This window comes from Spirosoma pollinicola (assembly GCF_002831565.1).
Lineage (GTDB): Bacteria > Bacteroidota > Bacteroidia > Cytophagales > Spirosomataceae > Spirosoma > Spirosoma pollinicola.
Window position 1 is genome coordinate 5,968,293 of record NZ_CP025096.1, and the last position, 115,343, is coordinate 6,083,635.

The 115,343-nt window shown below is 49.0% G+C and carries 87 protein-coding genes (2 of these 87 cut by a window edge); 32 read left to right on the forward strand and 55 right to left on the reverse strand.

Annotation, left to right across the window (positions count from 1 at the left end; translation table 11 throughout):
• The 4 genes from CWM47_RS25060 to CWM47_RS25075 form a co-directional block, all read left to right on the forward strand.
• Positions 1-2,115, forward strand: the 3' portion of a protein-coding gene (locus CWM47_RS25060; protein ID WP_100991021.1) for a SusC/RagA family TonB-linked outer membrane protein. 1,116 nt of this gene lie to the left of the window's left edge; the window shows 2,115 of its 3,231 coding nt (coding positions 1,117-3,231); the start codon falls outside the window, past its left edge; it ends in the stop codon at positions 2,113-2,115.
• 23 nt (positions 2,116-2,138) lie between these two features.
• Positions 2,139-3,686 carry a SusD/RagB family nutrient-binding outer membrane lipoprotein gene (locus tag CWM47_RS25065; protein ID WP_100991023.1) on the forward strand — a complete coding sequence of 516 codons (1,548 nt, stop codon included), beginning with the start codon at positions 2,139-2,141 and terminating at the stop codon, positions 3,684-3,686.
• A 465-nt stretch (positions 3,687-4,151) separates the two neighbouring features.
• Entirely contained in the window at positions 4,152-4,658 is a 507-nt protein-coding gene (locus CWM47_RS25070; RefSeq protein WP_100991025.1) for a hypothetical protein, read from the forward strand.
• Positions 4,659-4,712: 54 nt separating this feature from the next.
• Positions 4,713-5,099 (forward strand): hypothetical protein, encoded by a 387-nt coding sequence (locus CWM47_RS25075; protein WP_100991027.1) that lies wholly within the window; start codon positions 4,713-4,715, stop codon positions 5,097-5,099.
• Positions 5,100-5,242: 143 nt separating this feature from the next.
• On the opposite strand, the gene meaB is transcribed toward CWM47_RS25075, so the two are convergent.
• The 4 genes from meaB to CWM47_RS25095 all read right to left on the reverse strand — a co-directional run bounded on the left by meaB (position 5,243) and on the right by CWM47_RS25095 (position 8,579).
• The gene (gene meaB / locus CWM47_RS25080; protein ID WP_100991029.1) at positions 5,243-6,214 is read right to left on the reverse strand and encodes a methylmalonyl Co-A mutase-associated GTPase MeaB; all 972 of its coding nucleotides are present in this window, start codon (positions 6,212-6,214) and stop codon (positions 5,243-5,245) included.
• A gap of 42 nt (positions 6,215-6,256) precedes the next feature.
• Positions 6,257-6,985 (reverse strand): 2-C-methyl-D-erythritol 4-phosphate cytidylyltransferase, encoded by a 729-nt coding sequence (locus tag CWM47_RS25085; protein WP_100991031.1) that lies wholly within the window; start codon positions 6,983-6,985, stop codon positions 6,257-6,259.
• A 70-nt stretch (positions 6,986-7,055) separates the two neighbouring features.
• Positions 7,056-8,099 (reverse strand): tRNA preQ1(34) S-adenosylmethionine ribosyltransferase-isomerase QueA, encoded by a 1,044-nt coding sequence (gene queA / locus CWM47_RS25090; RefSeq protein WP_100991033.1) that lies wholly within the window; start codon positions 8,097-8,099, stop codon positions 7,056-7,058.
• A 120-nt stretch (positions 8,100-8,219) separates the two neighbouring features.
• On the reverse strand, positions 8,220-8,579 hold the full coding sequence (locus CWM47_RS25095; RefSeq protein WP_100991035.1) for a hypothetical protein: 360 nt from the start codon (positions 8,577-8,579) through the stop codon (positions 8,220-8,222).
• A 171-nt stretch (positions 8,580-8,750) separates the two neighbouring features.
• On the opposite strand from CWM47_RS25095, the gene CWM47_RS25100 reads away from it, so the two are divergent.
• Complete coding sequence (locus CWM47_RS25100; RefSeq protein WP_100991037.1) at positions 8,751-9,731, forward strand: gluconolaconase; 981 nt, start codon at positions 8,751-8,753, stop codon at positions 9,729-9,731.
• Positions 9,732-9,821: 90 nt separating this feature from the next.
• Here CWM47_RS25100 and CWM47_RS25105 read toward each other — a convergent pair whose 3' ends face one another.
• A complete protein-coding gene (locus CWM47_RS25105; RefSeq protein WP_100991039.1) occupies positions 9,822-10,466 on the reverse strand; it encodes a 3-keto-disaccharide hydrolase in 645 nt (214 codons plus the stop codon).
• A gap of 258 nt (positions 10,467-10,724) precedes the next feature.
• Here CWM47_RS25105 and CWM47_RS25110 point away from each other — a divergent pair, with 258 nt between their 5' ends.
• The 3 genes from CWM47_RS25110 to CWM47_RS25120 all read left to right on the forward strand — a co-directional run bounded on the left by CWM47_RS25110 (position 10,725) and on the right by CWM47_RS25120 (position 22,798).
• Positions 10,725-11,618, forward strand: a complete 894-nt coding sequence (locus CWM47_RS25110) for a PE-PGRS family protein (protein WP_100991041.1) — start codon at positions 10,725-10,727, stop codon at positions 11,616-11,618.
• A gap of 711 nt (positions 11,619-12,329) precedes the next feature.
• Positions 12,330-21,425 (forward strand): SdrD B-like domain-containing protein, encoded by a 9,096-nt coding sequence (locus tag CWM47_RS25115; protein ID WP_170069448.1) that lies wholly within the window; start codon positions 12,330-12,332, stop codon positions 21,423-21,425.
• Positions 21,426-21,616: 191 nt separating this feature from the next.
• On the forward strand, positions 21,617-22,798 hold the full coding sequence (locus tag CWM47_RS25120) for a sodium:proton exchanger (RefSeq protein ID WP_100991045.1): 1,182 nt from the start codon (positions 21,617-21,619) through the stop codon (positions 22,796-22,798).
• A gap of 45 nt (positions 22,799-22,843) precedes the next feature.
• Here the strand turns inward: CWM47_RS25120 and CWM47_RS25125 are convergent, their stop codons facing one another.
• On the reverse strand, positions 22,844-23,158 hold the full coding sequence (locus CWM47_RS25125; RefSeq protein WP_100991047.1) for a hypothetical protein: 315 nt from the start codon (positions 23,156-23,158) through the stop codon (positions 22,844-22,846).
• A gap of 146 nt (positions 23,159-23,304) precedes the next feature.
• Here CWM47_RS25125 and nhaD point away from each other — a divergent pair, with 146 nt between their 5' ends.
• A complete protein-coding gene (nhaD, locus tag CWM47_RS25130) occupies positions 23,305-24,600 on the forward strand; it encodes a sodium:proton antiporter NhaD (protein ID WP_100991049.1) in 1,296 nt (431 codons plus the stop codon).
• A gap of 79 nt (positions 24,601-24,679) precedes the next feature.
• Positions 24,680-25,393, forward strand: a complete 714-nt coding sequence (locus CWM47_RS25135; protein ID WP_100991051.1) for a LolA-like protein — start codon at positions 24,680-24,682, stop codon at positions 25,391-25,393.
• Positions 25,394-25,466: 73 nt separating this feature from the next.
• Here the strand turns inward: CWM47_RS25135 and CWM47_RS25140 are convergent, their stop codons facing one another.
• The 5 genes from CWM47_RS25140 to CWM47_RS25160 all read right to left on the reverse strand — a co-directional run bounded on the left by CWM47_RS25140 (position 25,467) and on the right by CWM47_RS25160 (position 28,508).
• Positions 25,467-26,237 (reverse strand): hypothetical protein, encoded by a 771-nt coding sequence (locus CWM47_RS25140; protein WP_100991053.1) that lies wholly within the window; start codon positions 26,235-26,237, stop codon positions 25,467-25,469.
• Positions 26,238-26,417: 180 nt separating this feature from the next.
• A complete protein-coding gene (locus CWM47_RS25145) occupies positions 26,418-26,717 on the reverse strand; it encodes a winged helix-turn-helix domain-containing protein (protein WP_100991055.1) in 300 nt (99 codons plus the stop codon).
• On the reverse strand, positions 26,714-27,361 hold the full coding sequence (locus tag CWM47_RS25150) for a hypothetical protein (protein ID WP_100991057.1): 648 nt from the start codon (positions 27,359-27,361) through the stop codon (positions 26,714-26,716). Before CWM47_RS25150 ends, CWM47_RS25145 begins: the two co-directional genes overlap by 4 nt.
• 60 nt (positions 27,362-27,421) lie before the next feature.
• Positions 27,422-27,799 carry a diacylglycerol kinase family protein gene (locus tag CWM47_RS25155; protein WP_100991059.1) on the reverse strand — a complete coding sequence of 126 codons (378 nt, stop codon included), beginning with the start codon at positions 27,797-27,799 and terminating at the stop codon, positions 27,422-27,424.
• A complete protein-coding gene (locus CWM47_RS25160) occupies positions 27,792-28,508 on the reverse strand; it encodes a DUF1361 domain-containing protein (protein ID WP_100991061.1) in 717 nt (238 codons plus the stop codon). Before CWM47_RS25160 ends, CWM47_RS25155 begins: the two co-directional genes overlap by 8 nt.
• A 198-nt stretch (positions 28,509-28,706) precedes the next feature.
• Between CWM47_RS25160 and mazG the strand changes: the two genes are divergently transcribed.
• The 4 genes from mazG to CWM47_RS25180 all read left to right on the forward strand — a co-directional run bounded on the left by mazG (position 28,707) and on the right by CWM47_RS25180 (position 31,325).
• A complete protein-coding gene (gene mazG, locus CWM47_RS25165; RefSeq protein ID WP_100991063.1) occupies positions 28,707-29,531 on the forward strand; it encodes a nucleoside triphosphate pyrophosphohydrolase in 825 nt (274 codons plus the stop codon).
• Between the two features lie 84 nt (positions 29,532-29,615).
• Complete coding sequence (locus CWM47_RS25170) at positions 29,616-30,380, forward strand: metallophosphoesterase (RefSeq protein ID WP_100991065.1); 765 nt, start codon at positions 29,616-29,618, stop codon at positions 30,378-30,380.
• 176 nt (positions 30,381-30,556) lie between these two features.
• Positions 30,557-30,898 carry a hypothetical protein gene (locus CWM47_RS25175; protein WP_100991067.1) on the forward strand — a complete coding sequence of 114 codons (342 nt, stop codon included), beginning with the start codon at positions 30,557-30,559 and terminating at the stop codon, positions 30,896-30,898.
• Positions 30,899-30,902: 4 nt separating this feature from the next.
• Complete coding sequence (locus CWM47_RS25180) at positions 30,903-31,325, forward strand: hypothetical protein (protein WP_100991069.1); 423 nt, start codon at positions 30,903-30,905, stop codon at positions 31,323-31,325.
• Between the two features lie 96 nt (positions 31,326-31,421).
• On the opposite strand, the gene guaB is transcribed toward CWM47_RS25180, so the two are convergent.
• Both guaB and CWM47_RS25190 read right to left on the reverse strand, forming a co-directional pair.
• Entirely contained in the window at positions 31,422-32,894 is a 1,473-nt protein-coding gene (gene guaB, locus CWM47_RS25185; RefSeq protein WP_100991071.1) for an IMP dehydrogenase, read from the reverse strand.
• A 149-nt stretch (positions 32,895-33,043) separates the two neighbouring features.
• Complete coding sequence (locus tag CWM47_RS25190) at positions 33,044-33,478, reverse strand: DUF2141 domain-containing protein (protein WP_100991073.1); 435 nt, start codon at positions 33,476-33,478, stop codon at positions 33,044-33,046.
• Positions 33,479-33,518: 40 nt separating this feature from the next.
• Between CWM47_RS25190 and recJ the strand changes: the two genes are divergently transcribed.
• Positions 33,519-35,279 carry a single-stranded-DNA-specific exonuclease RecJ gene (recJ, locus tag CWM47_RS25195; RefSeq protein WP_100991075.1) on the forward strand — a complete coding sequence of 587 codons (1,761 nt, stop codon included), beginning with the start codon at positions 33,519-33,521 and terminating at the stop codon, positions 35,277-35,279.
• A 174-nt stretch (positions 35,280-35,453) separates the two neighbouring features.
• On the forward strand, positions 35,454-36,185 hold the full coding sequence (gene lptB, locus CWM47_RS25200) for an LPS export ABC transporter ATP-binding protein (RefSeq protein WP_100991077.1): 732 nt from the start codon (positions 35,454-35,456) through the stop codon (positions 36,183-36,185).
• A 51-nt stretch (positions 36,186-36,236) separates the two neighbouring features.
• On the opposite strand, the gene CWM47_RS25205 is transcribed toward lptB, so the two are convergent.
• The 3 genes from CWM47_RS25205 to recO all read right to left on the reverse strand — a co-directional run bounded on the left by CWM47_RS25205 (position 36,237) and on the right by recO (position 37,669).
• On the reverse strand, positions 36,237-36,605 hold the full coding sequence (locus tag CWM47_RS25205) for a helix-turn-helix domain-containing protein (RefSeq protein WP_100991079.1): 369 nt from the start codon (positions 36,603-36,605) through the stop codon (positions 36,237-36,239).
• Positions 36,606-36,617: 12 nt separating this feature from the next.
• On the reverse strand, positions 36,618-36,914 hold the full coding sequence (locus tag CWM47_RS25210) for a type II toxin-antitoxin system HigB family toxin (RefSeq protein ID WP_100991081.1): 297 nt from the start codon (positions 36,912-36,914) through the stop codon (positions 36,618-36,620).
• A 62-nt stretch (positions 36,915-36,976) separates the two neighbouring features.
• Positions 36,977-37,669, reverse strand: a complete 693-nt coding sequence (gene recO, locus CWM47_RS25215) for a DNA repair protein RecO (RefSeq protein ID WP_100991083.1) — start codon at positions 37,667-37,669, stop codon at positions 36,977-36,979.
• Positions 37,670-37,756: 87 nt separating this feature from the next.
• On the opposite strand from recO, the gene CWM47_RS25220 reads away from it, so the two are divergent.
• Positions 37,757-38,593, forward strand: a complete 837-nt coding sequence (locus tag CWM47_RS25220) for a fumarylacetoacetate hydrolase family protein (protein ID WP_100991085.1) — start codon at positions 37,757-37,759, stop codon at positions 38,591-38,593.
• 80 nt (positions 38,594-38,673) lie between these two features.
• On the opposite strand, the gene CWM47_RS25225 is transcribed toward CWM47_RS25220, so the two are convergent.
• Positions 38,674-39,810: a 5-(carboxyamino)imidazole ribonucleotide synthase gene (locus tag CWM47_RS25225; RefSeq protein ID WP_100994045.1), complete on the reverse strand. Its 1,137-nt coding sequence runs from the start codon at positions 39,808-39,810 to the stop codon at positions 38,674-38,676.
• A gap of 96 nt (positions 39,811-39,906) precedes the next feature.
• A complete protein-coding gene (locus CWM47_RS25230; RefSeq protein ID WP_100991087.1) occupies positions 39,907-40,605 on the reverse strand; it encodes a head GIN domain-containing protein in 699 nt (232 codons plus the stop codon).
• A gap of 285 nt (positions 40,606-40,890) precedes the next feature.
• Here CWM47_RS25230 and CWM47_RS25235 point away from each other — a divergent pair, with 285 nt between their 5' ends.
• Positions 40,891-41,574, forward strand: coding sequence for an ABC transporter ATP-binding protein (locus CWM47_RS25235; RefSeq protein ID WP_100991089.1), 684 nt, complete (start codon positions 40,891-40,893; stop codon positions 41,572-41,574).
• Here the strand turns inward: CWM47_RS25235 and CWM47_RS25240 are convergent.
• Positions 41,554-42,387, reverse strand: a complete 834-nt coding sequence (locus CWM47_RS25240) for an aminotransferase class IV (protein WP_100991091.1) — start codon at positions 42,385-42,387, stop codon at positions 41,554-41,556. The genes CWM47_RS25235 and CWM47_RS25240 overlap by 21 nt on opposite strands.
• Before the next feature lie 75 nt (positions 42,388-42,462).
• Between CWM47_RS25240 and CWM47_RS25245 the strand changes: the two genes are divergently transcribed.
• The 3 genes from CWM47_RS25245 to CWM47_RS25255 all read left to right on the forward strand — a co-directional run bounded on the left by CWM47_RS25245 (position 42,463) and on the right by CWM47_RS25255 (position 46,553).
• Entirely contained in the window at positions 42,463-43,959 is a 1,497-nt protein-coding gene (locus CWM47_RS25245; RefSeq protein ID WP_317046650.1) for a TolC family protein, read from the forward strand.
• 93 nt (positions 43,960-44,052) lie between these two features.
• Entirely contained in the window at positions 44,053-45,468 is a 1,416-nt protein-coding gene (locus CWM47_RS25250) for an efflux RND transporter periplasmic adaptor subunit (RefSeq protein WP_100991095.1), read from the forward strand.
• Positions 45,469-45,548: 80 nt separating this feature from the next.
• Complete coding sequence (locus CWM47_RS25255) at positions 45,549-46,553, forward strand: NAD(P)H-dependent glycerol-3-phosphate dehydrogenase (RefSeq protein ID WP_100991097.1); 1,005 nt, start codon at positions 45,549-45,551, stop codon at positions 46,551-46,553.
• Positions 46,554-46,660: 107 nt separating this feature from the next.
• On the opposite strand, the gene CWM47_RS38960 is transcribed toward CWM47_RS25255, so the two are convergent.
• Entirely contained in the window at positions 46,661-46,819 is a 159-nt protein-coding gene (locus CWM47_RS38960; protein WP_206170541.1) for a hypothetical protein, read from the reverse strand.
• Positions 46,820-46,992: 173 nt separating this feature from the next.
• On the opposite strand from CWM47_RS38960, the gene CWM47_RS25265 reads away from it, so the two are divergent.
• The 5 genes from CWM47_RS25265 (at position 46,993) to CWM47_RS25285 (ending at position 49,883) form a co-directional block, all read left to right on the forward strand.
• The gene (locus CWM47_RS25265) at positions 46,993-47,580 is read left to right on the forward strand and encodes an RNA polymerase sigma factor (protein ID WP_100991101.1); all 588 of its coding nucleotides are present in this window, start codon (positions 46,993-46,995) and stop codon (positions 47,578-47,580) included.
• 67 nt (positions 47,581-47,647) lie between these two features.
• Positions 47,648-48,661 (forward strand): S1C family serine protease, encoded by a 1,014-nt coding sequence (locus CWM47_RS25270; RefSeq protein WP_100991103.1) that lies wholly within the window; start codon positions 47,648-47,650, stop codon positions 48,659-48,661.
• Positions 48,662-48,773: 112 nt separating this feature from the next.
• Positions 48,774-49,055 carry a hypothetical protein gene (locus tag CWM47_RS25275; RefSeq protein WP_100991105.1) on the forward strand — a complete coding sequence of 94 codons (282 nt, stop codon included), beginning with the start codon at positions 48,774-48,776 and terminating at the stop codon, positions 49,053-49,055.
• 148 nt (positions 49,056-49,203) lie between these two features.
• Positions 49,204-49,452: a MoaD/ThiS family protein gene (locus tag CWM47_RS25280; RefSeq protein WP_100991107.1), complete on the forward strand. Its 249-nt coding sequence runs from the start codon at positions 49,204-49,206 to the stop codon at positions 49,450-49,452.
• Positions 49,453-49,472: 20 nt separating this feature from the next.
• Positions 49,473-49,883 carry a molybdenum cofactor biosynthesis protein MoaE gene (locus CWM47_RS25285; protein WP_100991109.1) on the forward strand — a complete coding sequence of 137 codons (411 nt, stop codon included), beginning with the start codon at positions 49,473-49,475 and terminating at the stop codon, positions 49,881-49,883.
• Between the two features lie 158 nt (positions 49,884-50,041).
• Here the strand turns inward: CWM47_RS25285 and CWM47_RS25290 are convergent, their stop codons facing one another.
• Positions 50,042-51,160: an endonuclease/exonuclease/phosphatase family protein gene (locus tag CWM47_RS25290; RefSeq protein ID WP_100991111.1), complete on the reverse strand. Its 1,119-nt coding sequence runs from the start codon at positions 51,158-51,160 to the stop codon at positions 50,042-50,044.
• A gap of 190 nt (positions 51,161-51,350) precedes the next feature.
• Between CWM47_RS25290 and CWM47_RS25295 the strand changes: the two genes are divergently transcribed.
• From CWM47_RS25295 to CWM47_RS25315, 5 genes are all read left to right on the forward strand, one after another.
• The gene (locus CWM47_RS25295; protein WP_100991113.1) at positions 51,351-51,863 is read left to right on the forward strand and encodes a ribosome maturation factor RimP; all 513 of its coding nucleotides are present in this window, start codon (positions 51,351-51,353) and stop codon (positions 51,861-51,863) included.
• Between the two features lie 104 nt (positions 51,864-51,967).
• The gene (gene nusA, locus CWM47_RS25300) at positions 51,968-53,212 is read left to right on the forward strand and encodes a transcription termination factor NusA (RefSeq protein WP_100991115.1); all 1,245 of its coding nucleotides are present in this window, start codon (positions 51,968-51,970) and stop codon (positions 53,210-53,212) included.
• 162 nt (positions 53,213-53,374) lie between these two features.
• A complete protein-coding gene (gene infB, locus CWM47_RS25305) occupies positions 53,375-56,833 on the forward strand; it encodes a translation initiation factor IF-2 (protein ID WP_100991117.1) in 3,459 nt (1,152 codons plus the stop codon).
• Between the two features lie 221 nt (positions 56,834-57,054).
• Positions 57,055-57,267: a hypothetical protein gene (locus tag CWM47_RS25310; RefSeq protein WP_100991119.1), complete on the forward strand. Its 213-nt coding sequence runs from the start codon at positions 57,055-57,057 to the stop codon at positions 57,265-57,267.
• A gap of 42 nt (positions 57,268-57,309) precedes the next feature.
• On the forward strand, positions 57,310-59,406 hold the full coding sequence (locus tag CWM47_RS25315; RefSeq protein ID WP_100991121.1) for a BatA domain-containing protein: 2,097 nt from the start codon (positions 57,310-57,312) through the stop codon (positions 59,404-59,406).
• 191 nt (positions 59,407-59,597) lie between these two features.
• Here CWM47_RS25315 and CWM47_RS25320 read toward each other — a convergent pair whose 3' ends face one another.
• The 32 genes from CWM47_RS25320 to CWM47_RS25475 form a co-directional block, all read right to left on the reverse strand.
• Complete coding sequence (locus CWM47_RS25320; protein ID WP_100991123.1) at positions 59,598-60,566, reverse strand: DNA/RNA non-specific endonuclease; 969 nt, start codon at positions 60,564-60,566, stop codon at positions 59,598-59,600.
• 34 nt (positions 60,567-60,600) lie between these two features.
• Complete coding sequence (locus CWM47_RS25325; RefSeq protein ID WP_100991125.1) at positions 60,601-62,754, reverse strand: caspase family protein; 2,154 nt, start codon at positions 62,752-62,754, stop codon at positions 60,601-60,603.
• The gene (locus tag CWM47_RS25330; protein WP_100991127.1) at positions 62,751-64,106 is read right to left on the reverse strand and encodes a hypothetical protein; all 1,356 of its coding nucleotides are present in this window, start codon (positions 64,104-64,106) and stop codon (positions 62,751-62,753) included. Before CWM47_RS25330 ends, CWM47_RS25325 begins: the two co-directional genes overlap by 4 nt.
• Before the next feature lie 46 nt (positions 64,107-64,152).
• A complete protein-coding gene (locus CWM47_RS25335; protein ID WP_100991129.1) occupies positions 64,153-65,850 on the reverse strand; it encodes an amidohydrolase family protein in 1,698 nt (565 codons plus the stop codon).
• A 36-nt stretch (positions 65,851-65,886) separates the two neighbouring features.
• Entirely contained in the window at positions 65,887-68,673 is a 2,787-nt protein-coding gene (locus tag CWM47_RS25340) for a S8 family serine peptidase (protein ID WP_170069449.1), read from the reverse strand.
• A gap of 116 nt (positions 68,674-68,789) precedes the next feature.
• A complete protein-coding gene (locus tag CWM47_RS25345) occupies positions 68,790-70,133 on the reverse strand; it encodes an ATP-binding protein (protein WP_100991133.1) in 1,344 nt (447 codons plus the stop codon).
• 12 nt (positions 70,134-70,145) lie between these two features.
• Entirely contained in the window at positions 70,146-71,852 is a 1,707-nt protein-coding gene (locus CWM47_RS25350) for an eCIS core domain-containing protein (protein ID WP_100991135.1), read from the reverse strand.
• A gap of 80 nt (positions 71,853-71,932) precedes the next feature.
• Entirely contained in the window at positions 71,933-73,093 is a 1,161-nt protein-coding gene (locus tag CWM47_RS25355) for a prolipoprotein diacylglyceryl transferase family protein (protein ID WP_100991137.1), read from the reverse strand.
• A 4-nt stretch (positions 73,094-73,097) separates the two neighbouring features.
• Positions 73,098-74,327, reverse strand: coding sequence for a hypothetical protein (locus CWM47_RS25360; RefSeq protein WP_100991139.1), 1,230 nt, complete (start codon positions 74,325-74,327; stop codon positions 73,098-73,100).
• Positions 74,308-79,512 (reverse strand): eCIS core domain-containing protein, encoded by a 5,205-nt coding sequence (locus CWM47_RS25365; RefSeq protein WP_206170542.1) that lies wholly within the window; start codon positions 79,510-79,512, stop codon positions 74,308-74,310. The genes CWM47_RS25360 and CWM47_RS25365 overlap by 20 nt, the downstream gene beginning before the upstream one ends.
• 167 nt (positions 79,513-79,679) lie before the next feature.
• Positions 79,680-82,004 (reverse strand): vWA domain-containing protein, encoded by a 2,325-nt coding sequence (locus CWM47_RS25370; protein WP_100991141.1) that lies wholly within the window; start codon positions 82,002-82,004, stop codon positions 79,680-79,682.
• A gap of 23 nt (positions 82,005-82,027) precedes the next feature.
• Positions 82,028-83,704 carry a contractile injection system tape measure protein gene (locus CWM47_RS25375; protein WP_100991143.1) on the reverse strand — a complete coding sequence of 559 codons (1,677 nt, stop codon included), beginning with the start codon at positions 83,702-83,704 and terminating at the stop codon, positions 82,028-82,030.
• An 11-nt stretch (positions 83,705-83,715) separates the two neighbouring features.
• The gene (locus CWM47_RS25380) at positions 83,716-86,628 is read right to left on the reverse strand and encodes a hypothetical protein (protein WP_100991145.1); all 2,913 of its coding nucleotides are present in this window, start codon (positions 86,626-86,628) and stop codon (positions 83,716-83,718) included.
• Between the two features lie 302 nt (positions 86,629-86,930).
• Complete coding sequence (locus CWM47_RS25390; RefSeq protein WP_100991149.1) at positions 86,931-87,941, reverse strand: tail fiber domain-containing protein; 1,011 nt, start codon at positions 87,939-87,941, stop codon at positions 86,931-86,933.
• A 30-nt stretch (positions 87,942-87,971) separates the two neighbouring features.
• Complete coding sequence (locus CWM47_RS25395) at positions 87,972-91,241, reverse strand: baseplate J/gp47 family protein (RefSeq protein WP_100991151.1); 3,270 nt, start codon at positions 91,239-91,241, stop codon at positions 87,972-87,974.
• Positions 91,242-91,304: 63 nt separating this feature from the next.
• A complete protein-coding gene (locus CWM47_RS25400) occupies positions 91,305-91,715 on the reverse strand; it encodes a GPW/gp25 family protein (RefSeq protein WP_100991153.1) in 411 nt (136 codons plus the stop codon).
• A 168-nt stretch (positions 91,716-91,883) separates the two neighbouring features.
• Complete coding sequence (locus CWM47_RS25405) at positions 91,884-92,174, reverse strand: PAAR domain-containing protein (protein WP_100991155.1); 291 nt, start codon at positions 92,172-92,174, stop codon at positions 91,884-91,886.
• A gap of 9 nt (positions 92,175-92,183) precedes the next feature.
• Positions 92,184-93,932, reverse strand: a complete 1,749-nt coding sequence (gene vgrG / locus CWM47_RS25410) for a type VI secretion system tip protein VgrG (RefSeq protein ID WP_100991157.1) — start codon at positions 93,930-93,932, stop codon at positions 92,184-92,186.
• A gap of 6 nt (positions 93,933-93,938) precedes the next feature.
• The gene (locus CWM47_RS25415; protein ID WP_100991159.1) at positions 93,939-94,727 is read right to left on the reverse strand and encodes a CIS tube protein; all 789 of its coding nucleotides are present in this window, start codon (positions 94,725-94,727) and stop codon (positions 93,939-93,941) included.
• A 23-nt stretch (positions 94,728-94,750) separates the two neighbouring features.
• Complete coding sequence (locus CWM47_RS38820) at positions 94,751-94,927, reverse strand: DUF5908 family protein (RefSeq protein ID WP_170069450.1); 177 nt, start codon at positions 94,925-94,927, stop codon at positions 94,751-94,753.
• 12 nt (positions 94,928-94,939) lie between these two features.
• Positions 94,940-95,449 carry a phage tail protein gene (locus CWM47_RS25420; RefSeq protein WP_100991161.1) on the reverse strand — a complete coding sequence of 170 codons (510 nt, stop codon included), beginning with the start codon at positions 95,447-95,449 and terminating at the stop codon, positions 94,940-94,942.
• A 3-nt stretch (positions 95,450-95,452) separates the two neighbouring features.
• The gene (locus tag CWM47_RS25425) at positions 95,453-95,887 is read right to left on the reverse strand and encodes a phage tail protein (protein ID WP_100991163.1); all 435 of its coding nucleotides are present in this window, start codon (positions 95,885-95,887) and stop codon (positions 95,453-95,455) included.
• Positions 95,888-96,014: 127 nt separating this feature from the next.
• On the reverse strand, positions 96,015-98,069 hold the full coding sequence (locus CWM47_RS39390) for a phage tail sheath C-terminal domain-containing protein (protein WP_240625467.1): 2,055 nt from the start codon (positions 98,067-98,069) through the stop codon (positions 96,015-96,017).
• A gap of 132 nt (positions 98,070-98,201) precedes the next feature.
• Positions 98,202-99,617, reverse strand: coding sequence for a phage tail sheath family protein (locus CWM47_RS25435; RefSeq protein ID WP_100991165.1), 1,416 nt, complete (start codon positions 99,615-99,617; stop codon positions 98,202-98,204).
• A 5-nt stretch (positions 99,618-99,622) separates the two neighbouring features.
• A complete protein-coding gene (locus CWM47_RS25440) occupies positions 99,623-100,483 on the reverse strand; it encodes a hypothetical protein (RefSeq protein WP_157816064.1) in 861 nt (286 codons plus the stop codon).
• 224 nt (positions 100,484-100,707) lie between these two features.
• Positions 100,708-101,292: a DUF4255 domain-containing protein gene (locus CWM47_RS25445; protein WP_100991169.1), complete on the reverse strand. Its 585-nt coding sequence runs from the start codon at positions 101,290-101,292 to the stop codon at positions 100,708-100,710.
• A gap of 40 nt (positions 101,293-101,332) precedes the next feature.
• The gene (locus CWM47_RS25450) at positions 101,333-102,196 is read right to left on the reverse strand and encodes a hypothetical protein (RefSeq protein WP_100991171.1); all 864 of its coding nucleotides are present in this window, start codon (positions 102,194-102,196) and stop codon (positions 101,333-101,335) included.
• Between the two features lie 596 nt (positions 102,197-102,792).
• Complete coding sequence (locus tag CWM47_RS25455) at positions 102,793-105,414, reverse strand: glycosyl hydrolase (RefSeq protein ID WP_100991173.1); 2,622 nt, start codon at positions 105,412-105,414, stop codon at positions 102,793-102,795.
• Positions 105,415-105,476: 62 nt separating this feature from the next.
• On the reverse strand, positions 105,477-107,882 hold the full coding sequence (locus CWM47_RS25460; protein ID WP_100991175.1) for a hypothetical protein: 2,406 nt from the start codon (positions 107,880-107,882) through the stop codon (positions 105,477-105,479).
• Positions 107,883-107,910: 28 nt separating this feature from the next.
• Positions 107,911-109,023 (reverse strand): DUF4249 domain-containing protein, encoded by a 1,113-nt coding sequence (locus CWM47_RS25465; protein ID WP_100991177.1) that lies wholly within the window; start codon positions 109,021-109,023, stop codon positions 107,911-107,913.
• Positions 109,024-109,142: 119 nt separating this feature from the next.
• Positions 109,143-111,914 carry a TonB-dependent receptor gene (locus CWM47_RS25470; RefSeq protein ID WP_100991179.1) on the reverse strand — a complete coding sequence of 924 codons (2,772 nt, stop codon included), beginning with the start codon at positions 111,912-111,914 and terminating at the stop codon, positions 109,143-109,145.
• 2 nt (positions 111,915-111,916) lie between these two features.
• A complete protein-coding gene (locus CWM47_RS25475) occupies positions 111,917-112,651 on the reverse strand; it encodes a hypothetical protein (RefSeq protein WP_100994048.1) in 735 nt (244 codons plus the stop codon).
• Between the two features lie 487 nt (positions 112,652-113,138).
• Between CWM47_RS25475 and CWM47_RS25480 the strand changes: the two genes are divergently transcribed.
• A complete protein-coding gene (locus CWM47_RS25480; protein ID WP_170069451.1) occupies positions 113,139-114,284 on the forward strand; it encodes a PAS domain-containing protein in 1,146 nt (381 codons plus the stop codon).
• A 313-nt stretch (positions 114,285-114,597) separates the two neighbouring features.
• Here CWM47_RS25480 and CWM47_RS25485 read toward each other — a convergent pair whose 3' ends face one another.
• Positions 114,598-115,038, reverse strand: coding sequence for a hypothetical protein (locus tag CWM47_RS25485; protein ID WP_100991183.1), 441 nt, complete (start codon positions 115,036-115,038; stop codon positions 114,598-114,600).
• 240 nt (positions 115,039-115,278) lie between these two features.
• Positions 115,279-115,343: the end of an aminoacyl-tRNA hydrolase gene (pth, locus tag CWM47_RS25490; protein WP_100991185.1), read on the reverse strand. Its footprint extends 496 nt past the window's final position; the window shows 65 of its 561 coding nt (coding positions 497-561); the start codon falls outside the window, past its right edge; it ends in the stop codon at positions 115,279-115,281.

Sequence of the window (115,343 nt, forward strand, 5' to 3'; positions counted from 1 at the left end):
GGTACACGTCTGTCGGCCACGAAGGAATACGGTAAACTGACCGCCAGCTTTAACGCCGGTTATGTACAGGGTGTTTACAACCGCACATCGTCTGACTTCTATAACAACGTACTGAATCAGCCAGCTAACTTACCCCTGAGTGATCTGCGCAACTGGCAGACCAATCCATTGGCAAACCCGAACGGTTTTTATAATGATTATTATAACAACCCCTATTTCGAAGCCGACAATAACCGGTTGAACTACAAGGATGCCAACATTAACGGTAACCTGAATCTTACCCTCAAAGCCACGAACTGGTTATCGATTACAAACCGGGTGGGTATTATGAACAACTCCCGGACGGGTAAGAATACAACGGGTAAATTCACATATACTGACTGGGCGAAAAGCAAATCATTTATTCCGGCTCCGTTCTTCCGGGATGGTGATGGTACTGGTATCTACCGGGCTATTACGGATACTCCAGGTTCTGTATTAGATTATTCGGGTACTGAAAATGTTATCAATAACGAATTCCAGGTTCAGCTATCGAAAGACTTAGGCCCCCTATCAAATCGGTTAATTTTAGGTAACAGCTTATACCAGCGCACAACAAATAACATTGGCGTAGGATCAAACTCGATTGTCGTTCCAGATGTATATAACGTGTCGAACCGCCAGGGTATCCTGACAGGTGGACAGATTCTGACACAGGAACGTCGCCTTGGCTACTATGCCGACTTGACCATGAACTACAAGAACTACCTGATCGTGAATGGTTCGTTCCGTTTTGATCAGACATCTAAGTTCTACAAACCCAACCGTGCAGCTAATTTCTGGTCATATCCCTATTATGGAGCAGCCGTTTCGTTCATTGCTACCGATGCGTTCCCAAGCATTAAGAGCGAATTCCTGAACTATTTCAAGTTACGCGCTAATTACAACAAAAATGCCAACGACAATATTCCGTTGTATGGTCTGGATTTGACCTATCCAAATGGAACAAGCTTTCCATATGGCAGCACGGTTGGTCTGACGGTTGGTAATACACTGCCCGATCCAAACCTCAAACCTGAAACGGTTTACTCATCGGAAATTGGTGGTGAATTTCAATTGTTGAACAACCGAATTAATGTTGATGTATCGGCTTACACGCAAAATTCTAAAGGTCAGGTAATTACGGTTCGGGTTCCAAACTCGACCGGTTTCCAGAACCTGCTGATCAACGTGGGTGAAACGAAGAACTGGGGGTATGAAGCAGAAGTGAAATACCTGATTGCCAGAGGAGGCAAGTTCTCATGGGATGCCAGCGTTCGTTACTCCTATAACGACAACAAAGTTGTTGACCTCTACCCTGGCATTAACGAATTCCAGATTGGTGGTTTCTCGTATGCCAATACGAACGTGATTAAAGATCAGCGCTTTCCAATTCTGAAAACGGATGGCTATCAGTATGCACCGGATAACTCAGGTCGTGTTCTGGTGAATGCAACGACAGGATACCCACTTCGTAATACCTCGTTATTACCTCGTGGCGGTGTATTGCCACGGCACATTGCTGGGTTGGGTTCCAAAATGGAATACGGCAACTTCGGCTTTACGTTTAACTTCGAATACCGGGGTGGCAACGTAATGTTCAGTGATCTGGGCCGCCAGATGACGTTCACCGGAACAGGTAAATGGACGGAAGATCGTGCTCCTCACGTCTTCCCGAACTCAGCCATCCTGAACGCCGATGGCAGTGTATCAGCTAATGCGACAAACGTTCGTGAAGCTGAGTACTCTCTTTGGGTGGACAACTACCGGTTGATCTCGGAGAACTTTGTTACACCAGGCTGGTTCATCAAACTCAGAGATATTAACCTGTCGTATCGTGTACCACAAAGCCTGCTCACTAAAACGAAGCTTTTCTCTGGTGCCAGCATTGCGGTGTACGGACGGAACCTATTTACAATTGTTGACAAGCTGAATTACTACACAGATCCTGAATTCAGTTACCAGGGTAATCCTACTCCAGGTAGCCAGTCTACATCGACACCTACAACGAACTCCTCTGTTGGTATCGGTATTAATACGACGGGTCAAACGCCACCTGTGCGCCAGTATGGTGTAAACATCAATCTTACGTTTTAGTCAACAGCAACATAGAACTTGATATGAAATTCAAAATACTAATTATAGCTGCTTTAGTGACCTTGGCAGGTAGTAGTTGCAATACCAAACAATTTTTGGATATCAATACGAACCCAAACCAGTTGCCAACTTCATTACCGAACTATGTGTTTACCAATGCGCTGAATACAACAGCGACGAACATAGCCGGAAACACGAATGGACAGGGGTCGAACGAGCTTGGTTTTTACTGGTCAGGTCAGTGGACACAGGGAAATGGGTATATTATCGTTACGTCCCAATTTGCCTATCAATTCACCAACGGTGATTTTAATTATTGGGATAGTTATTACGACAATCTGGAAGATTATCAGTTTGTGATCAATAACGCTGATGCCAATAACCAGAAGTTTTTGAAAGGGCCTTCTAAGGTGATGAAAGCCATGCTATTTCAGCAACTGGTTGATCTGTATGGTAACATACCTTATACAGATGCGCTGAAAGCCGCTGCTGTACTGGCGCCAAAATTCGATGATCAGAAAGCTGTTTATGCATCCCTGATCACGGCACTGGACGAAGCGATTGTCGATTTAAAAGCGAATCCGTTCAGTGGCAGTTTCGGTACGTCGGATATTGCTTTTGGTGGTAACACGACGAAATGGATTCAATTCGCAAATTCCCTTAAGATGCGCATTCTGATTCGTCAGTCGAAAGTTTCGAGTCTGGATTCATACATCAAGACCGAAATCAATAAGATCGTAACAGAAGGTTCAGGATTTCTTACAGGATATGATGCCACTATTGGTGGCCCCTCTTTCTTCCAACCCGCAGCAGGGCAGTTAAACCCTGTTTATGACCGTTGGGGCTATAACGAGACAGGTGCTAAACGGGCATTGAATAACTTCCCACGGCCAACGAAATTTCTGATTGATAACCTGAAAGCATCCGGTGATACACTGCGGTTGAAACGGATAGCTTATGCTGCCGGTGGCGAAAACAGTAACACACCTGGAGTTAGCACGAAAGCTGAAATTGCGGCTAACTATGTGGGTACGCCATTTGGAGCCAGCTCTGGCTATTTACCTGCCAATACTTCATCTGTAGGACCAAGCCTGCTGGTGAAAGGTGAGTACAACCGGGCCTATGTTGTTATGACGGCGTCGGAAGTTCAGTTCCTGCTGGCAGAAGCTAAACAACGGTATACGGATGTTACCTTACCAAGTACAGCTAAGGCTTATTTTGAAGAAGGTATCGTACAATCGTTCCGCGTGTTGGGTGCTAATACTGCCGGTGCTGCTGCTTTCAAAGGTAGCAAAGTCGTGAATTATGACTGGGATGCCTCTACAGACAAACTAGCCGCTATTGCTGTCCAGAAATGGGTTGCCTTGACGAACTTCAGCGGTCTGGAATCATGGGCTGAATTCCGTCGGACTAATCTGCCGGTTACACCCCAAAGTATTCAGGTGCCTGATACGAAACGCCCAACTCGTCTCTTCTATCCGAACACAGAAGGAGGGTCAAACTCAGCAAACGTAACTGCACAAGGGACTATTGATGTTTTTGCAACTAAACTGTTCTGGGACGTTGATTAAACGCTCCGAATGCACTAGATAAACAAGAAGAGGTCATCCTAGTGGTGACCTCTTTTTTTATTTAACCCAAGAGCTACTATGTAAAAAAAGCGAGCCGACATTGTCAGCTCGCTTTCTGCATTACGCTTTATCCAACTATTAAAAAATTAGTATCCAAAAGATGCTTATACTGTTTACTAGGTCACCTAATGTAATAAAGTCTTTATTTATTACAGGTTGACTGTGTCTATGAAAGCTATTTATAAGCACCGGAATCAAGACGGAATATAGAGCTTAATCAGGTTGGAAGTGGATTAAATAGGCATAATGTATACTATACGGTATGTTTATTAATTTTTCGGTATGCATTTTTTCATAGTGTGCTAAATATATTCCTGTGCGACTTTAATGGTAACTGCTAATCCGTTTAACCTAAACTTTTTGTCTGAAAGGAAGTTAATCTATAAAATTAGCTGACTCAACGCCATGAAAGATGAAAAGGAAGTAGAACGGGACGATGCCCAGATAAATGGCCGTACTGAAGGCCCATTTAGTTCTGACGATACCGATGTAGATCGGCAGGCACAGGACAATAAAAATACATACGAGCAGGAAAATTCTGCCAATGGGCTCGATAGCCAGCAGGTTCGGGGTGGTCAGGATGGACGCAATAACCGAGGTGTAGGTAGCACCGACATGGATAGTAAAAATGGGGTTCTTCGCATGGGTGATATTACCAACAGCACGATGGAAGTAACTGAAGAAGGTATGGAGTCTGCCATTGCTGATGGTAAGAAAACCAATACAGCCATGGTCGATGTAACAACTGAGGGCCCCGACGATTATGCGTCGAATGATAAGGTTCCAGTTCCAAAAGCACAGGAAGCCGCCAAAAAGCAGGATGACGACCAAACATCCGACAGCGAGCAGGAAGAACGCGAAGAGGATGTTGCCCAAACAGGCACGGATCTCAATAATCAGCCTGCCTATTAACTGACTTTTAAGTAGTAAATCTTAATAATACTCAACACTTAACTAATCAACGTTATGAGCGTAAGTAGCAATTCCCGGAAAGAAAGTACTGAGTCATATGCGGCTCAGGGCATGCACAACACGATGGGTATTCTCCCCGAGTTGGCGCAGTTGAATGATAAGAATCTGGACAATGACCTGCCATCTCGTGTTGCCGACAGTAACGACACCGATGTACCGGGTGATGTAGCCGTGGCCGATGCCACTGTAGCCGAAGCAGACGATGCCGATGGTATTTCAGGTGAGGCTATTGACGAGTCAAAACGGGCGTCATGGGGACAACCGCGCGCGTCGGAAGATGACAATGTTGAAGCCAATAAGGATTGGAAAACAAACACAAGTGAAGAGACTGTGCCGGCCACCCGTGCCAATGAGCCAGATCGGACGTTAGGAAACGCCTAGTTTAATGAATAGTGTATAATGAAGAATGAATGACAAAGTGCGTAGTAATCTTGAAAAAGATTAGCGTAGTCTTGGCAATCAGTATTTTACCATTCAGAGATGCCCAGCTTATTTATTGTCATTATACATTCTTCATTATACATTTACCTCAATAGCATATCAACAGCAAGGGTTGGAAGTATAGCCCCTGCCTGAACCTGTTCCTCAATAACAATAAGGTTGTCATATATTCCCGGCTGTTCGTAAAAGCGGCTTTCCAGTCGTTGACGAAGTAAAGACCGGAACCAGGTTAGTTGTTGCTCCTGCCGTCGGCGGGCACGATAGCCGTTTTTCGTAGTCAATTGCTGATGCTCATGAATAGTTACCCAAACATCCGCTATGCCTATACCCGTCGTAGCTGAACAGGTGAGCACGGGGGGAAACCAGCCCATGCCTGTAGGAGGAAAAAGGTGAAGAGCATTCTGATATTCAAGCCGGGCAAGTTTAGCGTGGAGTTGATTGTCACCATCCGCTTTAGTGATTGTGAGTGCATCGGCCAATTCCATAATACCGCGTTTCATACCCTGTAATTCATCGCCCGCACCCGCTAGCATGAGCAGCAAAAAGAAATCGACCATGCCATGCACAACGGTTTCGGACTGCCCCACACCCACGGTTTCAACCAGAATGATATCGAAACCAGCCGCTTCACATAGCAGCATTGTTTCGCGGGTGCGGTGACCAACACCCCCCAGTGAATCACCAGCAGGAGAGGGGCGAATATAAGCGGCTGGATTCATGGATAGTGTCTCCATGCGCGTCTTGTCGCCCAGCAGGCTGCCGCCCGAACGCTGGCTGGTTGGATCAACCGTTAATACCGCCAGCCGATGGCCAAGGCTGGTTAAGTAGGTGCCGAACGATTCGATAAATGTGCTTTTACCTACGCCCGGCACTCCTGTAATACCAATGCGAATCGATTTTCCCGTTTCTGGTAAAATACGCTCCAGCACCTGTTGCGCCAAAAGCTGATCGTCGGCACGTCGGCTTTCAATGAGGGTGATAGCCTGACTCAACAGCAATCGGTCTCCGGCAAGGATTGCGTTGGCGTAATGATCAGGAGCGAAACGGTGGCGCATTGGGTGTGGTTGTTGGTTGTTTATGAGTAGTCAGCAACCCGCTCATCTTAAATCCTCAGGCGTTGTGATCTTTATATTTTCGTAAGATCCATCAATCAATGTAATGGCGAAGCCGGCATATTCCATAACACTGGCACAGTCAGTGAAAAAAGGTTGTTCGTCGGTTTTGAACGCCTGCCGAAATAAATCCAGTTGAAAGGTCTGCGGAGTTTGAACCAGTCGATACTGAGTACGGTCAACAGCCTGACTGACACCATCGGCGCTAACAATCCGGACAGAATCTTTCACGGGCACACAGGTTACAGCCGAGCCAGTACGGGCGGCCGTCTCAAAACTAGCCCGAATAATGTCTGGTGAAACGAACGGCCGAACCCCGTCGTGAACGGCTACTAATCCGGTTGGCACCTGAATCGCGTTCAAGCCATTCCGCACCGACTGGAAGCGTGAAGAACCCCCGTCAATGATCTGGATGTTGGGGTGAAAATTGTGTTCGTTACAAAGTTTTTCCCACATTGATCGTTCACGGACGGGCAGAACGAGGATAACGTGAAGAGAGCCTTCGTTAACTAGTTCAGATTGTGAGGTTCCGGTCTGTAAAAAGATTGGCTCAAAGAGTCGAACCGCTAAAAATCGCTCGATAGTATGCTGAAGGATAGGCTTACCGTTGAGGAGCAGGAACTGCTTCGGTATATCAGATTTCATCCGGCTGCCGCTGCCGCCAGCAACAATGATGGCAAAAAAATTAGTGGTAAGTGGTAAGTCGTCTGTCATAGGGCTAACACGCTCGACAAAACTACTTACTACTTACCACTTTCCAACCGCAAAGCGCAGTCGTTACTCCTTAAATAATCAGCATGGCATCGCCATAGCTAAAGAAACGATACTTTTCCTTTATGGCCACCTGATAGGCTTCCTTGATGAGTTCGTGACCACCAAAAGCGCTCGTCATCATGATCAGAATAGATTCTGGAAGGTGCAAACTCGTCAGCAACGAATTGGCAATTTTGAAATCGTATGGAGGGAAGATAAACTTATCCGTCCAGCCTTCAACGGGCTTCAACCGGCTGTTTGCCGATACTGATGATTCGAGGGCTTTCAGTGAAGTAGTGCCAACGGCACACACACGTCTGCCTGCGTCAAGAGCTGTATTCACAATCTTGGACGACTCTTCGGGAATCCGATAGTTTTCAGAATCCGTTTTGTGTTTGGTCAAGTCTTCAACGTCAACTTGGCGGAATGTACCCAGACCCACGTGCAGCGTGACGGGGGCAAAATGGATGCCTTTGATTTCCATCCGCTTCATCATGGCCTTGGTAAAGTGCAACCCGGCAGTTGGCGCGGCTACAGCACCTACATGCTGGGCAAAAACCGTTTGATACGCATCCCGGTCAGCTTCTTCGGCTTCCCGGTTCATTTCGCGGGGGATAGGAGTTTCGCCCAATTCGTCAACGGCTTTCATGAACTCCTCGTGATTACCATCGAACAGAAAACGAATTGTCCGGCCACGCGAAGTTGTATTATCAATTACCTCGGCAACTAGGTCACTATCACCAAAATATAATTTGTTGCCAACCCGAATTTTACGGGCGGGATCTACAAGTACATCCCAAAGTTTCATCTCGCGGTTCAGTTCGCGCAGGAGGAAAACTTCAATTTTTGCACCTGTTTTCTCTTTATTGCCATACAGCCGTGCCGGAAAAACTTTGGTGTTATTGATCACCATCACGTCGCCATCGCTGAAATAACTCAGCATATCCGAAAACTGCTTGTGTTCAATAGTTTTGGCTTTTCGGTCTATGACCATCAGCCGAGATTCACCCCGCTCAACCGGGTATTTGGCTATAAGACTTTCGGGTAAATCAAATTTGAATTCGGATAACTTCATAATGTATTAGCACCAAAAAAGAACAGCGTGTTTTTTGTAAAGGGCGCAAATATAGTGAAAAGTCCGGAAATTTTTACATGTTCCGGACTTTTTTCTTGCAAATATCGTAGAAATGACTTATTAGGCCGCTGAAACAGGGTCAATTGGCTTTACAGCTCCATCCGTATTGACGTTGGCGCGGTCAGAAACATTGAATTTTGCCATAAGCTCAGGCGACACTTCATTGGAATAGGTTCCTTGTGGCGACACGAAAACGCCTTTCATACCATTGGTAGCTGTAATTGCATATAGCGTCATTTCATCGCCGGGGTCAGAGGTGCCCTCAAAACGATGAAACTCATCGACCGTAAATTCTTCGCTTTTCAGCTTTGTTTCGGTACTTTTTTCTTCCAGAAAATCTTTTTTCGGGCCAAACTCATGCGTGTAGCCGCGTGTCCGAAGGTCTTCCATCGCTTCGGTCAGGGTCGTGAAATGGTTCATAAGCGGAGAGTGTTTTTGTCTGGCTATAAAACTCAAAATAGACCGCTATGGTTTAGGATTGATTTGGGTAGCCCGGCCCCGGAACAAGGTATGATTCATTAAACATTTAGCGCCGAAACCTGATTTATGGGTAATGATATTATCAAATAGACACAACCTGACACGTTTCGTATGATACATTCAGCCTGTAAACTGGTTGCTCTGGCCATTCTTGTTTCATCCTGTAATACCGATGATCCTGTTTTTGATGCCCCGATTAATCCCGATCGTATTGCGTTTTCGGCCACACGACAGTATCCAGAAGGAATTACTTACTCACCCGTACTGAATAAGTTTCTGGTTAGCTCAATTACGCAGGGGAAAGTGGGAACCGTAGATGAACAAGGCCGCTACGCCGACCTGATTACCAATGACCAGCAACTGATTAGTAGCATTGGTATGAAAGTGAGGGGTAATCAGCTTTATGTCTGTAATGGCGACCAGGGTGTGTCAACAAAAAGCTTGGCGCAAACGGCATTGAAAACGGCTGGTTTGTTTGTATATGATCTTGTGTCGGGGCAAAATCTTCGCCGGGTAGATTTAGCTGCGCTGTTGCCCAATGTCAATCACTTTGCCAATGACATTACTTTCGACGATCAGGGAAATGCGTATGTGACTGACTCATTTGCACCAGTCATTTATAAAGTGCCCGCTGATACGACCAAGCCAACTATACTTGTCAATTCGCCCCTCTTTAATGGTGCACAGGGCTTCAACCTGAATGGTATTGTATATCATTCCGATAAATTCCTGATCGTGGTGAAGTCGAATGAAGGGAAATTGTTCAAAGTTGATTTGGCCAACGCGAATAAAATTTCGGAGATAACAGGCGTTACCTTACTGAATGGCGATGGTATGCTCTTGTACAACAATGACTTATATGTTGTTAATAACCGTAAGCGGGTGTCGCAGGTGCGCAGTACCGATGGCTGGAAAACAGCCGCTATTGTTAAAACGGACAGTGTTGGCTATGATCAGGCAACAACCAATGTGCTGGTAAATAATGCGATTTATTCACTTAACGCCCGTATTGATGACGTCGGCGCGGCTGTAGCAGCTAAAAACCCGGCCCTGCTTCAGGCTAATGAGTATAGCATTCAGAAGTTTAAATAAGAGAGGAGAGGGAAGAGTGGGAGGAAGGGGAGGAGAGGGAAGAGGAATTGCTCCCTTTTTTCCTTCCTCCCACTCTTCCCTCTCCTCCTTTTAATCCGGCAATACTTTAATCATGATGTCTTTAAAATACACCTTGCTTTTTGGGTCATGACCTTGAAGGGCTATAGTGCCGCTGCTTAACTTTTTGGTCGACGAGGCATTGCTAACGCTGTCGGGTTCGGTGTAATCATTGATAATTTTGTCATTGATTTTAATAATCACTTTCTTGCCCTGTACAATGATGTGTTCGGTATACCACTCATCATCTTTTACAAATACTTCTTTCACATCCTGAAGCCCGTAAACGCTACCCGTTTTGCGCCAGTCGGTATGGGATTGGTTTACCTGAATTTCATAGCCCTTGGAGGGCCATCCTGATGGCTGATAGGCTGTGTGAATAAACATACCCGAATTTGAGCCAGGTGTTGTTTTAACCTGCGCCTTCCATTCGAAGTTTTTGAAATTGTGGTTGTTTACTGGCCCTTCATAAAATAAGTGAGCGCGTGGGCCGGCAACAACAATAGCACCATCCTGAACACTGAAGGTCGAGGGGCTTTCGTCGGTGAGTTTCCAGCCGGTAAGGGTCTTGCCATCGAAGATACTAACCCAACCGTCAGCCGTAGGTCGGCTGATGAAACTAATGCACAAACCAAGCAGCAAGACAGCGGCTGAAAAACGGATTGATGTCGTACGCATACAATAAAGGTATAAGAGTAAAGTGATCGTTAAGTAAGTAAAGCACAAAGGCGTCTAAAACTAATGTTTCCTAATTAACCAGTTGTCTTTGCCTAAATCGGCCAATGTGTCGGAGCGAAAATAAATGTGTTCTATGTGGGTATATCTGCCTGAATTATTAATCAGAAATGAGTACCACTTAGGCGAAACTGAAAAGCGCATTTATCATTTGTGCCTGTCAATTCGTTACTTTGGCAATTGAATCAACCGGAAGTCTTCATGCGTAATTTCATTTTGCTGGTTTTAGGGATAGCTGCGGCTGCGTGTAAACTCAGCGTGCCCAGTGTTTACGAGGCTAATTTTGCATCAGATCCAACGACCACTCCTGTTTCACCCGGTCAAATTGACGAAGCATCGGGCATGGCCGACAGTCGTAGTCAACCCGGTAATCTCTGGATCGAACAGGATAGCGGCAGCCCAGCCGAATTAGCACTATTGGGTTACGATGGTGCGGTAAAAGGTAAAATAGCCGTACCGTCAATTGCCAATCGTGATTGGGAGGAACTGGCCATTGGACCAGGACCCAAAGACGGTGTCAATTATATTTACATTGGGGAAATTGGCGACAATAACAGCCAGTATCTGACCGTCCAGATTTATCGCCTGCCCGAACCGGCAAACCTGCAAACGCCTATTAATAATACGCAGATCGAGCGCATAAACTTTCGCTATCCACAAGGACCGCGCGATGCCGAAGCCATGTTTGTTGACCCTAAGACGAAAGACATTTATGTGATCTCGAAGCGGGAAGAAAAAGTACATCTTTATGGGTTGCCTTACCCACAAAATACCAGTGATCTGATTACCGCAACCGATTTTGGCGAATTACCTTCGTTTGGTGGTGGACTGGCAAACTACGTGACAGGAGCCGCCATCTCGCCCGATGGCAACGAAATTCTGGTGAGAACATACACAACCGTTTTTTACTGGAAGCGTGATGCGGGGCAATCTATTCCTGATGCCTTGCAGTACGGAACCCGTCGTTCATTGGTTACCAGACTAGAGCCACAGGGTGAAGCGATCTGCTTCGATAAAGATGCCAAGGGCTTTTTTACTATCAGTGAGAAGGCGAGTGCTTCATCCGTTAACCTTTATTATTACGCCAAAAAGTAAGCCTAGATTGATTTGTATCTTTTTTTTGCGTTTGGTAAACTAGTTCTTATTTAGTTTATAGTAACTATTCAGGCGTATAGCCCGGGCCTCACTTACACATAATAGCTGTAGTGAGGCCTTTCCTGTTTACGCATAGTTTGAAAATGTATATCTATACGCGCCGTGGTAAAGCACTCGAATCTTAAGCGCCATAATAATGAAAATGAAAAATAATAATGCACACTTAAGAGTCTGCCAATAGTTGCCTACTTCGCATTGGCACTATTGTTGATAAACAACCTGCCGAATTTTTATACTTAGTATGTATATATAAAATATCTTTATGTATTGTAACTATAGTCACTTATATGCAAACATTAGATACTAAATTTATAGTAAAAAAATATTTTTTTAGTTACTTACGGTATTAGCCAATCGGTTGGTATGCCGTTTGTTATAGGGAAAATGCTCGTAAGACGATATTATTTATTCGTAGGTGACGAGTGATTTGATTTATTTATTCCCTAGACTATGCAATTTACGTCTATCTACTTCCGGTTAATTAAGTGTCTGCTGCAAGTTTTTGCAGTATCCTTTCGTCGATTGGCATTTCGGCAAATTGATCGACAGTCAGTTTGGCCTGCGTCGCTGCAATTTCCTTTAATCACTAGGATAAGCCTGAATAATGCTTCCCCTGCGCGTGCAAGTGCGTTAGGCCTACTACTTTGGCTTATGGCATCGCTGTCAGCCCAGGCACAGGTATCGGGCCGGGTTTATCAGGACTTTAATGCAAATGGGGTCTATGACATATCCGCCACAATTGCCTCGGCAGATGGCACGACCCTACCAGTGGCCGTTGATAAAGGGATTGCCGGGGTTGTTGTCAACGCATATGGACCAACAGGTTCACTGGCTGGTACGGCCACGACTGCTGCCGATGGTACGTATACTATTGCTGGTGCTACGGGCAACGTACGTGTTGAATTCTCTATACTTCCTACAAACTATTTATCAGGGCCAGTTGGTACGAATAGTGGCACGTCGGTGCAGTTTGTCACAGCTCCTGCTACAAACATAAATTTCGGAATTAACCGACCCTGGGATTATAGCGAAAACAACCCGGCACTGGTAACAAACTGTTACGTTCCGCTAAGCAGGACAGGTACGTATACAGCAAGCGATGTTATCGTAACCGTCCCCAATAATGCGGGCTCCAGTGTGTATTCAGGGGGTGTGGGCTGTACATCTTGCCCTACTGCTTACAATTTACCTGCACCGAACCATCTGGCAACGCATGCGCAGGTTGGGTCAACATTTGGATTGGGCTGGCAAGCCAGTACCAAGACGCTTTTTGCGGCAACCTATATCAAACAGTTTACCGATATTGGCCCTCAGGGAACAGGGGCTATTTATCGGATCAATATGACCAACCCAAGTGCGCCGGTTGTTATGACAGGTGCCCCAAATACCGTAACTGGTCCAATTGATCTGAACCTGATTTTTGGGGCCGGTACAATGGGAGCAAATCCGTTTTCGCCTTACCCGGACTTCAACACGGTAACTGGTCGACAAATAGTTGGTGATGCCGTATTCAACGCTGGTTTTTCAGACATCGACGTTTCGGAAGATGGAAAAACACTTTATGCGTTAAGTTTCAAGGATAAAAAAATATATAGTATCCCCATCGACGGATCGCCAATAAATTCAACGACGGTGAAGTCTGCTGTCATTCCCGTTATTAGTGGGCAAACGCTCGCTAATGTTCGACCAACCGGAATGGGAATAAAAGATGGTAAAGTATATGTGATTACACAAGGCAGTTTTGCTATTGATGCCTCAAATGACTACGATACAGGTGTAGACTTCGTTGGTAGTGTACGTTATCCGTATTTAAATGGCACAGGAATTGGTACGCAACACGCGGTATACGCGTATGATCCGGCTACAAACACGTTTACAACAACCCCCGTTCTAAGCTTCAATAATCGGGACGCTAACAGTAACTGGATCTGGTACTGGGGCATTATTTATATGGATCTGGTTTTCGATGATAAAGGAGCCATGATTTTGGGTGGCAGAAATATATCGAATGACGTTGTAGGCGGCACAACTGGTGCTCGTTTGGTTAGAGCCAGCAAAAATGGTTCGGGAGTTTATGACATTGAAGATGGCGGAAGTTCAGGCGGTATTACCACCGGTGGTTCTACAGTTAGCAATGGTAGTGTTAGCAATGGGTTATACTATTATCAGGTCGATCCAGTAGATGGTGGTGAAGGCGATTCGAATGGCGGTCTGGCTCAGATACCAGGCCATCCAAACGTTATTGAAACGCAGTATGATCCGTTCGAGGTCTATACCGCAGGTCTGCGTTGGTTGAATAATACAACCGGAAAGAGTACAAAAGCGGTCGAGATTGTCGCTCCCAGCAACCCTTTTTCATTCAACGGTGTAAATTTTGATAATAAAGCGGGGGTATTGGGTGAATTGGAAGCCCTTTCGTCTCCGGCTCCTATCGAAATCGGTAACCGAGTTTGGAACGATACCAATAATGATGGTATTCAAAATGCGGGTGAAACAGGTATTGCCGGTGTCAGCGTCTCACTCTGCACGGGCGCAGGTGCTCCCATCGCCACTGCTGTGACCGACGCCAATGGTACCTATTACTTCTCGTCGGGCAGCGGCACCACGACAGGTTCAGTCATTTATAGCCTGTCGGCGCTAACGGCCAACACAAACTATCAATTAAAATTCCCCACAACCAATAGTAGCAAATCGCTGGTAACGGCCAACGCGGGTGCCGACAACATCGACTCAGATGCTCCGGCCTCTGGCGTTGTATCGTTCTCCACGGCGAGTATCGGTGCTAACGACCATACGTTCGATGTGGGGTATGGAGCTGCTACTTGTGCGCTTTCGACCACGGTTACTGCTGGGACTTGTACTCCCGCTACCAATCAATATGCCGTATCAGGTACTCTATCTTTGATCAATAATGCAGCAGGTGGCACGGCCACTATCACTGATGGAACGGCCACGACTACAGTCACGATTGCAGCCAACGCAACGACGGCCAGCTATATCTTAACGGGCTTGACGTCTGACGCGGCCAGCCACACCGTAACGGTGAGCTTACCCGGTTGCGGAACGGCCACGGTGGGTTATACGGCTCCGGGGAGTTGCTCATCTGCGGCATCTTCTTGCTCAATCACCATCAAACCCACTGTGTCAGGTTGTTACTCCGTGAGTGGGGTAAGCAAGGCCACCGTCAGCGTGGAAGTAGGCTGGAGCAACGCGCCAACGGGAAATATTACCGTGACCTATGCGGGCCAGACCAAGACCATCACACCGGGATCATTTACAACGTCTGCCAACTCAGGCACGATAGTCTCGCCCCAGGTGGTAGCCTTCGAAGTTGATCTAAGCACGGCTACTTCAGGCCAGACCGCCATCGCCACCTTCAACAACAGCACAACCTGCACCATCACCAGCTCGGCAATTATCCTACCTGCTGCCTGCCTGCCTACGCCCTGTACAACAGGGCAAACTGGTGGTACCGTCTTTAATGACTACAACGCCAATGGTATTCATGAGTCTGGCGAAACCACGGGGATACCGAGTGTAACGGTTAAGGCATTCGATTGCAATGGTGCATTGGTCGGCACCACAACCACCGACCAGTATGGTCGATATACGTTTACAGGACTGACAGCCTCCAATTACCCGATTCGGGTAGAGTTTAGCGGTTTGCCTGCTATTTATGGGCAGGGAACGCTGAATGGTTCAGATGGCCGCACTACGGTGCAGTTTGTGAATGCAGCCAGTTGTACGATTGATCTGGGCGTATTGGATCCGACTGATTATTGTGAAAGTAACCCTAAGTTAGTTGTACCCTGTTATGTCTATGGTGACCCCCAAACTGGGTCATTATCGGGCCAACGCGATGCCGTAGTCATGTTTGACTATAACCTGGCGGGGGCTCCGGACATGACGAAGATGACCGAAGTGGCCAAAGCCGAACAGGTAGGCACGCTCTGGGGCGAAGCCTACGACAAGGACACCAAGCGGTTATACATGTCGGCTACCCTGAAACGACACGCAGGGCTTGGCCCCCTGGGCCTGGGCGGTATCTACGTTGCGGATTTGACTAATCTGTCCGCTCCGGTTACGACAGCCTATATTGATGTAACAACGCTGGGGATCAACGTCGGTTCGTCCACCGCAACGGATACCTGGTTCGGTGTTACCAATCTAACTCGTGGTTTGTCAACAGACCCCAGTAAAGCCAGTGTCGACCTTAACGCATACAAGGCCATTGGAAAAGCGGGTATTGGCGGCATTTCGTTGTCTGCTGATGGCAAGAAGCTGTATTTTACCAACCTGTACGACAAAAAACTATACGTCCTGAACGTGGGTACGGGTGCAGCCACCCTGGATAAATCTATTGATTTCCTGTCAGCTGCATCTTGCCCTAACGGGGATCTCCGCCCCTGGGCTACTAAATTCTACAGGGGAAAAGTCTATGCGGGTGTTGTTTGTGATGCTGGCACCTCGCAAAATCAGGCAGACATGCGGGCATTTGTTTACCAGATTGACCCCAGCACCAATGCGTCGTCTGTTATTTTCGACTTCCCACTGACCTATCCGAAGGGGACGCCTAATACCCAGTTTCCAGATCGGACAGGCTGGTATCCCTGGACAGATGATTGGTCGCTCAAAATAGCCCCTAATAACACGGTTGATAAAGACCGGGTTGTTCACCCGGAACCGATCTTCAATGATATCGAATTTGATATTGACGGGTCAATGGTACTGGCCTTTGGTGACCGTACTGCCGTTCAGACAGGTCTTAATAACTACGGCCCCTACGCACCGTACAGCACCAATTCCTCGTATCAAGGCAACGTTGGCGGAGATATTCTTCGGGCTTATTCAACCGGCATCAGCTTTGTTTTAGAGAACAACGCCAAAGCGGGTCCGGTGACTGGTGCTGGTCTTAACAACAATCAGGGTCCCGGCTTCGGCGAATTTTATAATGACAAGGTTGCTTCTTTTCACTCTGAGGATATCGTGGGTGGACTGGCGTTACTGCCAGGCAGCGGAGAAGTGGTTGCCGTTGCGATGGATCCTTCGACAAGTCCTCTGGTTCTCAATGCTGGTGGTGTTCGACATTTTAATAATACGACAGGCGCAGTGAACAGTGGCTATGCTGTTTACAAATCTAATACTGGAGATGGCACCTATGGTAAGGCTACGGGCTTAGGCGATTTGATCCTAACCTGTAGCACACCCACCTATCTGGAAATCGGCAACCGGGTTTGGGTAGATACCAATAAGGACGGCATTCAGGATCCCTGCGAAAAATCGATGGCGGGCGTAAACGTGGCCCTCTATCAAGGAAACACGCTTATCGCCACGGCTACCACCGATGCCAACGGGGAGTACTATTTCAACAATAACCCCGTCAGCAGCACAGTAGTCGGCACAACGTCTACGACGCTAATTCAGCCCAACACGGCCTATACGGTTCGTTTTGGTACGGATGGCACCACAAATCAGTACGACAACACGACGGGTATTCTGACAACCAGTATTGGTAAGTTTAACGTAACCACAGCCTTCAGCACAGCGCCCACAGCCAACACCCTCAATGACAGCAACGCCCTGGTATCGGGCGGCTTCCTGTCGGCCAATGTGACCACGGGTGCGGCCGGTTCGGTGAACCATACGATTGATGCAGGCTTCATCTGCGCCCCTACTACGGTAGGCAGCGTGAGCGTGGTAAAAGCTACCTGCACCGGCACTACGGCTAACAACGATGGTCAAGTCCTGTTAACGGGGGTTGTATGTGGCGATAAAGCATTTATCTACACATCGGGTCCGGCTCCATCGTATACCGCAACGGGTGGCTTATCGGTATCAGCTTCGGCCGTTAGTTTCACCGGTTTGGTGAACCCCAGTACATCGGCGGGTCAGAGCTATTCAATTATTGTTTACAACGGCCCCTGCTGCTTTACAACCGTAACGGCAGTGTTGCCGCAGCAGGTTTGCACGGCAGTTCCTTGCAGCATCTCAGCCACGGCTGCTGCCACCTGCAACAACAACGGCACACTCGATAGCAACACGGACGATTACACTAGCTTCGTCCTGACGCCATACAATGCCGTGCAGGGCAGCCGCTTTACCATAACCGCCACGCAGGCAGGCTCGCCCATTGCCATCACATTTCCCGATGGAACAACAACGACTTCTGGCGCATCCATGAGTGCGCTGAGTTATGCCTACCCAACCCCGTTCCGCACAGGGGTGGGCACGGCTGGCAAAGGCAATATCATCATCACCATCACCGATGTCAATAACGCCACCTGTACCACTCATGTTACGGTAGTCGATCCCGGCACCTGTGCACCGGCTGTCTGTGTGGGAACTACGCCGACCTCAGTAAGCTATGCCTACCAGACGCCGTTCCAGACAACAGAACTGGCTAACGTACCTTTACTGCTCAATAAATTTGATAATGGCGGTGGAACCCGTACGCTGACGGGGGTGAAACTCACCTACAAAATATTCGAGGCCACCAATTACCTCTTCGAGAATGCCTCCAGCACATCGAATGATTTTGTAGCGACAACCTCAGGCACTGCCCGCATGAAGCTGAGTGGCACCACCATTATCACGGCAGGCTTCCCCAATGTCACCACAGGTGATTTAACATTACCTGCGGGTGTGACCGTAGCGGCTCAGGGGACCTATTCGGGCGATGCCCCCTTTGGAACCTCGAATGTATCGACGCTTAAAGGAATGGATTCGTGGTTAACGCCCCTGCTTCAGGATATCTTCATTGATCCCCGGCTCGATCCTCGCTGGGTAACAACAGCTACTGGCAACCCTGGCAACGATGCTGATATTTATGTATGGGCTCCTCAATCATTCTCGTCGACGGGAGTAACCACCTACACGGCCACGACTGATCTGACTCATTTTGTAGGAAGCGGAACGATCCCTCTGGTAGCCTCTACGGTAAATGGCTTTGGTTTTATTGGCGGTGGAGGAAATATACTCTCCATTCAAAACACAAAGGCCTATGCCTGCGCTACGGTAGAGTACACCTATATCTGTACGGTGTGTTCGCTAACGGCCACGGCTACGCCAACAGTTTGTAATCCAGTAACGAATCAATATGATGTATCAGGCACGATTAGTTTAACCAGTAATCTGGCAGGTGGTGTAGCTACCATCACGGATGGCACGGTTAGTACGAGTGTAACTGTAGGAGTTTCTGCTACCAGTGTTGCTTACTCCCTAACGGGCTTAACTTCAGACGGAGCCAATCATACCCTAACGGTTACGTTAGCGGGTTGCGGTTCGGCAACGGTGGGTTATACAGCACCGGCCAGTTGTACAATAGCCGCAACTATTTTGGTTACTTCCGCGACGGTCTGTTACGGTTCATCCGCTACGCTGGTGGCTTCGGGTTGCACCGGCACCATCACCTGGTCAAGCGGGGCAACGGGGGCTTCTTTCGTCACCCCGGCCCTGACGGCCACCACTGATTACACGGCTACCTGTACCACCTCGACGGGGTCAACCACCTCGGCGGTGGGCACCGTGACGGTGATGCCCCAACCGGTGCTGAGCCTGCAAGCCAGCGCAACGCTGGTGACGGTGGGCACACCAGTGAGCCTGTCGGCCATCGGTTGTGTGGGCACGGTAAGCTGGCCCACCGGCGTTACGGGCGCTTCCATCAGTGTGACCCCGGCTAACCCCACCAATGTCTACTCGGCCACCTGTACCACAGGCCCGGGTTGCACCACGGTAGCAACCACGACCATCAACACAGCGCCCTCGGCGAGTCTGGTGGTGATCTCGGCGACGGTCTGTTACGGTTCATCCGCTACGCTGGTGGCTTCAGGCTGCACCGGCACCATCACCTGGTCAAGCGGGGCAACGGGGGCTTCTTTCGTCACCCCGGCCCTGACGGCCACCACTGATTACACGGCTACCTGTACCACCTCGACGGGGTCAACCACCTCGGCGGTGGGCACCGTGACGGTGATGCGCCAACCGGTATTGAGTCTGCAAGCCAGCGCAACGCTGGTGACGGTGGGCACACCAGTGAGCCTGTCGGCCATCGGCTGTGTGGGCACGGTTAGCTGGTCAACGGGTGCAACGGGGGCTGCTATCAGTGTGACCCCGGCCAACCCCACCAATGTCTACTCGGCCACCTGTACCACAAGCCCGGGTTGCACTACGGTGGCCTCCACCACCATCAGCACGACCCTAGCCTGCTCACTGAGCGTAACGACCACGAGCCTGCCTAAAGGACAGGTGGGAGTTGCTTATAACCAGACTATCGTAACCACTGGCGGTACGGCTCCGTTGAACTTCTCGGTCTCAGGTGGTAACCTGCCAACAGGCCTGAGCCTCAACGCCACGACCGGTATCATCTCCGGTACACCAACCGTTAGTGGATCATTCCCCACCACGATCACCGTTACCGATGCCAAAGCCTGTCAGGTTAAACTGTCCCTCTCGGTCTTCCAGATCGACCCGGCTCCACAAACCGCATCTTTGGGTGACTTTGTCTGGTACGATACCAATAAGAATGGCCAGCAGGATGGACTTGAAACGGGCGTGGCCGGGGTAATTGTCAAGCTGTTTGACCCCACCTCGTCGACGGTAACCCCTATTGCCAGTCTGACAACTGATGCCAGTGGCAAGTACCTGTTTACCAACCTCACTCCGGGCCAGTACTGTGTGATCTTCCAGACAACGACTTTGCCTGTGGGCTACAGTCTGACTCTGGCCAACACGGGGGCTGATGCCACTGATAGTGATGCTAGTCCGGTAACGGGTAAAACGGCCACCTACACGCTCACGGCTGGTCAGCAGGAGCTGAGTGTCGATGCGGGCATCATCGCCCCGGCCATCAGCCTCAATCTGGATAAACTTGTTGACAAGAGCCGGGCAAAAGTGGGGGATGTGCTGACTTACACCCTGGTGCTGACCAACACAGGCACCGTCACCGCAACCAATGTGGTGGTGAGCGACGTAAGCACGGTTGGTTTGCGCTATGTAGCGGGGTCGGCTAGCGCCCCGGCGGGCAGTACCTTCACGCAGGGCAATCCGCTCAGCACGTGGACTATCGCCAGTCTGGGGGCGGGTCAACACCTGGATCTGACTTTCCAGGCCATTGCCGACAGTAGTGGTATTCTTTACAACACAGCTACGATTCCGGGCGATACGGCCCGCGTTTGCACCAGCATTCCTTATCAGGTCTGCAAGGGAAGTGTGTATCAATTCCAGTTAGGTGTTGCCGTTGGGAGTCAGTCGTATCAATGGTATAAGGACGGCGTGGCCCTAACAGGCGCCAGCTCGAATACATTACTGGTAACGGCAGCGGGTTCCTACAGTGTGGCCATCAATGGGGTGGCGGGTTGTTTGACAGGCTCTTGCTGTCCGTTTATCATCGAAGAGATTGCCGATGTGGCATCTTATTCGCTGGCGGCTACGACGCCAACCTGTAACGGCACAGTGGCTCAGACCAACGGTCAACTAACGGTCACAGGTTTGGTGAGCAGCACGGCTACGTCATATACTTACCAGATCGTACTAGGGAGCAGTTTTGACAGTGGCACGTTGCTAACGGTTAATAAGACGGCTGTTCCTCTGAGTAGTATTCTGAGCAGTAGTTTGGCGCCCGGAACGTACACAGTACGGATTTACAATGCATCCGGCTGTTATCGTGACGTGACAGCGGTGATTCTACCCGCCAACTGTGTTTGTCCGCCACCGAAGTGTGTTCCGTTTGTTGTACAGAAGATACGCTGAATTAGACCTTAGTTTGTTCTGATAAATAAGTCCTCCTGCTGGTTTAGAGGTTGACTTGAAACGAGAAATCACTCAAAAATAGTGTCAGATTGTCTCAATGGCGTAGTCTGACATTATTTTCGAGTGATTTCTCGTTTCGATCAGACTGGGTTTCGTTTCGCCTAAATACCGACAATCAGTTATCTTGCCGCATGGATTCATCAATTCTAATTATTGTTCTGAGTTTGTCGGTACTGATTTCGTATGCTTTTGACTTGTTCAGCAGTCGGTTCAAAACGCCCTCTGTTTTGCTGCTTTTGCTGTTAGGTATGATTATCAGGCAGGCCACTCAGTATTTTGATGTTCAGGTGCCTTATGTTACAACGATTCTACCAACATTGGGCACGCTGGGCCTGATTCTGCTGGTGCTTGAGGGCGGCCTTGATCTTGAACTCCATACCGACCGATTAAGCGTACTTCGACGAACATCGCTAGCGTCATTGCTGGCTATCGTAGGCGGAACGTTACTGATGGCGGGTATGCTCTATCTGCTGTTGAACGATTCGTTCTACCATTGTCTGATTGCTGCCCTGCCCTTTTCCATCATCAGCAGTTCGGTTACGGTACAGCGACTGGATCAGCTGTCGGGGGTGCAACGTGAGTATGCCGTTTACGAATCGGCGTTTGCCAGCATATTGGGTATCATGGTCTTTAATTTTTTGTTGCTGAGCCGGGGGTCTGTTCTGGAAGCTGTTTGGCTGTTTACGCGAGATACCCTTTTCATGGCGCTTATCTCCCTGATTTGCTGCTTCGGGCTGCTTTACCTGATTGGTCGTATCAATCACCGAATCAAATTTCTTCCCATTATATCTGTGCTTTTTCTGGTCTACGCTTTGGCCGAAATCAACCACCTGTCGTCTTTATTGTTAATTCTTATTTTTGGCTTGTTTCTCAACAATACAGAATTGTTTATTCGTGGACGATTAAGTCTGATTCTTAAAAATGACTTGTTCGAGAAAGAACTTGATCAACTCAAAAATCTGACGGCCGAGGGCTCTTTTGTTGTGCGGACCTTTTTCTATCTGATTTTAGGCTATGCCGCTATCCCCAGTGAGTTAGTCGATACCGATGCAATGATCGTTAGTGCGTTGTTTATGGTCATTATCATTGCCTGGCGCTGGGTAACACTCCGGCTAACGTATTGGGGCGTTTCGAGTCCGTTATTGTGGATTGCTCCACGGGGTCTAATTACGATCCTGCTCTATTTGAATATCCCCGAAGATTTACGATTACAGGGTTTCCGCGAAGGGATCCCTATGGTAGTTGTTACCTTATCCTACCTGGTTGTCATGACAGGCGTATTGGGAAGTAAACCCGTGGGGGATGGAGAGTGAGGAGTGAAGAATAGTTAATTGTTTAAATTATTCTTCACTCTTCATTCAATTTAAGTATTGCCGGAAAGACCACCAGCGTCTTGATTTTAAATAGACCAGGTTATCTTCATTCGCGAAGGCTTCCCGTTCAAAACTGATGTTGCGATAAGCGTTGTAATGCTTCCTGTACTGAAACCGGCGAATAAGATACTCGACGGTATACCAGAGATAAAAAAGAACGATGCCTAGTTCGGCTTGCTGGCGCAGATGAATTCGTTCGTGGTTCAACAGGACAGGGCCCGGATTTGGATGCCTAACCAAAATAAACGGGAAAAGAGCCATCCCATCGGGGCCAAGTGAAGCAACGTGAATGACGAACATAGATACGGATAGCTGAATAGATACCTAACAGGAAGTAAGGCAAATTTGATCAATAACAGGCAAATTTGCGCTTAGTTTCCCTTTACCTGTTGCGCTTCCCTATTGTCGTCCTTGTACTTACACAGCATGAGCTGAAAACTTTTTCTATGACGTTACTACTTACAGGTTTTTTTATTATTGGTTATTTACTGATTAGCTTCGAACACTCGATTAAGATCAACAAAACAGCTACAGCACTCATTACAGGTATCGTTTGCTGGGCTGCCTATGCGCTATTGGCAACAAATGCCGAAGCTGTTGGGCATCAACTGGAACACCACCTGACTGACACGGCCGAAATTCTGTTTTTCCTGATGGGAGCCATGACGGTTGTTGAACTGATTGATGTACATGATGGCTTTACACTCATCACCGACCGTATTGCCAGCCGAAACATTCGTTCATTACTTTGGATTATCAGTCTGCTTTCGTTTTTTTTGTCGGCCCTTTTAGACAACCTCACAACATCTATTGTTATGGTGTCTGTTGCTCGCAAGCTCATTCGGAATGCCGAAGATCGACGTGTTGTGGCGGGCATGATAATCGTTGCGGCCAACGCAGGTGGTGCCTGGTCGCCCATTGGCGACGTGACAACAACCATGCTCTGGATTGGCGGACAAATTACCACGGTCAATATCATACGGACCGTAGTACTTCCCAGCCTGGTGTCCTTACTGGTGCCATTGGCCGTGTTGACCCGCTATTACAAATCTGAATCAGAGAGTAAAGCCCCAACAGTAAAGTCGGGGGCGAGTCGACCTTACGTAACGCCAACCTCCCGACGCGAGCGACGAATCATGCTGGCCATCGGCCTGGGTGGAATGCTGTTTGTGCCAATTTTCAAGACGCTCACCCATTTGCCCCCCTATATGGGCATGATGCTGGTACTGGGCCTGATCTGGGTAGCATCAGAAGTGCTGCATAGTGACAAGGACGAAGCCGAACGGAAGAAATTCACTGCGGCCTATGCCCTAAGCCGTATCGACACACCCAGTATTTTGTTTTTCCTTGGTATTTTATTGGCCGTAGGTGCGCTGGAGTCAACGGGTATTCTACGATCGCTGGCCGGATCACTTAGTCAGGCCGTTGGTAATCTGGATGTAATTATTTTCATGATTGGCGTTGTATCGGCGGTGGTTGATAACGTGCCTATTGTGGCGGCCACAATGGGTATGTATGATCTGAATACTTACGCGGTCGATACCAAAATCTGGACCTTTCTGGCGTATTGTGCCGGTACTGGCGGGAGCTTACTACTTATTGGATCGGCAGCGGGAGTGGCTGTTATGGGCATGGAAAAGCTGGCTTTTGGCTGGTATCTGCGTAAGATCAGCTGGCTTGCCTTACTTGGTTATGTGGCTGGTGCACTGGTCTTTTTGGTGGAGTTCGCGCTGACTGCCTGACCAACGGAATCCCTTTTCGTGTATCTTGTCGTTTCAGACCTGATAACTTAACTTTGATCTTGTACATCACCGAAAAATCATGAAAAAGCTACTATTAATTGTAAGCGCTTTTGCTCTGTTTTTGCCGTCAGCTGTTGCCCAAACGACACCAACGGCCGATGAGATAATCGACAAATACATTGCGGCCATTGGGGGAAAGGATGCGCTGGCGAAAGTGACGGATTTAACGACCAGCATGTCTAGTGAAGGCCAGAATGGCGCTATCATTATGATTACGCGGAAGCAGAAATTGCCCAATATGTTCTCGATGTTAATCAACGCCAACGGTATGGAGGTAATGCGACAAACCGGCGATGGCTCAAAAGTGCAGATGGGGGGGATGCAGGGCAGCCGTACGCTCGAAGGCCCGGCAGCCCTGCAAATGACCATAATGAGCACGCTTTTCCCTGAATTGCACTATGTCGAAAACGGGGTAAAGACGACGCTGGTTGGCCCCGAAAAAGTGGATGGCAAAGATACCTACAAGCTTAGCCACACTACTGCAGAAGGAACACCGACCTGGACCGATAATTTCGACGTTGCAACGGGGCTAAAAGTACAGGCGGTCACGACGGCCAAATCGCCACAGGGCGAAATGACGACTACCAGCGTGTTTTCAGATTACAAAGAGGTAAATGGTATCAAGTTTCCGATGACCATCTTACAGCAGTCGCCACGGGGGCCAATGACGATGACCGTCGACAATGTAAAAGTCAACAAAGGCATCAAAGACTCTGAATTTACGGTGAAGTAAATAGAACCTGATTTTATAAGAAAAGCCGCTGAAATTGAATTTCAGCGGCTTTTCTATTCACGTTCGTTTATCGTTAGTATGTAACTGGTGTTGTTGAACGAACACGCGTGCCAAAACCGAGCCGTAGCCCTGCATACCAGCCCGATAACTGAATGGCCGGGTTGTTTGCACTGATTTCATGACTGGCATCGAGGGGAGATCGACCGGTGAACCGGTATCCGGCATCCAGACCGATAACAAATGAACGTTCCATCGTAGAACAATCGAGTTGTCGCTGGCTGTAAGGTATGCGCAAGTGGGCAGTCAAACCAGCGTCGATACCCCCGCTGCTGGTTCGAAGCGTAGCCTTCTGGGTACTACCCGGATTCGTTAATATCGTATTGAGCGATGGGGCAGTACTGCTCACGGGCTCGACACCTAAATGAAATGGGATGGTGATGATGCTTAACTGAGGCCCTAATTGAAATTTTTCTGAATGAATTAAGCTGTATGTACCACCGATCTTAAAATAGTAAAACCCGGACGTTGCTTTATATGCGCCGTTCGTAACACGCTGACCAGACCCAAACGATAAGCCAAATTCTGATTGAAAAGCTAATGGCTTGTTGGCGCGTGAAAATTGAGAGGTTACACTAATGACAGGAACCTGCGATGATAGGTTGCCGTACCCAGCCTGTTGTAAGGCTTGATTCAATTCGCCTAAGTTGACACCCTGCATACCAAGGCGATAAGTTGTGATGGCATCGTAATTGCTCCAGCGAGAAACCGATCGCTGTGCCATTGCGGGGTTAAATAAAACCAGTGACAGGGCTACTATTTTCAGGTAAACGTTTAGGGTTTTCATAAGCTGTAGAGATGTTTTTATGTAAAGCTAAACGACTGATAGTCTGATTGTCCAGGGCTGTGAAAATTTAATGTGTTTTGTGTTACCAGGTGAATTTTGAACGTAACTCTAACAGCCCTTAATGAATAGGACGTGTGAAAAGCAGCACCTTCACTTATTGCAAAATAGCATTAACTGACGCTACAAATTCTTTATAAACTCTTCCAGCGCGTTCAGGTGATCGGTAAAGGCCTGTTGTCCGGTATTGGTGGCCGAGTACGTTGTGTTTGGTTTTCGACCAATAAATTGCTTTTGCACGGCAACATAGCCCGACTCTTCCAGGGCACGCAGGTGCGTAGCCAGATTGCCGTCGGTTAGGCCCAGTAACTCTTTAAGCGAGTTGAAACTCATCAACTCATTGACCATCAATACCGACATGATGCTTAGCCGCGCTTTGCTTTCAAAGGCTTTATTGAATTGAGCCAGCAGGTCGTTCTTCATGCGGTGGTACGTTCGTATTTATAGTACATGGCCAGACCATATACAATGTGTAAAATGCCAAATCCAATCGACCAGGTCAGCAGGTTGTAGCCCGGCCAGAAGAGGGATAATAATCCCAGTCCAATTTCGCAGTAGGCCAGTGACTCAACATCACGTACTGTGTATTTGCTGCCATTGAGCAGAGCTAGTCCATAAAAAATCAGCGTTACCGGAAAGGCCAGCCAAATTAGATTGTACTGTAATAAGGCAAGACAAAATATGCCTCCGGTGGCCAATGGAACAGCCATCGCCCAAAGTAGTCGTTGCGAGGATGTGTTCCAAACCGTTTGGCCTTGTCGGCGGGTTTTTCGAACGGTGAAGTAACTGCCGGAAAGTAGGGCAAGTGATAAAACAATAATGGCTACCGTAACTAAAAACTGCCTGACGTCCTGATGATTCCCACCTGCGTAAGAGCCCTGTGGACTAGTTTGAAGCGCAGTGAAAAAGCCTGTTTGTAAACGGAAAGAGACGATAACAGCTCCTGCCAGAGCGATAACCCCCGCCGAGACCCCCGATAGCCCACTTAGGGAGAGGAATTTGGAAGAACGTTCCATCAGGCTACGGATTTCCGTTAGCGTTTGCAGGTGTTCGCGCGATTCGTGCATGAGTAAATAAATTTTGAATGGGAGAATGAGCGATTGAATGAATAATGTCAGGAAACCAAACTAAGTAGTGAAAAATAGTCTATCCAATAAATGACCACCTAATATGATAAGACCGACGATGACGGCTATGATGGTTAAAATCAGAACGGCACCAGACGAGAGATCTTTGATTGCTTTGATTTGAGGATGCAAACCTGGGGAGACAAAATCGCACAGTTTTTCTATAGCCGTATTGAATGCTTCCGCTGCCCAGATTAAGCCGACTTGCGTCAGGATGATAGCCCATTCAACACGATTCAGGTTCAGCCAAAATCCAGCTGAGATGACCAGAATCGCTACCAGCAAGTGAACTTTGGCATTGTTCTCGAACCGAAACAAGTCGACAATACCCTCTCCGGCAAACCGGAAACTACGCAGCACTTTGCGGAAATCAATCATGGGGCAAATGTACTGCGTCGTTTTCATACTCGATGTACCAGTAGAAAGCTACATACATCAGAAATAGGACAAGGCCGTAAGCAAGGGTCAATTTCAGACTCAGGTGGTCGTGATAGGCGCGGGCAATAGCTATCGTCAACGCCGAGGGGCTTGTCAGCACATCCCAGCTGTTCCACCGGCCAACCCGGCCCAGGTAAATGCCGAATCCTGACAAGATCTGGCTACAAAAAATCAATGCCCAGGTAAGTGCGTTTCCTGCTGATGGCCGAATGATCCGATGAACAATCAAAATGGAATATAAACCCACCAGCAAGCCTGTCAGGGCAAACACGAACAGCGCCATGGTATCGAACCAAAGTAACGGTTGATCGACATTTCGAATGTGAAACAGATCGGTAATGATGTACGGCGCATTCGGCAAAAACGCCAGCCATGTTGCCAAACCACCGGCCAGTAACCATCGGTGTTTGAAACCCGACTGCCGTAAATCGCGCAACACCAGCACAACGCCTAACGGAAACCAGGCCAGAAAGAGGTTCCAGGTGAGCATAATAAAGAACCACCAGTTGCCTGTTAACAGGCAACTGGTCGTAACCAGGCCAAGGCCTATTACGGTTAACAGGGCTAATGCCCGTAAGCCCTTACCAGGCCGAGCGTCGCGAGGGGAGATCATACCGGATTGATAAGGAGAAGTAGCTATCGTGTGCATTGTATAAAGTACTTTGTTTTGCAAAGTAAGTAAATAAAAAGATTGCCTCTCATTTAGAGAGGCAATCTTTTTATTTACTGGGTTAGAATGGACTCGATTTGCTTCCGAAATCAGGCGGTTTGGAGAAGAGGAGGGAGGAGAGGATTTATTCTCATTTTACACCTATTCCCCTTTCTCCTTTTCCATTATCTTTACCGTATGACGTTTACTGAAATGCCCCCCCGCCGTCAGGAACAACTGATGGCGTTTGATCGACTCCTGACCATCATGGATGAGTTGCGCGAACAGTGCCCCTGGGATCGCAAACAAACCCTGGAAAGTCTGCGCCACCTCACCATCGAAGAAACATACGAACTCTCCGACGCCATTCTGGAAAAGGATTTGCCCGAAATCCGTAAAGAGTTAGGTGATATTCAGTTACACCTGGTTTTTTATGCCAAAATCGCATCGGAAACCGGAGATTTCGACATTGCTGATGTATTGAATGGAGTTTGTGAGAAACTTATTAGTCGCCATCCACACATTTATGCCGATGCTAGTGGTAGTAAAGTTATCGCCGATACCGAAGAGCAGGTAAAGGCAAACTGGGAGCAGCTTAAGCTTAAAGAAGGGAACAAGTCGGTGCTGGGTGGCGTGCCGGGGTCGTTACCCGCTCTGGTGAAAGCCATGCGTATACAGGAAAAAGCACGGGGAGCCGGTTTTGACTGGGACGAAAAAGAGCAGGTTTGGCAGAAAGTAGAAGAAGAAATGCAAGAGTTTAAAGCCGAATTCAACGCAGATACCAATGCGGTTATAGACCACCAGCGAGCCGAAGGTGAATTTGGTGATTTACTTTTCTCCCTTGTCAACTATGCCCGCTTCATAGATATTAACCCCGAAACCGCTCTTGAACGTACCAATAAAAAATTTATCAAGCGTTTTCAATACATCGAAGAACAAGCCCGTAACAATGGCAAAGCCCTCAGAGATATGACGCTGGCCGAAATGGACGTCTACTGGAACGAAGCCAAGAAAGATGTATGATATACGGTACATGAGGTATTATACACGAAAATACATCATGTACCGTATATCATATACCATACATACTACATCTTACATTAAATCATGCGTATTGCTTTCCTGACCGATATGCACTTAGGTGCCGATGGTGAACTTGTACAGGGTGTCGATGTTCGACAGAACTTTTTAAGGGCACTCGAAACTGTAGCTGAGTTGAAGCCGACCTGCTTAGTACTTGGCGGAGACATCTGCGATACCAAAGGCGATCCGGCCATCTATGCGTGGGTCAGAAAACAGATTGATCTACTCCCGTTTCCGAATTATGTGATTGCGGGTAATCACGATGACTCGGTAATTATGGCTGAGGTATTCAATAAACGCCACGATTTAACCAGTGGCGAATTGTATTATGCGTTGCCGCTGGAAGGTCGCCCGGCTTTGTTTCTGGATTCATCGAAGGGAGAATTTTCTGCTACCCAATGGGACTGGCTGCACGAGTATTTTTTGGCCCTTCGCGACAACAACATTGTGATATTCATGCACCATCCGCCCCTTCCTGCCGATGTCCAGTTTATGGATCGCAAATATGCTTTTCGGCAAAGCGATGAATTCCTGGAATTAGTGCGTGATTTGCCCTGTCATGTAACAGTCGTTTGTGGCCATTACCATGTTGAAAAAGTAGTGCAACGGGGCAATTTGCTGGTACTGCTAACGCCTTCTACGTTTTACCAGCTACAACAGGACACGCCCGAATTTGCGGTCGATAACTACCGGATTGGTATCCGAGAAATCAACCTGACAACACACGGCACAAATAGCACTGTGGTTTATCTGGAACCTGCCTCCATAAACCAGCGCGTTACACAATAACTCCTCGCGGGGCAAATGAACGTACTAATACGGGGATACATTATTGTCATAACGTATTGATACTTACCCTAAAATCAGCAGTTATACAAAAAGTAAAAGCCGTAGTTCTTCGCTATAATAAACTACGTTGCCAGCCGACTTTTGACGAAGTTTTCACCTTTAACTAACTTCTCAAAATGGAAGCACCTAAAGTAACCAAAGGCAGCGAATTTCATGTCGTGCTCGGCGGTTTGAAACTCTCCGATAAACTCGAAAATCACATTGCGTCGGAGATTCAGCGCGTTGTTGCAGCGGCCTTAACGGATTATCCAAACCCCGATGACCCGGATGGCGATGATGGTCTGGCAGGAGGTCGACGTCAACACGGTACCGGCCGGTTCGGTCCGTATGTAGTAATCCCGTCTAAAGATTGGCTGGGCCGTTGGCTTCAACTTGTAGGTAAAGATTTCAGGGTCAATCCTGAAGTGGTTGGCCAACTGGAGAAAAATCTGCAAAAAGGACTTCAGTTCAACGTTTAGGGGAATGGTAACGCCCCATACTACCTTATGCCCCAGTGCAACGGCTCAGGAAGGGGCGTTGCTGCTGGGCGTGGTTGGCCCCGACAAGTCGGTTCGGTTCCTGCCTGAACCGGAGCCAATGACCACCCAACTGACCGAGTCCGTTACCGCTATTGACAATCCCGAACAGCATTTTCGTTTTGCCAATAAGTGCGCAAAATCGGGTTGTAACCAATGGCAATCCGGACGATGCGGAGTAATTGATCTGGTTATGTCGGTCAATCAACATCTGGAGGCACCTGTTTCGTTACCCCCCTGCGCCATTCGGGCGCAATGTCGCTGGCACAAACAGAGTGGCCCTACAGCCTGTACCGTTTGTCTGTTCATCATCACCGATTCATCGAAAACCAGCGAAGAACGGCTTGAATACATTGACGCGAATTTTTAATGAATAATGTGTAATGAACAATGGATAATGGGCAGTAGATTGATTATCGCACCCATTATCCATTGTTCATTACCCATTATTCATTAAAAACCTCTTTTATCTTGCCGAGTAATTCGGCGCTTCTTTCTGAATTGAAATATCATGTGGATGACTTTCGCGTACACCCGCCGATGTAATTTTTACAAACTTGGCTTGTTGCAACGTCGGAATGTCGATAGCACCGCAATAACCCATGCCCGCTTTCAGACCGCCAACCATCTGGTACACAATCTCAGACAATCTACCTTTAATGGGTACACGGCCAACAATACCTTCGGGCACGAGTTTTTTGATATCGTCTTCGGCATCTTGAAAATAGCGGTCTTTCGATCCTTCTTCCATCGCTTCCACCGAACCCATACCCCGGTACGTCTTGAACCGACGACCTTCGTACAGCACCACTTCGCCGGGAGCCTCTTCAGTACCAGCTAAAAGGGAGCCAATCATTACCGTGCTGGCGCCACCGGCGAGTGCTTTTGTAATGTCGCCTGAGAACCGAATACCACCATCGGCAACAATAGGAACACCGGTTCCCTGCAACGCATTGGCAGCTTCATAAACTGCCGTGAGCTGGGGCATACCAATACCAGCAATAATTCGGGTTGTGCAAATACTGCCCGGTCCTACGCCCACTTTCACTGCATCGGCACCGGCATCGGCAAGGGCTTTGGCCCCTTCGCCCGTTGCTACGTTACCGGCCATAACCTGCAACTTTGGGAACTTCTCTTTAATAGTCCGAACCGCGTCCAGAACGCCTTTGGAGTGGCCGTGTGCCGTATCGACACTGATTACATCAACGCCCGCCTTAACAAGTGCTTCAATCCGTTGAATCAAATCGGGCGTAACGCCAACTGCCGCACCAACCCGTAGGCGACCTAATTCGTCCTTACAAGCGTTGGGATGGCTTTTTTTCTTGAGAATATCCTTGTAGGTAATCAACCCGACTAACTGGTAATCGTTATTGACGATGGGCAGTTTTTCAATCCGGTACTGTTGCAGAATGCTCTCCGCTTCTTCCAGCGTTAAGCCTTCCCGCGCCGTAATCAGGTTTTTCTGGGTCATAATACCCGTAACCGGCAACGAAGTGTCGTTCTGAAAGCGAAGGTCGCGGTTGGTCAAAATACCAACCAACTTATTGTTCTCATCTACAACCGGAATACCGCCAATCTTGAACTCGCGCATGATCTTGAGCGCGTCAGCAAGGGTGGCTGTTTCGAGTAGCGTGATTGGGTCGATGATCATCCCGCTCTCCGAGCGTTTTACTTTCCGAACCTGGTCGGCCTGAGCCTCAATGCTCATGTTTTTGTGGATAATCCCGATGCCGCCTTCCTGCGCCATCGCAATCGCCAATGCCGATTCCGTGACGGTGTCCATAGCCGCCGAAATAAGTGGAATGTTTAGCTGGATGTTGCGAGTGAGTTGGGTGACGGTTTTCGTGTCGCGTGGAAGTACCTCCGAATAGGCAGGCAGCAGCAGTACGTCGTCGTAGGTGAGAGCCTCGTAAAGAAACTTACTGGTATCTAAGCTCATAGCAAATAGACTGGTGATGTTATTTGCCGGATAAAATTACGAAAAAAAACTGAACCAATCAGCGTATTCGCCAGGATTAATGTCAATTTTATAATTTATTGATTTGGAATAAGCGGATAGGCTCATCCCTTCTGTGATGAATGGGGCTGTTAGCCTGACATCTTTTCTAACTTAATGCGCACCGTTTTGCCGCTGTCGCCAACCTTGACTTCACAGTCACTGAACTTTGGCGCCGACAGTTTTGGCCTGAAATCGTTGCTGAAACCGAAGGGCTCTTTGGGAATACCAAATATGCGTTTGTCCATCTTTCCGTTGCTATTTTCATCATGATAAACCGCTATAGCATATTCACCCGGCTCAACCGAAAAGGCTATTTGTACCCGTTCGTGCGAAGCATCGACTTTTTTGCCTTCTATCGGTTTGCCTTCCGGGAAATCCTTTCCGGGTTTGAAAATAGCCACATAAACAGCTCCTGTAAACACACGAACGTTGTGTACTTCAACGGTTAGGTTCGTTTTTTTTGGCGCATCCGGGTTGGGAACATTAGCCAGAAAGAAGCTGAAAATCGAAAGCAAATAGAGCATAAATGGGGTGTTTTTCTAAAAACGGATTTATCTTGCAATTATGATAGCCCAACCGCCCCCTCCGTCAAAACGCTGGATTACCAGATCCTTTCCTAATTCTAAGGAACAACAGGGGGCTATTGAAACATTAACCAATTCGCTCGGCGTTAGTCCTTTCTTATCGGCTTTGCTGGTGCAGCGAGGTGTGCAAACCTACGAAGAAGCACGGACGTTCTTTCGTCCTGAAATTGGTCATCTTCACAATCCTTTTGAAATGAAGGATATGAATAAGGCCATTACACGCCTGCAAATGGCCATGCTTCCAGAACGGCAGGAAAAAATTCTGATCTACGGCGATTATGATGTGGATGGTACCACCTCGGTGGCGCTGGTCTATAGTTTTCTGAAAAATTACCATACGGCCATTGATTTTTATATTCCTGACCGCTACAAAGAAGGCTATGGTATCTCGAGTCAGGGTATACAATGGGCCGCCGATAATGGGTTTTCCCTAATCATCGCACTCGACTGTGGCATAAAATCCATTGAGCGCGTGGCCGAAGCCAAAGCCCTGGGTGTTGATTTTATCATTTGCGATCACCACCGCCCCGGCGATATAGTTCCAGATGCCGCTGCCGTGCTTGATCCCAAACAGGAAGATTGCTTATATCCATATAAAGAGCTGAGCGGCTGTGGCGTAGGCTTTAAGCTCATGCACGCCTTTTGTCTGCACAAGAGCATTCCGTTGGATGAGCTATATCCGCTCCTCGATCTGGTTGCTGTCAGTATTGCCTCCGACATTGTGCCCATTACCGGCGAAAACCGGGTGTTGGCCTACTATGGCTTGAAACAAATTAATGCGTCGCCCCGCACCGGTCTGAAAGCATTGATTAAAATAGCCGGTTTTTCGCTCGGCCGCGAGCTGGATATTACAAACCTGGTGTTTGGTCTGGGGCCACGAATCAATGCCGCCGGACGGATTCAACATGCCAAAGCCGCCGTACAACTCCTACTGGCTGAATCGGAAGAAGAGGCCGACGAATTTGCGATGGCGATTAACAAGCATAACAACAGCCGACGTGAGTTTGATAGCAGCATCACCGATCAGGCGCTGGCGATGATTCGGGAAAACGAAAGTCTGATTCATGCTAAAAGCACGGTGCTGTACGATGCCACTTGGCACAAAGGCGTCATTGGTATTGTAGCCTCGCGGTGTATCGAACATTTTCACCGGCCAACTATCATCCTGACGCAGTCGAACGATAAGGCTGCCGGGTCGGCGCGGTCGGTGCCGGGTTTCGATGTGTATGAGGCAATTGAAGAGTGTGCCGATTTACTCGAACAGTTTGGTGGACATACATTCGCGGCTGGTATGACTATGGCCGTGTCCAATATCGAGGCTTTTCAGAAAAAGTTTGAAGAAGTCGTCGCGCGGAGTATAAAAGAAGAACACCTGACGCCCCTGATTGATATTGATTTACCACTGGATTTTAGTGAGATCAACGATAAATTGTATCGAATTGTGCGGCAAATGGGGCCATTCGGGCCACATAATTTACAACCCACGTTTATGACCGAGGATGTATACCTCGTTAGCGAGCCGATCATCATGAAGGAGAAACACCTGAAGCTGAATGTACGGCAAGTGGATAAAGCATCCGGTCGGGCAAGTCAGACCTTAACGGCCATCGGCTTTGGGTTTGCTCATATCGCTGACCAGCTACGGTCCGGTAAACCCTTCTCCATTTGTTATCAGGTCGAGCAAAATCACTACAATGGCAATACCACGTTGCAGTTGATGCTTAAAGATGTGAAGGTGTAAGTTCCAAACAGCCACTGGCTGTTTGACCCGTTGCACAGTTTATCCATAAATTTTGTTAATAAATCGGGATGAAGATCCTCCTTGCCGAAAAATAGTTGGCAGTAGGTTGGATTACCGCGAACTTTGCGGTCGTCGTTATTGGCTCAGTCGGGCCGTTTAGTGTAACGCATCAGAATGATTCTACGAACAGAAAATCTAGTAAAAAAATACGGGTCACGGTTGGTCAACGACAATGTATCGTATCAGGTTGAAACCGGCGAAATCGTTGGACTTCTTGGCCCGAATGGTGCCGGTAAAACGACATCGTTTTATATGGCTGTTGGCCTGGTGAAGCCCAATAGCGGTAAAGTTTTCATTGACGATAAGGACGTGACCGACCTGCCGATGTACAAACGGGCTCGGCTTGGGCTGGGTTATCTGGCGCAGGAAGCATCAGTTTTTCGCGACTTGACCGTCGAAGAAAACGTGCTAGCCGTTCTTGAAATGAGCAGCCTGCCTAAAAAAGACCAAAAGCAAAAAGTAGAAGAACTGCTCGAAGAGTTTAGCCTGACGCACGTTCGGAAGAGCAAAGGCAAGGTTCTCTCTGGTGGCGAACGCCGACGTACGGAGATTGCCCGTGCATTGGCCGTTGATCCCAAGTTTATTCTGCTTGACGAACCTTTTGCCGGTGTCGACCCAATTGCCGTTGAGGACATTCAGAGCATTGTCGCGAAGCTGAAGCATCGCAACATCGGCATCCTCATCACCGACCACAATGTAAACGAAACCCTCTCCATCACCGACCGGGCGTATTTGCTGTTTGAAGGCAAAATTCTAAAACAAGGTACTGCCGAAGAACTGGCCAATGATGAACAGGTAAGGCGGGTTTATCTGGGGCAGCATTTTGAGTTGAAACGGAAAGTGTAAATACGGCAACCCGCCTATTGTTTTCCTGTGTGGGTTTACCCCCGCTGTACTTTATTTTACAAGTTGATATTCACCGATCAATGTGGCGGCTGACAGATGAAGGGCCTCTGTCAACTTTCGAATCATGTCGACTGTTAATTTCCGCTTTCGGTTAAGCACCTCCGAAACTCGACTCTTGCCTCCAATAATACCAACTAAATCCTGTTGCTTTAACTCCATCTCTTCCAATCTAATCTTTATCGCTTCAATTGGGTCGGGCGCTTCGATAGCATAGTGTTCGTTTTCGTAACTATCGATTAATAAAATGAGTAATTCAGCTTCGTCGCCCTCAGGTGTGTTGGCCGACGCGTCGAAAATTTCATTGAGCCGTTCGAGGGCCAGATCATAATCGGCTTCGTTTTTTAGTGGTCTGATAATCATAATCTGAACTGGTTATACCGTTGTAGCATCTACGCGGTCATATAATGAATGTGTGCCAATGAACCGGATAAATGCCCATTGCTGCTGATAATTGAATTTCACAATTAGCCTATAATCATTCCCTTTTATGTTGAACACTACTCTATTCCCAGCAATAATGCTGGCATTGGCATAGGTTTTTTTTACATCATTCGGACTCTTCCATTCAGCTTGTTTAGCTGTTTCATACCAAGTCTTTAAATACTGCTCAGCGTCTGAATGTTTTTCCCAAAACTCTTTTAGTGTCCGTTTTGCAATGATTCGCTTCATTGCCACAATGATAAGTAAGAAATGATATAGTTGGTTCTCGAAATGAGAACTATTGCCAGCTTTTACCCAAAAACTTCCCGTAACACCGGCAACGACTTCACTTCGCCGAGGGAGTCGATATGGATATGGTAGTACGTAACCAGTGCATCAGCTAGTTCGTTTCGGGCTGAGCGACTTAGTTTTATAGGTGTGCCAAAAGGTAAACGAAGCATACTATTAAGTGCCGTATCCATTTCATCATCAGGCAGAAAAGGGTAGGCATTTTCGCGGAGCTGGCTCTCGAACTCGCGGGCATTCTCCGGACCAAAACCCAGAAAAAAGGATAGCTTCAACAGGAAAATGAGATGGAAGTTCTCATAATTTATAGTTGCCTCTTCCAGAAAAAGTATGGACTCTGCCAGGAATCGGAACAGTACCGGGCTACTGGCTTCTTCTTTCAGCACTTTGTTCAGCATCTCCGTCACAAACATCGCAATGGTCGATTTGCCTACATCGAAAGGCAGACTCTGAAACGGACAGCTTGTTTTTACTTCCGAAAGCCGGGTAAGGTCGCGGTCGGGTTTGTGGTAAACTACCATATCCAGCAGGGTGAGGGGCTGAAACAGGGCAATACGGTTGTTCTTACTCTTGGCCGTTCGAACGCTATTGACAACGTAACTTTGCAAACCAAATTCTTCGGTATATACGCGGGCAATAATGGACGTTTCGCGGTAACGAATATAGCTGAGGGCAATGCCCCGTGTTTTTTGCAGCATCTGAAATCACAGTAAACTATCTAATATAACACCTTTTACTGACAAATCGGTCTGTTTGTTGGCCAAATCCTGATTCGTTCGTCGTCTATGAAACTGTATAAAACCCGCTTCGGCATTGTTGTTGACTATCAAAATCAATTTTACTCCGTTCCTGATGCAGATTGGGATGAACTGGTCAATCGGGATGATTTGCACGATTTTTTAATAACGCTGACTGCGCTGGCCACGCCATCGGACGAGTATCAATCCTGGACCGAAACCGGATCGCTGGCACCCATTGGCAGGCAAGAGGTGTGGGCATCGGGTGTAACGTATCTGCGGAGCCGTAATGCGCGTATGGAAGAGTCAAAAAAGTCGGGGGGTGATAATTTCTATGACCGGGTTTATGATGCCGATCGACCCGAGTTATTCTTCAAATCGACGCCCGAACGAGTGGTAGGGCCAGGCGCTAACGTGCGTATTCGAGCCGATTCGACCTGGAATGTCCCTGAGCCAGAATTGACGCTGTTTATTACATCATCGGGTAAAATTGTGGCTTACACCTGCGGCAACGACATGAGTTCGAGGAGTATTGAAGGCGAGAATCCGCTCTATTTACCCCAAGCCAAAACATACGATGGTAGTGCGGCTCTTGGTCCCTGTTTGTATGTCCCCGAAACACCTATTGCGCCCGAAACGCAAATCAAGCTGGAAATTATCCGGGATAAGCAGGCTGTTTTTACTAACAGCATCGCCATCAACCAGATGAAGCGGCAGCACACCGAACTTGTCGAGTTTCTGTATCGCGAATGCTCGTTCACCTATGGTTGCTTCCTGATGACCGGCACCGGTATCGTGCCGCCGGATAATTTTACGCTTCAGGCTGGTGACGAAGTAAGGATTACTATTGAGGGGATTGGAACGCTTGAAAATGTAGTGTCTTAAACACAGAGGAAACGGAGAAAGCACAGAGTGCACGAAGATTTCCCTCTGTTTCCTCTGTGCTTTCCCCGTTTCCTCTGTGTTTAAGCAATTACCCGAATTCCCCTTTGCACTACGGCCACTTTTTCCCGTAGGGCTTCCAGCGAATCGTCCATGACGGTTACGTGGCCCATTTTGCGGAAGGGTTTAGTGATGGCTTTGCCATAGAAAAAGGGAAATACGCCCGGCATGGCCAGTAGCTCTTGTAAGCCTTCATAAACGGCAGGGCCGGTATGCCCATCTTCGCCCAGCAGGTTCACCATAGCGGCTGGCTGATATGCCGTAGTATCACCAAGGGGATAGTTCAAAATGGCCCGCCAATGCTGTTCAAACTGGGAGGTAACGTTGGCCCGCATCGTTTGGTGACCGCTGTTATGCGGGCGTGGCGCCACTTCATTGATCAAGACGTTGCCCTGCTTATCCAGAAACAATTCGACCGCCAACAGGCCGACAATGCCAAAGGCTTCGGTCGTTCGGCGGGCAATGTCCTGCGCCTGTTGATTGACTGCCTCCGAAATCTCGGCGGGGGCAAAGAGATATTCGACAAGGTTCAGTTCGGGATGAAATACCATCTCAACTGTTGGGAAAGTCTGCATCTCACCCCGCTCATTGCGGGCAACGATTACGGCGAGCTCTTTCTCGAAATCAACGGCTTTTTCGAGTACACCCGGTGCGTCGAAGGCTTTACCAACATCAGCAACAGACGCTATTCGCTGCACCCCCCGGCCATCGTAACCATCGCGACCGAGTTTATGAAACGCGGGTAGAAAATCGGGTTGATGAATTTCCAGCAGCGCCACATCGGCCCGGTTTTCGGTTAGGATGAAATCGGCGGTAGGTAGGTTGTTGTCGAGATAAAATTGCTTCTGGAGTCGTTTGTCCTGAATAATGCGGATAACCGACGGTTGTGGGAATACTTTTTTGCCTTCTCGTTCGAGCGCTTCGAGCGCTTCTACATTGACCCGTTCAATTTCGATGGTCAGCACATCAACGGCCTGCCCGAACTGATAAACCGTATCATAATCCGTAAGAGAGCCTTGGGTGAACTTTGTACAGAGATGGCGACAGGGCGCTTCGGCGTCTGCATCGAGAATATGAACGCGGAGGTTCCAGTCAATGGAAGCTTGCAGAAGCATCAGGCCAAGCTGGCCCCCGCCGAGGATACCAATAGTAGGTGTCAAAATGGTGAAATCGGACCGCCGAAGCGGAGTGAAAGAGTGAAAAGTAAGCAAAGTTACCGTTTCGCTCTTTCGCTCTTTCACTCTTTCGTGCTTTTTTTAATCTCTTCGCTTAATATCCGACCCGCCGGATTTGCTACTGGCGAGCACTTTGGCTGAGCCGTAATAATAAATGTCTGATCCACCCGAAGCTTTCATCGTTAGCTCCTGGCTCGCATTTACATACACATCCGACCCGCCTGATGAACTGGCGTTACACACCTGAACAGATAGTTTTCGAGCATTCAGGTCAGAACCGCCAGAACCGTCGGCGTTGAGTGTCCGGGCTGAGCCTTCTATAGTGGCATCGGCACCGCCCGAAGCAGATACGTTCAATTTATCGGCCTTGAGGGTTAACTGTATGTCGGAACCGCCCCCGGCTTGCAGGTTCAGGTCGTCAAATGTTAGCATACCCTGGCCAAAAATGTCGGAGCCGCCCCCGGCTTGCAAATTCTGTAGCTGCTTGAACGTCAGGTAGGCTTTCACATAATTGTTCTTGCCGAAATTCCAGCTCATCCCTTTCCGGTCGATATACAGTTCCAGAACACCGTTTTTAACCCGCGAAACAACCTGGTCTTCATCGAATCCCTTAACATCAAATGTCAATTTTTCTGAACTACCCTGACTCAGGTAAACGTCGATGCCGCCGGTTACACTCAGGCCCGTAAAGCCCGATACGACACGGTCTTTTTTCCAGTCGCTGTTCGTGGCTTGCAGGCCCGTTGTCAGCATGAAAACTATTAAAGCAATTGCTTTCATTGTGAAGATGGTTTTACATTTATAATAGATGAGAAAAATGGCAGTAACGTTGCATCATGAACCGAAAAAGTTGTCCGGTTTCAACGGTATCTTTGTCCGTAAGCGGACGATGTAGTTGATGTTATTACTGGTAATGTTCTGTTAGTTAAAGTATTATAAGTTTGGCACGGCGCTTGAACAACTAAAGTAAAAATTTAGTCCTAAACTAGTTGTCATACAGACACGTGTTGTGCATCGTACACGAATTTTGCCTTCGTAAAAAAACATTTTCAAAAGTAACCAATTATGATTCAACTTAATAACGTCTCTAAATACTACCCTGCGGGCTTTGGGCGGGTTTATGTGTTGCGTAATATTACCCTCGACATTGCCCAGGGCGAGTTTGTTTCTATCATGGGGCCATCAGGCTCGGGGAAGTCTACGCTGCTGCACATTTTGGGTTTACTGGAAGAACCGTCCGAAGGGGAATACCTGCTCGACGACCACCCGGTACAAAAACTATCCGAAAAAAGACGTACCGAACTCCACCGGACACAAATTGGCTTTGTGTTTCAGGCATACCATCTCATTGATGAGCTGACCGTCTATGAAAACATCGAAACGCCCCTTTTGTACAAGGGATTAAGCGGGTCGGAGCGGAAAAGCCGCGTGGCTGAACTGCTCGACCGGTTCAACATTGTTGCCCGTAAAGATCTTTTCCCAGCGCAACTATCGGGTGGACAGCAGCAATTAGTGGGAATTGCCCGCGCGCTGGCCGCCCATCCATCGGTCATCTTTGCCGATGAGCCAACCGGTAATCTGCATTCCGATCAGGCCCGCGACATTATGGAAATCTTCCGCGAATTGAATCAGAAAGATGGCGTAACCATTGTGCAGGTAACACACTCAGAGGTTAACGCCGAGTATGGTTCACGAATAATAAGGCTAAAAGATGGCTGGCTGGAACCCTCAGTCCAAAATGTGATTTAGTAACCCATTAAGTTGTTGTTTAGCTTCTTCTGCCGGCCTCACGACGTTTTTGTTTACCTCATTAAGCCATTGAACCCCCATAACGTTGGCGCAGAATATAGCTTCGGCCCGGGCAAGCACGTCTGGTTTGTACAAACCCTCGCAAAGGGTAATACCCTGGGTGGGGGCCAGTCGTATCAGTTGACGCCGAACAATGCCGTTGATACATCCTGTTTGGAGCGATGGCGTATACAATGCCTCGTTGGCGAACCAGAACAGATTGGAGGCAAGACATTCGGCAACGTTGCCTTCAGTATCGAGAAGAATTACATCGTCCAGAAAGGACTGATTTTTGTGAAGGCCGGCCAGCACATAGGGGAGTGAATTTAGCGTCTTGAAAGCCGAAATAGGGGAGGGTGACAGCCGGAAGGCATCATAAATTTCTGTTTTGGCTTTTTCGGTAATGGAAAATGAATTTCCCGGTCGAGCGGTGATGAGTACATTCGCCTTATTTGTTGTGGGCGTGTATAAACCACCCAATTGCCGCCAGACCTGGATCTTGATTCGGGCAGGTTGATTCAGGAGTTTGTTGGTGGAGAGAAGTTGCAAAATAGCGGCATGAACCGTCTCTGCCGTAAAGTTGTCCGGTGGTGTAAATTGTATTGCCGACATTCCCGCCGAGAGCCGGTCGAAGTGGTCGGACCAGAACCAAATCTGGTTCGTTTCGTACCGAATAGTCTCGAAAAGGCCATCACCGTATTGAAAAGCGCGGTCGTTTACCGACAGACGAAAATCGTCCTCGGGAAGTATATCCGAATTATAAACCAGAAACATGCTTAGTTTGCGCCGTTTATCCCAAAACGATAGCCGCGCCGAAGGTAAGTTTGTATCATTGAACCATCAAATAGAATGTGTATGCAAGTGGCGTGGAAACAGATGCGGGTTGTAGCAGCCCTGATACTAACGGCAAATTTGTCGGCAACATACGCACAAACTACTGCGGTCGTATCGCCAGGTAATGGAGCGAGCGCATCGAATCGACTAAATTTACAGCAGTGCATTGATGTTGCTCAGCAGAATAATATCCAGATTCGACAAGGGCAACTGACGGTCGCTAACAGCAATCTCCAATTACATCAATCGCGGTTGAATCTGTTACCAACCACTAATTTTCAGGCTAACCAAGGTCTTAATGGCGGTCGTAGTATTAACCCACAATCCAACGGATTCGTACAGCAATCTATTGTTTCGGGCAACTATCAACTCAATGCATCGGCAACGGTCTATAACGGGATGACGTTACGAAACACGATAAAGCAGAATGACCTAATTCTTCAGGCGAGTGAACAAGAGTTAAGCGCCACTAAAAACAACGTGTCGCTAACGGTTGCACAAAACTATCTGAATGTACTGATTGGTACAGAGCAACTAGCCGTTGCTCAGCGACAGGCGGATGTGACACGAGCACAACTGGATCGCACTCAGAAGCTGGTCAATGCTGGATCGGCTCCCGAAGCGAATTTGTTTGAACTACGGGCTACACTGGCTAGTAACGAAGTGGATATTATAACGGCGCAAAACACTCTTGATTTGGCTAAAGTTTCGCTACTTCAAGCCATGAACGTGCCTATTAATCAAGACTTTGAGGTTGAGCAGATTAGTGTACCTGATCCGGGTCTAGATCCATACACTGCTTCTGTACAGCAGCTTTTTGATGTAGCCTCAGGCAATTTGCCCGAAGTGAAAGGAGCTGATTTACGGGTTAAAAGCGCGGCTCTGGGTGTTCAGGTAGCAAAAGGTGCCCTATATCCTGTTTTGACCTTGAACGGTAATTTGAGCAGCCTGTATTCCAGTGCCGCAAACCAGCAAAATATACCAAACGGCACAACCCGGCAGCAGATTTCAGGTTTTTTTACAGATGCTAACGGATCACCTGTACCCGTTTATACAAACATAAGTGGTTCGGATATTGTAAACGTAACTTATTTCGACCAACTCCAGAACAATTTTAACCGTTCAGCTTCCCTATTTTTGCGTGTTCCTATTTTTCAGGGTAACTTATCACGTAACCGGATAACAACAGCTAAGATTCAGCAACAAAATGCAGAGTTGACGGCACAGAATACACGGCTGACATTGCGTCAACAGATTGAGACCGCCTATACTAGTATGCGGGCAGCAGCTAACAAATTTAAGGCTACACAGGTACAGGTGGCATCGCTGGAAAAAGCATTTCAGGTAGCGGAAAGCAGATTGAATGCTGGAGCTATTAATGCTACGGACTATAGCATAGCCAAGACAAACCTCGATCGTGCCCGAAATAGTCTGGTACAGACCAAATATGATTACGTATTCCGAACGAAAATTTTAGATTATTACCAGAATAAACCGCTTAGTTTTAATTAGCGAAAGAGCGAAAGAATGAAAGAGTGAAAAACTTACTTTAATTGTTTTCTCGCTCGCTCTTTCAATCTTTCACTCTTTCGCTCTTTCACAATTATGAAGAAGAAGTCAAATCGCATTTGGTGGATATTGGGTGGACTAGTCGTCCTGCTCGTAGGAGGATTAGTAGCTGCAAAACAAGCAGGCATGCTTGGCAAACCGAAATCAACGGAAGTTGATTTTGCGTCGGTCAAACGGCTTGACATTACCGAACGCGTTAGTGCATCTGGGCGTGTGCAACCCCAGGTTGAAGTGAAAATCAGCCCCGACGTTTCGGGCGAAATTATTGGTCTGTACGTTAACGAAGGTGACCCCGTTAAGGCTGGTCAACTTCTTTGCCGTATCCGGCCTGATAACTACGAGTCGTTACTGGCACGGGCTCGGGCCGCTGTTAACCAGAGTCGGGCACAGTTAGAGCAATCAAAAGCATCGGTAGCGCAATCGAATGCACGTCTGATACGTGCAAAAGCCGACTACGAACGAAATCGTAAATTGTTTGCCGACAAAGTCGTTTCGTCTGCCGATCTGGAAACCAGCGAAGCCAACTATAATGTTGCTAAACAGGAAGTTGAAGCGGCAAACGCAAATGTGAATGCGTCGAAATTCAACATCCAGAGTGCCGAAGCCAGCTTACGCGATGCGAATGAAAACCTTCGTAAAACGACAATCTACTGCCCCGTTAATGGCACTGTGTCAAAACTGAATATTGAATTGGGCGAACGTGTAGTGGGTACATCGCAAATGGCGGGTACAGAAATTATGCGCATCGCCAATCTGCAAAACATGGAAGTTCGCGTCAATGTCAACGAGAATGATATTGTGCGCGTTAACCTTGGCGATACCGCTGATATTGAAGTTGATTCATACACGACAGCCGGACGGAAATTTAAAGGGGTTGTGTATGAAATTGCCAATACGGCTAATGGCCTAACAAGTTCGTCGGGGGCAGCCGCGTCTCTATCGGCCGATGCCGTTACGGAATTTGAGATAAAAGTTAAAATTCTCAACAGCTCATATGCTGATCTATTAGCTATAAAAGACAAAAAGGGCTATCCCTTCAAGCCGGGTATGACGGCCTCTGTCGAGATCATTACCGACCGGAAGGCGGGCGTACTTGCTGTTCCGATTGCTGCTGTAACGACCCGTGCCGCCGATTCATCGGCCATTGATACGGGCAAGGCTAAGGAAATTTCAAACGGTACGGTTAACGAGCAGCCAGCAGATGTAGCGGAAAAGAAAGACAAACCTAAAGAAATCGTTTTTGTAAACGTAGGCGGAAAGGCGACCCAGCGGGAAGTGAAAACGGGTATCAGCGACTTCGAAAATATTGAAATCTTATCGGGGCTAAAACCTGGTGAACAAATTATTTCGGGGCCATTCATTGCTGTCTCGAAGAAGCTCAAAAACGGTGAACTCGTCGTTAAACGCGATCCGAACAAAGTTAAAAAGAAGGATGAAGAGAAAGAGGAGTAGGTTTTTAAAACCTATAAGGTTTCAAAAAACCTTATAGGTTTGGTTAGCTTCCTTTCCTGCTTTCTTCTTTTCTTTACCCCATGAAAGTAAATCAACCCATTCGACTGACGATGGTGGGGGGAGGAAGCTGGGCCACTGCTCTTGTCAAAATCCTCTCCGAAAACAACGTTAGTGTTAAGTGGTGGCTTCGAAAAAAGTCCGATGCCGATCAGATCAAAAAGTTCGGACATAACCCAAGCTACCTCAGTGATGTACAGATTAATACGCGAAAGGTAAAGGTCTGTACCAAAATCCGGGATTCGTTTAAGGATAGTGACTACATCATTTTGGCCGTTCCGGCGGCTTTCGTAAGCGACGCGCTAATAGGACTTAAACCAGCTGACTTCGGCGGAAAATCAGTTGTTTCGGCCATTAAGGGTATGATTCCGGGCGCTAATCAACTGGTTACTGACTGGGTTAGCGAGCAATATCAGGTTCCTGTAGAGCGAATGGCCGTTATTGCCGGTCCCTGCCACGCCGAAGAGGTGGCTCTTGAAAAACATTCTTACCTCACCATTGCTTCCCAAAGTCCGGATTGTGCCAAAGATGTAGCCGATTTGTTACGATGCCGATTCGTGCAAACAACCCCTGTCGATGACATTTATGGTATCGAGTATAGTGCCGTTATGAAAAACATTATTGCCCTGGCCTGCGGTATAACACGGGGACTGGGTTATGGCGATAATTTTCAGGCAGTTCTGGTATCGAATGCCATGCAGGAGATCAAACGATTTGTCGATGCCATCTATCCAAAACATCGCGATTTAAGTGGATCAGCCTATTTAGGCGATTTATTGGTTACGGCTTATTCGCCGTTTAGCCGTAACCGCACATTCGGAACGCTCATTGGTCGGGGCTATACGATTCAGTCGGCGCAAGCCGAAATGAACATGATTGCCGAAGGGTACTATGCCGTGAAAAGCATTTATGAAGTCAATAGCCGGTTCAATGTCAATATGCCCATCACCAATGCCGTTTACAATATCCTTTACGATAGAGCAGCACCTACAGGCGAAATGAATTTGTTGAAGGAATTGTTAATGTAATTTATCCTACATCAAACAAAAATAAAAGCCCCCTGACTCGTCAGAGGGCTTTCAAACGTTTATAGCGGTGTCGGTAAGGTTTACCGGCAGTTGTGCCTTAGCAAAAATTACTTCGCGCTATCAGCAGACATCGTCGAAGCAGAATCCGTAGCCATCGTCGAATCGGTAGCCATCGTCGAAGCAGAATCCGCTGTCGTGGTGGTCGTCGTTTCGGTGGTTTCGGTCTTCTTCGAGCTGCAAGACGTAGCCAGGGCGATCATAGCCATGAAAAAGAAGGCGGATTTCGTGATTGCTTTCATATTTTTGGGAATGTTTTTGTTTAGTGATAAATAATTAATGTCACTGTTAATACCCTATAGAGAGAAAGGTAACCCAAGTTTTTTTATTTTTTTTTGGGTTACGTCTCAAACGTTTCTGTATTAAGTAATGACTCAACTCAATGAAGGAAAGTAGGTCGCCCATATTAACTGATGAAGAGTTGCTGATGGGTTTGGCCGATGGCTCCGACGACGCGTTGACACAATTATACCGACGGTATTTTCCGATGGTACTTCACTTCGTAACCAGCAACAGTGGTAATGAAGACGATGCCAAGGATATTTATCAGGAAGCATTAATTGTGTTATATGAGAAAGTGAGGAGTGGTTCGCTGGAATTACACTGTCAATTGAAAACCTACCTTTATTCGGTAGGAAGGCGGCTGTGGCTCAAGCAATTAGCACAACGTAGCCGGTACATGGTGCGCGATGTAGAAATGCCTGCTACGGATGAATTTGTTGCCGGTCAGATTGACGACGATTTAACGGACCATGAAGAACGTGATCGCCAGTTTGATTTGATGGCTGAATCGCTCACCCGGCTTGGCGAACCCTGCCGAACCTTGCTGGACGATTTTTATATCCAGCATTTAAGTATGCAGGACATTACCGAAAAGTTCGGATACACCAATGCCGATAACGCCAAAACGCAAAAGTACAAGTGCCTGATGCGATTAAAGCGATTGTTCTTTTCGGAATATAAAGCCTAACACCAACTCTCCAGAGTTGGCTTAGCTATAAGGTTTTCGCCAACGCTGGAGAGTTGGCACTACTGAGATGGAAACGAACGAAGAAAAGAACATCGAAAACGCGCTGCAAGCATATGGCGAACGAATTCGGTTCAAGCAGCAGCTAGAGGCAGTACAGGCGCGTACGGATATGACCGTTATGCGGCATGATGCAGAGACATATCGGTCTGAACCAGCGGCTCAGGTTCGATCACTCTGGCATATGTATCGCACCACACTTGCTGTGGCGGCTTCGGCAGCTATTATTACCACTTTCGGTTCTATTTTTCTCTATCGGTCATACCAACAAAGCCACCAGCAGGAACAGCAATACAGCCAGTTAAGTAAAGAAATTCAGGCTGTAAAATCGTCACAGCGTAAGCTATTGAACGATTATAATGGTCGGGGCCGGGGCCTTAGCAATAATCCGGCTCAGGTGGCAGGCTCTGGCTTTTTGCTCACTGGCGATGGCTACCTTGTAACCAATAATCACATCGTGCGCGATGCCGATTCGGTATACGTACAAAGCACAAAAGGCGAGGTTTATAAAGCACGGGTCGTGTATACCGACAAGGCGCATGATTTGGCCTTTCTACAACTTTGCGATGACAGTGCATTCCGGTCGATGCCCCCGGTACCTTACAGTTTCGACGCTCGCCCATCTGACCTTGGCGAGCGTGTATATACCCTTGGCTACCCGCGCGAAGAAATTGTGTATGGTGAAGGTTACCTCAGTTCAGGCACAGGGTATCGGGGCGATTCAACGGCCTACCAAGTGGCTATTGGTGTAAACCCCGGTAACTCCGGCGGTCCGCTCCTCGATGAAAAAGGCAACGTAATTGGCATTATTAGTGGTAAACAGACTACTTCGGAAGGTGTGAGTTTTGCCGTGAAAACCAATTACTTACTCGAAGCACTCAACAATATTCCAGCCGACTCACTCAAAGGGCAACCGCTACGATTGAATCGTAAAAATGTGCTGGCAAACCTGTCTCGCAAACAGCAAATCAAGCGCATGCAGGAGTATGTGTATCAGGTAAAAGTGTTTAAACATAAGGATTAATGTGAATGGTTAACCAGTTGTACGAGCTGGATCGTTGGTACAAAAGGGTTAAGCAGAACGAAACAATTGGTTGTGTTACGGGTTATTTCGATCAGAAATCAACTCAACAACCATGAAAAAATTAATGATGTTGGCCACTGCGTTTTTGTTCTCAGTAGCCATTGTATCTGCTCAGGATACCAAACAAAACGCCAAAGAAACAGCCCACCAGGCTAAAGAAACGACAAAGGCTGCTGGTCGGAAAGTAGGCCGTGAGGCCGATAAAGCCGGTGATAAAATTTCAGATGCCGCGAAGAACACCAAAGAAGATGTTAAAGACGGAACAAACAAGGCCCTCAACAAAGCCGACCGCAAGATGAAGAAGGCCGAACGAAAAATAGATAATTCGAAGTAGGGGTCATCTTGAGAACGCAACCAAAAAACTGTGTCACTGGCGTCAGCGCTGTGACACAGTTTTTTGTTAAATGGTAGCGAACTTCAATTAGGCCTTGTTATGTTCTGCCGGTAGCTTATTGCTTTATCAAACTGCCTTGTTCTTGTTCATGGATTCATCTGTTTCGGTACTTTTATTTGGTATTACCCGCGACCTGACGGGTCAGTCGACGGTATCAGTGCCCCTCAGCGAAGGGGCCAGCGTTGGCGATTTACTTAGTCAACTGCATCAGAATTATCCTCCTCTGGCGGAGATTCGCTCACTTTTGATAGCCGTGAATGGCGAATATGCCGAACCCGAACAACTACTTGCCCATCACGACGAAATAGCCCTTATCCCACCTGTTAGCGGAGGCTAATTTTTTTTGCCCATTCATCTATGATTGCCCTAACTTCTGAACCCATTGACGTTGCCGCTGCCCTGACTTTTCTTCAATCGGAGCAGGCGGGTGCTATTGATTTTTTCCTTGGTGTTGTTCGTGACAACACACAGGAGCGCCCGGTTGACCGGCTCGAGTACGAAGCTTATGACCGCATGGCCATTAGCGAAATGCAAAAAATTGCGGATGATGCCCAGCAGCAGTGGCCCATTCTCCGCTACATCATAATCCACCGGAAAGGAACATTACAAATTGGCGAAATCGCCGTGTTGATTGGCGTAGCAACGCCCCACAGAGCTGCCGCTTTTGAGGCTTGCCGATATATCATCGACACTATCAAACAAACCGTTCCTATCTGGAAAAAAGAAGTGTTTACCGATGGAGAATCCTGGGTAAATGCGCACCCATAATTGGACTAGTGGAAGGGGCAGTTAGCGCAGGTATTCACCCGTGCTTTTTATAAAGCCAGCATTCGCTGACCTAGCATGATCTATGCGACAGCACATGCTGTCAATAATAACATACACGTGTAAATGCCAGTATCAGTCAATAACAAAATTCGCTCCTGTTACTTTAAAAGATACGTCCCTACAATTGGATAGTGGTCAGAATAGCCAATGTAATTTAGGGTTTCGAAATTTAACACAGTAAATTTCGGACTATAAAATTGATGGTCGATGCGTATAAAGCCCGGCAGTCGGTTATAGGTGAAGCCAAAGCCGCGGCCAGCGTCTTCAAAACTGTTTGGTAATAGTCGACGCATTCGCTCATACACCACACTATAGGGCGTATCGTTATGGTCGCCAGTCACGATAACCGGGAATGGACTCTCATGTATGTACTGTTCAACGATCAGCTCCTGTTCTTTACGGTCTGTAAAGCCAGTGTGCAAGGCTCCCAATACGCCACGTGTTTCGCGTTGAACCGCTTTTATACCTTTTTGCTTCAAGACCTTCCCTACCCGAATACCCATTGATTGAAGATGAACGTTGATCACTCGGATCGTGTCATTATCTATTTTTATATCTGCCCACAAAATCCCGTTTTGAGCACCAAATGGTTCGCGTCCGGATTTAATAATGGGATAAATAGAAAAAATAACAGCCCCCACATTACCATCAGATGTTTGCGTCATTTCTGGATGCAGAAAAACGGAATAACGGTAACCCGCCTGACGAAATCGTTTGATAATATCGTAATCTGGAATAGAGGTTGAGTTGAAAAATTCCTGAAAACATTTGATAGGGGCATCATATCGCAGCACAAAGTTTTCGGTACGCCGAATGCGGGGTGAACTACTATACATCGCCCATGAATCGTTCATATCGAAAGACTGAACATTATAACTGAATATTTTGATGGACTTGCCTTTACTCGCCAACTCAACGGGTGTATGCCAAACAAATGTTCGGGAGCCAAACATGATCAATCCGATCATCAGAACAATGCCTGACAGCCAACTCCGCCAGGGTCTTGCCACCAGCCACAAGCAAACCACAATGAAATTCAGCACCCAGGCAATGGGTAATGTGATCATCACCATACTGGCCGACCAATGCTCGATCTGTAAACTATACAGTAGCCAGTAAGCGAGGCACGTATATATAACCAGTAACAAATTTATTGACCACAGTAACGACCGGAAAAAGTAAGTAATAAACTGTCTGACTCGTATTCTGAGCGCCATATAGTCGTTATTGAGCGAGACCAAATATTATTTGAGAGCCAAAAATAAGGCATAATGATCGGAAAGCCTTCAATTGAGCCTAGACGAGGGCTTGCGATGCAAGCAGAAACATATTACCTTTGTGGCACAAAAACCATATGGCATTGATCAAAAAAGGGAGTCGCACTCCCTTTTTTGTTAGCCTTACCCTATGGACGACAAAGCGAAAATTACTGAATTACTACAGCCTTACCTGAAAGATGGTGAATTGTATATCGTTGATATTCAAGTAGCTGGAAGGCAAGGTGGCCGACTTAAGGTCACTATTTTATTGGACAGCGACACGGGCATCAGAATTGATGACTGTGCCGATGTTAGCCGTAGGCTGGGTGGGGAGATGGATGAGATGAATTTTTTCGGAGATTCTGCCTTTACACTCGAAGTTTCATCGCCCGGTGTCGATTATCCATTGACGTTTCCGCGTCAGTTTGTTCGTAATGTAGGAAGACAATTGATTGTTACCCTTATTGACGGCAATACCCGCAAAGGTTGGCTGGAGTCTGTGTCCGACGATCATATCGTGCTGGATGTCGAAGCTGAAAAGCAATCGAAGAGTAAAAAGAAAAAGGAAGTTGATTTGTCTGTTGAGGTTCCACCTGCTGGTCCCACACCGATTCTGTTCGAGCAGATAAAGAAAGCACAAGTAGAAGTATCATTTAAATAAGTGGTTTGCGGTTAGTTAATACGAGGCCACTCACGCGGTTGTCGGTAAAATAACCAACACCTAAACTGTCAACTAACCACGAATCGCTCTTGACAAACACGAAAATGACCAGTGGACTATTAATCGAATCGTTTGCTGATTTTGCCCGGTCGAAAAATATTGACCGGCCCACCATGATCGCTATTCTGGAAGAAGTCTTCCGGACAATGATTCGTAAAAAATACGGGACCGACGAAAATTTTGACGTTATCATTAACGCCGAAAGTGGCGATCTTGAGATGTGGCGTACACGCGAAATTGTAGACGACAACTCCGAGGATATTTGGGATTACGATAAAATCCCACTCGCTGAAGCCCGTAAAATTCAGGACGACTTTGAAGTTGGCGAACAGGTTGCCGAAGAAGTAAAGCTGGATGATTTTGGTCGCCGGGTTGTGCAAACGGCTCGCCAGACGCTCATTCAGAAGATAAAGGACATGGAGAAAGAGCTCCTTTATCAAAAATATAAAGATCAGGTAGGCGATTTGGTTGGTGCCGAAGTGTACCAATTATTGAAGCATGAAATCATCCTTGTCGATAGCGAAGGCAACGAACTGAGCCTGCCACGTACCGAGCAGATTTCGAAAGATCGTTACCGTAAAGGTGAAGCAGTGAAAGCTGTTATTACCCGGGTAGAGATGTTGAATGGCACGCCTAAAATTGTGCTGTCCCGTACCTCACCAGTCTTTCTGGAACGACTTTTTGAGATTGAAGTGCCGGAAATTTATGATGGCCTGATTTCTATTCGCAAGATTGTCCGGGAACCGGGCGAGCGGGCGAAAGTTGCCGTTGAATCCTACGACGATCGCATTGATCCTGTTGGCGCCTGCGTAGGTATGAAAGGCTCGCGGATACACGGTATCGTGCGTGAACTTGGCAACGAGAATATCGACGTTATCAACTATACCGAAAACCTCGAACTACTGATCAGCCGGGCACTTAGCCCCGCCAAAATCAGTTCTATGCAGATTGACCGCGAAACAAAGCGCGTGTCGGTTTTCCTGAAGCCCGACCAGGTATCACTGGCTATTGGTAAAGGTGGTCAGAATATTAAACTGGCAGGTCGATTAGTGGACATGGAAATTGACGTGTTCCGCGATAACGAAGGCCAGGAAGACGATGAAGACGTTGACCTCATGGAATTCTCCGATGAGATTGACGAATGGATGATCCAGGAACTTCGCAAAGTTGGCCTCGACACGGCCAAAAGTGTGCTGGCTCTGAACAAGGAAGAACTTGTTCGCCGAACCGATCTTGAAGAAGATACCGTCGAAGAGATTCTGAATATCCTTAAGCAGGAGTTTGAGTAAGTTAACTAATGAAAAAGTTAAGAATGAAGAATACTTGTACGATCATTTATTCTTCATTCTTAACTTTTCACCCTTCATTATCAGAATGAGGGATTTTTATTGTTGGAACTGGTGTTAATACCATACCAACAACTATTAAATTTGCCGAATATAAACCGAAGTATGGCAGAAGAAAAGTCAATGCGCCTGAGCCAAGTGGCAAAAATTCTCAACAAAGGCTTGTCCTCTGTTGCGAGTAGTCTGTCTGCCAAAGGGTTTAAGGTTGAGATTAATCCTAACACCAAAATCAACACAGAACAGTTGGAGGTGTTAGCGAAGGAGTATAAATCTACGGAACTCCTGAACGGAACTCGCCGGGCTGAACAGCCTGTTGTAGCCGCCGAGCCACCGCGTCGTCAGGAGGAGGATGTCGTTTTGTACCGTCGTGATGATGCGAGACGTCCAATTGTCGAAAACAAACCAGAATCAGCTCCGGCTGATCTACCTAAACCGGCTCCTGTTGAGTCGCAACCAGCCGTACAAACCGCTCAGACCGGTTTGCCAGGGCTGAAAGTGTTGGGTAAAATTGATTTGAACGCAAAGCCTGTTCATGCACAACCGGCACCGCAAGCGAAAGCTCCGGTGCCACAGGATGTGAAACCGGCTGTAGTGGCACCACCTGTTGCACCGCCCGCTCCTGTAGCGCCACCGGTAGCAGTAGAAACACCTAAGCCAGTGGCTCCTCAGCCACCTGTTGCACCAGTAGTACAACCAGTTGCTGTAGCACCATCTGCGCCAGTTGCTGTCGAAACGCCAAAGCCAGTTCAAACTCCGCCTGTTGAAGCAAAACCTGTTTCAACTCCGGCTGTTGCAGCTCCGGTTAGCGTAGAGGCACCAGCTCCTGTTGCTAAGGTGGATACAACGCCTAAGGAGGCTCCTAAACCGGTTGTAGCTGAATCGAAACCTGCTCAGGATCTGCCCAAAGCAGTTACGGAACAGCCAGCTGCCCCCGCTCCAGTTCGGCAGGAAACGCCGAAACCGGCAGCGCAAGGGAAGCCACAGGAAAACCGGAATGGCAATCAGCGGCCTGCCAATCAGCCGAAACCAGAGTCTCAGCCAGCTAAACCGGTAACCGCCGATGAGCCTGATGCTACTACTGAAACGATTCGCGCAGCCGGTAGTCACCAATTAGGTGGCTTGAAAATTCTTGGTAAAATTGAGTTGCCTGTTAGCAACCCACGTCAGGGTGGTGGCGGCAACAATGCCGATAAAAAAGGAAAACGCAAACGTATTCGCGGTGGTCGCGAAGGCGGCAGCAATCCTAATCAGCCAAATCAGGGTGGTGGTCAGCCACAGGGTCAGGGTCAGGCCGGTAATCGTCCACCTCGCGAGGGTGATCGGGGGCCAGCAAACCGTACTCAGGGTGATCGTCCACAAGGTGACCGCACGCCAGCAACTGGCGACCGGTCTACAGCACCACGTGATGGTAACCGTCCACAAGGACAGGGCCAGGGCGATCGGACGGCAACGCCAGCTAACCGCACAGGTGGTACCGGTACCGGCCAAAACCAGGGAGGCAATAATGCTAACCGGGGTGGAACAGCCAATACCAATACAAACAACCGTCCTGCTGGAGCTGGTAATAATGCTAACCGGGGTGGAACGGGAAACAATGCCAACCGGGGCGGAACGGGCAACAACGCTAACCGTGGCGGTGGTGGTCGTCGTGAAGCGCCAACACAGGCAGACGTTCAGAAGTCGATTCAGCAGACGAATGCCCGGATGCGCGGTAACACGCCAAACCGTGGTGCCGATCGCCGTCGTGATCGCCGGAGTCAACGCGAGGATGATCGCCGTTTGATGAACGAACAGGAGGAACTGGAAGCAAAAATCCTGAAAGTTACCGAGTTCGTATCTGCTAACGATCTGGCATCGCTGATGGATGTGTCGATCAATGAAGTTATCTCGGTTTGTTTGAACCTGGGTATGTTCGTGTCTATCAACCAACGTTTAGACGCTGAAGCGATTACGGTTATTGCCGACGAATTTGGTTATGACGTACAATTTATATCGGCTGAAGATGAAACCGAAGCCAGTATTGATGTTGAAGCTGACGAACCAGATGACTTACAGTCTCGTGCTCCAATTGTGACCATTATGGGTCACGTTGACCATGGTAAAACATCGTTACTTGATTACATCCGTCGGGCGAAAGTTGCGGCTGGTGAAGCAGGGGGTATTACGCAGCACATTGGTGCTTATAGCGTGAAAAATAGCGATAATCGTATGATTACGTTCCTGGATACACCGGGTCACGAAGCCTTTACAGCCATGCGTGCACGGGGTGCCAAAGTAACGGACGTCGTTATTATCGTAATTGCTGCGGATGACAGCATCATGCCACAAACGCGTGAAGCCATCAACCATGCACAAGTTGCTGGTGTACCAATCGTCTTTGCTTTCTCGAAAGTGGACAAACCAGGGGCTGATACCGAAAAAATTCGGGCAGAACTGGCGTCGATGAACATGCTCGTTGAAGAGTGGGGTGGTAAGTACCAGGCACAGGAAATTTCGTCTAAATCTGGTTTAGGCGTCGATGATCTTCTCGAGAAAGTTCTGCTTGAAGCTGAACTGCTTGAACTGAAAGCCAATCCATCACGTCGGGCCTTAGGTACTGTTATTGAAGCCTCGCTGGATAAAGGTCGTGGTTACGTTTCGACCGTTCTGGTTGAGAACGGAACGCTTCGCCAGGGTGACATTATGCTGGTAGGTGCCCACTACGGCCGTATCCGGGCCATGACAAATGACCGGGGTGAGCGGATTAAAGAAGCTGGCCCATCAACACCGGTACAGATTCTTGGTTTGCCGGGTGCACCACAAGCAGGTGATAAGTTCAACGTGATGGAAACGGACCGTGAGGCCCGCGAAATCGCAAACAAACGTGAGCAACTTCTGCGTGAACAAACATTGCGTACCCGCAAACACATTACACTCGAAGAAATTGGTCGCCGGAAGGCTATCGGTACGTTCAAAGAGTTGAATGTAATTGTGAAAGGTGACGTGGATGGTTCGGTAGAAGCTCTGTCAGATTCTCTTCTAAACCTCTCGACCGGAGAGGTTCAGGTGAATATCATTCACAAAGCTGTTGGGCAAATTTCTGAATCGGATGTGTTGCTGGCCTCAGCGTCTGACGCTGTTATCGTTGGTTTCCAGGTGAGGCCATCGGCAAGTGCCCGGAAACTGGCCGAACAGGAACAGATAGAAATTCGTCTCTACTCGATTATTTACGATGCGATCAACGAAGTGAAAGACGCTATGGAAGGGCTCCTGGCTCCGACTGTCGAAGAAATCATTGTTGGTAACATTGAAGTACGCGACGTATTTAAGATAAGCAAAATCGGTACGGTAGCAGGTTGCTATGTAACGGAAGGAAATATCAAACGGAATAACAAAATCCGGATTATTCGTGACTTCATTGTGGTGCATACGGGCGAAATCAGTGCCCTGAAACGCTTCAAGGAAGATGTTAGTGAAGTGAAGTTTGGCTACGAATGCGGCTTGAGCATCAAAAACTTCAACGACATCGAAGTTGGTGACGTAATCGAAAGCTTCGAATTTAAGGAAGTGAAACGGACGCTGTAACCGGGATTTCAACAAGATTTAAAGAATTTTCAGAATTACTGAAATTAAACTCATGAAAATATTGCAGTGGCAGTAATCTTGAAAATCCCTTAAATCTCATTAAAATCTTGGTCAGACATTAGCCTCAGTAGGAAACCCTGCTGAGGCTTTTTTTGCATCTTATGCGTCAGACTTCAACTTTTTAAAGACTGCACTGGAAGTAACTTCCACAGGCAAGCTGAATGAAGAAGGCGAAACTTATCGCAGCTAACGACAATCTGGCCGGATTATTGAACGAGGTAAATCTACAAACTATGCGTTTTCATAATCTGTTAGTTGAAATTGGTCATAGATACGGGGGCGATGATGCCTTTGTGTGTTATAAACGAAAACGGCATTTTATGAAGTCACAATCCCTGATTATCTTGGGGTCTAAAGAAACGAAAGGCTTGTAGCTGGTCGTTAATAAGAAAATCCTGTTTGCCGAAATACCCTGAATGAATTTTCTCTATCCTTCTTTCCTGTTTGGTCTGCTGGCGGTATCGGTTCCGATTGCCATTCACCTATTTAATTTTCGGCGAACTCGGCGGGTATTTTTTACGAACGTGGCCTTGCTGCGCACAGTACAGACCGAAACCAAATCGTTTCGACGGTTGAAGCACTGGCTGATTCTGGCTTGCCGCTGTTTATTCCTCATATTTTTGGTGTTAGCCTTCGCGCAGCCCTTTATTCCGAGCAAGAATAAACTCGGTTTATCAAGGCAGGGCGTTACGAGTTTGTATGTCGATAATTCGTTCAGTATGCAGAATGAGCGCAATACAAAGCGTTATCTTGATATTGCAACCAGTAAACTGGACGAACTGCTGACGCTTTTTCGTAACGCGACTTCGCTTCAGTTGCTGACCAACGACTTCTCCTCTGCTGAACAACAGGCTGGTACGGCTGAGTCGGTTCGGGACCGGGTAACGTCCATCCGGTTCGCTCACACGCCCCGCACACTCGAAACGGTGTACCGTCGGCAACGCAATTTGCTCAGTTCACTGAACCCCGGCGGACGAAACCAATTGTTCTGGTTTTCTGACTTTCAAAAAAGCACTGCCGGTGATTTATCGAGACTTAAAATAGACACGACTGATCGCCTGTTCATCGTACCGCTTGACGCCCAACCAACTAAAAACGTTTATGTGGATTCGGTTTGGCTGACAACGCCTTTTATTCGCGAAATGCAGAATAATAGTTTGAACGTCAAATTGACCAATGCAGGCCGGGAGAATGTAAAGAACCTGCCGATTCGGTTATACCTGGATGATGCACAAACCTCAACTGCTTCGGCTACTATAGCCCCTGATGGAACAGCAACCGTCTCGCTCAATTTCAATGTAAGTTCGAAAGGTTACCACCGGGGTCGTATCGTATTTGAAGATTACCCTATTACGTTCGACAACCAGTATTTTTTCGTAATCGAAGCGTCACCTGCGGTTCGGGTGTTGCATTTATATGAACAAAAAGCGGCCCCCGCAGGTCGGACCGCCGATTATATCGACGCTGTTTACTCAAACGATAGCCTGTTTGTTCGACGTAGTTTCAATGTTCAAAATTTTGACGTTGGCCAACTGAAAGAAACCGATCTGGTTGTGCTGGAAGGTGTTGCTGATGTCAACGGCACACTGCGCACAGAACTGGAGCGATTTGTTCGGCAGGGGGGGAGCCTAGCCATTATTCCACCCACAAACCCGAACACCAATTCGTACGCCCCTTTTTTACAGGCAGTAGGCATTGGCAGTGTGCAGGCTACGGCAACGCCGGGTGCTGTTCCAACCCCATTGCCCGTTGCGGACCCCGACCGACGTAATCCGTTCTTTCGCGACGTGTTCCAGCAAAGCTATCAATCGGAACCACTAAATATGCCGACTGCTGCGCCCGTTTGGCGGTGGAGTGCGGGTGAACGACTGTTGAGTTTACGAGATGGTAATCCACTGTTGACTCAGTCGAGAGTGAATAGCGCTGCAGGGCAGGGGTCGGTTTATTTACTGGCCAGTCCGCTTGCATCGACATACGGCAACCTGGCCGAACACGCATTGTTCGTACCCATTATGTACAAAATGGCCGCTCTGAGCGTTCGGGCGCAGCGCACCGCTTATTCGTTCGATGACAATCTGGTAACCATTCCGGTGAGTAATCCATCCGAGCGGGCGGTTTATAAACTGAAGCGTGACAAACTGGAGATCATTCCGATCCAGCGTATCGTAGGGAACCAGCTTCAACTTGAAATGCCTAAAAGCAACGAACTGGCTGCAGGGCAGGAAGTGGAGGCTGGCTATTATGAGCTTCGCTTGAATGACAAAACGGAGCGTTTGCTGGCCTTTAATCACGGAAACCAAGAGTCGACCATGAATTTCTATTCAGCCGATGAACTTCGGAAAGCCTTTGCCAATCAGCCCACTGTAGAAGTTTTCGACAGTATTCAGGATGGTGATTTTGTTCAGGTACTGGAACAGGAAAATCTGGGTCAAAGCCTGTGGAAATATTTCCTGTTAGCTGCGCTGGCGTTTATGTTGCTTGAGGTAGCACTGGTTCGCTTTATGAAAGGATGAATGGTTGGCCGCTGGCGCGGGTATTTACCCGTGCCATCAATATAGCCAGTATTTACTGGCACATAAAACGTTGTTAGTGCCGCCAGCGAATGCTGGCTATATTGATGGCACGGGTAAATACCCGCGCCAGTGGCGCCCAACCTTATAGCCAGGCAAATTTTATAGTACACTACTTATCAGCTTCATTACAACTATAACACCAGATTTGGTATTCGGAACCCCATTTCCTGCACGATTGAGTCAGTTTCGAAGACTTCCGCATTTATGTCGACCTCTTCAACAACCAGCTTAATCGGTCGGCTGTCCGTGTACGAATCAGCCGCATCCGGCAACTTGATTCCGGTTAACTGCTCTATCGTTTCTATGCTCACCTGAAACGTGTCGGCTTCACTAAACTGCATGAACAGTTTGGCCTCATCGGTCAACACCTCAAAATCTTCCAATTCCTGAGTCACTACTTCAACAATACCGTTGCGTTCCAGTAACGACTTTTGTCCCATCAAAAACCCCGTTCGGTATAATTTGCCATCGCTTTTCGGGAAAACAACCACCTTCCAGAAAAGGAAGGGTATTTTGAGTTGGCTGTTTTGGACGGGCGTAACAAAAATCGGGTCGAGGTCTGATAGAACCGGCCCCGTAAATACGCAAATCTTAAGATCATCGCGCACCGCTTCCGAATGAAGAATATAATCTTCAAGGTCAGCCCATATGCGTTGGTTTAGTTTAGCGTGCTGAGGCACAGCATTGGTATAATAAAATGTCGAATCGGCGGCATTGGTCGCGTCGAGTACGGTACTGCCCCATTGCACATCTTCCCGTTTGGTCATGTGTCCTTTGTCAAAATCACTGTGGGGCGCTTTATATAGTTCCGGCCCCCATTGGCTGTCTGCATCAATGCGGGGGTCTTTGCGCCAGTTATCTTTTCTGTTGACCTTTTTGAAAAGAGTACCATCAATATTAGACGCGGTGAAATAGGGGAACTTCCTCGACTTGCTGATCACGGCGCTGTAGTTGACATAGTGGGCAATATTATCTGTTGTTCCTGCTACTGTTGCCAGGTCCTTATGCTGATTGGCCGTCAGGTTGGGGAGTGTTACCTGTAAGTCGGCACCTAAGAAATTGGGTAAGTACCCGTTATAATTTTTGAGGGTAGTAGGCATGTTGGTATTTGGTTGAGTGTGTGATTGGTTGTTTTTAATGAGTCAAGTGCCAGTTGACGCGTAGCTCGTGGAGTGCGTCTCCGTTTCCTGAAAAGGCAGTAAATAAGCCACCGGGAAGGAAAAATTGGCGGGCATTCTTCAAAACGGCCAATGTGCCAGATAGGCTTTCGGAAGGTTGATTATCTTTATTCACACCTTCTGTAAGAGCGCCGGCTTCCCGGATGGCATAACTAATCACTTCGCCTGTAACGGGTAAACCTCGCTTGTGCATTGTCAGGAGACAATCGCCAGTACGCTGTTGATACACGGCTTCATTGGGGGCTGCCTTTTCCAGTCTGAATAGGTACTCATTCAGTAAAACAGGGGTGTCGGCATACTCAGGAAACCAGTTAAGCAGGTTTTCGAGCCATTCGCGAGGCAGCTTATCCGTACGACCTAGCCGAAATAGAATAATAGAAGCAATAAGGGCACTTAGGGGGTCCCGCATTTTGCCGTAAACGAGGTTATTAAGGAAGTTGACATCCATATCTTCGGTTGCTTTAGCCGCGCCATAGTTTTCGTACTTTTCCCATAGCAGGGCCGCAGCCTGAAGTGTTCCCTCGTTATCGGGTGATAAGCTCAGTTGAAGTCCACTGATACTGAAGATAAAAGGCTGACCGGGGGCCGACTCCTCAACAATAAATTCGGCGACAAAAAGAGGTCGTATACCATCTGTTATACAGGGCAGAATCAGGGCATAACTAGTTCTGTCATCTGTCAATTCGAGCCAGTATAATCCCTTGTCGTTCAGTGTAAAACTAACCTGATAACCAATACGGTCGGGCGTACGCGCCACTTTCTGAAAGAGTATGGGTTGATTAACGGGTTCGTTTGTGCCAACCCTGTAGAGCCGCGCATTGCTCCACATAGCTGTTACGGTTTCGCGACCAAAAAAATCGTGGGCACTTAGCGCAAAGGACTCGCCAGAAAAAGGATTCCAGAGTCGTTGACCCGACAAGGCATAAATCTCAAAAAGCGGACCGTCGTCTTCATCGACAAGGCTACTGGGATCGTCATCAGCAGGGCCGAAGTACTCGTTGTTGGGAGCCATTTCATACGCATTTATCTCATTGTCAAATGCGGAATCAGTGGCATCATCGCTCGAACCAAAAAAAATGTCACGTTCTTGCGGTAGGGGAACTGCCGGTATCAGCATATCTGGCCTGATGTGGGTAACAACGGCAAATGAGTCATCATACTCGCCGGTAACTTTTACGCGCTGTTTGAGTGGACTTTTGTATTGTTTCAGAAGGTCGTTATAGGCAGTTCCAACGAATTGGTGCAAGGGCGACCACTGTACCGAATACGGAACCTGCTGCCGATCCAGAGCAAAGTTGCGCTCAGCTTTCAGTCCCGACAGCAGCGCTTGTCCAAATAATGAAATGCCCTTGTCGACAGAGCGCGGGCCGAATGTCTGCTGGCCCGAAGCTGTTGCATACATAAGCATCAGATTACAGTCGGGATTGGTCATGTGGGCCAATCCCTGATCAAAAACGCCGTCACCCTGAACGATCCTCTCCCGCAACTCGGGTGTGTCATTCCGGCAGGCATCCAGAAAAATAAACTGGTTGCCCACTTTTAATTCCATGAGTGCGGGCCGGGCTGCTCCCAGATTCACGGCATCGTTGAGGGAGCCGCCTGTTGGTTCGAGGTAATCGGTAGGTAACAGAATCTGCTCTTCGTGCGAGACTTCCAACCCATGCCCACTGTAAAAAAAGACGGCCCGGCTGTGTCTGGCCGCTTCGTCGTCGATTTTCGCCATTGATCTATACCAGGCTCGTAAGGCTTTGCGGCAGTTTATATAGGTCGGCACGAGGGTGTTTGCCAGCACCTCGTCTTTCATGACCGCCCGTTCCTGCTGAGTAGGGGCCAGCAGAAGCCAGCATTGCGCCAGTTGGCAGGGTGCGCCCGGCCCTGGTGCGTAGAGATACTGATCACGAAGCCACTCGAACAGGCGGTAAGCCGTTAAGGCCGAAACCGCCAGTTGGCCCAGACCGTAGTTGTTTTCGGCTAGCTGGGGGGCATTGCCGTCTTTAAGATAGGGGTAGTCACTTATCCCGATCAAGACAGCAAATGTACCCGCGTCGCCGGGTTTCCAGGCAGGATTGGTCCACAGGCCCGGTTGGGTAGGGTCGGGTTGCAGCATCATGGCTGGTGCCAGTTAATAGCGCGGGCGGTACGCAGTTTATCGGCAAACGTGCGGTAAAAGCTGGGCCGTTCGAGGTAGCCACCGTGTGCATCCAGCGTGGATGATCCACTGTCGTAAAATTCATCGTCAACATCTTCGAAGATGGACTCGCCCGTAAAACTCAGGATGTCGTTCGCATCCCACACGTTCCACCAATCCCCTAAATAACGTCGATCGGGAAACGGCACTTTGTTCATTTTCGCTTTGGAATAGGCTGAACTACTAGCCAGAAAGAGCTTCATCTCCTCGAAAAGCCCAACCTGCGAGGCTGTTGCACACCAGAAATCCACCCGCATCTTCTGATAAAGGGCTACCTGTGGCAAAAATGTTGTTACAGCGTCATACACGATCTGCCCGCCCATGCTGTGCGTGAGTACAACAATCGGTTCAAATCGACCCTTGGCTTCGGCCTGTTGCTGACTGGTATAAGCCTGATTCAATGCGTTGAGAAACTGCATCGGAATCGTGCCCGGTTGCAGTTCAGCTGGCTCTGCTTCGGGTAAAATGGCAACTGGTTTTGCCAGGCGGTTGGCTAAATACACAAATACATCGCCGATAAAGAGTGTAACGGCTGAGTTAACTACGGGTCGAAACTCACCCAGTAGTCGCGACACGACGAAACCCGGCGTTTGGTTTGCCCGGGTCAATAGTTCATTCAGTCGATCTTTCAGATTCGGAAACCAGCCCGCGCCCATACCCAGCAAGGGGTCGTCGGTGGGTGCCAGTTGATCGTATCGCTGTTTGATAAGTGACTGTAACAGTGAAACTTCTTCGGCAGTAGTCGCGCATGCCTGAAGGCTGGCTCTCGTAGCGGGATCGCGGGCAACATCGTCAGCGGCAATGATCATTCGTGATTGCTGGACGGGATTAGCCCCCTGCTGCATAAGCATAGCGGCCAGCAAATCGCTCAGTTGATCGTTTGTCAAGTCGCGCAGTCGCTGTGGTTTGGTAGTGCTTACTACTGGCGTTGCTGGTCCGGCAGCCAGTAACTCATCTTCCGGTGCTGTTTCGACCACTGATGGGGATGCGGGCAGCTTCCCGAGCGAATTGCCGAGAGAGGCCAGTAGGACGGCACGTTCGGCAGGCGTTGGTTCGGTATCGAATCCCTGACCGAGCAGGGCGGTACGTGGGCGTGATTCGCCATCCCAGGCAAATTTGACACCATCATCCCCCCAGAATACGGGAAATATGTCGACGTTGTCCGGATCGTCCGGATTTATTTCCTGCGTAATGTATCGCCGTAAATAGGGTTCTTTTTCTTTCCACGCGTTTTCATCGCGGACGGCAACACCATGAACGTAAATGAGCGGCATGAGCTGACTAATTAAGGAGTTAGGAGTGAGGTTCAGGAAATAAAGTTTACTTAAAACTGGTAAGCCAGCGCTTTATGAATCGCTCGCCATTTGTGTACAGCACATCGCGCACAATACCTTTCAGATATTTGGCTTCTACCTCGCCCTGTTGATTGCGGGTTAGAAGTGGGCCACCACCGTTTTGTTTTCGATAAGCCCGTTCGGCAATGGGTAACCATCGAATCAGATTATCTTCCAGCACGGGTAGTTGACTCACATCGCGGCAGTTGATAACGGGGTTTATCAATCCATCGTAATCGCTGCCAATGCAGATGTGCTGCCAGGGGTTTTGGTCCGTACGAATCATACCGACCGATACAATGTGTAGTATGTTGAAACACAGTGCCAATGGATGGCGCTCTTCGCGGGTGGGAACGAGTTGGGACTCCGGGGCGGGGGGCGCAAATTGTTGAAAGCGTTCGGGGAAAAAGAAACGAAATTCCTCCGCCGATACGAACTCGTCTTTGTCGCCTTTGCTCAAAAGATCCTGCCACCCCAAAATCCTAACGTCCAGACTCACGCCAATCAAGCCATTGCTGTCGAGAACGGCTTCAATGTCTTCGTCCATTAAATTAATGGACCAGGCATTGTAGGTAAATTCTTTATTGATAGCACCCCAGAAACCAGCGGTTTTCCGGTCCACATTAATTGTCACAACAGGTTCGCCCGAAGGTAGCCGCATAGGGCTCGCGTCGTTCAGGGCTTCTTTCCAGGCATTGATGGAATAACCCGTAACCCCAATGTGACTGGCAATAAGGGGAAGCTGGTAGTTCTTTTCACGACGATATTGGTAAAAATCGAGTCGCGATTTAAGGCTCATGTGTTTAATGTCAATCAAAACCGGCGCTGGGGTCGACGTAAAAGGTACGTCGACGTTAAGCGTGTAAGCAGCATCAATTACCTGACGACCCCGGAGAGACAGGCCGTTACCCATCGGATAACTGCTCACGTCACTAATCATCTTCATGCCAAACGCATGGGTGGCCAGTGGCTGTTCGTCAATATGCGAGAGGTGAGTCAATACCAGATAGCATAAATCCAGATCCTGTCGCCAGAGTGCCTGTTGTAACTGACGCAGGCTTTGGGCCGGATTGCTGGTAAAGCCCGTTGTAAAGTCTATTGATAACGAATCGGCCAGGGTAACGCTTAGCGACGTGTCGGGGATGTTTGGGTGTCCAATCAATGTTCGGCACAGGCCATGCCCACCCTCAAGGCTAAGGGCTAAATTTGGCCGCGACGATGGGGCGTCCAGCGATTTAGGCGTCTTTCGGCTGAGCATATTGATATGCCGGGCATCGTGTAAACGCTTGTAAATATTTACCTCCCGAATAAATAGCTGATAATACGACACCTGCCCATCACGAACGCGGTCCATATACGTTAGGTCCAAGGGCTTGGTGAGGCCTGAGTTGAGAATTTTTCCGAACAGCCCGCCATCACTCTTGTTCGTAAACAGGTGTTCGATGGGAGCAATGGCCGCAACGCCCACGGCCAGATGGCCAATGTCCAGTTGGTCAACGCACGACTGGCTGCCCAATATGTGCAGAAGCTCCTGATCGAGTAGACTAACGAGAGGATTTGTCAACTCAAATTTGCCCGTTAAGTCGGCCAGCGACCGTGTAGACGGATAACTGTCTTCGTATTTACAGATGAATTTCTTAAAAACCGGATGAAGGTGAAAGTCGAAAAAGTTGGTAGTAGCCATAATCGAGCGTGAGGAAGATAGGGTGGATATAGCCGTTTATTGGTTGAAATAGTACCGAAGAAGCTCGTCGGAATCTGTTGTCACCGAACTACTCTCCCGGGCGCCTGTTGTTGTGGGTCGGCTGAATGCGCTCAACGCCTGTTGACCAAGTGGTGTAAGCGGCACCAGCGGCACGGTACTTTCTGTAGCCCCCGGCGCTACTTTCTGCCGAACTATATTCCATAGGAAATGAGCTGCTTCGGCAATGCCCACACCCAACGGGTGGGAAGCTGACTGGTTCTGATAGGCATGTATAAGCGTCGTTGGCGCGGGTAAGGGCTCTGTCAACAGGTTGGTAATATCCAGAATGCCCGCCCCATAGCCCTCTTTGGGCCACTTGACAGATCGGGCTGTTTTTTTCAATACCGTCCGAAATGCTTCGACTACCTGCCAGGGTAGGTAATCGCTTAACGCTTCGTAATGCCTTGCCTTCCAAAGCATAGCCGCGGCTGCCACTTGCGGGGTTGCATAGCTGGTACCACTCCCATAGGCCATAATTTCCTGGCCCTGCTTGTCCAGAAAGGGCACATACACATCTTCGCCCGGAGCCGCAATATCGACCGAAGGGCCGTGGCTGCTACCCGACCAGGGAAGGTCATCAGGGTTGGTAGCGGCTACGGCGATGGTTCCTGGATACATGGCGGGAGCAACCACCAACCCTACGTCGTTGCCGGCAGCACACACCCAAATAACGCCTTTCTCGTAGGCCTCCCGCGCAATGGCGTCAAGCATAGGGCGAGGATAGCTGCCCATACACATAAACAAAACATCGGCTCCGCTGCGTATGGCATAATTTACCCCATCAACTACCTGCTTACCCCGCCCAATCAGAATGACCGATTGCGCAATTCGGTAGGGGATGAGTCGAGTGAGTCGCTTGCCCGCAGAGACCAATAAGCCACCGTTGCCATCAAACGTAACTGTGGTATCGGCTAAGGGGCCACCCACTACGATGCTGGCGGTTCGGGTGCCATGATTTGGAAATTTTAACCCGATACTGGCTTCCTCATCGCGTGCGTTGTCATCGTCGTCAATGAAGTCGAAATCGAGATCGGTGTTATACCCGCCCAACACTTTCGAATGATCCGAATAACCCGTGTCCAGTTGAACGATCCGCATTTGAGCCAGCCGGTCGCGTTCATCCGGCGACAGATCAGGTACTGGCTGAGTTACAGAAGGCCAGTTAATGGCCGACCAGTTCCACCAGCGCTGTTGATCTTTCCCATTTTTCAGCGCGGCCTTTACCTGGATAGATTTCTCCCAATTGCCAAGAAACTTCGCTTCATTGAGTTCGGCGGTCCCATCATTGAAAACAAATTCAGATTCGGTCGTGCGTACCGGCGCAACAGTATCCGACGTGTTTCGGCCAATATCGGTTAAGCTTTGCAAATCGGGTCGGCAGCTATCAACCTGCGGCAACCCCTCTATGGCAGCCGCAATAGCCCAGGGGTTACCGGCCGATTGAATCGTCAGGTACCACATTCGCCGGACAAACGGATCGCGGGAAGTGGGCAGCAGGGGCGACAGATCGATTAGTCCCGGAACTAGTTCTTTGGCCCGTCGACTCCAGTCGGCCTGAAGGGCGGGCTGATCGGTTAGCAGCACCTCAAAGTAAAGAAGGCTGCCGGTAGTTGGGGCTGATGCTTGTTTAGGAGCGACTGAAGCGGGTATTGGACTGGATTCTGTACGAACAGGCGTAACGAGTGGCGGGGTAGTCATGGGTATGAGGGGAGGTGTTGTTGTGGCAACCAGCGTTGGCGATTGTGCTTCGATGATCTTTGTCCGAAAGGCCTGCATCGAGTCTGGAATCGGTAAGTTCCTGAACGCTTCGACGATGCAGCTCACCCGAACGCCTTCGTTGCCAATCCAGTCGATATCTTCGTCGGTATCACCGGGCTGGCGAATTTTGCCGTCTTTCCGAAGCCAGTTGCCCGCGTCATCCTTACGCGGCACGGCGCTGTGGTGCAGGCCAACGGCATCGGCGGTGCCCAGCCCCAGTACTAAACTTCCCGATGAACCGGGTAAGGTATCGGCTTCATAAATAAGGAAATTATCGGTGAGCGTAATCAGTCGAATATCTTTCAGCACCACTTTTTTGTAGTCGCCTTTTGGGTGCTGAATCACCACACAATTCTCCCCTTCAATGATTTTGCCGAGTGATGAGTCGAGCTTTATATAGCCGAATTTAGTGAGCGGGGTGCCATCGTCACTAGCCGGTTCAACGGCTACCAGCGTGAAATCACGTCCACTAAAAGGAACATCGGCGTTTACGGTATAGGGAGAGGTTAGGAAAAATAAGTCGGGGCGCAGCTTGAACGAAATGGGCGAAAGTACCTGTCCATCATCGCCTAGCTCGTAATTGAACTGGGCCCGCGCCCGGCTGGCGGTCGCTGCGTCCGGGAAAACGTGGTTGTTGGTAATAATAACATTTGGCGCTATTAAAAAGCCTGTTCCATAGCCTGTAATACCCGATGGACCCTGTAATACAATCCGGCAAACACTGGTTGATGCCCGCACGATTTTTCGGACGATGGCCATATCCTGAAAATCGGGAATACCATTGATACGCTCCAAAGCTTCTTTAAACTCACCGCTTTCACGAGCGGCCCGTTTTAGCAGTTGGGATTTGTCGTCCGTAATTTCAGTAAGAGGACGCACCCCAAACCGGTTTTCCGTTATTCGCCGGGTTATTTTGTCGATTTCGTCGGCATGAGCGGCATAATTAGTAGCCGCTTTATCGGCGAGGTAAAGGGTGGTAGGATCAAAAGGAGTAGACTGTGTCATGGCAGAGAGGGAATGGAATAGTGCTCGAAATTGAGCAAACTGATTGATAATAAGGGTAGTATAAACACCCTTTTCCATCGCGTACTTTCCCTGTTTTTAGTGAGCGGTGTATTGCGTTACATCATGCGGCCTTCTTTGGCATACTCCCGCTCAATGCCTTTCTGAAGATTAGTAAGCGTAACAACGCTCGTTTTCCCTGCCAGTGCCTGCAAGCAGCAGTAGTGGGCTACATTGGTAATATTAGAACCGCTCAGCTCATATTTCTCGGCGATACGGTCAATATGAACGGTATCATCCAGCGTTACCTGGGTTGGAAAAACCTTATGCCATAGTTGAGCGCGTTCTGAAATCCCCGGCATCGGAAAATAGATGACCGATTGAAAACGGCGCAAAAAAGCTTCATCAATATTGGTTTTGAAGTTGGATGCCAAAATGACGATGCCGGCATAGCTCTCTACCCGTTGCAGCAGGTAGGAAGCTTCCTGATTGGCGTATTTATCGTGGGCGTCTTTCACATTTGTGCGCTTGCTGAAGATCGCATCGGCTTCGTCGAAAAATAAAATCCAGTTCTTGTTCTGGGCTTTGTCGAACAGGCCGGCCAGATTTTTTTCCGTTTCGCCAATATACTTCGAGACAATGGCGGGTAAATCGACCCGAAACACGGGCCGGTTTGTAAACTTGCCTAACAGGGAGACGGTCAGGGTTTTTCCTGTGCCGGGAGGACCATAGAACAGCGCTCGGTAACCTGGTTTTAACTGGCGATTCATGCCCCAGTCGTTTAGCAGCACATCGTTGTACTGAATCCAGGTTTCGAGTTCCCGAATCTGGCGGAAGGTGGCCGGGTTTAAAACCAGATCGGGCCACTCTAATTGGGTCGACAACGGTTCGGCCGGAAAGTCAGAACTGAACGTTTCGACGTAATTGGTCTGAAACAGCGTTTGGGCCAGAAAATCGGCATCTACCAGCAGGCGGCCACTCATTGGCGGCTCGCCAGCTTTGACGCCCTCCAGCATTACGATGCGTTTTCGACTAAAAAGATGTTCTTTCGATACAAGTTTCTGCACGTCAATCCGTGCCGCTAAATCATTGCCTGCCAGAATGAAAAGAACCGTTTCGCCGGTAGGTAATATGCCCCGATGGTTCGTTCCTTTTACGCCCCCGAATTCAATCAAATCCCCCCCTTGTGGTAAGATAGACGCCATGATATTGGTTAGCAAAGCGGGGGCCACATGCGGCACCAGGGCCAGCATTAGAATGATAAACTCTTCTGCCGAAAGTGAATTTTCAATAACAAACGAAGCCAAGGGCGAACTGCCATAAAAGTCGGGCGAGAGCGGTAAGTCAAACGTTTGTTTTTTACCAAAATGTACGCTGAGCCGCTCCCGAATATAAGCGTCGAGATAAGTTATACCTGCCTGAAGGGCAGGCACCGAAGAGATAACTGGCTGGTATTCTGACATTGGAACGGTTGGTTAATCGAAGCCGGTTAGCGACGTAGGGGGAGCCCAGAACCGATCATTTACGCTTTTGGCCAGCGTGGCCAATTGCAGCGATGTTGACTCCGAAACATCACCGTAACGCATCAGAATGAGCCGATAAATTTCGATTGTCCGATCGTCCTCGTTCAACGAAAACAACATTGGACATACATGAATGGTATCGCTGGTTATGAATAGGAAGTAGCGATAATAACCCGTTACATTACGGTCGCAGCTACGTTCACACTCCAGCGTTACTGATGAGCCTAACCGACTGTAGACCAAGTCATAAACTCGCCTGGCCTGTAGGATATTGGCGGCTGCTGTTCCGCCTAAATGGCTTGTCTGCAAATCCTGCCATTGCGATAGCATACCTGGCCGGGTGTCGCTGGTTATGTTCTGGGCATTTCGATTCCACCGCTCAAGCTGAGCAAGCGACCGGCGAATGGGTGTAGCCTGCCGGTCATTGCAGTCATTGGTTTCATCGCGCGGGGCTGTTGTTGGCTGCGGTGTATTTGTGCCCACTTCCAGGCAGAAATTTTCGTAGGAGGCTGCATTGGTCAGTGCTTCCATGGTTGACTGCATCCGATAGTACCGATCACTCTGGTAAGCACGGTCAGTTATGTGCGTAACGCCAGTGAGGGTATGGGCCATCTCGTGGATGACGCTTATTGCCTGCCAATTGGCAGATCCGTTGAAGAAGGCTGGACAGAAAACAAACAGATTACCCGTTACATACGCACCGGCAGCATTGCAACTGGTATCGGTTGTGGTGTGGCATTCGACCTGTAAATCGGGCCGGGAAAGGATCTCGCTGTCAATCCGGCCAAATATTCGACGAACACGGCCTGCTGTTTCAGCCGTAGAGGAATGGAAATGGCGTTCCAGCGCAGCCTGAACACCGGGTTCACGCGCAGGGCTGCCAATAAACGTGTCGAGCCGCCGAATCGTGGCGCGTAGCCAGGTTGTGGCCTGCCTGACAGCGGGTTCAATCTGATGGTGCTGATCGAACGAGCAGGCTCCCGGTACATTGTCGACAGTAGCTGTTGGCTCCCGCTGTATTCTCTTGCGTTGTATTCCCGCGTTTTGCTGTACCACGTGCGTTAGTTCGTGCGCCAGCAACTGCTTTCCCGCCCGACTGTCGGGGGCATATTGACCGTTGTTGAAATACACATCGTTCCCATAAGTAAAGGCATGGGCATTTAACTGGCGGCTGAGCTGTACGGCCTTCGCATCGGTATGCAGCCGGACATTAGAAAAGTCGGCACTCAGCGCATTCTCCATAAAACCGCGCGTTTGATTTGGTAAAGGCGAACCTCCACTTCTGCCGCTCGTTAGCTGATAGCTTACATCGGCACTGGCGGTCGTTTCGGTATTGCTGCTTTCTTTTCGTTGTATTTTTTTTTCTTCTTCCTCACAGTGTGCGCATTTGCGCTGGATGGTGGCTGGTGATACGGAAGCCAGCGATGGAGAAGAAATTGAGGCTGGGTCATTCATCGTCATAACCCGGCTGGCCATGGCATCGGCTTCCTGTTCATAGGCATCGTTGGAGGCACCAACGACTAGCTTGGGCTGCACGGTAACGGGCGAAAAAAACAGGGACGAGGCTGCTTCATCAAAGAAGCTCCTGTTTGTTCGGGTTGGCGAAGCAGCCTGAGAGCCATTCGCTTCGCGCGGGGAGGTATTTGGAGACGTTCTCATAACAACCGATGGGAAATGAAGCTAAAACTACGGTTTAGAATTGATGTATTTTACCGTATAAATACTTGATATAGTAAACGTTACCTATAATTCGACTCGCGGCCTATATCTTTTTCAGGAACTAGTAAGTGATATACGGGTGGACTGTGTACCAGTTGATGCGTTTGATTTTTGAGACGTAACTGTAAAATGATACCGGATAATGCCTGTGCTTCCGATTGGCTAATAGAACCCTGCTTGCAGGACAACGAAAACAGGCGCCAATCGGCCAGTTTCTCAACAACCGTCTGGCCTGATAGCTGATAACCCAGCGATGTTGTCCAGACCTTGACCACTGCCGGGGTTGGCCGTTGTACCTGCATATCCAGATGCGAGAGGATGTCAGCTATTTCGCGTACGTGGTGGGGGTTTCGAAGTGCCATAGTCTGATTTCCAGCAATAGACGAGTACAGGCGTAACACGACCATTAACAGGAGCAGGCCGGTTAAAATCAGCCAGTGCCAGGTATGAAATGCCAACTGGCCAAGCCCTTCGTAAAGCAAAACCACCAGCATAAGCAACAAGGTTGTCCATTGAGCTTCAGAAAAACCACGTCGATAGGGCCGGTCGGGGTCACCCCGAAAAAATTCGAGTAAAAAGCGGATGGTGCCGTACGAAAACGTGTACCAGCCTAATACGGTGCCGGTTGGTTGTTGAGCCAGAAATAACCAGGCGCCAATACCTGTGATTAGAAATACGCAGACCGATTCGACCAGTTGAATGGGAAATAACCTAATGCCGACGTAGTGAGCTGTAAATCCGGCTTTTCGGTGCTCATCGCCGTAGATAACACTAATCGGGTGGTAGGGGCGACCGTGGCAACAACCCGCATTCAAACAGCCCAATCGCCCAAATGCCAGAAAGGTGCCAATACCCAGAAGTGTAATTTCCAGAAATGGAACAACCGGCTGGTGGAGTACCCATCGCAAGACCAGCGCCGAGACTGTCATGATGGCTATTTCGTGGTGATAATAGATCAGCTCTTCGTGTCCGGTTATGATTTTGTGCAGAAACGCCAGGACAAAAAACGTGAGGGCACTAACCAGACACAATACCACCATCGCCCAGAGCGGCAGGCCAGTTTGCCACGCCAGACAGAACCCCAGCCCAACCCCAACCACATAGCCAATTGTGCCTAGGAAGAGGAAGGTCGGGATGGCGCGACCGAACAGATGAAGCGTCAAAATGCCTTTGTAGTGCATAGGATCAGGTGAATTTTGCGTTCATGATCCTGAGGTGAATACCATCTTCGCGGGCGACATCCAGCCGGATACGCTGGCCGTTCAGGCGACTGAAAACGGAACCGGCAGCCGTTGCATGGGCGTTAATGAATACGGATTCAACGGACGCCATCCAGGCAAACTCAGCCGTTGGGTTCTGGTTGAACCACTCCAGCGCAAAAGGTAAATCGACAACCTGATCCGTTGCCAACGTGCCGAAAATCTGCTGGCGTTCGTCGCTTTGGTAATAGTCAAGTAACCGGACTATGTTTCGGTAATAAGCAGTTAAGTCAACAAAAGACTGATTCTCCAGAAAGGCCAGCCACTCTTTATACAGGTTGAGATCAAAAAAGCCGTAGTAGTCCAAATCCAGAAAAAGGAACCGTTTGTTTGCGGCAATGGCTGCTTCATCTGTGTCGGTAGACATGTCCAGTGCTTCCTTCAGTTGTTTATCCAGTTGTTTCAGGACAGCGTCGTTGACGGCGGGGTTTGGCGATTCGGTGGGTTCTTCGATCGTTGGATTTTGCAGGTAGAGGTTGTAAAACTGAAGCAGATTCGAACAACCCCATTGTTCGAGCCAGTACAGTTTCATGGTTTTTTGTTGCGTAGACAGCAGCCCGGACTCAGCTAGTTCGCTTCGTAAAAGGCTCGGAATCGTTTCTGCCTGATCATTGGCTTTTAACCGGTATTCTGCCAATTTATGATCCAGTTGACGAATCGTCTGCTTTTCCGAAAACAACAGATTGGATGTCATGTTGGGGTATTCGGCTAAGGGGAATTTTCGAAATAACCAGGTGGGGTCGGTTACTTTTGACTCTGTTTTTAACCGATGAGCATACGAGGCTACCTTCACCAGCGTGGCATGTGGAACATAGCAGGGTTCAGGATTCCAGGCTTGATTGAGTACGTAGATTGGTTCCTGTGCTATAGCTTTGGCATACTGCATCCAGAATGCCAGACCCGTTGATAGCTCGTTTCCCGTTGCTTTGTAAAAACTAAAACCCTGAATTGAGAAGTTTTTCTGTTGCTGAAGGGCGTCGGCAATGGCAGGCATATAAGCCGGATCATTAACTAGACCGATAAACGTATTTACGGGCTGAAAAGCGGGATCGCCGGTCAGGAGCCCCTTATTGCCCAGGTTTTCCGTAACTGTAAATGAGATATTGTCGATTTGGATCGGTTGCTCGTTCATCACGCTAAGGAATCGTTTTGGCATCGACAAAGATAGAATTTATGGATAAGGAGTTGGCCGTGGCTCCGTCGTAGTTGTAATAGCCCATGTAGGTTACACCTTTGAACTGATGCGTAAACAGAGTTCCACTTTGGGGCGTAGTAACTTTGCCGGCGATCTGGCTGCTGTAATAATCCGCAAAAGCACGCTCTGCCTGGGGTAGAAACGCCTGTAAATCATCAACGGCGCTCTTGGGTACCTCACTAACGACCCAGTAGGATGGATCGTAATGCGTACCTGCAACGGGCTTGGCCGTGGCCCCTCCCGACACGGGCGTTGGGCGGGGGGCGGTGGCTTTATTGACCCCCTCTTTAGCCATATACTGCCGATAGCGCCGGGCCGTAGGACCATAGGGTAACCCCATGGCACTGCCTTCGCGAACAACGAAGAAACGGGACTCCCCACTGGCATTCACTGCCTCCAGAAAGGTAATCTGGTGCCCGCCCGAAATGCCGCTACCGACAAAACTGCTGGGGCTGGCTGTCGTGTTCTGGGGCGCTACAATATGCTCAATCACGATTGGTGTAACAACCCGTCGGCCATTCGGTAACAGTTGCGACACCGGCAGGTTGGCCAGTTGTTGACCCAGGCGTTGAAAACGCCATTCGGATTCAATCAATCGGGCAAATCCCGCGTCGGCTTCAACGCGTTGCAGGGCACTCAACAGATCACGGAAACGAACTTCGGTAATTTCCGGAGTAAAGCCCATATTATTCATCAACCGCAGAAAACGGTCGCGGGCATAGGCTACCGCATTGGCACTCTGCATGGCCTTGTAGTTGAACAGCAGTTCTCGAACCGATGCCACATCGTGCGATGTTATCTCGACGCTGGTACCCACCACGACCGCCCGGAACTTACTCGACTGGGTTTGGGATTCGATGTTCTGACGCAGTTTGGCTGCATCGTAGGTTGTGCCTTTGCTCTCGCCAGTCAGGCTGTGGTTGTTAAGCACAATGTCGGCTATTTCGTCCAGTTCATGCCCGAGCAATAGATTAAGGTCTTCAGAACGGGCCCGGCTACCTGTTCCGGTGGGCTGCTGGACAAGTACGTGAGGGTCAATTTCTACGGTTGCCGTCCAGCGCCCTGCTGTTGTGCCGCTTCCTTTCTCATACTTGAGCACGAAACTCGCCGGGCCTGTTTCGGCCCCGTGTGTTGGTGTGGTGGGGCGGGAACTTCCGGCGATATCCAGATTCTCCCCTTTCGGTACAACGGTCACTTCTACATTGACGCCCCCCTTAGTACCCCGTACCGGTACAGAAAGGTCGTAAAATGTATTCTTGCCGCTGTGCGATAACGTACTGCCATGAAGCCGGGTGGCCAGTTCCGGAATTATAACGCCCCTGGCATTGGTGATAAGGCTGAATAGTTCGCCTATAGTTCTGAAATTCTTACTTTCTCCCAGGGGGTATACATCCCTCCCCTTAACACCACCGGTAATACCACTTGCTTTACCCTGACTGATTTGCTGGGCGAGCAAGGCTACTTCGCTTGCCGGGCGGTCTTTTAAATTCCGTAGTGTAGTCTCATCGGCCTGATTCAGCGCAATCACCTCATCGGGCGTGAGCCCTTTGATCTGGCCCTCTGTTAAGAATTCACGCAGGCGACTTTTGCTGATACCTTGTTCCTGTACCGTGAAGAAATGCACGACCAACTCGTTGGGGGGCATTTTTCTTACCTGTTCGAGGTTAAAGGTCGGATCGCTTTTTCGCAGCGCATCAATCATGTCGAGCTGCGTACCCCGGTCGAGCGTAATCAGTTTGTCGCCTTTGACCTGCTGACGGAAGAAATCGGATTTACGGAAACCTCCCTGGAACAGATCGTGGTTGGCGGCAAAAAACATCAGTCCGTTCACCGTTAATGACCCGATCGTGGAAATGATGGCATTCAGTTTCTGGGTTTCATCCATCGTTGGATCAGCCCGGATTGCCTGGATGGTCCGAATGGCTTCGTAGGTAGCGAAAACAAGTGTGCCTGCATCAATGGCCAGCGACGATATGACCATCCAGTTGCCCATGCGATACATAAATGGTCGGGCGACTGCCAGCCCCGCCGTCCGAAGTGTCGACCCGCTGATGCCGAGCATAGACGTAACAATGCCAATGCCTTCCAGCACATTGCGTGAGTCGGTGGCCGCAATGCCAACATGAATATTCTCGGCGATAGCAATGACCCCGCGCGCAATAGAAGCGGCAGCAATAGCAATTCCCAGGGCTTTGGTAAGGCCGGTTGGCTCGGGTATCAGGAGCAAGAGCCCGGCCACAACCATGCCGCCAACCATCAGAATCCGGTCAATCCACACTTTGGCATGGTTCCAGGGATTGTTGGTCGCAAATTTATTGTTGACAATGAAACCCGCCGGAGCATAACTGTGGATCAGTGTACAATCCCGTGGGTAGGGGTGCGACAAACCGCCCCAGCTCGAAAAGGCTTTAACAATGGCCGCTTGGGCTGTTGATGCGGTGCCATCAAATTCATACACATCCGCACTGGTCATGTCGATCAGGGTAGCGGTCCAACCGGAAGCCGTCCCTTCAAGCAATAGGTAAACACTAAGCGGCTGTAATTCGCCGGTCTGGTGAACCAGTAACCCCGCCGGAACCGGCCGTGCATACTTCACGCCGGTTGGTAGCGTGGTAATATTGTCGGGGAGTGGCTGGGTGGCCGAGACGTTACCGGCGTTTTTGTCAAAACGCTCCAGGCGTTTTTCCTGCATTTTCCGCCGTTCCTTGAAATAATCACTGCTGGTACCTCCTTTCGACTCGCTCGTTTTCAGCGATGTAATGGATGTTTCAACACTTCGACGGGCTTGCGAAATGTCAGGGTATTGATCAAGTGGAACTTTGGCCAGATTTTGCTGTAAGGCTCGTTCGGCTACAGTATCGGCCTTTTCAACATTAATCCGACTATCTTTTACCAGAAAGGGATTTGGGTCTCGATAAACGACGGTTGGGCCCAAAACGGGATGCATACGCTTAATAGGCTCGCCCGTTGTTCCACTATTGATTCGATAAACGGCCGCCCTTAGCGTTTTGACGCCGACGCCGTCAACATTATGATCCACCAGAATAGGTTGATCGGCCTGAAAAAGCTGCCCATCAAGAAACCAGTCGACCATGTACTGTGAATAAGGGGGTGCCCAATTGGTTAGATGTGCCCGTACATTGGTACCACTAACCAGATTTGAATTTTCAACCTGAACGCCCAGTTCAGTAGGCTCGAAACGGGCTATTCGAATCGTGTTGGTACGCAGGTAATACACATAGTGATCGGTGTCGTTACCAAAATAAACATACGTGGCCACCTGAAAATCAGCGGCTTTTTCCAGATTTGGGTCATGGCTCAGGGCAAACCAGGTCGCATCGTCAAAGCTGAACTGTGTGCCACGCATGGGAGCGGGATAGCTCGACAGGCCCGTCATGAAGTTGTTGTCCATTAACGGAAAGAGCCGTCCATTGAGTTGATAAACCCAGCGTACTTTGACTTGCGTGTTGGGTGGAATGTAGTTTAGGTTCAGGAAGAAATTGACCCGCTCTCCGATCTGAATGCTGGGATTTTCGGCGGTTCGAGCCGGGGTCATGAGCAGGCTGGCCTTCATTTGCAGGAAGTCTACCTGACCTCCTGACATAATCTGGCGGTTAATGTCCTCATCGGGTATGGCTACGCCCAGTTCTCTCAGGGTTCGTATCCCTTCTGCAATCTGATTGTTTATCTTGTCCAGTTCCTTAAAATCATCCGGGTTCCCTTTCAGAATAATCTCCGCTTTTCTGGAATACAGTTTACGCAGTTCGGGAACGATAGATGACTGGGTCTTTACGTCAGCTTCCGGAGGCTCTACCATCGAGGGCTGGCCCAACGCCTTTTCGAAATCGGTTCGGGTAGGGGTTTTGCACCGCTGCAACTGTAAACCCGACTTTAGGCGTGGTAACGCGTTCTTCGACAGGTCTTTTAAAAACCCATACGTTTTCCCCCAAAGCCCGGCCACAGCACCTACAGCCGAATTATCGGCATCGGTTTCCAGTGCGTTATAGGCTTCCCCTTTAGGCTGGGTTTCCACCTGGCTGCTTCGTTGCTGTACTACGTGCGCCAGCTCATGGGCCAGCAGCGCATCGCCAATCAAGGTGCCGGGTTGATAGGCACCGGCTCTAAAGGCAACATCGGACCCAACCGTAAAGGCTCGTGCCTGCAGCTGATCTGAAAGCGCACTGGCCCTGGCATCGGTATGTACTTTCACGTCCGAAAAGCTTGTCCCAAACGCCCCTTCCATACGTGTTCGGGTACTACCATCGAGCGATGAGCCTGTTTTTAACTGGGCCTGAATTTGAGCCGGATTTGCTGGTGCAGGAGACTGACCGTTGGTTGCTTTTCGCTGAACAGGCATCATTCCCGGCTGGCTTGAGTTGACCAGTGCGCGAAGTACAGTATCCAGTCCGTCGGGAATTTCAGTGATTTGCTGCGTGCGTACCCACGTGTTAACGGCCCGTTTAATGCGGGCAACTATGGGTGGCAGGTAGTCCTGTGCGCTGGTGGCCGAAGCGGCTTCGGGCTGGTATTTTTGAATTGACTCTTCCAGCGTGTAGGCCGACTGTGACCGGAAGTACGCAAAAAAATAGGTCAGGTAAGGGCATCCTTCCGTGCTCCAGCTCGTATGGGCCAGTTCCGCTTCGGTAGCACTGCACACCTGGACGAATAGCTCATCCAGAAAGGCCGTTTTGGTGATCTGGGTAGCCAGGGCAGGGGATAGATCATCGTCGACAATAAAACCGGGAACCTCCTGAATCGGGCCGCTCGCCAGCGCCAGCGTGGAGGTCCCATCCGTCGACATCGCATCGTTGGGTGGAGGTGGGTCGGAGGGTATATCTGCCAGTTTCTGTATGACGGCATTCCTGTCCGGTCCTGGGTGTTCGTCCTCATCCTGCCCTCCGTCTTCGGATTGACGCTGAACGACCGGTGCTAACGGCACTGGTGTTGGATCTGGCTCCGGCGAAGGCTGTAGCTCGTCGGACTCATTTTCCGAACCCTGTGAGTCGGGTTGGCGCTGAACGGCTATCGACTCCGAAACGGGGGTTTCTGACGCTACAGGCTGGGGTGGAAAAAAAAGATCTCCCTCCGGCTGACTGGTCAGTGGAGAACGGCTGGAGGCTGTTTTTTTATCAGGAACCTGTTTCATAAGAAACCACTCAAACCATGAAGTCGATAGCCGAACGAAGCTAAAATTGGTCAGGTACTAGTGCTTGCTGATTTTGCACACATCCCAACCGGCAGTGCTTTCCTGGCAGAAGGCATATCGGTTGGGATGTGTTGAATAGGTGTTTTCCGAGCTTGTTAGTCACTCCATCATTTAGGTATACGCTGAAGTTGTTTTTTCGGAATCGTAGTAGTTGTTTTTTGGGGTACTGTACTCCCGGTAGCCGCCTTCAACGTAAAGTTTTTGTTAGGGATGAGCACGTTTACGGCATCGGGCCGGAATTCACGAGCCACGCTCGGGATCTTCTCGCTAACTTTGAACTCTGTCAGGTTACCCGTAAATACCTTTTGTTGTAAAATCGAAATCGAACCGGCCGACTTTGTCGTGCTCTGGACCGTCAATGTGTAGCTACCGTCCTGATTGTCAATTATTGAACTCAGCTTTGCCGATGGTGCATTAATATCGAAGGCATCGGTTGCGGCTGGGCCCAGAAACCGGCCATAGGTAGTGACCGGCCTCACCGTCATGACTAGTTTCCCATTCGTAAAAACATTGCTGATCACCGATTTGCCAATGTCAATCTGTCCGGCTTTTACATACATACTCTGCATTTCGTAGCGGTCATACTGCCCCCGAATACTGTCCTGTCCCTGAATTCTAAAGACAATCTGGTAAATGCCCGCTACGTTCATTCCGGAATAATTGCCTTCGTAGCGACCATTTCCGCGGTACGTCAGCATAACCACCTGTTCAACAGGGGTGAGGGCTCTTACGAAGCTGGCGTCTTCCCGGAGTAGTGTCTGGTATTTCAGGATACCAACTGCCGACCGATCCTGTTGCCGGACGGGTACGGCCGCTTTTTTGGTATTGCGTGCCATCAGGTCGCCAATATCGTCGCCGGGCCGGTAGACCATTGCCGTAATTGTAGCATTCTCGATAGGTTTCCCCCGGTCGCTGAACTGCACGGCAAACGTCTGGGTATCGCCCACGGTGGGTAAGGCATTACCTTGAGAGCAGGTATAGTCCAGCATGTGATCGTCGGCAATAACGGCGATGCGATACGTCAGCCCACTGGCCGGGCCGTTGGGTTGGGCCGTAACAGTCCAGTTTCCCTCGGAGCGCAGCTTGTTTGCGTAGGCTTTATCGGTATTGAATGAGAAGGCATACATGTATGTGTTTGGCGAACTGCCTACCCAGCGCGGAGTTGCCAGGGCCGTTACGTCCTGGCCATTTCGACTGACCCGTATTGCCGCAACAAGTCGGGCAAGTTGGGGAATCTCGAAGTTTTTGTTCAGCGATACTTCAATGAGCAGATCGTCAACATTTTTATTGAGAGGAAAATCAACGAGACCCTGGGCCGCACTGCCAATACTACCTGATTTCGTGCGGATTAACTGGGGGCTATTGTCACGCAGGAGGTTGATGAACGCCTGCGTGAATATGGCGTCGATGTTGCCGATAACCATACTGGTAGTGTTGGTAAACGAGTTGCCATTGGAGGTGAGCAGGCAATTTCCCCCGCTTTTGGTCGCCAGGTTTTGCAACGTTGTGAGGTAGGTTGGACTGGGATTTCCTATGCCTATCGTGAATATTTTCAGGTTGCCTGACGAACCGGGCAGCACCGGGCAGTTCGCGTTAAGCGCCACACCGCCTACGTCGCAGCCGTTGGTATTGACAAGTGGCGCTACATTCTGTTCGCCATCCGTAAACAGCAGAATATCCCTTGTTCGGGTGGCATCGGCCAGTTTTGTTTTTGCGTCATTTATGCCAAGTCCCATCGCTGTTCCGCTTCCAGGTGAAAGTCCATTCATAGCCGTTTGAACCATTGTAGCCGCCCCCGGATCAAGGGGTAATAGGCTATTGCCGAAGGTCGAAGGCGTTAGGCCAGTCTCAAAAAAAGTTAAACCCACACGGTCGCCGGGTTGGGCAAAAGCCGGGTTTGAGAGTTTCAGCATGAAGTTGTTGACGGCTGTTTTCAAGGCATCCCAACGTGTAGTAGTACCTTCTGAAATGATACCCATGCTCCCCGATTTGTCCAGAACGAAAGAAAGGTCCAGCGGTCGGCGAACGTCGATGCGGTATTCGCGGGCATGGCCCTCAACGATAAGAACGAACGTGAGTGAACCAGACGTGGGCGCAACGCCAGTCCAGCCAACACTGGCCGTTGCGGCACTCGATACCGAGCCTACCGGGAGGGTAATTGTAATGCCCTGACAAACATAGGGGTTGTTGTCTGTAGCGGGGCAGCCCCCAATACCGATGGGCGTGGGTACGCCAAAAAAGCCCCAGCTCACATTGGCAGGCGCTCCCACTACGCCAATATTTATGGTCTGGGGTGCCCCCACAATCAATATGATTGGGAACGTGGGGCGGTCTTCATTGAAACTTATATCCTGATCGGCAGCCTGCGTAACGAGCGTGGTTAGCAGGATGAAACAGGTCAGGAATAGATGTAGGAAAATGGTCTTTTTCATGGATATGAATAGTTAAGGATTGATTAATAAGCCCAGTCGACGAGGAGCAGGTCAGGCATGAAGGGTAATTTGATAGCCGAAAATCCCCAGGGGAATTTGTTCATCAGGATATCTATGGTTTTTCGTTCCACAGTTAACTGCCAGCCAGCATCAGAGCGGGTGAGCTTGCCTTCGCGTTGTAAAAAGGCTTCCCGCAACCCATCGGCAGAGACTGTACCCAGGGCGGGCCAATGACCAATAACCGCATGGAGCAGTTCGGTCGCATTTAGCCGGTCGGTACCGGTAAGGTCGAGGTGGGGGGATACAAGGGCATCGAAGGGTACTCCGCAAAGTAATTTCGGTAGCGTCATCTCATATTCGGGGCAATAGTCCAGCCCGGTAGCCAGATAAGCCAGCATCTGAGCGCCTTTGGTTGCCGCCGTTTCATCTGTCCACTGCCGATTGACAACTAAACCCATCTCCGAAAAAAGTGGCGTCAGGAACGGGTGTAGTAGTACAATACCGGCCAACGAGACAAACAACGCTGCTTCGCCGGGAGCCTGGTTTCGTGATGTTTGGTTCGATGAGTGACCCGCTTTGGCCGGTAAGGTAGATGCTTGGTGGCTAGTCAGTTGGTTTTCGGAAACGGGCGGTAGACCGGATGGTGAATCGGTAAGGTCTGGATCTTCACTGGCTGTTTTCTCCGATAGTTGATCGGTAGAAAGTGCAGGCGGGTCGCTCTGGTCGGGTTTGCTTTTTGGGCCTTTTTTTTCGTTGCGCTGTATTGTATTGTTGGAAAAGGGCCCCGTTGTTGTACTTGTCTCGATCAATTTGGTCAACGTTTGCAAAAGCAGATCAACCGACGTCGATTCGTCTTTACCAAAGCGATGTTCGATAATTTGCCGTAACCGGCCAAAGAAAAGACTGGGCGATTCGGAAGGGAATAGCGTTTTTTGGAAGGTTATCAGGCTGCTGGTCAGGCTTTTTTTTGCTGCTGTTGCCGTTAGAAACCCTTGCCAGTAGCGTTCCCTCAGTATCTGAACCGGTAGCTGGCTAAGCTCCTGAGTGGCTATAAGTAATAAACCTATGGCTATCGATAGTGCTTCATGGCTTGTCTCAGTAGAGTGGTTGTCTGTGTCAAAAGCCAGACTTACAAGGGCCTGATTGGTGCTGTGGTGGATGAGTCGACTGGCAAGTTCAGGTCTGTTGTACAGTAGCTCAACCAGTTCCCGACGAAATGAAGCTGCCGATGCTGTTGTCAGCCATTGGTCGAGTTGACCAAAATCGCGGGTATCGGCCCAGATGGGCAAACGGCCATACAGCAGAAAATACCGTATCTGCTGCGCCATCCGTTCCTGACGACTAACCCGTTCGATGGGGCCGGTAATCAAACCGGCATCAACTCCAATGCTGTTCGCTGGGGTAGTTTCAGCCTGTTCAACGACTTGCTGAAAGGCTAACTCAACCTGTTGCGTAATGCGCTGAGTTAGTTCATCTTCGAGTTTTGCCAGCGACAAATTACCTGCGTCTATCGTCAATTGGTCGATCCGAAGGGTAGTGTCGGCATTGGACAGACGGTCGAAGAGGGTTTCCAGCACAGCGGGCAGTTGGTTGCGGCAGTAAGCCGACACCCGATCCTGCAAGCCAAAGGAAGGTGGCTGCCCCGGTGTATCTAACCAGACCGTTTGTCGCTGAATACTATGTCGCACTGGAGTAGGCATTTGTCGGTTGGTCAGGCAAGGGTTGAGTGCAGGAAGTTCAAGGATGTAACCAGGTTGGTACGCGCTGTCTGGCCGGTTGACGTGTCCAGCGTGCCGCCAACATAGTTCCCTAGCCAGGCCAGATACTGCGTTTCGAAGGTATCATACGCTAGGCCTGTTCCGGCTACGACTGTCCCATCGGGGTTGCTATTGCTGTCTAGCCAGAATACGCTGGGAATCAAATGAGCCGGACACTCCTGCTCGATAACGGACTCTACGTAGTTCCGGAAAGCTTTGGTCCGAAACCGCCGGGGTAAGCCGGGTTTTGGCAGATCGTTCAAGTTGGCAAAGTCACGTTCCATACCCGACGGAAACACCAGTGTTACTTGAAACGAATAGGGGTTTTTGCCGCTGAGGTCTGGATCGGCTGATTGCGTTGGCCGCAGCAAAACGTGTTCGATCAGACAGAATCCTTCGGCCTTATATGTATCGTATAAAAACACATCATAGAGCAACGTGACGGTTGAATTGATAAACGTGTTGGCGTCGGTTGGGGTAACGAACAGGCTGGGTTGGCGGGCAATAGCAACGCCTTTATCGTTCATGAGCGATACTTGCCAGGTTGAGGGGCCAGTCTGACTAACCTGATAGGAAGCCGGTTCAATACCAAACTGAACGACAGCCCGAATCCCATCGAAAACTGTTTGCGGAGGTGCCGTAGGGAACGTTTGGGTACTGCTGAGCAGAATAGCACTGCTGCTGTCGTTGAGTTGAAAGGTTTCCTGATTGACGCCACTGGCCTGAATCGTGAAGAAGTCGGTCAGGGTAGGGCTCAGGCGTTGGCGTGTTTGGCGTATAATTCCCGTTTTTCGGTAAATACGCCGTTCCAGCCCCGACAGGTCATTTATAGTTCCAGCGGGTGTTCCCAGACCACGCCCTGCCGCCGACGAACATACGTCGTTCAGAAACGCTGCTTTGTACCGAAGAAGGCGCCGGGCCGTAGCTTGCCGGATACGGTCAACATCGGCCAGCGATGCCGCATCCTGCAAGTTGAGTGTATACTCAAGTCGGCTCAGTTCAGACAATTCTTCGCCAAATCGGCCTAGCAGGTGTTCCAGTACGTTGTTTTTGCGCAGTAATCGGTCGAGGGGTGATTCAGCCAGCGTTTGCAACCGTCTGGCATAGTCGTTCGCCGGGTTTTTGCTGAAGGCATCCCAATCGTTTGCCGGATCAAACGAGCGCAGTAACTGGTCAATGCGGGGAATGCCATAAAGGGGCTGGTAGAAGTAAGTGTTGGGGTTGTCGATACTGAAAAAAGAGGCTGTATTGGCCAGTTGACTGAGGTGATTGGCCAGTAACTGCTCAAAAAAGAGCAGATAGGCCCGCAGTTGTTTTTCCTGCGCTTTGCGGACAGGTGGGGCACTGTCGGGTGTACCGGCTTTTAATCCATAAACAAGGGGCAAGTCATACTGAATAGACTGGTACTGCATAATATCAGCCGGGTTCAGACTAATCGTTGAAGCCGCTGAGGTAGCCGGTTGGAAGGAACTTGCGGTCGATGCCAGAAATGCCTGCTGGCGTTTGGTTTGAACACCCGAGTTAACCTGTTGCCTGTCATAATCGACTTTGACGCCGTTTCTGAAGAAGGATATATCGGATTTGGTTACGCTGAGCCGGGGCTGAAATTGCTCATCCCGAAGAAGTGTCAGGCTATTCTGAGCATTTGCCGTTATCAGCCGATTGCGAACGTAGCTGTTCATGGAGAAATTCTCCACCGCAATCACAGCGTTGTTTCTTTCGCCATTGGCAGATTGCAGCATTTTTTGCAGAATATCTGACGCATAGAGCTGATTCTGTTTAGGTTCGTTGAGCGTTGGCAGAAATCCCGCCGACAGCACCGGCCCTTCGTAGATAGTTTCGTTGGGTAAGCCCTGCGCCTGTAACTCGGCCAGGGAGGAGAACCGTACCACCGGATCGATGAACAGGTCAATGGCCGAAAGGATATCGGTCAGCGTTTGCCGGGCATCGGCATCGGCAGCCAGTTCGATCGTTGCCCGCACCGCAACTTCCTGGGTCCGCACCGACCGGGGTTGTAAAAAGTCTTCACATAGATTCCGGTTCTGGAGTAATAACGCACGAACGGCGCTCATTTGCTGGAAGGCCATGTTTACCCGCGACCGGTAGGTTTCGATAGCCGATCCGGGAGCGATTTGCGTGAGTTGGTTTACAATAGCCTGCTCCAGGGCTGGTCGGTCAATGGGGTTCGGTTGTGTACCCAGCCGGATCACAATGGTTAACGGGAGCGTCTGGTTTGTGTCGAAGCGAACATCGACGGTGGTGAAGTAGTCGTTCAGTTCATCTTCGGAAAACGAAATAAGCGTAGGCAGAGGCTGCCCTACGCCGGTTGCCTGATTGAGCGTGACGGCAGTACCCCAAACGGCTACGCTTTTTTCGTCCCAATACGGAAAGGCAAATTCTACGTCGAATAATTTGCCATTTGCCGGTAGTGTTTCCAGAACCAGACTGTCGTTTAAATCCACGTTTTCCCATTCGATCAATACGTCATATAGCCCATTGATACGCCCGGTCGCCGGGGTTAATCGGGCATATTTTACGTCTGGCAGCGTAATGAGCAACTTTTGAAAATCCTCGACCGTGATGGCGTTGCTGCTCAGTGCCTGAACGGGGTCAAAAAGCGCCATTTTGTCTGGCGAAATGTGCCTGCCCAACAGTTGCTCAATCGGTAGCTGACCCCGGTAGCCCAGATCGGTAATGGCGTAGCAGAGGGTTTCGAGGAGCGTGATGCCGGGGTCATGGACATTATGATCCGTCCAGATATCGCTGGTCCACTGCTGAATATAGCCAAGCCCCTGAGCAAGCAGCCCGGCATAATCCTGACTTTTGACAGTGGGTCTGGCTTTCGATATAACGACCGGCTCGCGCATGGGATGGACAGGTTATGTGTTTGTAGTTTATATGGGGAAAGAGGATGTTGGATTGACCCCAACCGGGCCGACCACCCCCAACCCCCTCCTAAAACAGGAGGGGGCTATGCCGAAGGGTATTATTTTTACTTTCCTTTTTATTGATAAAACCAAACGCTGCTTATGGGTATTAGTGTGAAAAGTTATTCACCCATTCTAACTATCTGGAAATCAGCAAGAAAATCCTCCTTCTGCATAGCCCCCTCCTGTTTTAGGAGGGGGTTGGGGGTGGTAATACCGGTTAGGAGGGGACAATCCAACCCTTACTTTCCGGATAATTCCTTCTCCAGCGACTGCACTTTGCCCGCCAGCTCCTTCACGGCGTTGATCAGTACATAGACCAGTGCGTTGGGGTCGAAGGTGAGCATGTCGATGGGGGCATCGTTGGGTTGAAGCTGGGCCGAAGCAGTTGAAACCGTATAGGGCAGTACCTGGGCCATTTCCTGCCCCAGAATGCCAACCTGTTCGTGGTTGTTAGGCGTTTGTGCCAATCCGTTGTATTTGAAATGTACCGGATTGATTTGCAGCAGCTTTTCCAGCCCATCCTGAAACGGGCGGATGTCTTTTTTCAGACGGGCATCCGACGGCACTGTCCAGTTGGGAGAGCCGTCGTTTTTAAACGCTTTCCCATTCACCTGAAACTCGGCTCCCGTACCGCTTATATCGGTGTCGGCAGCTACGATGACCGATCCGTTTTCGATGACGCTCAACCGCGATACATTACCCCCTTTCGACAGGATCAGCTTTTGGTTGGCGGGGGCGTTCAGGTTCACATTGCCCTGTGGCCCTTGCCGAAGGGCAAAGTCGGTGGCATTGGCGCGGTTAACGTGGCTGACCTGCACAAACCCGTTCAGGGGGGCAGCGCTATTACCCAGCGATACACTGCCGATTTTAGCCTGTTCACCCACCGCCAGCGCTACTTCCAGACGAGCCGTTGGCTGGGCTGCTGCCGTGTTGATCCCTACGTTTCCGTTGCTGTAGGCGATATTTTGTGTTCCCCCCACGGGCTGAAACCCACCCGATGAACCAGCGCCCACATCCTGCCAGGCAGCGCCGTCGAAAAACTGCACTTTGCCCGCCGTGAACCGTAATGTGCCCGCTTTGTTGGACTGGCCGTCGCCCAGGGTAATAATGAAATTACCCCCTGCATCTTTTCGGAGGCTGTCGTCCTGTGGATTGATGAACGAATCTAAAAGGTCTGCGAATTCGCTGCCTGAAGGTCGTTTGCCGTCGCTGAATTTTAGTTTCAGATCGGCTCGTGACTGTTGTGCCATGGTTGATTGGATGTAGGAAAAGTGAATGAGTTATACCAGTAAGTCGAAGTCTAAGCCAATGACCATATAGCCAATGCCGCTGAGTTGATCCATGCCATCGCTAACGAGTTCGCCCGCCGACAGCGGTGTGATGCGGTGCTGTGCGGCCGACACCAGAATGGCGTCGCCATCGGGTGAGAGGCTGGTGCTGTCCACAGGCTCCCCAATAATGAAATCTGTGCCGATTGTACCACCCGTTTCCCCGTTGATGGTGGCTGGAATCTGCTGCTTGATGAAAAAGTTCGTGCCAATAACCATCGTACCCACGCCACCCCTCGGCGGCCCCTGATAGAGGTGGTACATATCGAAGTCGGTAACGAAGTCCACATAGCTACGACCCTCTACGAAGGCCAGTAAATCCGATTTGTAGACTTTGCTGCCAAACGGAATATCGCGACCCTCTTCAAAAGCCCAGGGCGACAGAAATCGTTTTATCTCGTCGTTCAATACCACGGCATAAAAACCGGCATCTTTACCCGCCCGAAACGACACCTTGAAATCGAGCAGGATTTGTTCGTAGACGGGATTACTGACTGTAATGGTCGTAAATGCTGAAGCATACGGCCGAAGGAAATCTTCAATGGTCCGGCGCAGAATCGTGCTGCAACTGGGTTCGAGCGGGTTGCCGTAATTTTTGTTTCGCAGGTTTGGCACCACAATAAGCTGTACCTCTCCGGGGGCTTGTGTGGCGGCTGTCGCTCCCGGTGCTTCTCCGGCAAGTAAAGGCCGATGGTGGGATAAACAGCGAACTTTGAACAGCACCGGAAAGGCCTGCAACACCAGATGCTCATAATCCCAGCGACTAACCAGCCTGTTTTTATGCCGTAACCGCTCGGCGACACGAGTGTAGTAAGCGGGAGCGTCTTCGGTGCCCTGTCCGCCAAACGAGGCAAACGGCTGGCTAACACGACGAATTGCCGTCAGGGGTGTTACCAGTTTTTTGATCGTACCGGCCGCCACGCCCGTAATGATCTGGTTCGTATCTGTAGCCAGAAATTCAACTTCTACGCCCTGTGTCTGTACAGAGCGCAGGTTGCTCGCTCCGTCGGCCTTGCGTGCCGACGCCACCCGCGCCCGAATCCAGTGCTGTCCGGCTGGCATGAGTGTGTGCTGCTGCGATGCGTCCCGGCCAATGGCCAGCATAACAATGCCCGCTTTTTGGAAACCCTCCGTACTCTCGGCCAGCACGGCGGCCTGATCGAGATCGACCCAGCGATCACTGGCGAGGTAGCTCCAGGTTAAATCGCGACTACTGAGCAGATCATCGGGTGTTTCAGCCAGTGCTGTACCATCTTCAGTCTGTATCAGTAAGCTTATGGTAGCGGGGGCAACAAACCCGCTCAGCCCTATGTAACTGAACGCGATTCCACCAATGACAGGCAAAAGGGTCGTGGGGTCGTCGGGAACCAGCTGCCGGTAGCCAAACGGTTCGACATACCAGAAAAGGTTATTTGTGTCGCCCGGTTTGGGTGTGAAGGTTTCTTCGGCAGAATAGTCGATTGACAGCGATTTGATCTGGGGTGTATAGGGCGGATTGGGTAGCACTACCGCCGGGTCTGTAGGGGCGGCTTTGCTTAACGCTACCGCTTTCCTCGCATAAACAATCGGAAAAATGCTGTGGCCAAAGGCTTCGAAGTCATAGTCATCAAAGCGTGGGCCGGTCAGTTCCAGCCTGATAAAACCGTTTTTTACACTCGTATCAAACTGTTGCAGAGGTTCATCGAGTGTAGCCCGGTGCTGACCGAAATTTCGGAATGGGTCATTGATTGCCGAAAACGTGACCTGCCGATTTTCGGGGCCATTGAAGAGTGTGTTTTTGGCTAGAAACTGCCATTCTCCATCGGCCAGAAAGTATAAAACACCATCGAAACTATCGGGGGTTACCTGGTTACTGAAGCGCGGAAAATACCCCTCATAATAACTGGTGAGATCGGAGGGGAGCTTATGCCAGTCGATGTTGACATTTAGTGATGTAAGTCGTTTGGTGAACACTTCATCGGAACCAATATAGCAGTTTGCTCCCAGGCCGGGCTGCGAACCAAAAGGGGCAAAGGGCTTGGCCGGATCAACAACCGACTCGTCGTTTTGTACGATCAGATTTTTCACCCCGCTAGCGGCCACCTGAATCGTGACCGAGGAAAAGGTGAGCGATTTTAACACATCAAACTGACTGAATGTCTGGTTAAGAACCAGTTTCAGGACAGGGTAGGGCGTTATAAAACCATTGCCCAAAACGGCGTCATCGTAGGCTACTATGGCGGGTTGAGTAGCTAGCAAGCTAGCACTGATAACCAGCGTTGGCTGAGTGTTGATGATTTTAATGCTGAGGTCGGTAATCGAATTCGGTTCGATCCAGCCTTTCGCTCCTGATAAATACAGCCGGAATGCGTTGGGTAATGCCGTTGCCGGTAAGCCCTTGTTGCTCAGCGGCATGGTCAGCGTAAAACTGCGGCTCCCTTCGTTGAGAAGCAGCATGGGAGTCGAAAGCGCAAAGCCAATATCTGCCGTTATCATGGTGCGCTCGCTGCTGGCCCGATTGAGCTGGGTAGCCCCGAACGGACGCCACGAGGCTGCTCCGGCAAAAGATTTGCCCAGCCCATCGGCAGAGTTGGCCACGGGGGCTGCCTGTATGCGTGTTCCCAGCGTGGGAGATTCTTCCACAAACAGCGTTTTCAGGGCGGCTACTTTTGCCTGATTGATACTAATCTCGCGGCTCGTTCTGAATCGAATGGCCTTGCCGTTACTGTCTTTTCCTGCATCCAGCAACGTGCCTTCGGGAAGTCGAAACGTAGTCAGATTGCGGGCCAGTTCGAAAACAACATGTGCTTTATCGGGAATGGCAGGCTTGGCTTTGATGCCCAGAATATCGCGGTAGTAGTAGTCGAGATGCTTTTGGGTAAGACTGTTAAGATCCTGCTGAGCGTTTTCGTAGAGTTTTAAAAAGATCAGAAACAGCGCCATGTGTGGCGGTAGGTCGCTTCTGCCAGCCAAATGCGCGTCGAGCTGCGTCTGAGGCAGCATGTCGCCTGTGGCGGCATCACGCAAAAACTCATCGAAAAAGGGTGTCCAGTCGCCCTCCGATTGATTTCTGATGTTATAGTACCGAATCTCCCTGGCAAGTTGGTACGCGTACTTCAGAAAATCGGACATAGTTCGCTCATCGGCTTTAGCATAAGCCGGGTCCAGCGTTGGCAACATCCGTTGTAATTGGTTGATGCCATCCGTCTGGAGAAACTCGTTCGGTCTGAAATCCTGGTCCATAGTCATGCACATTTTTTACTGCTTCGATGTCGGTGAACACCGAAAGTCCTACTTACTACGTAGTCAAAATTGAGCTTCGGTGCCCTCGTTGATATAAAAAGGATAGACCAGGTTGTTTCGCGTGTTGGTTTTGTCGATCACATAATCGACCACGATCAATAATCGTCCTTCTAACTGCTGATCCTGAAGCACCGACAGTTGCTGTAATGTTATTCGCGACTCAAACAGAGCAATGGCAAACTCAAGGTCTTTCTGGAGCGTAGCCACCATCGCTACATCAATGGCATCGAACATCAGACGATCCAGATTAGTACCGTAAGCCGGGCGCATGATGCGTTCGCCAATGCGCGTACCCAGTAAAATCTGAAGACTTTCGCGGATGTCCTGTTCATCTTCAGACATCACAACGCCCTTTGTACGATTGTCGAACGTAGGCGGGAAACTCCAGCCCCTGCCCAGAAATAAGTCGGCCATGTTAATGGGTTGATTTATTGTTTGTTACTGTCGTTTTGCTGGCCCGACCACCCCCAACCCCCTCCTAAAACAGGAGGGGGCTACGCAGAAGGGTACCCCGTTACAAAGCCCCCTCCTGTTTTAGGAGGGGGTTGGGGGTGGTCGGGCCTGTTGGAGGTGGTAAAACCCTTACCCCCCTATCAGCACGGTTGGGCAACCTATAATCAGGGTGCCGCCATGTGCTGTTGAGTCGCCCATGCGAGCCGCTGGTTTGCCGCCAATGGTTACGGTGGCAGACCCTGCAATAATCAAATCGGGCGGGCCAACGCAGGTACACATATCACCCAGGCAGGCGGCTGGCATACCACCGATCAGCACGGTGGGGGTTCCCGGTGGTAATACCGGCCCACCTACATGAGGTACCACGCCCGTTACCATCGGGCATACATGCATATCACCTATTCGCGCGGCCAATCCCATTGCTATTCCTCAGTTTATCTGTACCAGTGATCCTTTTATTTTGGCAATGCCACTGCTCGATAGTTCAGCCCCGGCAGAGCCCTCGGCTTTAAACTTGAGGCCTGCCTTCACGTTTATGCTCATTTTTCCATCTACTTTGATGTCTTTTTTCGCTTTCAAAACCAGCTCTCCGGCGCTGTCAATGGTAATGCCGCTACCAGACAGGGTTAAACTGTTGCCGTGCTGATCATTCAGGCTTAGTTTCTTTTTGTCGTCGCTCAGGGTGATTTTTTGCCCGCCAGGCGTTTCAATCGAGACGATTTTCTTGTCATCGTTGAAGAGCAGTTTTAGCTTCTGGCGGGATACATACCCTTTCTCCGGGTTCTGGTCCGAAGCGGTTAACGGAGCGGGTTTATTACTGCTATTGACCATGCCCAGTATGATGGCAAAACGGGGGTCTTCGTTGAGAAAACCAACAATGACTTCATCGCCTACTTCGGGCAGGAAAAATGTACCGCGTTGATCGCCAGCATCCAGTGTGGCTATGCGCGCCCAAATGCCTTCCTCTTCGGTACTAACGACAGGCAGTTTGACCTGAACCCGATTTTCGCCATCGGGGTCTTCCAGGCTCGTAACAACTCCGATTTGCAAGCCCCGAACGGCCGGAAGCAAGCCCGATGCCGCCGGATAACTCACCTCCCGTTGTTTTGCCAGCCAGTCTGGACTCAGGCCGAATTGAGCGTCGCAAAGCCAGTTGCCGTTCGAGAGTTCGTGCCGCACACCCGTTACATAAATCTTGCCGTTGAACCGGTCGCCAACACCCGCCAGTTCGAGAATTACACCCGGTAGCACGGTGGCCATTCCCTGAAATTTGACCCGACCCCGTATTTTTGCCATTCTGTCCCGCAGCAATTGCGCGTCGGCCCAGCTTTGCAGTTCATCGGGAGAGAGTTGTCCCGTATGGTAAATGGTGCTGGTATCCAGGCCGATCACATCGGCCAGTTGGCTACTGGAAATATTCCCGTTTTCTGGCCAGTCAGGTTCGGAGGCAGTTGCTTCAATAACTGCCTGATCGGATGAGTCCCAGGTTATGGCCCTGAGGCTGGTGGGCTGCTCGCGAACATCCATCTCTGCATCTAACTCAATGATGGTGGCCCCGAATAAAACCGTTGCTATCGCATCGCCGTCAAGCGATGGTTTCGTAATCGTGAGAGTACCATCATTAACCAGGCAAACCTGCCCGCTTGCCTCCGTTCGACTAAGCATGAAATCCCAGTCTGTAGCTTGAAACTGAACCAGTTGCTTATGCTGTACAGCTGTTTCGTCAACCGTTGAGTCAATGTCCGGATAGGTGTTCAGCAATTCTTCTATCAGTTCACTGTCTTTCATGTCGATAAAAAATTTGCTCTTCTGTCCCACCGTCATTTTCACGGCAACATCTTTACATTCGACTAAAAGCTGGGCGTAGGTACTTCTTATCTTGATGCCATGTCGGGTAATTATTCCTTTAAAAATGGTTGCTTCGCTGGAATGATAACCCGCCGAGATCTCGATCTCATTGCCCGGCGCAAACGTTTCCTGATTGCTGACCGTAAAGTCGTTTGTGGCAACGTCGCCGTCCTGTATAGTTAGCCGTGCCGTCGGAATCCGGTTAATCTCCTTGCTCACCACGATTGACAAAATACCTGTTGTCAGGCTAATAGCCGTGCCATTCACCTTGATTGTGAAGGTGACAACATCGGTATTCTGGTCAATGGGTAAAACGCGGGGTGCGCTCATGGCTGCTTAGTCGAGGGGTGGGAAAAATAACTGCTGTCCTACTTCCAGATTTCTGAAATTCAGTAAATTATTGGCCTTTGCCACGGCGAGGTATGGGGCTGAGTCTCCGTAAATCTGGTAGCATAAAAGCGGGAGTGTATCACCCTCCTGTACGGTTCGCAGGTGAGTCAGGTCGGGAGATGACGTTCGGTTGAGTGCTTCACTCAGGAAATCGGTCTGACTACTCTCGAAGTTTACCGTTGCAACGGCCCGCAAAGGGGTTCCATTGGGCGAAAAGAGCTTAAACTGGTAACTCAGGCTTTTTAATTTGCCGTAAAAAACCAGACTCCCCCAGCTAATCTGCACGGGCTTTGACTGGTGCTGGCCACCACTATAGGTATAGACAAGGTCCGTGAACTTTACGATTTGACCCGCCACCGTATCATCGGACTTTTTGCCGCCAACCAGACCGGCAATGCCACCTGCTATGGCCCCCGCAATGGGTACACCTTCAAGCGGATTGGTCAACGGCTGTTTAGGGATAACCCCGGTGCCATCGAACAACAACTCAAAGTCGATACTGATTGGCTCCGAACTGGTCTGCTGCGCCTTGGTATCAGTAGCCCCCAACGTTGGCTGGCGATTGTAATTCAGGGAGTAATTGACCCGGTAGGTATTAGGATTGACCAGTACTGTAAATATGTCCTTGGGATCCGTTGAGACAGTGGGCGCACTGTCTTTCGCCTTATTGGGATTCAGAGCGGTAATGGTCATCTTGGTTAGATTTCCCTTTGCCAGTAGTGTATCGAGGATCATGGCCTGAGTTGTTTTAGGGACACCTATCGTTCCTGTTTATCGGCCATGATTTGCAGAACCTGCTCCACACAGGCCGCAATAATGGCCTCTTTGTCGGCAAAAGATGCCTGCCTGTTACGACTGCCGTTTCGGGTGTGGCTGGCGTTTTCGGCTTCTTCAACCCTGGCTTTGATGACCAGCTCACGTATCTCAATGGGCATAACTTATACTGTTTAGAAACCAATATTGATATTTGCTGATGCTGTTAAACTTCCCGCCAGATCCATCGCTACACTGGCCGGATCGTAGTATTTGAAATAATGGTACTGCAACACCATAGTCTCAATCACCACTTCATTGCGCTCTGCATTAAAAGCCCCGATTTCCAGTCGCTTGGGCAACGCATGCACCACATACCAATTGTAAATCGGCAAGTGATTTTCATCGAGCAGTGAAATCATCAGGTTGGTAGGTGAATACTCCTGCTTTTCAATGGCTTTTCGGCACCAGTGCAAAATCCCTGAACCCAGAAACTTGCCCCGTTTCAGTGTCAGATCATTGTATTTTGTGCGAACGGGCAACTGATGCACCAGCCGATTTTCACCGCCTTCGCTAAACGATTCGGTTTCTACTTCGGCCGATAGGCCAGACACTTCCTGAAACCGGATATCGTTCGGAAACTGGGGAAACAACTCGAAGATGACCGAGAAGTGAAATCCGGTTTGTGGGTAGCTCAGATCCATACCTTAGGTGTGTTCGATGGTAACGCCTTCGTGCGCCAGTACCAGCGTTTCGACGGATACCTCATTGCTGCCCGCATTCAGGTCGGACGAGGTGACTTTAAGCGGCCAGGCGTTTTTAACTTTCCAAACCACCACCGGCTCATGGGCTTCGTTGAGCAAACTAATGGTGACGTTTCGGCGGGTAATGGTGTTCATGGCCACCGTATTCCACCAATCGAAAAATTCGTTGTCCCCTTTGAAGCTGCCGCGCTTGAGTGTGATGTCGCCGAAGGTTTGCATACCCGGCATTTTGATTTTGGAAAATTCGGGACTGGCACCGTCGCGGTATTCGATCTTTTCAGTCGTTACCTCAAGGCCTGTAACTTCGGTAAAGCCCGCATTGGCGATACCGTCCCAATCCACACGAAAGTGGAACTTAGGTAATGGATAATTTGCCATCTGTATGATTGGTTATTGGTTAATTAGTGGAAGAGTGGAGTGGTGGCGTGGTGAATTGGTGGAATGGTTAACAATAGTCTGCCATATTAACTAATCAACCACTTCACCAATCAACCACTCCACCTAATTAGGATTCCTGCATTAAGTGAGAGAAGCGGAGAATGATAAATTCGGCGGGTCGAACGGCGGCCATGCCCACTTCAACAATCATTCTCCCCTCCAGAATGTCAAGTTCGGTCATCGTTTCGTTCAGACCAATTTTCACGTAAAAAGCCTGTTCGGGTTTCGCGCCTGCCAATGCACCGGCCCGCCATTGAAGTGTCAGGAAGTTTTCGACCATCGCTTTTACCCGTATCCAGGTATTGGCGTCGTTTGGCTCAAAGACGAAGGGTTCCGTTGCTTTCTTGATGGACTCTTCGGCGAAGGTGAAAAACCGCCGAACCGGTATATACTTCCACTCATTATCGTTGCCTGCCAGTGTTCGGGCACCCCAAATCATAATTCCTTTGCCGGTAAAGGCTCGAATTACATTAATGGATTTGCCGGTTGCGTGAATGTTCAGGCTTTCCTGATCTCTGTCTTCAAGTTTCACTGCCGGGCCAATTACTGCGTTCAGGCTGACATTGGCGGGCGCTTTCCACACGCCCCGTGTGCGGTCAACGCTGGCATACACCCCGGCAATGGCTCCGGAAGGGGGTACAAGAGCCGTTTCCCGCGCGAAGCGTGCGGCAAATCCTTTGAACCAGGAATGTTGGGTAAATAGCTGCTGCTCAGCAATATCCTTGTTCATCAATGCTGATTTGAACAGATTGTCGACCGTATTGATCAGCCGCTGAACATAGAGCGCAAACAGATCGGCGTTGAGCACATTTATTCCTTTGGCTTTGATGGTGGTGGCACCATTGGCACCCGTGTTTATAGTGGCATCGGCGGTGAGTGTCGACAGAGCCACGTTGCCCACCCATACGGTGTTGTTCAGCGATGCATAATCGGTTTCTACAACTGCAGCATCTCGCCCGGCAGGCACCAGGTCGGCCAGAATTCCTGCGTTCTTCTCGATTTGTATCAAACTGACAATGCCGCCCATAAACGTTGCATCAGTTTTCAGGGCATCCAGCGAAGCCCGAAGCGAGTCGGCCAACGTAGCGGCATCCAGCGTTTGGAGTGCCAGCGTTAGGGTGCGGACAAACTTCAGAATTGCGGCAAACTGATCGCGGGTAGCATTGGGTGTAGCATTAAGAAACGTTGCTGTTAGCTGGTCGAACTGGGCTTTCAGCGGACTGATGGTATCCCCGGTGAGTGGGGGAGTGGTAGCCGCTGCAAGGGCATTCGTAAGCAGGGTTGCATTGCTGCTGGTTTTGTTTACCCCCTGCAACAGAGCTATTTCGGCCGGTACCGTGCTAAGGGCTTCCAGGTCGGCGGGGAGCATAGCGACCAGGTTCGCGGCATTGTTGGGGTCAGGCTTTTTAAAGGCCAGACTACCAAACGAAAGCGTCTGTGCGTAGATCGAAAATAGCCAGGGATAATAAACGGCTCCGTACTTAAGATTTTCAGTACCGATGTTATCCCGAAAAACAGCAATTGGATCATTGGCAACGGTGGCTTTCAGAAACCCGGCGCGAACATCCATCACAACGAATCGATCCTGCAAGTCGGCGCATTGAGCCAGGGCTGTTTGTTGTAACGATCCCAAATCGGCCTCTGCTAATTCAACGGCATCGGGGAAAAGCAAAATCGTTGGTTCATCGAATCGTTTGATGGCTTCCAGACCGGCCAGCAGGTCATTTGTTACAGTGCCTAACTGGACAGGTGCCGGGTATTGCCCAACCGATACGATATAGCAGGGCCCACCGCCGTTATCGAAATACTGCCGAACCGCTTTATACAGGTAGTACCGACGGGTATCGTTACCGTTTTTTGGCGCGATAGTAGTGATGGCTCCGTTGGTGACAACAATGTCGTAACTGGTTGGCGCAAAGTCACTTCCAAAACGCTGATTATAGTCGAGTAACGAGGATAACCGGGTTGGCTGATTCGTTAGCAGTTGATTCGTTGTTGTATCGAGCGCACTCCCGGTATAGCCAATAAAGGCGGGAATGGCCGTTGCCACCGCAGCCACCGAGGGCGGAAAAAGCGTTTGTTCTTCAAGAAAAACGCCGGGCGTGCTATAGGTTGTTGCCATCGGAAAAAGAGTTAATGGTTGATTAAGTGAATGGTGGAGTGGTCGATTCTCAATGTGGTTAATTGTCTGATTGAAAGGTTATTACATACTAATCAACTACTTCCTCAATTGACTATTCACTACTTAACAAACCTACGATTCCTGCATTTTATGGGCGAAACGCAGAATGATGAATTCTGCCGGACGTACCACGGCCATGCCGATCTCAACAATCATTCTACCCTCCAGAATATCAAGGGCGGTCATTGTCTGGCCCAGGCCAACGTTTACAAAGAAAGCCTGTGCGGGTTTGGCTCCGGCGAGTGCTCCGGCACGCCATTGCAGAAACAGAAAATTCTCGATCATACCTTTCACTTTTACCCAGGTATTGGCATCGTTCGGCTCAAAGACGAAGGGTTCTGTTGCATCCTTGACCGACTCTTCGACCATCAGGAAAAACCGCCGGACCGATACATATTTCCATTCGTTGTCATTACCCGCCAGCGTTCGGGCACCCCAGACCAGATTCCCTTTCCCGTCGAAAAACCGGAGTGCGTTCACTGATTTTCCGGTGGGGTGTACATTCAGCGACTGCTGGGTTAGATCGTCTATTTTTTCGGTCAGTTCTTTCACGAAGTTGAGGCTGAAATTGGCGGGGGCTTTCCATACGCCCCGTGTGCGGTCAACGCTGGCATATACCCCGGCAATGGCACTACTTGGTGGCAGAACAACGGTCTGTTTCGCAATCTCTTTCTTGATGCCCTCGTATAAACTTGTATTGGTAATTGTTTTGCCGGCAACCAGCTTCCCAGTCTTCAATTCACTCATTTTGAATGTATTGAACGGGCTTCCTGCCTGCGTAATCGTAACGACTGTTTCGTCGTAATCGAAGTTGATAATCGTTTTTATGTAAGGGTGATAGGCCGCTCCATACGTGAGGTTGTTGGTGCCTATGCCATCGCGAAAACCGCCAATAGCCGCAGCCATTGTGGCCTGGCCTGCCGTTTGAATATCGCAAATCAGAAAGCGGTCTTTTAGGTCTGCACATTGGGTCAGGGCGGTAGTCAAAACGGCATGATACGTAGCCGGATCGGTAACGCCAACGGCATCGGCAATCACAATCAGGGTTGGTTCATCCTCCTTCGACAGCGCGTTGATACCGGCAATCAACTCGGCCGAATCGACTGTTCGGGGTGTGTTGGGCGCCGAGAAATAATTGTTGACCGCCACGATGTAACAGGGGCCTCCACCATTGGCAAAATACAGTTGCAGACTCTGAAACAACCGAAACCGGAGCAGCGTGTTCAGGTCGGCTAACCCACCGGTAATTTTCCCGTCAGAATCGAGGGTGAGGGCTGTTATGGGCACCGGGTACGAACCCCCGTAAATTTCCTGATACTGCGATAGGGATGCGATGCGAACGGGCTTATTCTGCAGGGTCTCACCTTCAAACGTGATGAGTTCGGTATAGCCGATAAAGGCCGGTATAGCCGTTTCGACCTGCGCCACCGAGGGGGGAAACGTAGCCACTTCCCTTACATACACACCGGGGGTATTGAAATTTTCCATTGGCCTTAAAGAGTTTGGATACTATCTGATTTGAATTGACTTCCTATTGGATTGGGCAGGGTACGCTGAATGCCGTCCAGCGTTAGTTTGACACTCACCGTCGATTCTGCGCTTTTGGGCATTCCCCGGTTGGAGCGGAGCAGAAAAATGCGTTTACCAGCATTGCGCTGTTTAAGAAGGGCGTATTGACGCTGCTCGTAGGTATCGGGAGCTATATCGGCCTCCTGAATCCAGCTAAATGCCAGACCAGACAGCCCCGTCGTGGCAGTCGATAAATTGGCTAATGTGTTGTTGGTGATGGTTACTTTGTTGGCCGGATCAATGAGATAGTACGACCACGGATTGGCTTTGCCCGTTAGGCTATAATTCGTCGTAACGGTATAGTCTATAGTGCTGTCTTTTACGATGTCGATTACACCCCAGGCATTGGTTGTCTCAGCAGAATTGTCAATATAAATTTGCTCCGTTTTTTGCGAAGCGCCCGTGAAGTCAAGTATATAGTTGCCGGTTTTTAGTGAAAAAGGTGAGTCAGGTAATGTATCAATTTTGGTTAAATCAATATGTAAATTTTGTAAGCCCGTTGCGGGAAAAAATTTAATTAATTTTTTCCCGGTTCCGGGTATTAATTGGCTCAAATTTACCTGCGTAAAATTTCCACCCAGGGGAAGTGTCAGTTCGGTATTTACAAGCCAGCCATAATCTTTGTCGCCTAGTTCATTACCTGTACTTTTTGCTAACGTTGTCGTTGAATCAATGATTCCTGCATTTGTGAGGTTAGAAAAGTAAAAGATTCGTTTGCCAAGTTTTGCAGAAGGGTAGGGTAAGTTTGTAAAATTTTCAACCGTTGAATTGCGTACGTTTAACACGAAACGAAATGACGTCAACGAACTTATTTTTTGCTTTATTTCATCCTTTTCATTTTTTGAAAATAGAATCGCACAACCGTCCGGTAGTTGTTTAAAAATAAGGGCGTGATTTGTCAAATTTTTTTCACAGGCTATCGTCGGCACAATGGAAATATCCGTACACGGCCCTTCAAAATAATCGTGCCGTATCTGAATAAAAAAGAGCCTATCGTATCCTAGTTTTATCATAGCCGAATGCTGCCTATTTCGATGGATGTAATTAGCGAACTTCCTTCCGGCTGCGTATCTTCAATCATAAGCATGCGAACTTTATATAAAACAGAAGGCATATATTTTCCACCCAGCATGGCCCAAAGATGATTTAGCTGTTCAAAATTTGGAGAATAGAGCTCAATGACTAATTTCTCAATTTTTGGGTCGAGTGTTGGCGTATTTTCTTTCGATAGCATGTGTTTTTGTTGAAAGAAACCAAGCACGTTCGAGATTAAAAGGAGGGCGTTTAAATAATTTGTTTCATTGGTTGAGTTGATGGCAAAGAGTACATAGAAATTCAGGAATAACGCTGGATTGATTCGTTCAATGGTCGATAAACTTTGGAGCCTGTACATGGAGCCGTTTTTTAGTGTCGTCTCCTCTTCAATATTCACCAGAGACATGATAACGTTGTCGGTAACGGCCTGTGCGTTGCTGCCTTCGGCATTGGCAATGTTCAATAGCTTCACCACCGGCTCTGTAGAACCATTCGCGAGAGCCGCCAGCAAATAGGTATTCAGCTCCGTCTTGATTGCTTCAAGTGCCTGCCTTAGCATAATGAATTGGTAGTAAGTTAAGTGCTTGTTTACAGGGCGTTTAGTCGGTAATGAAGTCCTTTTTGGAAACACTATATTTTCGTTTTCCAAATGTGCCTTCCGCTACCAGTTTATTGATCTCCCGCCGAATAACAACCAGGCGTTCATGATATTTAGGCTCGCCAATTTCCAGCAATGCTTTGAGCGGATTTGCACTTTGCAAAGCGGCTTTGATCGTTGCACTTTTGCCCCGGCCCTGATGCCTGATATCACAAATGACTAAGCATATTATATCAGGTTTACCATCTAATTTATACAGCGCGGCATACTCCACCATTTTTGCCTTAAAGTGCTTAATCCCTACGTCTATTTGTACCAGCTTATGTTGTGGATCATTTTGCACCCAATGGACTAACTTTGCCGCCTGAATTACTTCGGTATCTTCAACTTCACTTAATGATGGATTCAGGTAATCCATCAGACCTTCTGTAGACGAATCTGTTTCAAGAACGACAGACCCATTGTCTGTAAGTCGAACAACTCTATTATTCTCTACTTTCAAATCCGGGAAATAGTCGCCAGCAAGTGGCAATTTAAGGAGGGCTCGAAAATAGGTAACGAAATCTCCATTGGGCACATGAGCACCATATTGAAGAAATGAAAACGTAAATCGTGCCCGATCATACGTATTTAATGTATGGAAAAATCCTCCTTCGGCGGTGGCTGTCGGATGAATAAAGTCAGCCCAAAATCCGTATGTTTCTCTGAAATCTACCCGATTATATCGTTGAGTTGATACACCATTTACATTCATCAATCCTTTAAAGTTTTCAAAAGGCACGCGTGTGCCAATGAAGAATCGATTTCCATCAATTTTTCCAAAATATTTATTTGTTTGCTCCAAAGAGAAACTGACAATTTTCATAGTGAATAGCTTATTAAAAATAAAAATATACGCGCATGCAGGCCGCTTAATTTTCGCGGGAGGCCAATCGGGAAATAAAATTGATAATTTTACGAGGCTAATTTTCTATTGAAAAAAGCTGCGTAACGTTTTGCTAAGCAGAGCGACACTAGTAGCTGCCTAAGTGTTCTTAGGTAGAAAAGTGCCTAATGCAAACGCGTTAAATTTTAGAGCGGGGAAATCAACTATTATCGTGATGCTAAGATATTCTTTAGGTGTAGCCGAATGACTATCTAGTTATTAAACGGTAACAAGACCTAGCTTAACGTGATAAATGGAATTTAGCTACTACACAAAAGGCGGATTTTTGTCATGGCTCCGGCCACCCGGCCCGACGCAAGGAGGGATCTTCGGTATATGCTGAAAACTCAGTCTCGGCCGAAGATCCCTCCTTGCGTCGGGCCGGGTGGCCGGAGCCATGACAAAAATCAATTGAAGTCAGCTCATTGATAAGTAGTATGGTAATTTGAAGTTTAGCCATTATCCATGTTAGCTTAGGTCAAAAACTGACTTAAACCGGGTCTTGCCGGAAGAAAAAAAAAGTACTTGGTACGCTGTTATTTCACTGTTGGCGTCAATGTTATGGGGCCAAGTAAACCAGATGGTAAAGCATCCCAACTGGTGGCGTCGAAAGGCTTGTAGCGAATGTCGACGATGTTGATATCATAAAACTTTTTCCAGCCCGGATGTTGCCGGTCATAGAGCCGCATGTAGTTGGCCGAGAGGTTGGTGACGGTTATTTCCAGTTGATTATCGTGCGCTTTTAGCAGGCTGGCTGGAATTGACAGCCGGAAGGGAATGCACCAGGCTGTACCCACTGGCTGGCCATTCAGCTGTACATCTGCTACTTCACGTACATCGCCGAGGTCGAGTGTGTAAGTCGATGCGATAGCCCCGGCAGGTAAGTCAAAGGTAGTTTTGTAGCGAGCGGTACCGGAAAAATAACTCGCCGAATCGGAGAGGGTTGTCCACGAAACAAGGTTCGGCATGGTTGCTGATGGGATGCGGGCGGGCCGTCCTGTTCCAAATTGAATCTGCCAGGGTGTTTTAAGGGTAATAGCCGTTGCCGAAGAAGGAGTGGCGTTTGTGTAAACGGGCGCACCCGGACTTACATTGATAAAAAGTGACTGCCCCGGTTCCAGTGCCAGATACACCTCGTTTTTTCTGTTTTTACCTTGCCGGATGGGTAAGGCTTTCTGCTGGTTGGTCAGTGGGTCGAAGCCCGTCACCTGCCCCGTTGCCGACAGTGTAATCCAGTTTTGGTGAAAGCGGTTACTCAAATTCGTAATGAAATACTGGGTGGTATCTCTGGCAACTCCAGCCTCCTTACCGGACGCGGCCCGGCGTTTGCGAATAAATGATAGCCCTTCCGACGCCCAGCCTTCCACCCGAACGCCCATCTGATTCAGCGTACCAAAAAGATCAGAACTGACCTTTACGGTTGGTACTGTCTGAAGGGTTTTGCCCAGTTGCTGAACCATCTCTGTTCGCGCCTGATGATTCCGGAAGCCAGAAGCCTGCTGCGGAAACTGTTTATCAAAAATGACTCGAACACCCTGTTGAGCGAGTTTCGTCAACTGCCTTAATGACGTTTCTGGTATATAGGTGGCCGGTGGTACCAGAATTACCTGATAGGTTGAACCACTGGCACTCCGAACGCCCTGTTCAGTGGCTGTCAGGCTATTCAGCAAGGCATCGGATACATAATCGAACGAATAGCCATGCGCTGTCAATTGTTCGCACAATTGTCCAAATGGCTGAGGCAGCAGCCAGCGTTCAACATGGTGAACCTCCAGTTGGTGGATACCCCCCGCCGATTTGGCCTGCGTTGCCCATAAGTCATGAATGGGAAAATACACCAGCACATCGTTATCGGGCTTGCTGCTTTGCAGGCGTGTCTGGCATCGTTCGATGTAGTGGTTGAGCAAGGGCAAATGCGGCCAAAAGTGGGAGGTAGGGCCATAATTTGTCGACGCGTAGAACAGCCAGCCCGGCGAATCCACGCGGGGCCATCCTTCCGAAGGGGGCGAGTAGGGGATGCCGTGGTAAAATACGTGATTGATCCCCGATGCAAACAACTCATCGACCTGTGGTTTTATCTGCGATAACGACACCTGAAAATGGTTTGCCAGCCAGGTGCCGGTTTCTGAACTAACCAGCGGCTTGCCCATTAAATTAGCCGCCGATGAAACAAACTTCATGGCCAGCGGATTAGGTGTGCCAAAGCGGTCGACTTCGTAATTGGCATCGACCCGCAAACCGGGTATCGGAAACCGGCTGGAGCCAAACGATTCCGTTTCGGGAATATCGGCGGCAGCGTAGAGATCAATCAGGTTGCCCGGTGCTCCGTGTGCCTGATTTCGGGTTCGATAACCGGCTTTATGCGCCCAACTGGTCCAGGGTTTGGCAAAGCCATCCAGCAGTAATTCAGCCAGTGTCTGGTGATAATCCTGATGGACAAGAATGCTGTTGGGCGTTTGGGTCGTATCAAGAAAAGCGGCTAACTGGCTGTTGAGGTCGTAACCGCGCCGGGTCTTAAATTCGGTCAGGAAGTTAGCTGTCCAGTTGGCCCCGTACACCTCATAGGAGTCATTATAAACGGCGCGGGGTTTTTCCGGCGACTGATTGAGGGTAGAGTCGAAGCGTTGCAAATACTGGTCAACCGCCTGTTTGCTGAAGTAGTCGATCACCAAACCCTGTCCGCCCGGAGCTGGTCGTTTTACCTGTTGGTTGGTTAGGGAAGCGGTTAGTTTCCCATTCGCTATTTCCCATTTCTTGGCAGCCATAGCAGGCGTAATGCCCGGCCCGCCAAACGGCCAGCCGGTGCCGGTAGTCAGGTCAACACCCACGCCCAGCCGTTTCCCTTCACGAACGGTATGCGCAAAGACGGCCAGCCAGCGATCTGAAAGGAATGGAATAAACTGCTTTTCGTAGCCTTTAACCCCATAAATCGGGATGATGTGAACCCCGCCAAGACCAGCCTGTGAAAACTGTTCGAGCTGTTGCGTAATATCGACTTCATTTACCGCATTGCCCATCCACCACCAGTAGGTCCAGGGGCGTGCTGTCGTACCCTGTGACTGTTGGGGGGTAATTTTCTTTGGCGTTTGTGCGCAGGACGGTGAAAAACAAGTTAGCCACACAGCCAGTGACAAGCTGGCCAAAAAGGAATAGTTCATGAGATACGGTCAGAAGTTCTGCAAGCAACATACCCTTCGCTGGAACGCCGTACTGTACTCACCTACTTGGGTGTGTTTTTTACCTCGAACAGAACCCGCTGGCTACCCGCCTGACCGTCGGTTGTCAGGCCATTTACGTCGACCACATAGGTGCCGGGTTGGTCGGAGGTGAAGAATTGCGTGCGAACGTTGCCCTGCGCATCGGTGCGCAATTCTGGATTCCAGTACAACAACGTTCTGCCGTCGGGCAGTCGGCTGCCTATTTGTTTCGGGGTTTCATAACGGGGTGAATAAAACTCCCTTTGCAGTTGCAGACCGTCGTAGGGCAGGGTCAATGCATTGGCGCTAATCGGAAAGCCAGCCATATCGCCCTTATAGGACATGAAGCTGATAACCCCCGGAAACACGCCGGGGCCAATGAAATAGTGATTTGTGATAACGTCTATCTGTTTGATCTTCAGCGGGCTAAAGTCGATGATTTTGTCCATGTCGAAGATGGGTACGCCATTCATCAGCACAAGGGACGGTTCTTCGAAAGTAGTTCGATACGGTGCATTCGGCACATAAAGCCGATAATGCCCCTGCTTTTTTCGGGGCATAACGCCCAGGACGTATTCGCGCAAAACCTCCTCCATTCGCGGAAAACGCGTATAGATATCCAGCAGATACGATTCGCCCGGTTTGCCATAGAACGCGCTGCTGTCAACCTGTGGGTACCGATACTGGATTGCCTGATCGCCCCAGTAGGTTCCCTGTACCTGCATGGACACGCTACGTGTCAAGAGTTGATCGGCCTGAGATTCTCTCACCGATAAGTCGGGTAGGCGTGTGCTGGATAGGGAACTGGAGAAGGGGCTGGCAACGGTTAATTTTAGTAAACTATCCTGCGGGTTGGTCTGAACAATAATGTTTTTTGCCCCATAAAAGTCCTGCATTTCGAAGCGTACCTGCCCTTCGGCATTACTTCGCGACACATAAAGTCGAAGCGGCTTGCCGGGTGTCGACAGGTACGTTATGACATTCGGAACTGGGGTTCCCGAAACTGGATCGGTAACCGTGCCCTGAATAAGCAAACCGTTATGCTCAGGAATAAAGGGTTGTTTTGGTTGCTGTAGGGGGGCTGCGCTGGCGAGAATAGTATCCCATCGGAATCGACGCCAGCCATGCGTCAGCATCAGGTTGTCTGTGGCCTGGGCAACTTCGGGGGTTTCTGGCTGCAGGTAATATGTAGGCGATTCAATTTGCCCCCGCAGGTCGGATGTCATCCATAAATAACTTAGAATACTGCCTGAATCACTGCCCGCCAACGAATCGAGCCTATACACAGACACCGATAGAGCCGCTTGCTTAGTCTGCGTATTGGCCCCCTGAATGGACGCATCCAGCGTTACTTTAGTCCGGGATGCATACTGACGCAGGTCTGATTTGAGGTTGATGGTAAGGGGATTAATGGGGCGCTTGAAGTACAGTCGTTCGCAAACGGGCTTTCGGTTGGCATCGAAGATCGTCAGATGCGAAATGCCTTCGCCCAATGTCTTTTTGTCAATCAAAAACGACGTCTCGCGTTGAATTGGCCGTAGTTCGGCCGCTTTGATTTCGTTTCGGGTGTGCGCGAACAAATACACTGCCGAAGCTGCCTCCACATTGGTATTGACCGTTATTTTTACCTGGCTGGCGGTGCTTTCTTCGAGCCGCATGGTATATCCCTGTGGCTCGATCGTTGGGAGGGGGCGGGAAACAAGATGCCCTTTCTCGTCGGTCAGCGTAATTCGATAGCCCGCCGTGTTCGAGGGCGTAAACGTGAAATTTCCGATACCGAATTTATGCGACGAAACGCGTGCCAGGGTATCGTTTTGGGCAGTCAGCAACCACCCTCGAACCGGCACGCCCCGCCCCGATGCATCGACAATCCTGAACGCCACCTTGCCGGGAAGTCCCTGCACCAGATGGCCACCTTCGGGGAAAAGCTGGATGTCGTAATCGGGCGTTTCCCTGAGCAGGGGCAACCCGAGCGGGGTAAAGGGGTTTACGATGGTGAGGGTCTTCTCGAAGAAAAAATCAGGGCTACTGTTTTTCATCCAGTTCGTATAGGCCCGCATGAGGTAGTTGCCGGAGCGTAAGGATGAGGGCAGAAACAACGCACCATTTCCTCCACCCGCCGAGACGGGAACTTTGGTTTGCAGAACTGATTTTTGATCTTTGTCTATTAATTCAATGTAGGTTACTTTACTGACATCGAGGGGCTTGTGTTCGGTGCCATCAACATAGTAGACTTTAAACCACATCGTTTCGCCAGTGATGTAAAACGCCTGATCGGTGTGTACGAACAGCTTCTCCTGAAGGGCGTGCCGACGGTAATTATCAAAGGGCTGTATCAGCGCACTGACCGATGATGGGGGTTGACCAACTGCCGTCAGGCTGCTGATGAGTAGCCCGTAAAAAAATACACGTTGGAGAAGAGAAAGCATAGCAGGTTCGTTCGGTGGAAAGGGATTACTACCAGAAATCAGGTCTTGTTAATATACCACCCTGTAAGCGACAGTCCACGCAATAGTCGGTGGTCGTGAAGTATCTTGTCCGATCAAACATACTGATAATGGCCGGCTTGTCTTTCAGGATATCACTTGCACCGAGGGTATCTACCCGGCAATTTTCGTAGCCGGTTGCGGGTCGTAAGGTGGGTACCTGCGTCCGAACGATGAAAATTCGCTTTGTTTCAACCGATCCCACCCGAAAGAAGCCCAGAGCTAGTTCACTGGCGTTGGTGGTACTGCGTATGTTTCCGGTGATTTGTGACGGTTGCGGATCAAAAATAGAGCCGATGTTCTGCGTTATCTTCGCCAACTGGTCGTAATACTCGAAACCCGCCTGGCTCAGCGCAAACTGCCTGACCAGCATACTGTATCTGACCCCAAGCTTATAGGAGCTGCCCTCAATAAAGAGTAATGGAAATTGACTGACAACATCCTGACTCAATCGGTTTGTTGAGGTCGTCATGATATTGGTAGAGCTGCCGCTGCGCCAGCATTGGTTGACACGAAGAGATCGCTCCACGATTCTGTCGTTCAGTATCTCGAACACCGACGAGTATGGTGTAAGATACTCCCAGGTTTCGTCGAACTCCCAACGGTAATAGCGCGTATTGTTTTGAGAGTCGTGCGCATTTACACTGAGTTGAACGCCACCATTTTCTACCCGCCAGCTTACACTGTCGATGGGGGGCGTTTGAATAACGGGTACATAATCAGAATAATAGTCAACGCCTTTGGTTGTTTTGATATGCAGCCGATACGTTTCACCTTGCCGGGCTGTTACGCCCGATAGCGCGTATGTGCCCGCCGTTCCTTCTGTAAGCGGGTAGGTCGCTTTACTCTGACTTTCAATCGTTACCTGTGCTTTTGTTTCAGCGGTGGGGGCTTTGGTATCGGTCAGAGCTTGCGTGCGCGAAAGCTGAAAGGTAGATGTCGTACCCGGCGCACTGTTGAAGAAGCCATTCACCACCAGATAACTACCGGGTGAGGTAATTTCAGGTGGCCGATAGGGATCAACGCACCCGCCAACAAGCAGGATCAACAACCAGGACAGTATTTTTATCGACGTGTTTTTCATGGTAGGGTTAAGCCACAGAGATGCACCAAGACGCACGGAGATACACAGAGATTTTTATAAAAAACGTCTTCTCTGTGTATCTCCGTGCGTCTTGGTGCATCTCTGTGGCTCATACTATCTTAAAATCTAAAGTTATACGTGATGGACGGGATCGGGTTGCCGAAGATGGAAAGCTGGTAGCCGTTGATGCGGCCATTCTCCGATTTAAAATAGACCGAGTAGGCATTGTGCCGCCCCAGTAGATTATAAATAGAAACCGTCCATGAGCTGTGTGCCAGCTTTTTTACTTTGTGATTACCTTCAATGTTCATGGCAAAATCGGCCCGGTAATAGTCTGGAATCCGATACTGATTCCGCTCTGAATAAAGCAACCGGGCTGCATTGTCGAGAATGTATTTGCCAACCGGGAGGGTAATAGGCCGCCCGGTACTATAGGTGAAGTTCAACGACAGACTGAACCGGCGGTTAATCTTGTAATTGCTGATCATTGTAAAATCGTGCGGTTTGTCGTAGCTGCTTGGGTAGTAATTGCCCTGATTGATGGTTTCGCTATTGTTGAGGCTGCTCGTGCGCAGGAGCGTTCGGGCATAGGTGTAGCTGACCCAGCCGTTCAATTTACCCGTCATTTTCTTTACCAGAAACTCAACCCCGTAGGCTTTGCCTTCGGCCTGTACAACGTCGGTTTCGATATGGTGATTCAGGATAAGTGACGCCCCACTCCGGTAATCAAGCATATTCTGCATGGTTTTGTAATAGGCCTCTACCGATAGTTCAATGGTATTTGTTCGGTTGTTTTTGTAGATGCCCACCGCATACTGGTCACCCACCTGGGGTTTAATGTTTGGATCGCTGAGTTTCCAGATATCGGTAGGCGAAATAACCGTTGTGTTCGAAAGCATCTGGATGTATTGCCGTGTCCGGTTGAAACTCGCTTTCAACGAAGCGGTGTTCGACAGGGCATATCGAATGGCCAGCCGGTATTCTGCCCCATGATAGGTAGATATGGCCTTGTTGGTGCCGTAAGTGAGGGTGTCAATAATCGTATTCACCGTTTTGGGCATTCCCGGCGCATATTGAAACACCGAACTTGGCCCTAAAAACGAATAAAGTGAATACCTGAGTCCCGCACTAACGGATAGTTTAGGACTAATGTCGAACCGGTCGCCAATATAAGCGGCACTTTCCAGTGCCTGTTCGGTAGGTACCACATCGGGCAGAATCAACGACTCATTGCCTTTTGGGCCAAACGTGCCGGGCGAAATGCTGTAATGGGTTGAACTGATGCCAAAATCAACGGCGTGCTGATTGGTAGGGTAGTAGTTGAAATCGGCCTTTACCTGCGACTGTTTGATGGAGAAGGCCAGTTGGTAGGCATTAACCGGGTTTTTCTCGCTCGAAACGTCGTATTTGTAACCGCTGTAACTACCCGTAAAGACACTATAAAGTTTGTTCGTGATGATGTGTTTCCACTTCAGTGTAGCGGTCTGATTCTGGTATCGGTACGATGTGTCGCTGTTGAGTTTAAACTGGTCGCGACTCATGTAGCCGGTTAGGTAAATTGTGTTTTTTTCGTTGACGTCGTGCGTAATATGGAGGTTGAGGTCGTAAAACTGAGCCTGACTTTTTTGAAACGACGCGTTTTGCAACTGCTTCAACAGCCAGTCGGAGTAGGACGAGCGAAGGCCCACAATAAACGATGTCTTGTCTTTAAGAATTGGGCCTTCCAGCGTCAGGCGGCCGGTGAGCAGGCCAATTCCCCCGGAACCAACGAATTTCTTCTTGTTGCCATCGCGCGTCTGTACATCCAGCACCGACGATAGCCGACCCCCAAATCGGGATGGAATGGCACTCTTGTACAGTTCCGCACTCTTGATCATGTCGGGGTTAAAGGCCGAGAAAAAACCGAACAGGTGCGATGAGTTATAGATCGTGGCATCATTGTACAGAATCAGGTTCTGATCGGTAGCGCCCCCGCGCACGTTCAGTCCTGTGGAGCTTTCGCCCACCGTTTTCACGCCTGGCAGCGTCTGGATAACCCGCAGCAAATCGGCTTCGCCCAGAGCGGTAGGTACTTGTTTAATACTCTTAATATCAACCCGTTCCTGACCCATCTGAAGTCCCGAAATATTCTTGTCTTTCTCGGCTTCGATCACCACTTCTTTCAGGGCAATCACATCGTCTTCCATCTCCAGGTCGAACTTGCCATCGGTATATAAAATAATTCGGCGACGGGTATCTTTCAGGCCAATACTGCGCAGCTTCACTTCATGCCGCCCACGGGGCAGGGTGATCGAGTAATAACCAAACTGATCGCTGATGGTGCCAACGCGCGGGTTGTCCAGATAAATAGCCGCGCCAACAATTGGTTCGCCTGAGGAGAGATTGCGTACATAGCCCGAAATGGTAGCCCGGCCCGGCCGGATCGGTGTGGAGCGCTTGCCAATTTCATAGACCTTTGTTTCAGGCTCTATCCGTTTGGTCTGACTCTCTGTCAGGTACGAAGCAGCGGTCGAATCATTTCCGATTTCTGACCGACCCCGAATGAAAAAGCCAATCGGCAGTTCGGTGCGGATAGGGCGGCTGGAGGTAATGTAAACCCGTTGCTGGTTGTCAATGGCAAACGTGTATTTGGATCCGTTGAAGAGTTGCTGGAGAATAGCCCTGAGAGGCTGTTTCTCAACACGAATATCAACCGTAATACTATCGGCGTCGGAAGGAGTATAGAAAAAACGATAGGGTGTCTGGCTTTCGATACGCTGGACAAACTGCTCAAAACGAAGATTGGAGAAATCACCACTAATGGGTTTATCGGCGGGTGTTTGTCCCGGGGCAGGTAGCAGGATACAAAACAGACCGAGAAACAGGAGACAAACACGGTACAATTGAGCCATAATTACTTGGTTAGTTCTTCATAGCGTTTCGTGATCCGGCTAACCGCTTCCTCGCGCTGGTCGTCTTTAAATTTCAGTTTGTTGACCCGGATGTATTTTCGCAGGGCTTTAGCCTGCTCTGGAAACAAACTAAGCATTGAACGTTTGTTTCTTACTTCATAATAAACTCCTCCCTTCTGAATATAAAAACGATCTTTCAGCAAGTATTCTGCCTGATACTTACCGCTCGAAATATCTTCATACACCGTTTTTATGCGGTGCGCCAGGGCTTTTACCCGGCCATCGCTCAGGATTTCATAATAGCCGATCGGAATGCCTGCGGTACTGCTGCTACTGTCTGATCCTAACCGTGAGAACTGGTGTGAGCCCAGCGCAAAATCGGATACGTAATCGTTCCGCAACCGAATCCGGTAACCACCGCCTGGTGGTTGAACCGCCAGCTCTTCCCGAACAATATCATACAACATCGGCACATCCTGATAGAGAACACCATTGTAGGTAATGGTGCCTTTCTGGAGCGTATCTATCTTGTAGTAAGGATGAATTTTTATGCGATGGTCGTGGGCAAGGTATTCATTCCCTTCATATACATGTGCCTGTTCATGAAGGGTTTGCTCATAAGAATTGATCGCTTCATCTTGGGCTGATTGCACAAATGAACTGTCGGGTTGCGTGAATTGCCCAATGGCAGGTGTCGCCAAACACAGCAGAATGAAAACGACGAGGAGATGCTGCATGATATAGGTATAAGCCATGTGCTGTGGCGACTGAATAATGGCTAAAAATAATGCAAACGCACGCCACATTGCAACATATATGAATTTTAATATAGATCAGATAAATTCTTTCGAAAATTGATCTGGCAAGTAATATCAGGCATTTTATGGAAAAAATATTAGTTACAAAAAATATAATAATTCTTACTAGTTTAGCTAATATGTACGGATAAGTGGACTCTTAAATGAACAATACTCATATGTCCAGTATATCTTTCTGAGAATGTTAAAAAATACTATAAGTATTGTTATATTTGTTTTGAGTATAGCTGGTATTCGACGCATATACTGACGTTCATCAAACTTATTATCCTGATGAGTATATACTTCTCCTAGCTGAATCCTGACTTTAAACTAAGTAGAATGAAGAAAAGGCAACGAACCAGTTTACATAAATCGAAAACTGGTAATGTGTCTGCGTTTGTAAAAACAAAACCTGTCAATGGTTATGAACTTGACTAATTTACCCTCAACAGAGTTACTGCAAAATGTAATGATGGCATCACCAAACGGGGTGCTGGTTCTTCAGGCTATTCGAGCTGCCGATGGCAGGTTAATTGACTTGTACATGACGTTGATCAACGCCGTTGCTGAGCAGGAACTGGATTGCCCGGCTGTTGAAGTGTTAGGTCAATCGTTTGCCCAGTTTTTTCCTCATCTGGCCGAAAAAAAATTATTGGAACACTACCGTCAGGTATTGGATACAGGGCATTCATTTCAGTTCGAAACCCACTTTTTCCGCTCCCCACAGTCGAGTCCCACCTGGCTGGATGTATCGGTTGTACAATTGGAAAAAAGCTTGCTGCTAACGTATGCTGATATTACTGATTCAAAAATCGACATAGATTCTGTGCCGTTGACCGATGTGCTTCAACAGTCATTTGATGAATCGGTCAGTGGAATCTCCGTTTTCGAGGTAATTCGAGATAGTAACGGTCAGATCAGCGATTTTGAACTGGTTATGATCAATAAGGCTGGTCTGCAGATGAGTGGTTTTTTGAGTAAAGAAATTCTGGGGCGAACGATTTGGGAAATGTATCCGGCCACCAGTATAAATGGTCTTTTTGACCAGTATGTACGAGTGTACGAAACGGGTAAGCCTGTATCAACCCAGAATTATTATCCGGAGTATGACATTTGGCGCGAGGTGAAAATTATGCGGGCAGAGCGGGGTATAATGGTTTCCTATAACGACATTACGGTGCTAAAGAAAGCACAGGAAACCGTCAAACAACAGGAACAGCTTTTAGAGGATCTTCTGGAAGGTATTTCTGTAGGCATGGCTGTTGTACAACCCGTGAGAAGTGAAAAAGGAGCCGCTCCCCGAATCGTTAACTTTCGTATCATGAAAGCGAACGCGGCTTCAGAAACTGTTTTTGGCCAGTCTCCCAGGCAGGTGGTTGGACAACTCATTACCGATGCTGTTGGGCATGCCAACGTTTCCGAATTGCTAAACCGTTGTGCTGCTGCTGTTGAGCAACAGCAGGTGTTCACTATGTCTTTAAGAAGCCAGCTCGACCCGGTGATGTTTCGGGTTACCATGACTGCCAGTGGAGATCAGTTTATTCTGACCTTTACCAGTATTTTCAGATAGCTCACCTTCACTACCCGCCAAACCTGTATGCGAACGCGATCTGGTTTCATCGCTGGTATAGTGACCAGTTACAGTCAGCATGCGGGTGCTTACCTTTTTGTTAGGTAACGGGGCTCTGCCGACGGGCCATTATTGACAGCGGGCAGCTCTTATTGATAACAAAACAACATCCCGTAAAAAAAGATAAGGTTCCCCGATCTATTGCGGAGAACCTTATACTGACTATTCCTAAACCCTTAACCTTTTCTACATGAAAAACTAACTTTTACTCTTTTCTGTTCCAAATCCCTGATAAATAGGCATTTGTTTTATCTTACTGAATGTCAATGGCTTCCACGGTGGGCTGATTGGTATTCCAAAGGAAATTAATCAACCGTGTTGTATGATCTGCCTGGTTCATCCAGTGGCTGGCGTTTGCACCTTTCTGCTTGGCCAGTGTATTTGTTAATTGAGTTGCTGCTTCGTTGAATTTAGCACGGTCGGCGGGGCTGATGTTCAGCACGGCTGATGGGCTTTGGTTGTACAACGAGACAACACTCATAAAGTTTTGCCAATTGGTAGTCTGCGCAAACTTGGCAACGTTTTGTCCGATATAAGCAGCAAACTGCTTTTGCGAACCATTGACAAGCATAGCACTTGCCGGCTTGGTGGCTGCCGGGCTATCATCAGTGTTGGTGGTGGTAGCCGCGTTTGCCTGAGTGATCACTAATCCTAATCCAAGTACCAGTGATGCAAAGATAACACGCGATTTCATTGTTTTGTTCTATTTTGTTTGTGATTAGATAACACACAAAGGTCTATAGAAAGTTTGAAAGTTCAAGTCCTCTTTATGTCCTTTCCAAAATTTTATTGCGAATTTTATGTTGTTTTAGTGATGTATTGGTCTGAAAGCACCTATATTATAATTATAAACGAAATAAAATTTTGGTAAATCGTGTAGTTACTAGTAAATTATATTATTCCGGAAAAGTGCAATTTTCTTTAAATAGTTATATCATTGGTTGTAATTATTCATGGCCATCTGTATCCCCATAGTACAAAAAGCCAGACATGCATCAC

What these genes read in the sequence shown, in the direction of transcription:
- CWM47_RS39390 (WP_240625467.1), bottom strand. Translation starts at nt 98,069, where the DNA reads ATGGCAACAACCTATAGCACGCCCGGCGTTTTTCTTGAAGAACAAACG.
- CWM47_RS25400 (WP_100991153.1), bottom strand. Translation starts at nt 91,715, where the DNA reads ATGGCCGACTTATTTCTGGGCAGGGGCTGGAGTTTCCCGCCTACGTTC.
- CWM47_RS25420 (WP_100991161.1), bottom strand. Translation starts at nt 95,449, where the DNA reads ATGGATCTGAGCTACCCACAAACCGGATTTCACTTCTCGGTCATCTTC.
- CWM47_RS25375 (WP_100991143.1), bottom strand. Translation starts at nt 83,704, where the DNA reads ATGCCTACTCCAGTGCGACATAGTATTCAGCGACAAACGGTCTGGTTA.
- CWM47_RS25335 (WP_100991129.1), bottom strand. Translation starts at nt 65,850, where the DNA reads ATGGCTACTACCAACTTTTTCGACTTTCACCTTCATCCGGTTTTTAAG.
- CWM47_RS25140 (WP_100991053.1), bottom strand. Translation starts at nt 26,237, where the DNA reads ATGAAAACCCTAAACGTTTACCTGAAAATAGTAGCCCTGTCACTGGTT.
- CWM47_RS25250 (WP_100991095.1), top strand. Translation starts at nt 44,053, where the DNA reads ATGAAGAAGAAGTCAAATCGCATTTGGTGGATATTGGGTGGACTAGTC.
- CWM47_RS25360 (WP_100991139.1), bottom strand. Translation starts at nt 74,327, where the DNA reads ATGCCAAAACGATTCCTTAGCGTGATGAACGAGCAACCGATCCAAATC.
- vgrG (WP_100991157.1), bottom strand. Translation starts at nt 93,932, where the DNA reads ATGAGCGCACCCCGCGTTTTACCCATTGACCAGAATACCGATGTTGTC.
- infB (WP_100991117.1), top strand. Translation starts at nt 53,375, where the DNA reads ATGGCAGAAGAAAAGTCAATGCGCCTGAGCCAAGTGGCAAAAATTCTC.
- CWM47_RS25190 (WP_100991073.1), bottom strand. Translation starts at nt 33,478, where the DNA reads ATGCTCTATTTGCTTTCGATTTTCAGCTTCTTTCTGGCTAATGTTCCC.
- CWM47_RS25425 (WP_100991163.1), bottom strand. Translation starts at nt 95,887, where the DNA reads ATGGCAAATTATCCATTACCTAAGTTCCACTTTCGTGTGGATTGGGAC.
- CWM47_RS25460 (WP_100991175.1), bottom strand. Translation starts at nt 107,882, where the DNA reads ATGCTTTCTCTTCTCCAACGTGTATTTTTTTACGGGCTACTCATCAGC.
- CWM47_RS25345 (WP_100991133.1), bottom strand. Translation starts at nt 70,133, where the DNA reads ATGTCAGAATACCAGCCAGTTATCTCTTCGGTGCCTGCCCTTCAGGCA.
- CWM47_RS25370 (WP_100991141.1), bottom strand. Translation starts at nt 82,004, where the DNA reads ATGAAAAAGACCATTTTCCTACATCTATTCCTGACCTGTTTCATCCTG.
- CWM47_RS25070 (WP_100991025.1), top strand. Translation starts at nt 4,152, where the DNA reads ATGAAAGATGAAAAGGAAGTAGAACGGGACGATGCCCAGATAAATGGC.
- CWM47_RS25120 (WP_100991045.1), top strand. Translation starts at nt 21,617, where the DNA reads ATGGATTCATCAATTCTAATTATTGTTCTGAGTTTGTCGGTACTGATT.
- CWM47_RS25365 (WP_206170542.1), bottom strand. Translation starts at nt 79,512, where the DNA reads ATGAAACAGGTTCCTGATAAAAAAACAGCCTCCAGCCGTTCTCCACTG.
- CWM47_RS25380 (WP_100991145.1), bottom strand. Translation starts at nt 86,628, where the DNA reads ATGCGCGAGCCGGTCGTTATATCGAAAGCCAGACCCACTGTCAAAAGT.
- CWM47_RS25445 (WP_100991169.1), bottom strand. Translation starts at nt 101,292, where the DNA reads ATGCTAAGGCAGGCACTTGAAGCAATCAAGACGGAGCTGAATACCTAT.
- CWM47_RS25105 (WP_100991039.1), bottom strand. Translation starts at nt 10,466, where the DNA reads ATGCGTACGACATCAATCCGTTTTTCAGCCGCTGTCTTGCTGCTTGGT.
- CWM47_RS25155 (WP_100991059.1), bottom strand. Translation starts at nt 27,799, where the DNA reads ATGATTGATTTCCGCAAAGTGCTGCGTAGTTTCCGGTTTGCCGGAGAG.
- CWM47_RS25455 (WP_100991173.1), bottom strand. Translation starts at nt 105,414, where the DNA reads ATGAACTATTCCTTTTTGGCCAGCTTGTCACTGGCTGTGTGGCTAACT.
- CWM47_RS25295 (WP_100991113.1), top strand. Translation starts at nt 51,351, where the DNA reads ATGGACGACAAAGCGAAAATTACTGAATTACTACAGCCTTACCTGAAA.
- lptB (WP_100991077.1), top strand. Translation starts at nt 35,454, where the DNA reads ATGATTCTACGAACAGAAAATCTAGTAAAAAAATACGGGTCACGGTTG.
- CWM47_RS25230 (WP_100991087.1), bottom strand. Translation starts at nt 40,605, where the DNA reads ATGAAAGCAATTGCTTTAATAGTTTTCATGCTGACAACGGGCCTGCAA.
- queA (WP_100991033.1), bottom strand. Translation starts at nt 8,099, where the DNA reads ATGAAGTTATCCGAATTCAAATTTGATTTACCCGAAAGTCTTATAGCC.
- CWM47_RS25170 (WP_100991065.1), top strand. Translation starts at nt 29,616, where the DNA reads ATGCGTATTGCTTTCCTGACCGATATGCACTTAGGTGCCGATGGTGAA.
- CWM47_RS25145 (WP_100991055.1), bottom strand. Translation starts at nt 26,717, where the DNA reads ATGAAGAACGACCTGCTGGCTCAATTCAATAAAGCCTTTGAAAGCAAA.
- CWM47_RS38960 (WP_206170541.1), bottom strand. Translation starts at nt 46,819, where the DNA reads ATGGCTATGATCGCCCTGGCTACGTCTTGCAGCTCGAAGAAGACCGAA.
- CWM47_RS25315 (WP_100991121.1), top strand. Translation starts at nt 57,310, where the DNA reads ATGAATTTTCTCTATCCTTCTTTCCTGTTTGGTCTGCTGGCGGTATCG.
- CWM47_RS25355 (WP_100991137.1), bottom strand. Translation starts at nt 73,093, where the DNA reads ATGCACTACAAAGGCATTTTGACGCTTCATCTGTTCGGTCGCGCCATC.
- CWM47_RS25285 (WP_100991109.1), top strand. Translation starts at nt 49,473, where the DNA reads ATGATTGCCCTAACTTCTGAACCCATTGACGTTGCCGCTGCCCTGACT.
- CWM47_RS25310 (WP_100991119.1), top strand. Translation starts at nt 57,055, where the DNA reads ATGAAGAAGGCGAAACTTATCGCAGCTAACGACAATCTGGCCGGATTA.
- CWM47_RS25095 (WP_100991035.1), bottom strand. Translation starts at nt 8,579, where the DNA reads ATGAACCATTTCACGACCCTGACCGAAGCGATGGAAGACCTTCGGACA.
- CWM47_RS25480 (WP_170069451.1), top strand. Translation starts at nt 113,139, where the DNA reads ATGAACTTGACTAATTTACCCTCAACAGAGTTACTGCAAAATGTAATG.
- CWM47_RS25255 (WP_100991097.1), top strand. Translation starts at nt 45,549, where the DNA reads ATGAAAGTAAATCAACCCATTCGACTGACGATGGTGGGGGGAGGAAGC.
- CWM47_RS25450 (WP_100991171.1), bottom strand. Translation starts at nt 102,196, where the DNA reads ATGAAAATTGTCAGTTTCTCTTTGGAGCAAACAAATAAATATTTTGGA.
- CWM47_RS25100 (WP_100991037.1), top strand. Translation starts at nt 8,751, where the DNA reads ATGATACATTCAGCCTGTAAACTGGTTGCTCTGGCCATTCTTGTTTCA.
- nusA (WP_100991115.1), top strand. Translation starts at nt 51,968, where the DNA reads ATGACCAGTGGACTATTAATCGAATCGTTTGCTGATTTTGCCCGGTCG.
- CWM47_RS25340 (WP_170069449.1), bottom strand. Translation starts at nt 68,673, where the DNA reads ATGACACAGTCTACTCCTTTTGATCCTACCACCCTTTACCTCGCCGAT.
- CWM47_RS25180 (WP_100991069.1), top strand. Translation starts at nt 30,903, where the DNA reads ATGGTAACGCCCCATACTACCTTATGCCCCAGTGCAACGGCTCAGGAA.
- CWM47_RS25240 (WP_100991091.1), bottom strand. Translation starts at nt 42,387, where the DNA reads ATGTTTCTGGTTTATAATTCGGATATACTTCCCGAGGACGATTTTCGT.
- CWM47_RS25390 (WP_100991149.1), bottom strand. Translation starts at nt 87,941, where the DNA reads ATGGCACAACAGTCACGAGCCGATCTGAAACTAAAATTCAGCGACGGC.
- CWM47_RS25350 (WP_100991135.1), bottom strand. Translation starts at nt 71,852, where the DNA reads ATGAGAACGTCTCCAAATACCTCCCCGCGCGAAGCGAATGGCTCTCAG.
- CWM47_RS25265 (WP_100991101.1), top strand. Translation starts at nt 46,993, where the DNA reads ATGAAGGAAAGTAGGTCGCCCATATTAACTGATGAAGAGTTGCTGATG.
- CWM47_RS25205 (WP_100991079.1), bottom strand. Translation starts at nt 36,605, where the DNA reads ATGATTATCAGACCACTAAAAAACGAAGCCGATTATGATCTGGCCCTC.
- CWM47_RS25435 (WP_100991165.1), bottom strand. Translation starts at nt 99,617, where the DNA reads ATGGAAAATTTCAATACCCCCGGTGTGTATGTAAGGGAAGTGGCTACG.
- CWM47_RS25160 (WP_100991061.1), bottom strand. Translation starts at nt 28,508, where the DNA reads ATGCACACGATAGCTACTTCTCCTTATCAATCCGGTATGATCTCCCCT.
- nhaD (WP_100991049.1), top strand. Translation starts at nt 23,305, where the DNA reads ATGACGTTACTACTTACAGGTTTTTTTATTATTGGTTATTTACTGATT.
- CWM47_RS25485 (WP_100991183.1), bottom strand. Translation starts at nt 115,038, where the DNA reads ATGAAATCGCGTGTTATCTTTGCATCACTGGTACTTGGATTAGGATTA.
- recO (WP_100991083.1), bottom strand. Translation starts at nt 37,669, where the DNA reads ATGCTGCAAAAAACACGGGGCATTGCCCTCAGCTATATTCGTTACCGC.
- CWM47_RS25290 (WP_100991111.1), bottom strand. Translation starts at nt 51,160, where the DNA reads ATGGCGCTCAGAATACGAGTCAGACAGTTTATTACTTACTTTTTCCGG.
- CWM47_RS25325 (WP_100991125.1), bottom strand. Translation starts at nt 62,754, where the DNA reads ATGATGCTGCAACCCGACCCTACCCAACCGGGCCTGTGGACCAATCCT.
- CWM47_RS25475 (WP_100994048.1), bottom strand. Translation starts at nt 112,651, where the DNA reads ATGCAGCATCTCCTCGTCGTTTTCATTCTGCTGTGTTTGGCGACACCT.
- guaB (WP_100991071.1), bottom strand. Translation starts at nt 32,894, where the DNA reads ATGAGCTTAGATACCAGTAAGTTTCTTTACGAGGCTCTCACCTACGAC.
- CWM47_RS25175 (WP_100991067.1), top strand. Translation starts at nt 30,557, where the DNA reads ATGGAAGCACCTAAAGTAACCAAAGGCAGCGAATTTCATGTCGTGCTC.
- CWM47_RS25115 (WP_170069448.1), top strand. Translation starts at nt 12,330, where the DNA reads ATGGCATCGCTGTCAGCCCAGGCACAGGTATCGGGCCGGGTTTATCAG.
- CWM47_RS25135 (WP_100991051.1), top strand. Translation starts at nt 24,680, where the DNA reads ATGAAAAAGCTACTATTAATTGTAAGCGCTTTTGCTCTGTTTTTGCCG.
- CWM47_RS25470 (WP_100991179.1), bottom strand. Translation starts at nt 111,914, where the DNA reads ATGGCTCAATTGTACCGTGTTTGTCTCCTGTTTCTCGGTCTGTTTTGT.
- CWM47_RS25320 (WP_100991123.1), bottom strand. Translation starts at nt 60,566, where the DNA reads ATGCCTACTACCCTCAAAAATTATAACGGGTACTTACCCAATTTCTTA.
- CWM47_RS25220 (WP_100991085.1), top strand. Translation starts at nt 37,757, where the DNA reads ATGAAACTGTATAAAACCCGCTTCGGCATTGTTGTTGACTATCAAAAT.
- mazG (WP_100991063.1), top strand. Translation starts at nt 28,707, where the DNA reads ATGACGTTTACTGAAATGCCCCCCCGCCGTCAGGAACAACTGATGGCG.
- CWM47_RS25065 (WP_100991023.1), top strand. Translation starts at nt 2,139, where the DNA reads ATGAAATTCAAAATACTAATTATAGCTGCTTTAGTGACCTTGGCAGGT.
- CWM47_RS25085 (WP_100991031.1), bottom strand. Translation starts at nt 6,985, where the DNA reads ATGACAGACGACTTACCACTTACCACTAATTTTTTTGCCATCATTGTT.
- CWM47_RS25245 (WP_317046650.1), top strand. Translation starts at nt 42,463, where the DNA reads ATGTGTATGCAAGTGGCGTGGAAACAGATGCGGGTTGTAGCAGCCCTG.
- CWM47_RS25075 (WP_100991027.1), top strand. Translation starts at nt 4,713, where the DNA reads ATGAGCGTAAGTAGCAATTCCCGGAAAGAAAGTACTGAGTCATATGCG.
- meaB (WP_100991029.1), bottom strand. Translation starts at nt 6,214, where the DNA reads ATGCGCCACCGTTTCGCTCCTGATCATTACGCCAACGCAATCCTTGCC.
- CWM47_RS25405 (WP_100991155.1), bottom strand. Translation starts at nt 92,174, where the DNA reads ATGGGATTGGCCGCGCGAATAGGTGATATGCATGTATGCCCGATGGTA.
- CWM47_RS25330 (WP_100991127.1), bottom strand. Translation starts at nt 64,106, where the DNA reads ATGCCGCTCATTTACGTTCATGGTGTTGCCGTCCGCGATGAAAACGCG.
- CWM47_RS25210 (WP_100991081.1), bottom strand. Translation starts at nt 36,914, where the DNA reads ATGAAGCGAATCATTGCAAAACGGACACTAAAAGAGTTTTGGGAAAAA.
- recJ (WP_100991075.1), top strand. Translation starts at nt 33,519, where the DNA reads ATGATAGCCCAACCGCCCCCTCCGTCAAAACGCTGGATTACCAGATCC.
- CWM47_RS25280 (WP_100991107.1), top strand. Translation starts at nt 49,204, where the DNA reads ATGGATTCATCTGTTTCGGTACTTTTATTTGGTATTACCCGCGACCTG.
- CWM47_RS25235 (WP_100991089.1), top strand. Translation starts at nt 40,891, where the DNA reads ATGATTCAACTTAATAACGTCTCTAAATACTACCCTGCGGGCTTTGGG.
- CWM47_RS25150 (WP_100991057.1), bottom strand. Translation starts at nt 27,361, where the DNA reads ATGCACGAATCGCGCGAACACCTGCAAACGCTAACGGAAATCCGTAGC.
- CWM47_RS25415 (WP_100991159.1), bottom strand. Translation starts at nt 94,727, where the DNA reads ATGATCCTCGATACACTACTGGCAAAGGGAAATCTAACCAAGATGACC.
- CWM47_RS25270 (WP_100991103.1), top strand. Translation starts at nt 47,648, where the DNA reads ATGGAAACGAACGAAGAAAAGAACATCGAAAACGCGCTGCAAGCATAT.
- CWM47_RS38820 (WP_170069450.1), bottom strand. Translation starts at nt 94,927, where the DNA reads ATGCCCATTGAGATACGTGAGCTGGTCATCAAAGCCAGGGTTGAAGAA.
- CWM47_RS25125 (WP_100991047.1), bottom strand. Translation starts at nt 23,158, where the DNA reads ATGTTCGTCATTCACGTTGCTTCACTTGGCCCCGATGGGATGGCTCTT.
- CWM47_RS25110 (WP_100991041.1), top strand. Translation starts at nt 10,725, where the DNA reads ATGCGTAATTTCATTTTGCTGGTTTTAGGGATAGCTGCGGCTGCGTGT.
- CWM47_RS25395 (WP_100991151.1), bottom strand. Translation starts at nt 91,241, where the DNA reads ATGGACCAGGATTTCAGACCGAACGAGTTTCTCCAGACGGATGGCATC.
- CWM47_RS25275 (WP_100991105.1), top strand. Translation starts at nt 48,774, where the DNA reads ATGAAAAAATTAATGATGTTGGCCACTGCGTTTTTGTTCTCAGTAGCC.
- CWM47_RS25465 (WP_100991177.1), bottom strand. Translation starts at nt 109,023, where the DNA reads ATGAAAAACACGTCGATAAAAATACTGTCCTGGTTGTTGATCCTGCTT.